The sequence below is a fragment of the Streptomyces sp. NPDC030165 genome, from assembly GCF_055573595.1.
Genome location: NZ_JBVIBD010000019.1, coordinates 1 through 111,777, shown reverse-complemented (window position 1 = coordinate 111,777; position 111,777 = coordinate 1). Strand labels below are relative to the sequence as shown.

General features: G+C 72.5%; 98 protein-coding genes and 1 pseudogene (1 of these 99 only partly in view). 40 read left to right on the top strand and 59 right to left on the bottom strand.

What is annotated here, in order from left to right:
* From ACZ4Z1_RS30645 to ACZ4Z1_RS30630, 4 genes are all read left to right on the top strand, one after another.
* Positions 1–116: the end of a hypothetical protein gene (locus tag ACZ4Z1_RS30645; protein ID WP_468489899.1), read on the top strand. Its footprint begins 544 nt before the window's first position; the window shows 116 of its 660 coding nt (coding positions 545–660); the start codon falls outside the window, past its left edge; it ends in the stop codon at positions 114–116.
* 209 nt (positions 117–325) lie between these two features.
* Positions 326–583 carry a WXG100 family type VII secretion target gene (locus ACZ4Z1_RS30640; protein WP_468489898.1) on the top strand — a complete coding sequence of 86 codons (258 nt, stop codon included), beginning with the start codon at positions 326–328 and terminating at the stop codon, positions 581–583.
* 12 nt (positions 584–595) lie between these two features.
* The gene (locus ACZ4Z1_RS30635) at positions 596–1,828 is read left to right on the top strand and encodes a putative T7SS-secreted protein (RefSeq protein ID WP_468489897.1); all 1,233 of its coding nucleotides are present in this window, start codon (positions 596–598) and stop codon (positions 1,826–1,828) included.
* Between the two features lie 17 nt (positions 1,829–1,845).
* Positions 1,846–2,982, top strand: coding sequence for a hypothetical protein (locus ACZ4Z1_RS30630; RefSeq protein ID WP_468489896.1), 1,137 nt, complete (start codon positions 1,846–1,848; stop codon positions 2,980–2,982).
* A gap of 85 nt (positions 2,983–3,067) precedes the next feature.
* On the opposite strand, the gene ACZ4Z1_RS30625 is transcribed toward ACZ4Z1_RS30630, so the two are convergent.
* Positions 3,068–3,334, bottom strand: coding sequence for an SCO4848 family membrane protein (locus ACZ4Z1_RS30625; protein WP_468489895.1), 267 nt, complete (start codon positions 3,332–3,334; stop codon positions 3,068–3,070).
* On the opposite strand from ACZ4Z1_RS30625, the gene ACZ4Z1_RS30620 reads away from it, so the two are divergent.
* On the top strand, positions 3,333–4,730 hold the full coding sequence (locus ACZ4Z1_RS30620; protein ID WP_468489894.1) for a D-alanyl-D-alanine carboxypeptidase family protein: 1,398 nt from the start codon (positions 3,333–3,335) through the stop codon (positions 4,728–4,730). The genes ACZ4Z1_RS30625 and ACZ4Z1_RS30620 overlap by 2 nt on opposite strands.
* Positions 4,731–4,742: 12 nt before the next feature.
* Here ACZ4Z1_RS30620 and ACZ4Z1_RS30615 read toward each other — a convergent pair whose 3' ends face one another.
* The 4 genes and pseudogenes from ACZ4Z1_RS30615 to ACZ4Z1_RS30600 all read right to left on the bottom strand — a co-directional run.
* Positions 4,743–5,708, bottom strand: coding sequence for a YihY/virulence factor BrkB family protein (locus tag ACZ4Z1_RS30615; RefSeq protein WP_468489893.1), 966 nt, complete (start codon positions 5,706–5,708; stop codon positions 4,743–4,745).
* A gap of 9 nt (positions 5,709–5,717) precedes the next feature.
* Positions 5,718–6,230: a GtrA family protein gene (locus ACZ4Z1_RS30610; RefSeq protein WP_468489892.1), complete on the bottom strand. Its 513-nt coding sequence runs from the start codon at positions 6,228–6,230 to the stop codon at positions 5,718–5,720.
* A gap of 19 nt (positions 6,231–6,249) precedes the next feature.
* Entirely contained in the window at positions 6,250–7,233 is a 984-nt protein-coding gene (locus tag ACZ4Z1_RS30605; protein WP_468489891.1) for a decaprenyl-phosphate phosphoribosyltransferase, read from the bottom strand.
* A gap of 140 nt (positions 7,234–7,373) precedes the next feature.
* A pseudogene (locus tag ACZ4Z1_RS30600) lies at positions 7,374–7,844 on the bottom strand (phosphatase PAP2 family protein); the annotation flags it as partial.
* Between the two features lie 244 nt (positions 7,845–8,088).
* Between ACZ4Z1_RS30600 and ACZ4Z1_RS30595 the strand changes: the two are divergent.
* Positions 8,089–9,492, top strand: a complete 1,404-nt coding sequence (locus ACZ4Z1_RS30595) for an FAD-binding oxidoreductase (protein ID WP_468489890.1) — start codon at positions 8,089–8,091, stop codon at positions 9,490–9,492.
* 41 nt (positions 9,493–9,533) lie between these two features.
* Positions 9,534–10,289, top strand: a complete 756-nt coding sequence (locus ACZ4Z1_RS30590; RefSeq protein ID WP_468489889.1) for a decaprenylphospho-beta-D-erythro-pentofuranosid-2-ulose 2-reductase — start codon at positions 9,534–9,536, stop codon at positions 10,287–10,289.
* A 35-nt stretch (positions 10,290–10,324) separates the two neighbouring features.
* Here ACZ4Z1_RS30590 and ACZ4Z1_RS30585 read toward each other — a convergent pair whose 3' ends face one another.
* Both ACZ4Z1_RS30585 and trpS read right to left on the bottom strand, forming a co-directional pair.
* The gene (locus ACZ4Z1_RS30585; RefSeq protein ID WP_468489888.1) at positions 10,325–10,906 is read right to left on the bottom strand and encodes a 2'-5' RNA ligase family protein; all 582 of its coding nucleotides are present in this window, start codon (positions 10,904–10,906) and stop codon (positions 10,325–10,327) included.
* A 151-nt stretch (positions 10,907–11,057) separates the two neighbouring features.
* The gene (gene trpS, locus ACZ4Z1_RS30580; protein WP_468489982.1) at positions 11,058–12,065 is read right to left on the bottom strand and encodes a tryptophan--tRNA ligase; all 1,008 of its coding nucleotides are present in this window, start codon (positions 12,063–12,065) and stop codon (positions 11,058–11,060) included.
* A gap of 202 nt (positions 12,066–12,267) precedes the next feature.
* Here trpS and ACZ4Z1_RS30575 point away from each other — a divergent pair, with 202 nt between their 5' ends.
* A complete protein-coding gene (locus ACZ4Z1_RS30575; RefSeq protein WP_468489887.1) occupies positions 12,268–13,689 on the top strand; it encodes a cytochrome P450 family protein in 1,422 nt (473 codons plus the stop codon).
* On the opposite strand, the gene ACZ4Z1_RS30570 is transcribed toward ACZ4Z1_RS30575, so the two are convergent.
* Positions 13,653–14,930, bottom strand: coding sequence for a serine hydroxymethyltransferase (locus ACZ4Z1_RS30570; RefSeq protein WP_468489886.1), 1,278 nt, complete (start codon positions 14,928–14,930; stop codon positions 13,653–13,655). The genes ACZ4Z1_RS30575 and ACZ4Z1_RS30570 overlap by 37 nt on opposite strands.
* Positions 14,931–15,182: 252 nt before the next feature.
* Between ACZ4Z1_RS30570 and rocD the strand changes: the two genes are divergently transcribed.
* Positions 15,183–16,400, top strand: coding sequence for an ornithine--oxo-acid transaminase (rocD, locus tag ACZ4Z1_RS30565; RefSeq protein WP_468489885.1), 1,218 nt, complete (start codon positions 15,183–15,185; stop codon positions 16,398–16,400).
* A 45-nt stretch (positions 16,401–16,445) separates the two neighbouring features.
* Here rocD and ACZ4Z1_RS30560 read toward each other — a convergent pair whose 3' ends face one another.
* On the bottom strand, positions 16,446–17,630 hold the full coding sequence (locus ACZ4Z1_RS30560; protein ID WP_468489884.1) for a glutathionylspermidine synthase family protein: 1,185 nt from the start codon (positions 17,628–17,630) through the stop codon (positions 16,446–16,448).
* 28 nt (positions 17,631–17,658) lie between these two features.
* Positions 17,659–18,051, bottom strand: a complete 393-nt coding sequence (locus ACZ4Z1_RS30555) for a hypothetical protein (protein ID WP_468489883.1) — start codon at positions 18,049–18,051, stop codon at positions 17,659–17,661.
* A 125-nt stretch (positions 18,052–18,176) separates the two neighbouring features.
* Between ACZ4Z1_RS30555 and ACZ4Z1_RS30550 the strand changes: the two genes are divergently transcribed.
* Positions 18,177–19,109, top strand: a complete 933-nt coding sequence (locus ACZ4Z1_RS30550; RefSeq protein ID WP_468489981.1) for a hypothetical protein — start codon at positions 18,177–18,179, stop codon at positions 19,107–19,109.
* On the opposite strand, the gene pdxR is transcribed toward ACZ4Z1_RS30550, so the two are convergent.
* Positions 19,083–20,540, bottom strand: a complete 1,458-nt coding sequence (gene pdxR, locus ACZ4Z1_RS30545; RefSeq protein ID WP_468489882.1) for a MocR-like pyridoxine biosynthesis transcription factor PdxR — start codon at positions 20,538–20,540, stop codon at positions 19,083–19,085. The genes ACZ4Z1_RS30550 and pdxR overlap by 27 nt on opposite strands.
* Positions 20,541–20,587: 47 nt before the next feature.
* Here pdxR and ACZ4Z1_RS30540 point away from each other — a divergent pair, with 47 nt between their 5' ends.
* Genes ACZ4Z1_RS30540 through ACZ4Z1_RS30530 form a run of 3 tightly spaced genes read left to right on the top strand, consistent with a single transcriptional unit; the run spans position 20,588 to position 22,271 of the window.
* Positions 20,588–21,058: a carboxymuconolactone decarboxylase family protein gene (locus tag ACZ4Z1_RS30540; protein ID WP_468489881.1), complete on the top strand. Its 471-nt coding sequence runs from the start codon at positions 20,588–20,590 to the stop codon at positions 21,056–21,058.
* Positions 21,058–21,519 (top strand): carboxymuconolactone decarboxylase family protein, encoded by a 462-nt coding sequence (locus ACZ4Z1_RS30535; RefSeq protein ID WP_468489880.1) that lies wholly within the window; start codon positions 21,058–21,060, stop codon positions 21,517–21,519. Before ACZ4Z1_RS30540 ends, ACZ4Z1_RS30535 begins: the two co-directional genes overlap by 1 nt.
* Positions 21,516–22,271 carry an isocitrate lyase/PEP mutase family protein gene (locus ACZ4Z1_RS30530; protein WP_468489879.1) on the top strand — a complete coding sequence of 252 codons (756 nt, stop codon included), beginning with the start codon at positions 21,516–21,518 and terminating at the stop codon, positions 22,269–22,271. The genes ACZ4Z1_RS30535 and ACZ4Z1_RS30530 overlap by 4 nt, the downstream gene beginning before the upstream one ends.
* 64 nt (positions 22,272–22,335) lie before the next feature.
* Here the strand turns inward: ACZ4Z1_RS30530 and ACZ4Z1_RS30525 are convergent, their stop codons facing one another.
* Positions 22,336–23,079 (bottom strand): Clp protease N-terminal domain-containing protein, encoded by a 744-nt coding sequence (locus ACZ4Z1_RS30525; protein WP_468489878.1) that lies wholly within the window; start codon positions 23,077–23,079, stop codon positions 22,336–22,338.
* A gap of 88 nt (positions 23,080–23,167) precedes the next feature.
* Between ACZ4Z1_RS30525 and ACZ4Z1_RS30520 the strand changes: the two genes are divergently transcribed.
* The 3 genes from ACZ4Z1_RS30520 (at position 23,168) to ACZ4Z1_RS30510 (ending at position 26,677) form a co-directional block, all read left to right on the top strand.
* Complete coding sequence (locus ACZ4Z1_RS30520; RefSeq protein WP_468489877.1) at positions 23,168–23,821, top strand: TetR/AcrR family transcriptional regulator; 654 nt, start codon at positions 23,168–23,170, stop codon at positions 23,819–23,821.
* Positions 23,822–23,839: 18 nt separating this feature from the next.
* Positions 23,840–24,583 carry a YqeB family protein gene (locus tag ACZ4Z1_RS30515; protein WP_468489876.1) on the top strand — a complete coding sequence of 248 codons (744 nt, stop codon included), beginning with the start codon at positions 23,840–23,842 and terminating at the stop codon, positions 24,581–24,583.
* A 384-nt stretch (positions 24,584–24,967) separates the two neighbouring features.
* Positions 24,968–26,677, top strand: coding sequence for a mycolysin (locus ACZ4Z1_RS30510; RefSeq protein WP_468489875.1), 1,710 nt, complete (start codon positions 24,968–24,970; stop codon positions 26,675–26,677).
* Between the two features lie 80 nt (positions 26,678–26,757).
* Here the strand turns inward: ACZ4Z1_RS30510 and ACZ4Z1_RS30505 are convergent, their stop codons facing one another.
* Positions 26,758–27,171: a hypothetical protein gene (locus tag ACZ4Z1_RS30505; protein WP_468489874.1), complete on the bottom strand. Its 414-nt coding sequence runs from the start codon at positions 27,169–27,171 to the stop codon at positions 26,758–26,760.
* A 107-nt stretch (positions 27,172–27,278) separates the two neighbouring features.
* On the opposite strand from ACZ4Z1_RS30505, the gene ACZ4Z1_RS30500 reads away from it, so the two are divergent.
* The 3 genes from ACZ4Z1_RS30500 (at position 27,279) to ACZ4Z1_RS30490 (ending at position 28,663) form a co-directional block, all read left to right on the top strand.
* Positions 27,279–28,106, top strand: coding sequence for a helix-turn-helix domain-containing protein (locus ACZ4Z1_RS30500; RefSeq protein ID WP_468489873.1), 828 nt, complete (start codon positions 27,279–27,281; stop codon positions 28,104–28,106).
* Entirely contained in the window at positions 28,103–28,303 is a 201-nt protein-coding gene (locus tag ACZ4Z1_RS30495; RefSeq protein WP_468489872.1) for a DUF397 domain-containing protein, read from the top strand. Before ACZ4Z1_RS30500 ends, ACZ4Z1_RS30495 begins: the two co-directional genes overlap by 4 nt.
* A gap of 138 nt (positions 28,304–28,441) precedes the next feature.
* Positions 28,442–28,663: a DUF397 domain-containing protein gene (locus tag ACZ4Z1_RS30490; protein WP_468489871.1), complete on the top strand. Its 222-nt coding sequence runs from the start codon at positions 28,442–28,444 to the stop codon at positions 28,661–28,663.
* On the opposite strand, the gene ACZ4Z1_RS30485 is transcribed toward ACZ4Z1_RS30490, so the two are convergent.
* The gene (locus tag ACZ4Z1_RS30485; protein WP_468489870.1) at positions 28,644–29,813 is read right to left on the bottom strand and encodes a trypsin-like serine peptidase; all 1,170 of its coding nucleotides are present in this window, start codon (positions 29,811–29,813) and stop codon (positions 28,644–28,646) included. The two genes, ACZ4Z1_RS30490 and ACZ4Z1_RS30485, sit on opposite strands and share 20 nt — an antisense overlap.
* Before the next feature lie 130 nt (positions 29,814–29,943).
* Between ACZ4Z1_RS30485 and ACZ4Z1_RS30480 the strand changes: the two genes are divergently transcribed.
* A complete protein-coding gene (locus ACZ4Z1_RS30480; protein ID WP_468489869.1) occupies positions 29,944–30,510 on the top strand; it encodes a GNAT family N-acetyltransferase in 567 nt (188 codons plus the stop codon).
* 51 nt (positions 30,511–30,561) lie between these two features.
* Here ACZ4Z1_RS30480 and ACZ4Z1_RS30475 read toward each other — a convergent pair whose 3' ends face one another.
* From ACZ4Z1_RS30475 to ACZ4Z1_RS30395, 17 genes are all read right to left on the bottom strand, one after another.
* Positions 30,562–31,260 (bottom strand): response regulator, encoded by a 699-nt coding sequence (locus tag ACZ4Z1_RS30475; RefSeq protein WP_468489868.1) that lies wholly within the window; start codon positions 31,258–31,260, stop codon positions 30,562–30,564.
* Positions 31,261–31,360: 100 nt separating this feature from the next.
* Positions 31,361–31,852, bottom strand: coding sequence for a hypothetical protein (locus ACZ4Z1_RS30470; RefSeq protein WP_468489867.1), 492 nt, complete (start codon positions 31,850–31,852; stop codon positions 31,361–31,363).
* Positions 31,853–31,973: 121 nt separating this feature from the next.
* The gene (locus ACZ4Z1_RS30465; protein WP_468489866.1) at positions 31,974–33,683 is read right to left on the bottom strand and encodes a sensor histidine kinase; all 1,710 of its coding nucleotides are present in this window, start codon (positions 33,681–33,683) and stop codon (positions 31,974–31,976) included.
* 201 nt (positions 33,684–33,884) lie between these two features.
* Entirely contained in the window at positions 33,885–34,883 is a 999-nt protein-coding gene (locus ACZ4Z1_RS30460) for an ABC transporter substrate-binding protein (RefSeq protein ID WP_468489865.1), read from the bottom strand.
* 2 nt (positions 34,884–34,885) lie between these two features.
* Positions 34,886–36,877 (bottom strand): ABC transporter permease, encoded by a 1,992-nt coding sequence (locus ACZ4Z1_RS30455; RefSeq protein ID WP_468489864.1) that lies wholly within the window; start codon positions 36,875–36,877, stop codon positions 34,886–34,888.
* A complete protein-coding gene (locus ACZ4Z1_RS30450; RefSeq protein WP_468489863.1) occupies positions 36,874–37,140 on the bottom strand; it encodes a hypothetical protein in 267 nt (88 codons plus the stop codon). Before ACZ4Z1_RS30450 ends, ACZ4Z1_RS30455 begins: the two co-directional genes overlap by 4 nt.
* Positions 37,140–38,273 (bottom strand): quaternary amine ABC transporter ATP-binding protein, encoded by a 1,134-nt coding sequence (locus tag ACZ4Z1_RS30445; protein ID WP_468489862.1) that lies wholly within the window; start codon positions 38,271–38,273, stop codon positions 37,140–37,142. The genes ACZ4Z1_RS30450 and ACZ4Z1_RS30445 overlap by 1 nt, the downstream gene beginning before the upstream one ends.
* Positions 38,273–39,814 (bottom strand): GMC family oxidoreductase, encoded by a 1,542-nt coding sequence (locus ACZ4Z1_RS30440; RefSeq protein WP_468489861.1) that lies wholly within the window; start codon positions 39,812–39,814, stop codon positions 38,273–38,275. Before ACZ4Z1_RS30440 ends, ACZ4Z1_RS30445 begins: the two co-directional genes overlap by 1 nt.
* A 58-nt stretch (positions 39,815–39,872) precedes the next feature.
* Positions 39,873–41,381: an aldehyde dehydrogenase family protein gene (locus ACZ4Z1_RS30435; protein WP_468489860.1), complete on the bottom strand. Its 1,509-nt coding sequence runs from the start codon at positions 41,379–41,381 to the stop codon at positions 39,873–39,875.
* A gap of 295 nt (positions 41,382–41,676) precedes the next feature.
* Positions 41,677–42,627 carry a hypothetical protein gene (locus ACZ4Z1_RS30430; RefSeq protein ID WP_468489859.1) on the bottom strand — a complete coding sequence of 317 codons (951 nt, stop codon included), beginning with the start codon at positions 42,625–42,627 and terminating at the stop codon, positions 41,677–41,679.
* Between the two features lie 2 nt (positions 42,628–42,629).
* Positions 42,630–43,007: a hypothetical protein gene (locus ACZ4Z1_RS30425; RefSeq protein ID WP_468489858.1), complete on the bottom strand. Its 378-nt coding sequence runs from the start codon at positions 43,005–43,007 to the stop codon at positions 42,630–42,632.
* Positions 43,008–43,096: 89 nt separating this feature from the next.
* Positions 43,097–44,944, bottom strand: a complete 1,848-nt coding sequence (locus ACZ4Z1_RS30420; protein WP_468489857.1) for a hypothetical protein — start codon at positions 44,942–44,944, stop codon at positions 43,097–43,099.
* A 213-nt stretch (positions 44,945–45,157) separates the two neighbouring features.
* The gene (locus tag ACZ4Z1_RS30415; RefSeq protein ID WP_468489856.1) at positions 45,158–46,147 is read right to left on the bottom strand and encodes a malate dehydrogenase; all 990 of its coding nucleotides are present in this window, start codon (positions 46,145–46,147) and stop codon (positions 45,158–45,160) included.
* A gap of 426 nt (positions 46,148–46,573) precedes the next feature.
* On the bottom strand, positions 46,574–47,965 hold the full coding sequence (locus tag ACZ4Z1_RS30410) for a helix-turn-helix domain-containing protein (protein WP_468489855.1): 1,392 nt from the start codon (positions 47,963–47,965) through the stop codon (positions 46,574–46,576).
* A 395-nt stretch (positions 47,966–48,360) separates the two neighbouring features.
* Complete coding sequence (locus ACZ4Z1_RS30405) at positions 48,361–49,581, bottom strand: NADP-dependent isocitrate dehydrogenase (RefSeq protein ID WP_468489854.1); 1,221 nt, start codon at positions 49,579–49,581, stop codon at positions 48,361–48,363.
* A gap of 308 nt (positions 49,582–49,889) precedes the next feature.
* A complete protein-coding gene (locus ACZ4Z1_RS30400) occupies positions 49,890–50,318 on the bottom strand; it encodes a DUF3017 domain-containing protein (protein ID WP_468489853.1) in 429 nt (142 codons plus the stop codon).
* A gap of 50 nt (positions 50,319–50,368) precedes the next feature.
* Positions 50,369–51,223 (bottom strand): bifunctional methylenetetrahydrofolate dehydrogenase/methenyltetrahydrofolate cyclohydrolase, encoded by an 855-nt coding sequence (locus ACZ4Z1_RS30395; protein ID WP_468489852.1) that lies wholly within the window; start codon positions 51,221–51,223, stop codon positions 50,369–50,371.
* A 290-nt stretch (positions 51,224–51,513) separates the two neighbouring features.
* On the opposite strand from ACZ4Z1_RS30395, the gene ACZ4Z1_RS30390 reads away from it, so the two are divergent.
* Positions 51,514–52,320 (top strand): RDD family protein, encoded by an 807-nt coding sequence (locus ACZ4Z1_RS30390; RefSeq protein WP_468489851.1) that lies wholly within the window; start codon positions 51,514–51,516, stop codon positions 52,318–52,320.
* 165 nt (positions 52,321–52,485) lie between these two features.
* Positions 52,486–53,088 carry a hypothetical protein gene (locus ACZ4Z1_RS30385; protein WP_468489850.1) on the top strand — a complete coding sequence of 201 codons (603 nt, stop codon included), beginning with the start codon at positions 52,486–52,488 and terminating at the stop codon, positions 53,086–53,088.
* Positions 53,089–53,184: 96 nt separating this feature from the next.
* Here the strand turns inward: ACZ4Z1_RS30385 and purH are convergent, their stop codons facing one another.
* Positions 53,185–54,744, bottom strand: coding sequence for a bifunctional phosphoribosylaminoimidazolecarboxamide formyltransferase/IMP cyclohydrolase (purH, locus tag ACZ4Z1_RS30380; protein WP_468489849.1), 1,560 nt, complete (start codon positions 54,742–54,744; stop codon positions 53,185–53,187).
* Positions 54,741–55,403: a phosphoribosylglycinamide formyltransferase gene (purN, locus tag ACZ4Z1_RS30375; RefSeq protein WP_468489848.1), complete on the bottom strand. Its 663-nt coding sequence runs from the start codon at positions 55,401–55,403 to the stop codon at positions 54,741–54,743. Before purN ends, purH begins: the two co-directional genes overlap by 4 nt.
* A 264-nt stretch (positions 55,404–55,667) precedes the next feature.
* Between purN and ACZ4Z1_RS30370 the strand changes: the two genes are divergently transcribed.
* Positions 55,668–56,711, top strand: coding sequence for a hypothetical protein (locus ACZ4Z1_RS30370; protein WP_468489847.1), 1,044 nt, complete (start codon positions 55,668–55,670; stop codon positions 56,709–56,711).
* 63 nt (positions 56,712–56,774) lie between these two features.
* Here ACZ4Z1_RS30370 and ACZ4Z1_RS30365 read toward each other — a convergent pair whose 3' ends face one another.
* Complete coding sequence (locus tag ACZ4Z1_RS30365) at positions 56,775–58,763, bottom strand: cell division protein PerM (RefSeq protein WP_468489846.1); 1,989 nt, start codon at positions 58,761–58,763, stop codon at positions 56,775–56,777.
* A 261-nt stretch (positions 58,764–59,024) separates the two neighbouring features.
* On the opposite strand from ACZ4Z1_RS30365, the gene ACZ4Z1_RS30360 reads away from it, so the two are divergent.
* A complete protein-coding gene (locus tag ACZ4Z1_RS30360; RefSeq protein WP_468489845.1) occupies positions 59,025–59,954 on the top strand; it encodes a SigE family RNA polymerase sigma factor in 930 nt (309 codons plus the stop codon).
* A gap of 199 nt (positions 59,955–60,153) precedes the next feature.
* On the opposite strand, the gene sucD is transcribed toward ACZ4Z1_RS30360, so the two are convergent.
* The 7 genes from sucD to ACZ4Z1_RS30325 all read right to left on the bottom strand — a co-directional run bounded on the left by sucD (position 60,154) and on the right by ACZ4Z1_RS30325 (position 70,006).
* A complete protein-coding gene (gene sucD / locus ACZ4Z1_RS30355) occupies positions 60,154–61,038 on the bottom strand; it encodes a succinate--CoA ligase subunit alpha (protein WP_003986215.1) in 885 nt (294 codons plus the stop codon).
* 23 nt (positions 61,039–61,061) lie between these two features.
* Entirely contained in the window at positions 61,062–62,243 is a 1,182-nt protein-coding gene (sucC, locus tag ACZ4Z1_RS30350) for an ADP-forming succinate--CoA ligase subunit beta (RefSeq protein WP_468489844.1), read from the bottom strand.
* A 458-nt stretch (positions 62,244–62,701) separates the two neighbouring features.
* Positions 62,702–63,688 carry a hypothetical protein gene (locus ACZ4Z1_RS30345; RefSeq protein ID WP_468489843.1) on the bottom strand — a complete coding sequence of 329 codons (987 nt, stop codon included), beginning with the start codon at positions 63,686–63,688 and terminating at the stop codon, positions 62,702–62,704.
* Between the two features lie 129 nt (positions 63,689–63,817).
* A complete protein-coding gene (locus ACZ4Z1_RS30340) occupies positions 63,818–64,768 on the bottom strand; it encodes a hypothetical protein (protein WP_468489842.1) in 951 nt (316 codons plus the stop codon).
* Positions 64,769–64,992: 224 nt separating this feature from the next.
* Positions 64,993–66,150, bottom strand: coding sequence for a VWA domain-containing protein (locus ACZ4Z1_RS30335; RefSeq protein WP_468489841.1), 1,158 nt, complete (start codon positions 66,148–66,150; stop codon positions 64,993–64,995).
* The gene (locus tag ACZ4Z1_RS30330; protein ID WP_468489840.1) at positions 66,147–68,858 is read right to left on the bottom strand and encodes a DUF5682 family protein; all 2,712 of its coding nucleotides are present in this window, start codon (positions 68,856–68,858) and stop codon (positions 66,147–66,149) included. The genes ACZ4Z1_RS30335 and ACZ4Z1_RS30330 overlap by 4 nt, the downstream gene beginning before the upstream one ends.
* Complete coding sequence (locus ACZ4Z1_RS30325; RefSeq protein ID WP_468489839.1) at positions 68,855–70,006, bottom strand: ATP-binding protein; 1,152 nt, start codon at positions 70,004–70,006, stop codon at positions 68,855–68,857. The genes ACZ4Z1_RS30330 and ACZ4Z1_RS30325 overlap by 4 nt, the downstream gene beginning before the upstream one ends.
* 316 nt (positions 70,007–70,322) lie before the next feature.
* Here ACZ4Z1_RS30325 and ACZ4Z1_RS30320 point away from each other — a divergent pair, with 316 nt between their 5' ends.
* Together ACZ4Z1_RS30320 and ACZ4Z1_RS30315 are read left to right on the top strand one after the other, a co-directional pair.
* Complete coding sequence (locus tag ACZ4Z1_RS30320; protein WP_468489838.1) at positions 70,323–71,693, top strand: SWIM zinc finger family protein; 1,371 nt, start codon at positions 70,323–70,325, stop codon at positions 71,691–71,693.
* Positions 71,694–71,850: 157 nt separating this feature from the next.
* Complete coding sequence (locus ACZ4Z1_RS30315) at positions 71,851–73,686, top strand: DUF5691 domain-containing protein (protein ID WP_468489837.1); 1,836 nt, start codon at positions 71,851–71,853, stop codon at positions 73,684–73,686.
* A 47-nt stretch (positions 73,687–73,733) separates the two neighbouring features.
* Here the strand turns inward: ACZ4Z1_RS30315 and ACZ4Z1_RS30310 are convergent, their stop codons facing one another.
* A complete protein-coding gene (locus tag ACZ4Z1_RS30310; RefSeq protein WP_468489836.1) occupies positions 73,734–74,144 on the bottom strand; it encodes a cobalamin B12-binding domain-containing protein in 411 nt (136 codons plus the stop codon).
* Positions 74,145–74,571: 427 nt separating this feature from the next.
* On the opposite strand from ACZ4Z1_RS30310, the gene ACZ4Z1_RS30305 reads away from it, so the two are divergent.
* Together ACZ4Z1_RS30305 and ACZ4Z1_RS30300 are read left to right on the top strand one after the other, a co-directional pair.
* The gene (locus tag ACZ4Z1_RS30305) at positions 74,572–75,570 is read left to right on the top strand and encodes an esterase/lipase family protein (protein WP_468489835.1); all 999 of its coding nucleotides are present in this window, start codon (positions 74,572–74,574) and stop codon (positions 75,568–75,570) included.
* 331 nt (positions 75,571–75,901) lie between these two features.
* Entirely contained in the window at positions 75,902–77,629 is a 1,728-nt protein-coding gene (locus ACZ4Z1_RS30300; protein WP_468489834.1) for a M23 family metallopeptidase, read from the top strand.
* 162 nt (positions 77,630–77,791) lie between these two features.
* On the opposite strand, the gene pcrA is transcribed toward ACZ4Z1_RS30300, so the two are convergent.
* Entirely contained in the window at positions 77,792–80,269 is a 2,478-nt protein-coding gene (pcrA, locus tag ACZ4Z1_RS30295) for a DNA helicase PcrA (RefSeq protein WP_468489833.1), read from the bottom strand.
* A 514-nt stretch (positions 80,270–80,783) separates the two neighbouring features.
* Between pcrA and ACZ4Z1_RS30290 the strand changes: the two genes are divergently transcribed.
* Entirely contained in the window at positions 80,784–81,968 is a 1,185-nt protein-coding gene (locus ACZ4Z1_RS30290; protein ID WP_468489832.1) for a C40 family peptidase, read from the top strand.
* 129 nt (positions 81,969–82,097) lie between these two features.
* Here the strand turns inward: ACZ4Z1_RS30290 and ACZ4Z1_RS30285 are convergent, their stop codons facing one another.
* Together ACZ4Z1_RS30285 and ACZ4Z1_RS30280 are read right to left on the bottom strand one after the other, a co-directional pair.
* On the bottom strand, positions 82,098–82,451 hold the full coding sequence (locus ACZ4Z1_RS30285; protein WP_468489831.1) for a hypothetical protein: 354 nt from the start codon (positions 82,449–82,451) through the stop codon (positions 82,098–82,100).
* Positions 82,452–82,512: 61 nt separating this feature from the next.
* On the bottom strand, positions 82,513–83,052 hold the full coding sequence (locus ACZ4Z1_RS30280) for a hypothetical protein (RefSeq protein WP_468489830.1): 540 nt from the start codon (positions 83,050–83,052) through the stop codon (positions 82,513–82,515).
* Between the two features lie 372 nt (positions 83,053–83,424).
* Between ACZ4Z1_RS30280 and ACZ4Z1_RS30275 the strand changes: the two genes are divergently transcribed.
* The gene (locus tag ACZ4Z1_RS30275; RefSeq protein WP_468489829.1) at positions 83,425–84,354 is read left to right on the top strand and encodes a helix-turn-helix domain-containing protein; all 930 of its coding nucleotides are present in this window, start codon (positions 83,425–83,427) and stop codon (positions 84,352–84,354) included.
* Positions 84,355–84,983: 629 nt separating this feature from the next.
* On the top strand, positions 84,984–85,853 hold the full coding sequence (locus tag ACZ4Z1_RS30270; protein ID WP_468489828.1) for a GNAT family N-acetyltransferase: 870 nt from the start codon (positions 84,984–84,986) through the stop codon (positions 85,851–85,853).
* On the opposite strand, the gene ACZ4Z1_RS30265 is transcribed toward ACZ4Z1_RS30270, so the two are convergent.
* Positions 85,843–86,967 carry an alpha/beta hydrolase gene (locus ACZ4Z1_RS30265; protein WP_468489827.1) on the bottom strand — a complete coding sequence of 375 codons (1,125 nt, stop codon included), beginning with the start codon at positions 86,965–86,967 and terminating at the stop codon, positions 85,843–85,845. The genes ACZ4Z1_RS30270 and ACZ4Z1_RS30265 overlap by 11 nt on opposite strands.
* Positions 86,968–87,579: 612 nt before the next feature.
* Between ACZ4Z1_RS30265 and ACZ4Z1_RS30260 the strand changes: the two genes are divergently transcribed.
* Positions 87,580–88,740: a serine hydrolase domain-containing protein gene (locus tag ACZ4Z1_RS30260; RefSeq protein WP_468489826.1), complete on the top strand. Its 1,161-nt coding sequence runs from the start codon at positions 87,580–87,582 to the stop codon at positions 88,738–88,740.
* Between the two features lie 30 nt (positions 88,741–88,770).
* On the opposite strand, the gene ACZ4Z1_RS30255 is transcribed toward ACZ4Z1_RS30260, so the two are convergent.
* The 3 genes from ACZ4Z1_RS30255 to ACZ4Z1_RS30245 form a co-directional block, all read right to left on the bottom strand.
* Positions 88,771–88,938: a hypothetical protein gene (locus ACZ4Z1_RS30255; protein ID WP_468489825.1), complete on the bottom strand. Its 168-nt coding sequence runs from the start codon at positions 88,936–88,938 to the stop codon at positions 88,771–88,773.
* A 287-nt stretch (positions 88,939–89,225) separates the two neighbouring features.
* The gene (locus ACZ4Z1_RS30250; RefSeq protein ID WP_468489824.1) at positions 89,226–90,017 is read right to left on the bottom strand and encodes a hypothetical protein; all 792 of its coding nucleotides are present in this window, start codon (positions 90,015–90,017) and stop codon (positions 89,226–89,228) included.
* Between the two features lie 587 nt (positions 90,018–90,604).
* On the bottom strand, positions 90,605–91,543 hold the full coding sequence (locus tag ACZ4Z1_RS30245) for an alpha/beta hydrolase (RefSeq protein WP_468489823.1): 939 nt from the start codon (positions 91,541–91,543) through the stop codon (positions 90,605–90,607).
* A gap of 129 nt (positions 91,544–91,672) precedes the next feature.
* On the opposite strand from ACZ4Z1_RS30245, the gene ACZ4Z1_RS30240 reads away from it, so the two are divergent.
* Positions 91,673–92,662 carry a GlxA family transcriptional regulator gene (locus ACZ4Z1_RS30240; RefSeq protein ID WP_468489822.1) on the top strand — a complete coding sequence of 330 codons (990 nt, stop codon included), beginning with the start codon at positions 91,673–91,675 and terminating at the stop codon, positions 92,660–92,662.
* Positions 92,663–92,917: 255 nt separating this feature from the next.
* Here ACZ4Z1_RS30240 and ACZ4Z1_RS30235 read toward each other — a convergent pair whose 3' ends face one another.
* From ACZ4Z1_RS30235 to ACZ4Z1_RS30220, 4 genes are all read right to left on the bottom strand, one after another.
* Positions 92,918–93,622, bottom strand: coding sequence for a LuxR C-terminal-related transcriptional regulator (locus ACZ4Z1_RS30235; RefSeq protein ID WP_468489821.1), 705 nt, complete (start codon positions 93,620–93,622; stop codon positions 92,918–92,920).
* A gap of 70 nt (positions 93,623–93,692) precedes the next feature.
* Positions 93,693–95,030: a PspC domain-containing protein gene (locus tag ACZ4Z1_RS30230; RefSeq protein ID WP_468489820.1), complete on the bottom strand. Its 1,338-nt coding sequence runs from the start codon at positions 95,028–95,030 to the stop codon at positions 93,693–93,695.
* A gap of 272 nt (positions 95,031–95,302) precedes the next feature.
* Positions 95,303–97,144, bottom strand: a complete 1,842-nt coding sequence (locus ACZ4Z1_RS30225; protein ID WP_468489980.1) for a serine/threonine-protein kinase — start codon at positions 97,142–97,144, stop codon at positions 95,303–95,305.
* 214 nt (positions 97,145–97,358) lie between these two features.
* Positions 97,359–98,489: a winged helix DNA-binding domain-containing protein gene (locus ACZ4Z1_RS30220; protein WP_468489819.1), complete on the bottom strand. Its 1,131-nt coding sequence runs from the start codon at positions 98,487–98,489 to the stop codon at positions 97,359–97,361.
* A gap of 125 nt (positions 98,490–98,614) precedes the next feature.
* Between ACZ4Z1_RS30220 and ACZ4Z1_RS30215 the strand changes: the two genes are divergently transcribed.
* From ACZ4Z1_RS30215 to ACZ4Z1_RS30205, 3 genes are all read left to right on the top strand, one after another.
* Positions 98,615–99,640, top strand: a complete 1,026-nt coding sequence (locus ACZ4Z1_RS30215) for a helix-turn-helix transcriptional regulator (RefSeq protein ID WP_468489818.1) — start codon at positions 98,615–98,617, stop codon at positions 99,638–99,640.
* A 145-nt stretch (positions 99,641–99,785) separates the two neighbouring features.
* Complete coding sequence (locus ACZ4Z1_RS30210; RefSeq protein WP_468489817.1) at positions 99,786–101,255, top strand: PspC domain-containing protein; 1,470 nt, start codon at positions 99,786–99,788, stop codon at positions 101,253–101,255.
* Complete coding sequence (locus ACZ4Z1_RS30205) at positions 101,252–101,461, top strand: hypothetical protein (protein ID WP_468489816.1); 210 nt, start codon at positions 101,252–101,254, stop codon at positions 101,459–101,461. Before ACZ4Z1_RS30210 ends, ACZ4Z1_RS30205 begins: the two co-directional genes overlap by 4 nt.
* 20 nt (positions 101,462–101,481) lie before the next feature.
* Here ACZ4Z1_RS30205 and ACZ4Z1_RS30200 read toward each other — a convergent pair whose 3' ends face one another.
* From ACZ4Z1_RS30200 to ACZ4Z1_RS30185, 4 genes are all read right to left on the bottom strand, one after another.
* Positions 101,482–101,913, bottom strand: a complete 432-nt coding sequence (locus ACZ4Z1_RS30200) for a hypothetical protein (protein WP_468489815.1) — start codon at positions 101,911–101,913, stop codon at positions 101,482–101,484.
* Positions 101,910–102,452, bottom strand: coding sequence for a DoxX family protein (locus tag ACZ4Z1_RS30195; RefSeq protein ID WP_468489814.1), 543 nt, complete (start codon positions 102,450–102,452; stop codon positions 101,910–101,912). The genes ACZ4Z1_RS30200 and ACZ4Z1_RS30195 overlap by 4 nt, the downstream gene beginning before the upstream one ends.
* Before the next feature lie 120 nt (positions 102,453–102,572).
* Positions 102,573–103,733, bottom strand: a complete 1,161-nt coding sequence (locus tag ACZ4Z1_RS30190; protein ID WP_468489813.1) for a hypothetical protein — start codon at positions 103,731–103,733, stop codon at positions 102,573–102,575.
* A 463-nt stretch (positions 103,734–104,196) separates the two neighbouring features.
* On the bottom strand, positions 104,197–105,027 hold the full coding sequence (locus ACZ4Z1_RS30185) for a class II aldolase/adducin family protein (RefSeq protein WP_468489812.1): 831 nt from the start codon (positions 105,025–105,027) through the stop codon (positions 104,197–104,199).
* A 198-nt stretch (positions 105,028–105,225) separates the two neighbouring features.
* Between ACZ4Z1_RS30185 and ACZ4Z1_RS30180 the strand changes: the two genes are divergently transcribed.
* On the top strand, positions 105,226–106,023 hold the full coding sequence (locus ACZ4Z1_RS30180) for a maleylpyruvate isomerase family mycothiol-dependent enzyme (protein WP_468489811.1): 798 nt from the start codon (positions 105,226–105,228) through the stop codon (positions 106,021–106,023).
* 187 nt (positions 106,024–106,210) lie between these two features.
* On the top strand, positions 106,211–106,771 hold the full coding sequence (locus ACZ4Z1_RS30175; protein WP_468489979.1) for a TetR/AcrR family transcriptional regulator: 561 nt from the start codon (positions 106,211–106,213) through the stop codon (positions 106,769–106,771).
* Positions 106,772–106,868: 97 nt separating this feature from the next.
* Here ACZ4Z1_RS30175 and ACZ4Z1_RS30170 read toward each other — a convergent pair whose 3' ends face one another.
* Together ACZ4Z1_RS30170 and guaA are read right to left on the bottom strand one after the other, a co-directional pair.
* Positions 106,869–107,453, bottom strand: coding sequence for a Uma2 family endonuclease (locus tag ACZ4Z1_RS30170; RefSeq protein WP_468489810.1), 585 nt, complete (start codon positions 107,451–107,453; stop codon positions 106,869–106,871).
* A 125-nt stretch (positions 107,454–107,578) separates the two neighbouring features.
* Complete coding sequence (gene guaA / locus ACZ4Z1_RS30165; RefSeq protein ID WP_468489809.1) at positions 107,579–109,165, bottom strand: glutamine-hydrolyzing GMP synthase; 1,587 nt, start codon at positions 109,163–109,165, stop codon at positions 107,579–107,581.
* Between the two features lie 274 nt (positions 109,166–109,439).
* Between guaA and ACZ4Z1_RS30160 the strand changes: the two genes are divergently transcribed.
* Entirely contained in the window at positions 109,440–109,784 is a 345-nt protein-coding gene (locus ACZ4Z1_RS30160; RefSeq protein ID WP_468489808.1) for a chorismate mutase, read from the top strand.
* Positions 109,785–110,644: 860 nt separating this feature from the next.
* Positions 110,645–111,664, top strand: a complete 1,020-nt coding sequence (locus ACZ4Z1_RS30155) for an LPXTG cell wall anchor domain-containing protein (protein ID WP_468489807.1) — start codon at positions 110,645–110,647, stop codon at positions 111,662–111,664.
* The last annotated feature ends 113 nt before the right edge of the window (positions 111,665–111,777 follow it).

The window sequence follows — 111,777 nt, the reverse complement described above, 5'->3', positions numbered from 1 at the left end:
TCCTGAGGTACACCTCGGGCTACACGTCGTTCGCCTGGGACTCGGAGAGGCTGGATGCGTCACTCACCCACGCACAAGCGGTTCTCTACTTCGCCTCACTGACGGAATACAGCTGACATTTCAAGAGATGGCAAAAACACTGTCGCCCTTCCGTTGACGATCCGAGATAAATGTTGAATTTTCGGGCACGGCGACAGGGCCGTCAAAGGTTACGTTCATGCTTCGCCCTTGACGATGCTCGGCACGTTCAGCAGGGCCGACCAACCGACCATGAACGGGGTGCCGCGAGTTGGGGAACTCGGACTTCCGGATCGATGTGACCCGGATGAAAGACATGCTGCGCAAGCTGGACGAGTGCGACGACCGTATGCGTGGCGCCAGCAAGAAGCTCAAGAAGGTGGGTCCCAAAGGGCTGGGGACCGGCGGACTCGACGATTCCTGCGACGAGTTCCAGTCCCAGTGGGAGGACGGGATCACTCGCATCGCCGATGCCGCGAAGAAGATTCACGAACAACTGTCGTTGACACTTGAGGCCTACACGGCCACCGACGACGACAATGCCAAGGGCTTCAGCCGGAAGTGACGGGGGACCGCCGTGGAGTGGAAAAGCAAATTCATCGCCGATGATTCGGACTGGCCGGGCCTCACCTTCAATCCGGCCAAGGGCGATCTCCACACCATCCAGTCTCTCGCCACGGACGTGAAGACGGTCGGCGACGAGCTCGAGGAGTTGCACCAGCTCCTCAAGAGCGTCGGCAAGACCGACGGCGTGTGGGAGGGCGAGGCCGCCGAGAAGTTCCGTACGAAGCTCGGAGAACTGCCGAAATACCTGCAGCAGGGCACGGAGTCCATGCACGACTGCGCGAAGGCCCTGCGCACGTGGCACTCCCAGCTCGGCCCGATGCAGCAGCGCGCCAAGGGCCTTGAGGCCGACGCGCTCGAAGCGCGCAAGCACGCCGAGGAGAAGCGGAACAGCTACAACGGCCTCATCGACAAGTACGACGGGCTGGCCGGCGTACAGATGGAGCAGTCCGAAGTCGACCGCATCAACAACGAGCTGGACACCGCGAAAGCCGCGGACGAAAAAGCCCGGCACGCGTTGGAAGACATCATGAAGAAGGCGGAGGATCTGCGTTCCCAGTGGGACGACCGTGCGGGAGAGGCCGAGCGGGCGATCCTCAAGGCATCGGAGAACCACCCGCCGGACCTGCACTGGTGGGATCGCGCCCTCGACGGCATGAAGAAGGCGTGGCGCGGTTTCAAGGACTGGCTGGCCGAACACGCCGACCTGCTGTCCAACATCAGCGCCGTGCTGTCGATTCTCTCCCTGGCCACGATGGCCATCCCGCCGGTCGGCGCCATCCTCGGCGGTCTGGCCATCGGGACCAGTGCCCTTGCTCTGGCCGGTTACGGCATCAAAGCCTCCCGAGGAGGCAAGGTCGGGGTCATGGACTGGGTCGGCGCCGGCCTAGGGGTTGTGCCGGGGTGGGGCGCCGTCAAGGGCCTCAAGGCCGCGGGCAAGCTGGGCAAGGGAGGGAAAATCGTGGCCGAAGGCGGGAAGGTCGCAAACACCTTCAAGAACGCTCGGAACCTGACCCGGTCGGAGAACGCCGCACGAGGCATGGCCGACGGCATCATGCACAAGGGGATCCAGAAGGCAGCGAAGGTCTTTCAGAGGGAAGGCGCCGCGCCCCTCGACGTGGCCCACTGGGGTGCCCGCGGTACGCAGATGGGAGTCAAGGGCGTCGGCCTCGGTCATCGCATCGAATCGAACTGGCCTGAGGACAAGCCGCTGGGCAAGGCGTTTTTGAGCGCGGCGGGAGCCTGACACCGGTGAGTACGTATATGGCCGAGGCGACCGGCACGATGGAACCCGAGTTCCCGGTCACCTTCCGTGTCCCGCCCGCGTTCCACGAACTCCCGCTGATCGACGATGTCGACATACTCGTGGAAGAGCTGCGCCTCCTCGCGGTCGAGATCTATCCGGACGGCGGCAACGACCTGTGGTTCGCCTATGTCGCCATGCAGCTCCAGGCGGTCGAGGACATGCTGGCGGCCGGTGTGGGCTATGCCGGTTTCTGTCTCCTGGACATCGAGGGGCAGCGGAGCACCGCCACGGTCACCGCCTCCCTGATCGACGGCGGGCCGCAGGCGAACGCGGTGAACTGCAAGGAGCTCGCCGCCCAGCTCGCGGAGGAGTCGCCGAAGAGCGAGGTGGAAGTGGTCACGCTGGCCGCCGGTGATGCGGCCGTGCGGATCACTCCGGAGGCTGTGGAGCTACCGGCGGACATCACGGACACCGGACGCCCGCAAACCCTGACGATCGGGAAGATCGCGGTCTTCTTCCCGGTTCCCGGACAGCGGCAGGTCTCCCTGTTCGAGCTCAGTACGCCTTGCATGGACGACTGGAACCTGTATTCCGAGTTGTTCTTCAACATCGTGAATACGATCGAGGTGACTGGTGCGCCGGGCGGCGGGCCCGCGGTCGGTGCGGTTCACGGCGGCCACGTACAACCTGCTGTCGCACCGGAGAAGGCCGCTCCTGAGCCTCCCGCCCCGGAACTCACGAAAAAGCTGTACTGGCACTCCAGCAGGCTTCTCGACGCCCTCGCCCTGCGGGGGCGCATGGAGCAGAACGCCCAGCCGTTCACCATCACGTGCGGTGCCTGCACGGTGAAGGGGTTGCATTCTCCGTGCTCGGCGCAGCATGACTGGCGTATCGAAGAGCTCGACCCCGCTTCGCTGCCGGCGGCTCTTCGGCGATTGGGTGCGTACCTGAGCGACGGCGGCTGGTCCGTGGAGGCACTGGATGAGGAGGGGCCCCGGCCCCTCCGGGCCACAGCCGGTGCCGAAGCCTCCGCGGAGGTCACGGGCTATTCGGTCTCCGTGACGGAGGACGTCGCCCAGCGGCGGCTGGAGGTTCGGCTCGCCTCGCCGTGCGTCCGCAGTGCGCCGGCGCCCGAAGGCTCGACATTCGGCTGAGTCGGCCGTGCATACCGGCGGCCTCGCCTGAGCAGTGTGAGATGGCGCACTGGCAACGGGGCGCCGGAGTGCACGACAGCCACCCTCAAGCGCCCGTGTCGGTGAGCTCAGTAGATGACTTGGTGAGGGTGCGGAGGCTTCGGAACCCGATCACTCCGATTGCCGTCCCCAAGAGAAAGGACGTCACCGCGAGCGCGAGGTGGACCCAGAAGTAGGCGGTGGGGTCACCCGCGTCGTCGAAGGCGAGGCCGCTCCCGTCCTTCCAGAGGTTTTTGGCGAAAGTGATCCAGATGAACCAGCTCCATACCCCGAACGCGAGCAGGAACCAGGAGACGGGGCGCGAGAGCTTCATGGAATCCAGTATGGGCAGCGGCTCCATCCGGCGGTCGGCCGGGGCACTCTTCCGTGGGGTGGTGTCCGGGGCGTCCGCGCCGACGGGTACGTTCACCGACGTGCCGACCCTTTCTGCCGTTCATCCGATCACCGCGGCGCCCGTACGGCGCCGTGCGCTCACCCGTACGGGCGCCGCCCTGGCCGGCACCGCCGTACTGCTGCCGCCGCTGCTGCTCGCCGCGCCGGCGTATGCCGACGAGAAGGACGGCAAGGGCGGGCAGCACGCGCCGAAGGCGCCGGTGCCGCCCGCCGAGATGTCGAAGGTCGGGGGCGGGCGGCTGGGTCAGGCCGGTACGCAGGTGCAGCTCAAGCCGGGGGCGCCCAAGCTGCCGGCGGACATCACGGCGCGTTCCTGGATCGTCTCGGACGCCGAGAGCGGCAAGGTGCTGGCCGCGCACAACGCGCACTGGCAGCTGCCGCCGGCCAGCACGCTGAAGATGCTGTTCGCCGACACGGTGCTGCCGAAGTTCCCCAAGAACCAGAAGTACACGGTCAAGGCGGCCGACCTGGCGGGCATGGGTGCCGGCAGCAGCCTGGTGGGGATAAAGGAGAATCTGAGTTACACGGTCCATGATTTGTGGCTCGGAGTGTTCCTGCGGTCCGGCAACGACGCGGTGCACACGCTGTCCGCGATGAACGGCGGTACGGCCAAGACCGTGCAGGAGATGCAGAAGCAGGCGGAGGCGCTGAACGCGACGGACACCCACGTCGTGACGCCGGACGGTTATGACGCTCCGGGGCAGGTCTCCAGCGCGTACGACCTGAGCCTGTTCGCGCGCGCGGGGCTGCAGAACGCGGACTTCCGGGAGTACTGCTCCACGGTGAGCGCGCAGTTCCCGGGCGAGGTCAAGGACGGCAAGCGCGGCACGTTCGGCATCCAGAACACCAACCGGCTGCTCAGCGGCGATTACGACGTCAAGCCGTACCCGGGCATCGCGGGCGTGAAGAACGGGTCCACCACCAACGCCGGCTCGACCTTCACCGGGGTCGCCCAGCGCGGCGAGCGCAAGCTGCTCGTCACGGTCATGAACCCGGAGAAGAAGGAACACAACGAGGCGTACAAGGAGACGGCCAAGCTCTTCGACTGGGGTTTCGCGGCGGCGGACAAGGTCGAGCCGGTGGGCAGGCTGGTCGGCCCCAAGAGCGAGGAGGGCGACGCCCGGACCGGCGGCGCCAAGCTGGACGGCGACAAGGCGAAGGCCGGTCCGGAGGACTCGGCCGGCGGGTCCGGAGGTGTCTGGACCGCTCTGGCGATCACCGGCGGGGCGCTGGTGGTCCTGGGCGCGCTGGCCTTCGCGGTGCACCGCCGCTGGCCGCTCCCGGAGCTGATGCGGCGAGGTGGGGGCCGGCACTGATCCGGCGAGGGGTCAGCGGGTCACGGGCGGGGGTTGCGGGTCGGTGCCTGGCCGGGAGGCCGGTTGTCCGGGGGCCGCGCCGTCCTCCGCTCCCTCCTCGCAGTCCAGTGACTTGCGGGACGACTCCGGACCGCAGCGCTCCGCCGCTGTCCACGCCGCGCAGAAGACCACCAGTTTGGCCGTGAAGTTGATCCACAGGAGCAGGGCGATCGGGGTGCCGAAGGCGCCGTACATGCTCTTGGCGGCGACGCCCTGGAGGTAGCCGCTGAGGAGGAGTTTGAGGAGTTCGAAGCCGATGGCGCCGATGAAGCCGGCGATGACGACGGCGCGGCGGGGCGGGTGGACGCCGGGGAGCCTGGTCAGGACGTAGGCGAACAGCAGGAAGTCGGCGAGTACGGCGATGCAGAAGCCGGCGGCGGAGAGCAGGACGCTGCCGACGCCGCCTTCCGCGAGGCCGAGGGCCTTCGCCGCCTTGCCGACCGCGGAGCTGGCGAAGCCGGAGCAGGCCAGGGAGGCCAGGGCGGTGCCGCCGAGGCCGAGGAGCAGGGCACCGTCCTTGAGTTTGGCGACGAAGACGTTGGTGTCCTCGTCGTCCTTCTCCCAGACGGCGCGCAGGCAGTCGCGCAGGGACTCGACCCAGCCGACGCCGGTGAAGAGCAGGGCTACGGCGGCGATGAGGCCGACGGTGGCGGCGTTGTCGACGAGTGCGCCGAGGTCGAGCTGGCCGGAGATGCCGGGGATCTGTTCGGCGATCTTCGTTTGCAGGTCGTGCAGCTGCCGCTCGTCGAGCAGGGCGGCGCCGAGCGCGGCGGCCACCGTCAGCAGCGGGAAGATCGCCACGAAGCTGGTGAAGGTGATCGCGGCGGCCAGCCGGGTCCAGTGGACGCGTTGCATGCGTGTGTACGCCCGCCAGAGGTGCGTGGTCATCAGCCAGGACACGGCCGGGCCGATGACCGGGAGCTTGCTCAACCATTCCATGGGCCCCGCCTACCCTTCGTCAGTCTTCGACACCATCTGTACAGGTATGTCGCCCGCGTGGCGGAAGACTAGCGTCCGCGTACCCCAGAAACGCAGGCATGTCGCCAGCGCCATGCCGACGCCCGCGCCCGAGACGGTGTCGGCCGTCGCGGAGGTCAGGCCGAGGACGTGGTGCGAGACGCCGAGGCAGGCGAGCTGTACGAGGGCGCCGGCGAGGTTGACGGCGAGGAAGACGGCGTAGCGACGGATGCGTACGGGGGCGGGGGTGCGGGCGGGAGTGGAAGTGCGGGCGCGGTACGTGCCGACGGCGTTCCCGGCGTACGCGACGGTGCAGCCCGCCAGGAAGGACAGGGACTTGGCGGCGTACGGGTCCAGGCCGGCCGGGCCGCGCAGCCAGACGAACAGCGCCAGGTCGGCCGCGTACGCGAAGCCGCCGGCGACGGCGAAGCCGAGGAGTTCGGGGGCGAGGGTCCGGAGGCGGTCGGGGGTGAGGGCGCGGAGGCGGTCGGTGATCCGGGGCATCGGGGCGCCGTCCGCCGGTTCACACGTCCGCTACGGCCATCGCGTACAGCCCGGTCCAGGCCACCCCGATGACGGCCAGCGGGCGGTCCCGCAGGACGACGTCCTCGGGGGCGCCGGCCGTGCCCCGGTCGGCGAAGACCGCGTAGCGCAGTACGGCGAGAATGAACGGGATCATGGAGAGCTGGCGCCACGGCAGGACGCCGGCGGAGGTGCCGCCGCTCTCCAGGGCCCACAGGCAGTACGCGAGGACGGCGCCGCCCGCCGCGAGCTGCCACACGAAGCGCAGGTAGCCGTCGCTGTACTCGCGCAGCAGGGGCCGGGTCGCGCCCTTGTCCGCCCGCTCCTCGCGCGTCGCCCGGAGCGCTTCGGAGTAGCGCTTGGCGGCGACCATGAACAGCGCGCCGAAGCCCGCGGTGATCAGGAACCAGCGGGACAGCGGGATGCCGAGCGCGGGGCCGCCGGTCATGGCGCGCATCAGGAAGCCGGTGGTGACCACGGCGAGGTCGACGACCAGGACGTTCTTCAGGCTGACGCAGTAGGCGAGCTGCATGAGGAGGTAGGCGGTGAGCAGGGCGGCGGTGGCCGGGTTGCACAGCGCGGCGGCGGTGACCGGCGTGAGGACGGCGAGCAGGCCGCCGGCCGCGTAGGCGACGGGTACGGGGACCTCGCCCGCGGCGACCGGGCGGCGGCACTTGTCGGGGTGGGCGCGGTCGGCCGCCGCGTCCCGGGCGTCGTTGACGAGGTAGACGGCGGATGCGGCGGCGGTGAAGAGGAGGAAGAGGAGAGGGAGTTGGAGGAGGACGCGGTGGAGGAAGAGGTCGCCGGCGGCGGCCGGGGCAGCGGCCACGAGGATGTTCTTGGCCCACTGGCGCGGGCGGGCGGTGCGCAGCAGGCCCAGGGGCAGGCTGAGCGCGCGGGCCCGCAGGCCGGGGGGCGCGGCGGGAACCGCTCCGGGGCCGGGTCCGGGCGGTGGATCCTCCAGGACGGCGGTGTGTTCGGTCACGGCCGTCCCCCGCGCGCGGCGTGGTCGTGTCCGCTGCGGCCGCGCGCACCGGAAGCGTGTCTGCTGCGACCGCGCCCACCAGGAACGCGTCCACCAGGACGGCCCCCGCTCCGACCGCGCCCTTCAGGAGCGCACCCGCCTCCCGCGTACGCCGTGAGCGCGCCCAGTGCCGCGCCCGCGGCCACGTCCGACGGGTAGTGCACGCCCGCCACCAGCCGGGACAGACACACCGCCGCCGCCAGGACGGCCAGCGAGGCGCCCACCGGCCGCAGCGCGCCCAGCGCCACGGCGGCGGCGGTGGCGGAGGCGGCGTGGGCGCTGGGGAAGGAGTGGGGACTCGCGGTCCGTACGAGGGGGGCGTGGCCGGGCAGCAGGGGGCGCGGGCGGCGTACGAGGCGCTTGAGGCCGGCGCTCATCAGGTGGGCGCCGCAGCTCAGGGCCGTACCACGGAGCCAGGCGGGGCGCCGGGGCCGGTCGGCCGCGGCGCCCGCCAGCCCGGCGGCGAGCCAGAGCGCTCCGTGCTCGCCGCCGCGCGAGAGGGCGCGGGCCGCGGCGGCCACCCGCGGGTCGGTTCCGCGGGTGCGCAGCGCCACGAGCAGGCGGTGATCCATCTCTTCGGGGGACAGCGGGGTCACCTCGATCCGGTTCGTGCCGGCCCACCGGGCGGACCGCCCGCTTCGTGCGGTCCGCCCGGCGCCTATCCCTCAAGCCCTTGGGGGCTCCGCGAACGACTCTCGGGGGCCCCGCGCGCCGTGTCGCCCTGATTAGCCCATCCACCCCATTAATCACTCTTTTCGTGCGGGGAACGGCCCGGGAGCCCCCTGTCCGGTCATCCGCCGCATTACGGTCGCTGGCATGTCGTCGCCCCCCGGCCCGGCCGGCTCCCGTACCGCCCCCGTCACCGGCAGCACCGGCTTCCGTACCGCCTCCGTCACCGGCTGGGGCCGCACCGCGCCCACCACCGCGCGGCTGGTCCGCCCGGGCTCGTACGACGAGGCCGTGGCGGCGGTAGGGGAGTGCGGGGCGCGCGGCGGCATCGCGCGGGGGCTCGGGCGCGCCTACGGGGACGCGGCGCAGAACGCGGGCGGTGTCATCTGGGACATGACCGGTCTGGACCGGATCCGCCGCATCGACGCCGAGGCGGGCGTCGTGGAGTGCGAGGCGGGGGTCAGCCTGCACCGGCTGATGGAGGTGCTGCTGCCGCTGGGCTGGTTCGTGCCGGTCACGCCGGGCACGCGGTACGTGACGGTCGGCGGTGCGGTCGGCGCGGACATCCACGGCAAGAACCACCATGTCGCGGGCTCCTTCACCCGGCACGTACGGTCCTTCGAACTCCTCACGGCGGACGGTGCGGTGCGGACGGTCCGGCCGGGCGGCGACCTCTTCGACGCGACCGCCGGCGGTATGGGGCTGACCGGGGTGATCCTGGCCGCGACGGTCGGCCTCCTGCCCGTACGGACGTCGCTGATGACGGTGGACACCGAACGCGCGGCGGACCTGGACGACCTGCTGGCGCGGCTGTCCGCCAGCGACCACCGTTACCGTTATTCCGTCGCCTGGATCGACCTGCTCGCGCGCGGCGCGGCGACCGGACGGGCGGTGCTGAGCCGCGGTGACCACGCCCCGCCGGACGCCCTGCCGGCCCGCGCCCGCCGCGCGCCGCTCGCCTTCCGGCCCGGGCGGCTGCCGCCCGCTCCCCGGGGCCTGCCGGACGGGCTGCTCGGGCGCCGTTCCGTGGGCCTGTTCAACGCGCTGTGGTACCGCAAGGCGCCCCGGCGCCGTACCGGTGAGCTCCAGCGGATCTCCGCGTTCTTCCATCCGCTGGACGGGGTGCCGCACTGGAACCGCGTCTACGGGCGCGGCGGTTTCGTGCAGTACCAGTTCGTGGTCGGGAACGGGGCCGAGGAGACGCTGCGGCGGGTCGTGGAGCGGGTCGCGGCACGCGGCTGCCCGTCGTTCCTGGCCGTGCTCAAACGGTTCGGCGCGGGCGGGCCGGGCTGGCTGTCCTTCCCCTTCGAGGGCTGGACGCTGGCCCTGGACATCCCGGCCGGGCTGCCCGGCCTCGGCGCCTTCCTCGACGGGCTGGACGAGGCGGTGGCGGCGGCGGGCGGCCGGGTCTACCTGGCCAAGGACGCCCGGCTGCGGCCCGAGCTGGTCGATGTCATGTATCCCCGCGCGGACACGTTCCGCGACCTGCGCGCCCGCATCGACCCGCGCGGGATCTTCACCTCGGACCTCTCGCGGCGCCTCGCCCTGTGACCCGGACAGGCGTCTCGCCCCACTCCCCCAAGGACTCCCCTATGAAGGACGCCTTCGGCTCCCCCCAGTCCCTGCTGGTCCTCGGCGGCACTTCCGAGATCGCCCTTGCCACCGCCCGCCGCCTGGTCGCCCGCCGGGCCCGCGCGGTCTGGCTGGCGGGCCGCCCGTCCCCCGCGCTGGAGGAGGCGGCCGGGCGGCTGCGGTCGCTGGGCGCCGAGGTGCGTACGGTCCCGTTCGACGCGCTGGACACCGGCGGCCACGAGGAAGCCCTCGGCAAGGTCTTCGCCGAGGGTGACATCGACATGGTGCTGCTGGCCTTCGGGGTGCTGGGCGGCCAGGAGCGCGCGGAGGCCGAGCCGGCCGCCGCGGTGCGGGTCGCGCAGACCAACTACACCGGCGCCGTCTCGGCGGGTCTGGTCTGTGCCCGGTCGCTGCGGGTCCAGGGGCACGGTTCGCTGGTCGTGCTGTCCTCGGTGGCGGGTGAGCGGGCGCGGCGCTCGAACTTCGTGTACGGCTCCAGCAAGGCCGGGCTGGACGCGTTCGCGCAGGGCCTGGGGGACGCGCTGTACGGGACGGGGGTGCATGTGATGGTGGTGCGGCCCGGTTTCGTACGGACCCGGATGACGGCGGGCCTGGAGCCCGCGCCGCTGGCCACGACGCCGGAGGCGGTCGCCGTGGCGATCGAGACGGGGCTGCGGCGGCGGAGCGAGGTGGTGTGGGTGCCGGGGGCGCTGCGGCCGGTGATGGCCGTACTGCGGCATATGCCAAGGGCAGTTTTCCGACGGCTGCCGGTCTGAGGGGCGCCGTTCCCGTACGGAGCCCCTTCAGCGACCTACCGGGTCGGCGTCGGCGGCCGGGACAGGTCCGCCTGGCGCGGCACACCGGAGGCGGGGGCGCCGAACGGGTACTCGCGCTCCAGCCGCCACACACCGTCCCCGCCCTGCTCGTACAGCGCGAACCCGCCGATCGTCCAGGCGGCCTCGAAGTCCTTCAGCGCCACGAACGCCCGGTCCATGGCCTCTTCGGAGATGCCGTGCGCGACGGTCACGTGCGGGTGGTAGGGGAACTGCAGCTCGCGGGCGCAGGGCCCGGACGCGGCGCGTACCCGCTCCTGGAGCGCGGTGCACTCCGCCTCGCCCTCGGCCAGCTTGACGAAAACCACCGGGGACAACGGCCGGAAGGTGTCCGTGCCCTCCAGGCGGAGCCGGAAGGGGCCGAAGCCCGCGGCGACCTCGGCGAGGTGCTCCTCGATGACGGGCAGGTCCTCCGCGCGGGCCTCCGTGGGCGGCAGGAGGGTGATGTGCGTGGGGATGCCGTGTGCGTGAGGGTCGCCGAAGCTCGCGCGCTGCTCCTGGAGGAAGCTGCCGTACGGCTCCGGGACCGCGATCGAAACGCCGAGCGTTACGGTCCCCACTGCGTTCTCCCTCCTGAAGCTGTCGTCGGCCCCGGATGCCAGTGTGCCGGGTGGGCCGTCCCCGCGGCGACCGTCCTTGGTCCCGCCGTGCCCGGGTCCGACGGCCCTGGACGGCGGCGGGCCGGGGCGCGTGGGGCCCCGGCCCGGCCGGTCAGTGCTTGGCGGGCAGGAACCCGATCCGCTCGTACGCCGAGGCCAGCGTCTCGGCGGCGACCGCGCGGGCCTTCTCGGCACCCTTGGCCAGGATCGAGTCCAGCGTCTCGGGGTCGTCGAGATATTCCTGCGTACGGTCCCGGAAGGGTGTGACGAAGTCGACCATGATCTCCGCGAGGTCGGTCTTGAGGGCGCCGTACATCTTGCCCTCGTACTTCTTCTCCAGGTCGGGGATGGTCTCCCCGGTCAGCGTCGAGTAGATCGTCAGCAGGTTGGAGACGCCCGGCTTGGCCTCGGCGTCGTAGCGGATCACCGTGTCGGTGTCCGTGACCGCGCTCTTGATCTTCTTGGCGGAGGACTTGGGCTCGTCCAGCAGGTTGATGATCCCCTTGACCGACGAGGCCGACTTGCTCATCTTGACCGCCGGGTCCTGGAGGTCGTAGACCTTGCCGGTCTCCTTGAGGATGTACGGCGCCGGGACGGTGAAGGTGTCGCCGTAGCGGCCGTTGAAGCGCTCGGCGAGGTCGCGGGTCAGCTCGATGTGCTGGCGCTGGTCCTCGCCCACCGGGACCTGGTGGGCCTGGTAGAGCAGGATGTCGGCGATCTGCAGGATCGGGTACGTGAACAGGCCGACGCTGGTGCGGTCGGCGCCCTGCTTGGCGGACTTGTCCTTGAACTGCGTCATCCGGCTGGCCTCGCCGAAGCCGGTCAGGCAGTTCATGACCCAGGCGAGCTGGGCGTGCTCGGGGACGTGGCTCTGGACGAAGAGGGTGCACCGCTCCGGGTCGAGGCCGGCGGCCAGCAGCTGGGCGGCGGCCAGCCGGGTGTTCGCGCGGAGCGCCACCGGGTCCTGCGGCACGGTGATCGCGTGCAGGTCGACCACCATGTAGAAGGCGTCGTGGGACTCCTGCAGGGCCACCCACTGGCGGACGGCACCGAGGTAGTTGCCCAGGTGGAAAGAGCCGGCGGTGGGCTGGATACCGGAGAGTACACGAGGGTGCTGCATGGCGGAGCCATTCCCCTTGGGGCGGTGGTGGGCGGCGGGCGGGCGGTCGAGAGCCATGGCGCACATTCTCTCAGGTCCAGGGAGGCGGCCGGTGCGCGACCGGGCAGCGGCGGGGGCACGGGGGGTGACGGGCCGGGCGCACGAAGGTGCCGCGAGCGTACGCACCCTGGTCCCGCCGGGCCGGGGCTGGAACGGTGGGGCCATGACCGAAGCCGACGCCTCCTCGTCCGGTGCGGCGGCCGGCGGGGACGGGCCCTCCGGTACGGCACCCGGGCCGGGCCCGGACCCGCCGCCGCCGCGCCCTCCGTGCCCCCTCGACCTCACCGGAGCCGGTCAGCACCAGGCCGGTGAGCGGCTGCGGGCCCGCGGTGCCGCCGCGCCGGTACTGCTGCCCGGCGGGGTCCTCGGTTACGCGGTCGCCCGCCACCACGCCCTGCGTGACTTCCTCACCCACCCGGAAGTGGCCAAGGACGCCTGTCACTTCGCCGCGCTGCGGGACGGCCGCATCCCGCCCGGCTGGCCGCTCGCCACCTTCGCGACGGTGGCCGGGATGACCACGGCCGACGGCGCGGACCACCGGCGGCTGCGGGAGCCGGTCGTCAGGGCGCTCACGCCCCGGCGGGTGGCGGCGCTGCGTCCGCGCGTGGAGCGGCTGACGGCGGACCTGCTCGGCACACTGCCCGCGCTCGCCGCCGGGGGCGGCGGGACAGTCGATCTCCGGCGCGCCTTCGCCTACCCGCTGCCCATGCGGGTGATCTGTGAACTCCTCGGCGTGGACGAGGAGTTCCGGGACCGGCTGCACGAGCTGTCCGGCCGGGTCGTGAGCACCGTCATCGGCCCGGAGGCGGCGCTGGCGGCCAACCGGGAGCTGATCGCGGTCCTCGGGCAGGTGGTGGCGGCCCGCCGCGCGGCCCCGGGCGGCGATCTGACCAGCGCGCTGATCGCGGCGCGGGCGCAGGGGGACGGCCGGCTGAGCGAACGGGAGCTGGTCGGCACCCTGTTGCTGATGATCGTCGCCGGGCACGAGACCACGCTCAACCTGATCACCAACGCGGTACGGGCCCTGTGCGCGCACCGCGCTCAGCTGGACCTGGTCCGCGCCGGGCGGGCGGACTGGGCGGGCGTGGTCGAGGAGACGCTGCGCCACGACAGCCCGGTGGCCAATTTCCCGTTCCGCTATCCGGTCCGGGACCTGGACGTCGGCGGCACGGTCGTCCCCCGGGGGACGCCGGTGCTCGCCTCGTACGCGGCGGCCGGGCGCGACCCGGAGGCGTACGGGCCGGACGCGGACCGCTTCGACGTGACACGGCGGCCCGCCGCCCGGCACCTGTCCTTCGGGCACGGGCCGCACGTCTGCCCGGGTGCGCCGCTGGCCCGCCTGGAGGCGGGCATCGCGCTGCGGGCGCTGTTCGGCCGCTTCCCCGACCTGGCCCTGGCCGTACCGGAGGCGGACCTGCGGCCGCTGCCCACGTTCGTGGGCAACAGCGTCGCGGAGCTTCCGGTACGGCTGGGCCGGGACCTGGGGGCGGCGGACCGGGACGGGCCGGCCGGGCTCGCCCGACCGGCCGCCCCGCCCCGAGCGACCGGTCAGGACGGGTCGGAGACCAGCCCCGGCGCCGGGTAGGCGCTCATCAGCTCGGCCACCTCGGCGCGGATCGTGGTGAGCGCGTCCTCGTCGCCCGCGCCCGCGGCCTCGACGCCCCGGGTGATCCAGTCCGCGATCTGCGGCATGTGCCCGGTGCCCAGGCCGCGCGAGGTCAGTGACGGGGTGCCGATGCGGATGCCGGACGGGTCGAACGGCTTGCGGGGGTCGAACGGGACGGTGTTGTAGTTGACGACGATCCCGGCCCGGTCCAGCGCCTTGGCGGCGATCTTGCCGGGGACCTCCTTGGGGGTGAGGTCCATCAGGATCAGGTGGTTGTCCGTGCCGCCGGAGACCAGGTCGAAGCCGCGGGCCAGCAGTTGTTCGGCGAGGGCCTGGGCGTTGGCGACGACGGCGTGCGCGTAGTCGCGGAAGGACGGCTGCGCGGCCTCGTGGAGGGCGACCGCGACGGCGGCGGTGGTGTGGTTGTGCGGGCCGCCCTGGAGGCCGGGGAAGACGGCCTTGTCGAGGGGCTTGGCGTACTGCTCGCGGGACATCAGCATGGCGCCGCGCGGGCCGCGCAGCGTCTTGTGGGTGGTGGTGGAGATGACGTCGGCGTGCGGTACCGGTGAGGGGTGGGCGCCGCCCGCGACCAGCCCGGCGATGTGCGCGATGTCGGCGACCAGGACGGCGTCCACCTCGCGGGCGATCTCGGCGAAGGCGGCGAAGTCGATGGTGCGCGGCACGGCCGTACCGCCGCAGAAGATCAGCTTGGGGCGCTCCTTGAGGGCGAGGTCGCGCACCTCGTCGAAGTCGATACGGGCGGTGTCGGCCCGTACGCCGTACTGGACGCCGCGGAACCACTTGCCGGTGGCGGAGACGCCCCAGCCGTGCGTGAGGTGGCCGCCCATCGGCAGCGACATGCCCATCACCGTGTCTCCGGGCTCGGCGAAGGCGAGGTAGACGGCGAGGTTGGCGGGCGAGCCGGAGTACGGCTGGACGTTGGCGTGCTCGACGCCGAAGACGGCTTTGGCACGCTCGATGGCCAGCCGCTCGACACGGTCGATGTTCTGCTGGCCTTCGTAGTAGCGACGGCCGGCGTATCCCTCGCTGTACTTGTTCTGCAGGACGGTGCCGGTGGCTTCGAGCACCGCGTCCGAGACGTAGTTCTCGGAGGGGATCAGGCGCAACGTCTCGGCCTGGAGGGTTTCCTCGGCACCGACCAGGGCGGCCAGTTCGGGGTCGGTGGCGAGGAGGGCGGGGTGGGACGGGGGATGGCTCATGCTCGGGTCCTCCGGGGCGATCGGTTCGTGTGCGGTTCCGGTCGTGCTCCCCGGGTGCCCAGGCGGTCGGCACCTCGTGGTGTGGCCGCTCTTGGACGGCCGCGCGCCGCTCCCTCGGGGTCGCTTCCCCGTGCGCCAGTCGCGGTGCGCGAGGCCAGTCTAACGGGGGGTGTGCGGCGCAACCTTTCTTCGCATACCGTCCGCCCAACGGGATTTTCTCGCCCGGGATCGCCCGCATACCGAACGGAGTCAATGGTGACCCCCACGACGTCCACGGAACGCAGCATCGCCGTCGCCGAAGCCCACAGCGCGCACAACTACCACCCGCTTCCCGTCGTCGTGGCCTCCGCCGAGGGGGCCTGGATGACGGACGTGGAGGGCAAGCGCTACCTGGACATGCTCGCCGGGTACTCGGCGCTCAACTTCGGCCACGGCAACCGCCGGCTGATCGAGGCGGCCAAGGCCCAGCTGGAGCGGGTGACGCTGACCTCGCGCGCCTTCCACCACGACCGGTTCGCCGACTTCTGTGCGCAGCTCGCCGAGTTCTGCGGCAAGGAGATGGTGCTGCCGATGAACACCGGCGCGGAGGCCGTCGAGACGGCGGTCAAGACCGCCCGCAAGTGGGGGTACCGGGTCAAGGGCGTCCCGGACGGCCGGGCGAAGATCGTGGTGGCGGACAACAACTTCCACGGCCGTACGACCACCATCGTCTCCTTCTCCACCGACCCGGAGGCCCGTGCGGACTACGGCCCGTACACGCCGGGTTTCGAGATCGTCCCGTACGGCGATCTCGCGGCGCTGGAGGACGCGGTCGACGAGAACACGGTCGCGGTGCTGATCGAGCCGATCCAGGGCGAGGCGGGCGTGCTGATGCCGCCGGCCGGCTACCTGCCGGGCGTGCGGGAGCTGACCCGCGAGCGCGAGGTGCTGTTCATCGCGGACGAGATCCAGTCCGGCCTGGGCCGCACCGGCCGGGACTTCGCCTGTCAGCACGAGGACGTGGTGCCGGACGTGTACGTGCTCGGCAAGGCGCTGGGCGGCGGCATCGTGCCGGTGTCGGCGGTGGTCTCCTCGCGTGAGGTGCTGGGCCTGTTCCGGCCGGGCGAGCACGGTTCGACGTTCGGCGGGAACCCCCTGGCCTGCGCGGTGGCGCTGGAGGTCCTGGCGATGCTGCGGACCGGCGAGTACCAGCAGCGCGCCACGGAGCTGGGCGAGCACCTGCACCACGAGCTGGGGCTGCTGGTGGGCGGCGGCGCGGTGGACGCGGTGCGCGGGCGCGGGCTGTGGGCCGGGATCGACATCAACCCGGAGCTGGGGACGGGCCGCCAGATCTCGGAGCGGCTGATGGAGCTGGGCGTGCTGGTCAAGGACACCCACGGCAGCACGGTCCGGCTGGCGCCCCCGCTGGTCATCAGCAAGGAGGACCTGGACTGGGGGCTGGACCGGCTGCGGGCGGTGCTGGGCGGGTGACCGCTGGGCCGTGTCCCTTCGCGAGGGGGCACGGCCCAGCACGTCTCACAGGATCACGTGCGGCAGGAAGCGGGCGTACTCGTCCGTGACCAGACCCGCCGACTCCCGGATGCCGAGCCCCGCCGCCTCGTCCTCGACGACCCACGCGCCGAGCACCACCCGGTTGCCGTCGAAGTCGGGCAGCGGGGCCAGCGCCTGGTAGCAGCACGGTTCGTCGCGTACGGCGGGGGCCGTGCCCGGCTGGTGGACCGTGACGCCGGCGCCCTCGCGGCCGAGGAGCGGCTTGGCCACGTACCCGGGTCCGTCCGCCAGTTCGCGCGGCCCGTCGAGGTAGGCGGGCAGCAGGTTCGGGTGGTCCGGGTACAGCTCCCAGAGGATGGCGAGGAGCGCCTTGTTGGAGAGGAGCATCTTCCAGGCGGGTTCGATCCACAGGGTGCTGCCGGTGCCGCCGCCGTTGTCGAGGGTGTCCAGGACGTGCGGGCCGAACTCGTCGGTGGCCAGCCATTCCCAGGGGTAGAGCTTGAAGCAGGCCCGGATGAAGCGCAGCCGCTGGTCGACGAAGCGGCCGGCGAGGTGGTCCCAGCCGATTTCCTCGACCGGGATGGCCACGGTCTCCAGTCCGGCCTGGCGTGCCGTCTCCTCCAGGTAGGCGACGGTCATCAGGTCCTCGCCCAGCTCGTCGCCCGCGGAGTGCGCGAAGTGCACCGGCGCGCCCGGGGGCAGCAGTTTCGCCTGTTTGCGCCAGGCTTCGACCAGCCGTTCGTGCAGCGAGTTCCACTGGTCGGCGCCGGGGAACCGTTCCTCCATCCAGAACCACTGCGGGCCCGCCGCCTCGACCAGCGAGGTCGGCGTGTCCGCGTTGTACTCCAGCATCTTGGCGGGTCCGGTGCCGTCGTAGCGCAGGTCGAACCGCCCGTAGAGCGTGGGCAGTTCGGCGCGCCGCCGCCACGACTCGGCGACCAGGCCCGCCAGCCGCGGGTCCTGGATGCCGAGGTCGGCGAAGCGCCGGTGTTCGACGATGTGCGCGGCGGCGGCCAGGCACATGCCGTGCAGTTCCTCGACGGCCTCCTCCAGCGCCTCGACCTCGGGCAGCGAGAAGGAGTAGTACGCGCTCTCGTCCCAGTAGGGGCGCAGCGAGTCGTCCGGGTAGCGGGTGAGCGGGTAGATCAGTCCCTGTGCCTCGACGGTCTGCTGCCAGTCGGGGCGTGGCTGTGCGGTGTGCCGCTTCACGTGCGGTTCCTTGCCTGTCGCACCGCTGTCACCCGCCGCCGGAGCCGGAGCAGCCGAAGCCGCCGCGGTTGACGGCCGTGCTCTTGCTGAAGGTGCCGGAGTCGGCGTACCGGCCGTTGACGTCGGAGCCGTAGTACCACTGGCCGTCGGTCTTCTGGCCGCGCCCGGTGGTGCCCTTGTTCTTGCCGGACGAGGAGCCGGTGCCGCCTGTGCTGCCCGTGCCGCTCGATCCGCTTCCGCTCTTGCAGGACTTGGAGTCGATGACGCGGTAGCCCTTGACCGCGTCGTAGCTGTTCCGGTCGACGCAGCGCTTGTCCGGTTCCGAGCCGCAGGAGGTGAGTGCTGCCGCCAGCGCCCCCATGCTGCCCAGGACCACCGTGCTCGACCGCAGCCGTCGCCGGGCTTTCGTGTGCTCTGCCATCCCTGCCTTCCCCCGTACATCTGTGGCATCTGTTTTCGGCCGGCTCAGCCTAAGGGCCAGGGCCCGGCAGGCGGCAACGGGCCCGTGGGGAGGAGCGGGCCTACAGTCGATGTGTGCTGCTTGGGATGATCTGTGCGCTCGGTTCGGCGGTCTGCTTCGGTACGGCGTCGGTCCTTCAGGCGGTGGCGGCCCGCGCCACCACCGCGCTCGACACCGGCTCCGGCTCCGGGGTGGACCCCAGACTGCTGCTGCGCGTCCTCGGCCAGTGGCGCTATCTGCTCGGTCTCGCCCTGGACGGCTGCGGCTTCCTCCTCGAACTGGTGGCGCTGCGCTCCCTGCCGATCTACGCGGTGGGCGCGGCCCTCGCCGCCAGCCTCGCCGTGACCGCGGTCGTCGCCGTGCCGCTGCTGCACCTGCGGCTCAGCCGGGCCGAATGGGCCGCCGTACTGGTGGTCTGCGGCGGGCTGGCCCTGCTCGGGCTGGCCTCGGGCGCGGAGGGGAAGGGCGTGGGGTCCACCGCGCTGCGCTTCGGGGTGCTGGCCGTCGCGCTGGCGATCCTGGCCTGGGGTGTGCCGGCCGGGCGGCTGCCCGACCGGGCGCGGGCGGCGGCGCTGGGGCTGGGCGCCGGGTTCGGTTTCGGCGTCGTCGAGGTCGCCGTACGGCTGATCCCCGATCTGTCACCGGCGGCGCTGGTGTCCAACCCCGCCGCGTACGCCCTGCTCGTCGGCGGCGGCGCGGCCTTCCTTCTGCTGACGTCGGCCCTTCAGCGCGGCTCGGTGACGGCGGCCACGGCGGGCATGGTGATCGGCGAGACGCTGGGGCCCGCGCTGGTCGGCGTGGTCTGGCTCGGCGACCGGACCCGTGCCGGGCTGGCGCCCCTGGGGTTCGCGGGTTTCGCGCTGGCGGTGCTGGGCGCGCTCGCGCTGGCGCGCTTCGGGGAGGCGCCGGAGGTGCCGGGAGCGGCGGCAGGGCTGCCCGACGGGGCGGCGGAGCCTGTCGGCCCCACCGCGGAGGAACGTGCCGCGAGCGGTCTACGGCGCGGGCGGGAGCACCTGTAGCAGCGCCTCCAGCGCCCCGGAGAAAGCGTGGTCCGGTGGCCTGCCGTACGTCACGACCAGGCCGTCGCGCGGGGCCCCGCCCACGGCATCCCGCTGCCCCGCGCCGTCCGCTTCCGGGACCGCCGGGTGCGCAAAGGTGCTCAGCCCTTCCAGCGCCAGCCCCTGCCACCGGGCCGCCTGGACGACGGACTGCTCGGTGCCCGGCGGCAGTTCGAGGACGACGTGCAGGCCCGCGGCGATGCCGCTGACCCGGATGTGCGGTGCCTGTCCGGCCAGCGCGGTGACGAGCTGGTCGCGGCGGCGCCGGTAGCGCAGCCGCATGCTCCGTACGTGCCGGTCGTACGCGCCGGAGGCGAGGAATTCGGCGAGGGTGAGCTGTTCCAGCGCCGAGGTCTGCCACTCCCCCGTGCTCTTGAGGGCGAGCACGGGGTCGACGAGGTGGTCGGGGAGCACCATCCAGGCGAGCCGCAGCGCGGGGGCGAGGCTCTTGCTCGCGGTGCCGAGGTACGCGACACGGTCGGGGTCCAGTCCTTGCAGGGCGCCCACGGGCTGCCGGTCGTAGCGGAACTCGCCGTCGTAATCGTCCTCCAGCACCAGGCCGCCGCCGGCGCGCGCCCAGTCGATGACGGCGGCGCGGCGGTCCGGGTGCAGCGGTACGCCGGTGGGGAACTGGTGCGCCGGGGTGAGGAGCGCCGCCCGTACGCCGGACCGGTCCGCCAGCCGCCCGGTGTCCGCGCCGTGCGCGTCGACCGGGAGCGGGGTGGCGCGCAGGCCGGCGCGGATCAGTACGTCGCGGTGGAAGTGGAGGCCGTACGCCTCGGTGCCGATCCGGCGGACGCCCGAGTCCCGCAGGACGCGGGCGAGCAGGGCGAGGCCCTGCATGAATCCGGTGCAGACGACGACGTGCTCCGGGTCGGTGCGTACGCCGCGGGCGCGCGCCAGGTAGTCCGCGAGCACGGTGCGCAGTTCCGGGCGGCCGAGGGACGGGCTGTAGCCGAACGCGTCGCTGGGGGCGGCGGTGAGCGCGCGGCGGGCGGCGGCGAGCCAGGCGGCGCGGGGGAAGCCGGAGACGTCCGGGGTTCCGGGCCGCAGGTCGTAGCGCGGGCGGTCGGGCACCGGGGACCGTGCGGAGCGGCGGGCGGGCGGTGCGGAGCGGGACGGTTCGGCGCGCTGGGCCACGCGGGTGCCGGAGCCCTGCCGGGCGCTGAGCCAGCCTTCGGCGACCAGTTCGGCGTAGGCGTCGGCGACGGTGTTACGGGCGATGCCGAGGTCGGCGGCGAGCGTGCGGGAGGACGGCAGGCGGGTGCCGGATGCCAGGCGGCCGGTGCGGACGGCCTCGCGCAGGGCCCGCGTCAGGCAGGCGCGCAGCCCGCCGGGACCGGCGAGGTCCAGGTGCAGGTCGCGGCCGAAAGTGGCCCAGGAATCGTCCATACGAATGGACCATACCCCTGTGCCAATGACGGCATAGTGTCACTGACATGACGACGAACACACAGCCGGCGGGGCACCGGCCCCGTACCGCCATCGCGCGCAATGCGCCCGAGGTCTACCGGGCGATGGTCGCGCTCGACGCGGCGGCCAAGAAGGGCCTGGACCCGGCGCTGGTCCACCTGGTGAAGATCCGCGCCTCGCAGATCAACCACTGCGCCTTCTGCATCGACATGCACATCAAGGAAGCCCGCAAGGAGGGCGAGACCGAGGAGCGCGTCTACCTCCTCAACGCCTGGGAGGAGGCCGGCGCCCACTACACCGGCAAGGAGCGGGCCGCCCTCGCCCTGACCGAGGCCGTCACCGTCCTGACCGACGGCTTCGTGCCGGACGCCGTGTACGAACGGGCCGCCGCCCACTTCGAAGAGGCCGAACTGGCCCAGCTCATCGCCCTGATCACGACCATCAACGCGTGGAACCGCTTCGGCGTGACCACCCGTATGACCCCGGGGCAGGCGTGATGACGACCACCGACTCCGCCCGGCTCGACTTCTACAAGCTCGCCCCAGGGGTCTATCAGCCCCTGCTGAACGCGCACATCGCCGCGAAGAAGGGCCTGGGCGACGACGTCCTGGCCGAACTGGTCCTGATCCGCGCCTCGCAGCTCAACCACTGCGCGTTCTGCCTCGACATGCACATCAAGGACGCGCGGAAGGCCGGGGTGACCGAGGAGCGCATCCACCTCCTCAACGCCTGGGAGGAGGCCGGCGCCCACTACACCGGCAAGGAGCGGGCCGCCCTCGCCCTGACCGAGGCCGTCACCGTCCTGACCGACGGCTTCGTGCCGGACGCCGTGTACGAGCGGGCCGCCGCCCACTTCGAAGAGCGCGAACTCGCCCACCTGATCGCCCTGATCACCACCATCAACATGTGGAACCGCATCAACGTCGCGGTCCGCCAGCCCATCGGAGCCGGGGCGTGACCGCCGCGGCTCTGCGCGCCCTGCACCACGGCCGGGCCGCGGACGACCCGCTCGTGCTGCCCGGTCCCTGGGACGCGGAGAGCGCGCGGATCTTCGCTGCGGCCGGCTTCCCGGCCCTGGCGACGCCGAGCGCGGGGATCGCGGCGTCGCTGGGGTACGAGGACGGGAGCACGCCGCCGGACGAGATGTTCGCGGCGGTGGCCCGGATCGTACGGGCCGTGGACGTGCCGGTGACGGCCGACCTGGAGGCCGGGTACGGGCTGCCCGCGCGGGAGCTGGTGGAACGTGTCGCCGCGACGGGCGCGGTGGGCTGCAACATCGAGGACGGCGACCACCGCACCGGGGTGCTCACCGACGTGGAGCGGCAGGCGGACCGGCTGGCGGAGATCCGGGCCACGGCGGGCGACGACCTGGTGATCAACGCCCGTACCGACGTGTTCCTGAGCGGTACGGGCGGGCCGGGCAGTGCCGGGGCGGTGCTGGCCGCCCGGGTCGAGGAAGCGGTGCGCCGCGGACTGCGGTACGCCGCCGCGGGCGCCGACTGCGTCTACCCGATCCTCGCGCCCCCGAAGGTCCTGCGGGAGCTGGCGGACCGTATCGGGCTGCCCGTCAACGCCCTCGCCCTGCCGGACGGCCTGCCGCCGCGCGAGCTGGGGGCGGCGGGTGCCTCCCGGATCACCTTCGGAGGCGGACTGCACCGGAGGGCGATGGCGGAGGTGCGGGGCCTGGCGGAGGAACTCCGTACGGGGTGAGTTGCCGTACGGGCCGGCCTGCCGTGCGGGGGTGGTGACGGCGTACGCCACCGCCCCCGCGCGGTCACTTCTGCTCCTCCCTCGCCGCGACGATCGCGGCCAGCCTCGCGGTGATGTCGGCCTCGGACGCCTCCTTGGTGATGCCGAGGCCGTTCAGCACGCCCTCGCCGTCCTCCAGTTCCAGCAGCGCGAGCAGGATGTGCTCGGTGCCGACGTAGTTGTGCCCCAGGCGCAGGGCCTCACGGAAGGTGAGTTCCAGTGCCTTCTTGGCCTGCGCGTCGAACGGGATCAGCGCGGGCATCTCCCCGGCCGCGGCCGGCAGCGACTCGGTCACGCGCTGCCGGACGGCGTCCAGGGGCACGCCCTGCGCCACGATCGCCCGCGCCGCGAGGCCGTCCGGCTCGGCCAGCAGGCCGAGGACCAGGTGCGGGGTGCCGATCCGGTCGTTGCCCGCGGCGTGGGCCTCGTTCTGTGAGGTCACCACCACGTTCCGGGCCCGGTCCGTGTACCGGCTGAACCCCTGGCCGGGGTCGAGGTCCGACGCCTCGCCGGGCGTCTTGGGCACGAACCGCTTCTGGGCCGCCTGCTTGGTGACGCCCATGCTCTTGCCGATGTCCGTCCAGGAGGCGCCCGAGCGGCGGGCCTGGTCCACGAAGTGGCCGATCAGGTGATCGGCGACCTCACCGAGGTGCTCGGCGGCGAGCACCGCGTCGGTCAGCTGGTCCAGTGCGTCGGTGTGGACCTTCTTGATGGTCTCGATCAGCTCGTCGAGGCGGATCGGAGGGGTGCTGTGGGTGGGTTCGGTCATACGTCAACCGTAAGTTGACGACATCCGGGCGTCAACCCTCGGTTGACGATCTATCCATTACCAGAGCACCTGCTCTACTATTACGGCGATGCGTACCGTCAACCCCGAAGAGCACGCCCGCAAACGGGCCCACATCCTCGGCGCCGCGGCCCGGGAATTCGCCGCGTACGGCGTCGACGGCACCTCCACCGCGCGCATCTGCCGCGCCGCCGGGATCGGTTCCGGCACGCTCTTCCACTACTTCGCCACCAAGCGCGACATCTTCCACGCACTGTTCGCCGACGACGTGCCCCGCAACGCCGAGGCCTGCGCCCGCGCCACCGCCCAGGACCGGCCCGACGACGGCATCCGCCTCCTCGTGGACCACCTGCTCACCGACCTCGCCGATCCACTGGTACCGGGGCTCGCGGCCGCGGTCGTCTTCCAGGTCAACCGCGACGAGGAGTTCGCCCGGCTGATCATGGCCGACACCGCCCAGGTACGGGCCGCCCTGGAAACCCTGACGACACGGCTCGCCGACGAGGGACGGCCGCTCCCCTTCCCGCCCGGACGGGTCGCCACCTGGATCCAGGGCCTCCTCGACGCCGCCTACCTCTCCGCCGGAGAACCGGACTTCGACCCCGCCGCACACGCGGCCGAACTGCGCCGGATCATCACCTGGCTGACCGGCGCCGACGCGGCCGGTGCTGCCCCCCGCCCGCAGCCCCGCCCGACACCTGATTCCGCCCCGGCCCGCACCTGACCAGAGGGAGAACCACCGATGTCCTCCGAGAACCCGGCCCCCAAGGTCATCACAGCCAAGACCGCACCGACCACCGTCGGCCCGACCACCGGCGAACGCGCCCTGCTGTGGGCCGGTTTCCCCCTCCTGGGAGCGGTGGCACTCTGGCTGATCAGCAGGGCGGCGGGCTGGGTGGCGTCGCTGCCCTGGGCCCCGCTGCAAGGACCGTTCAAACTCGTCGCGTCCGCGCCCGAACCACTGATGTCGATCATCGCCCTGGCCGTCGGCCTCCTCCTCGGCGCGGGCCTCGCGCTCCTCGCCGACCTGGAGTACGTGACCGCCGAGATCGGCCCCGAGCAAGCCGTCCTGACCGTCGACAAGGTGACCCGAACGGCCCCCCGCGCGGCGACCGCCGCCGTCTTCCAGGACGGCAAGAACCTCGTACTGCTCGGCCACGACACCACCGAACTGGCCCGCGTACACGGCGACTTCGACACCGAGCGGTTCGCCGCCGCCTTCGAGCAGCACGGCTACCCGTGGCGCCCGGACGGCGACCCGCACGCCGCCGACTTCCGCCGCTGGGTCACCGGCCAGCCCGACCTGACCAGCGGCGAGCACGCCCTGCTCAAGGCTCGCGCACACGCCCTGAAGAAGGACCAGAAGAAGGACGCCGAGCAGCTCAGGGAGGAACTGGCCAGGCTGGGCGTCGTCGTACGGGACGACAAGAAGAAGGCGCAGCACTGGAGGCGCGTCCGGCCCGCCCAGGACACCCCTGCCGAATGAGAGTGACAAGTTCGGCTTCGCCCGTCACCGCACACAGTCACAGCGCGTAGTCACTGCACCGCCCTGCATCGAACCTCGAAGTGAGTGATTCCCGACACCGGCCTTTTCTGTTATCCCGCAACGTCACTGGTCAGGCGCACAGTTCGCGCCTGGCCGACTTTTTTCGGCACGTCATGACATGTCCAGGGCGTCGTGTAGGGTTTCGATCTCTGTCACCCAGGGTGTTTCTTTGGCCAGCGATCGGACTCCTCCGTCGCACGCCTCGGCACTCCGGTGGGCAGCGCGCAACTCCCGCACAGCGGTGTCCGCGTGGACCGGATCTGGTCGGCCAGATCCTGGCCGTGGGCGCCGCGGAAAGGTTTGCCCATGTCCCGGAAACGGGCCTTGAAGAGACGTGTCCTGCGGCCTGTCCCGCTCGTCGCGCTGGCGGGCGCCGGCGCCTGTCTGGCCGTCGTCGTCGTACCGTCCGCGTTCGGCACGACCGCCCCGGCCGCCCCCGCCGGCCCGGCCGCGAAGAGCGGCACCTGCACGATCCGCTCCACCGGCCGGCACTCCGAAGCTCCCCCCAGCTGCCTCGGCGTCACCGCCTCCCTCGACCACCTGCCCGCCGTCGGCGAACAGGCCACGCTCACCGTGGACGTCAAGGCGCAGGCCGACGTCAAGAACGCCGGGCTGGCCGTACAGCTCCCGCCCTCGCTGCGAATAGCCGGCAAGGACTCCGGTCTCACCGCCCCCACGACGGACGCTTTCGGCCAGCGCACCAGCCAGAAGCTCGCTCTGACCCCGGGCACCCGCTCCGTCGAGATCAAGGTCAAGGCCGTCGCCGCCGGCCCCGCCCAGATCCAGGCGGACATCAGTGACATCGACCGCCCCGACCCGCGCCGCGCCGGGCACGACTCGGTGGAACTCACCGTCGGCACCACCAAGGGCTCCACCGACGAGGGCCTGTCGGTCGTCAAGGGCCGCGCGACCAAGGTCGACGGACCCGGCCCCGGTCAGCGCAAGCCGCGCAAGGTCACGCCCAAGACGCCCGCTCCGGCCCGCGCCTCGGCTGCCGCCGCACCGGCCGCACGCGCCCAGGTCTGCGTCGGCGGCACCTTCCGCAACCGTTTCCAGTCCGCCGAGGGCGGCAACTGGAACGCCAAGGCCAACCGGGACGAGCCGGTCAGCAACGCCAACGTCACCCTGTGGGGCAAGCCGACCGCCAACGGCGCCGTACAGAAGCTCGCCACGGGCATGACCGGCAACGGCAACGGCCAGTTCAACCTCTGCTACACACCGGGCACCGCCGTCACCTCCGCGGCCTGGGTGGAGTTCCAGACGCAGGCCGGCGGCATGTGGTCGGTGGTCGACCGCAACGGCAGCCGCTACGCGACCACCTCGTACGCGCTGAACAACGTCTCGCGCAGCACCAGCCTGGGCAACGTGTATGCCAACCAGGGACAGAGCCGCGCCTGGCACGTCCTGGACACGCTCAACAAGCTCTGGTGGAACCGCGGTTCCACCACCAACTGCTGGACGTCCAGCCAGCAGAGCGGCCGCTGCACCCCGATCACCGTGCAGTGGTACCCCGGCTCCACCGACGGCACGTACTGGATGTCCGGCGAGGACAAGATCCACCTCGCGGACGACGACCCGGACTCCGAGCACACCACCGTGCACGAGGCGGGCCACGCGCTGATGGGCAAGCTCTACCGGGGCTGGTGGCCGCAGGTCACCAACTGCTCGCCCCACTACGTCAGCCGCACCTCCTCCGCCAGTTGCGGCTGGACCGAGGGCTTCGCCGACGCGGTGGCGTTCCACACGTTCAACGACACCACGTACTACTGGGGAAACGGCGCCTCCCAGAACCTCGCCAACGACCGCTCCACCAGGGACATCGACCCGGGGGACGCCTGCGAGGCCCGCGTCGCCACCGCCCTGGTCGACCTGTGGTCCCAGGTCGACGGCGACTGGACGAAGAGCAACACCATGATGGCCCGGGACCCGCAGTCCAGCTTCCGCGAGTACTTCACCACGGACCGGCCTGCGTACGGCCTGGACACCGGTAACACCGCGCGCAACATCATCTGGAAGCACACGATCTGGTACTGACAGGTACTGACGTGAGCTGACACCCATGGGCCGGGCCGACCAACAGTCGGCCCGGCCCATGCGTATGCGTCAGCACCCTCTCAATTCCGCTGCCGCTGCCTCCCGGCGGGCGCGGTGAAGATGCTGACGGCTTCTTCCGTGTGCCGGGTGAAGCGCTTGTGGCCGGTCTCCGCCCCGTGCGCGCGAATCCACGTGTTCGACTGCATGGGATTGTCCCAACAGGCAGAACGCGCACCACACGCTTCCTCGTCGACTTCGGTGACGCACTCGGCGAAGTGGGTTCGGATGCCGGTGATTTGGATTTCGAGGCGGGTTGTTACGGGGGGCGTTGCCGGCGTCGTCATGGCCATGCCTTTCGGCTGAGTGAGGCTGAGGGCGGGGTCACTGTCGCCACAGGTGCGCAGAAACAGCACGCCGTCACTTCCGCGCGAGCGCATGAGCCGGGTGAGGCGCTTCCGGCTGGAAAGCTGGTCAGGTTCACCCTTTCGAGGCAAGGTTCGCTCCTTTCCGTAGCGGTATCACTACTGGAGGGATTTAGCGTGACCCACAGACAGAGCCTGTTCAACTTGCGTCCTCTGAACGGACAGTTGGGTGGTGGCGATTGAACCGCAAAGAGCTGGACCCTGATCATTCGCCTGCGGCGCGCTTCGGCGTCCGTCTGCGTACGCTGCGGGATGAGCGCGGGTGGACCCAGGAAGAGCTGGCGGACCGCTTGGGGTACTCCGGAACGCACATTTCCGCCATCGAAAATGGTCGGCGCCCTCCAACTTCCCGCTTCGCGGCAAGAGCGGACAAGGTGCTGGGGAGCGGCGGCCGCCTCGAACGACAGGGACGGTCCGTGCGTCAGCCTGCGCTGCTGGACGGGTTCCCGGAGTATGTGGGGCACGAGGGGCGGGCAGCAGAAATCCGGCTCTACGAGGTGGGAGTCATACCTGGCCTCCTCCAGACGCCGGAGTACGCGACGGCCCTCGCAGAGAGCCATGTGAAGCGGGGAGCGATCACGGCCGAACAGGCGGAAGAGCGGGTGACGCTCGTGGCACAGCGACAGGCCGCGCAAGTTCGAACACCGTCACCGCAGATCTTTGTAGTGCTGGACGAAAGCTGTATTCGCCGACCTATCGGCGGGCCCAGGGTCATGGACGCACAATGGGATCGCCTAGTCGAGTTTGCTGAGCTGCCGAACACAGTGCTTCAGGTCGCCCCATTCGACATGGGCGAGCGCCGCCCGTTCGACCTGCCGCTCTACATCCTCACGCTGCCCGACCGCAAGCTCGCATCGTACGCAGAGTCCGCCCAACGTGGCCACCTGGAGAGGGACATGACGTCCGTGCTGCCCCTGTTGGCGGCCTACCATCAGCTACAGGCTGAGGCGCTCTCCCAGGCGTCATCCATGGCCATGCTCGAACAGTTACGAAAGGGCACCCCGTGACCACCGACAACCCCCGCTGGTTCAAGTCCTCGTACAGCAACAACGGTGGCGCTTGCATAGAGATCGCCACCAACCTCCTCACCACCCACGGCATCATCCCCGTCCGGGACTCCAAGAACCCCAACGGCCCGCACCTGACGCTCAACGCGGACGCCTGGTCCGGACTGGTCGAGTTCGCCAGGCAAGCCACCATCTGACCTCGACAGAGCAGCCACGCCCCCGCCACTCCCCAACGGAGCGGCGGGGCTTTCGCATGGTCACACGTTTCGCCCAAGCGGACTGTGGCATAAGCCGGTTGACGTGCCAGCCCACGCGCAGCTACGAGAGGGCACCCCATGACCGCCGAATCCCCCCACTGGTTCAAGTCCTCCTACAGCGACCACGGCGGCGCTTGCCTGGAAGCCGCCACCAACCTCGCCTCCACCCACGGCGTGGTCCGCGTCCGCGACTCCAAGGCCCCCGACGGACCGGCCCTGAACCTGCCCCCCGACGCTTGGACCGAACTCATTCAGTTCGCCCGGCGTCCGGCCGACGCGCCTACGCGAACTTCCGGCTGATCCCGTCGAAGACCCGCTTCGCCTCCGCGCCCAAGTGCGGCCCCGCCAGCCAGGTGTGGTTCAGGGAGCCTATGGAGCTGTTGGAGACCAGGTAGGTGCGGCCACCGTAGTTCGTGAACCAGCCGCCGCCGGACGTGCCGCCGGTCATCGTGCAGCCGATGCGGTACATCGTGGGGGTGCCCTGGGCCATCGTGAGGCGGCCGGGGCGGGCGGGGCAGTTCATCATGCGGGCGCCGTCGTACGGGGGCGCGGCCGGGTAGCCGAAGGCCTGGAGACCGCTGACGCGGTCGGCGGAGGGGGCGCCGAACCATACGGGGAGGGCGGCGCCGACGGTCTCCTGGAGGGACTTGCCGCCGCCCCGCTCCGGCTTGACGTGCAGGACGGCGAAGTCGTACGCGCTGCCTGCGTTGCCGGACTTGGTGCTGCCCATGTCGATCCACTCGCCGGACGTGGTGACCCAGTTCGCCCACCACACCCCGTACGGCGCGACCTCCTGCGCCGGGGCCCGGCCGACCTGGCTCATGGACAGGCCCTGGTCGTTGTAGGACGGCACGAAGACGATGTTGCGCATCCAGCCGCCGCTCCTGCCGGTGTGCACGCAGTGGCCGGCGGTCCACACCAGGTTCGACTTGCCGGGGTGCGCCGGGTCCTCCACGACCGTGCCGGAGCAGACCATCGGGCCCTGCGGACTGTCGAACATGATCTTGCCTATGGGGGCCATGTGCTGGTGGTAGGGGCGGGCCACCTGCCGGGCCTGGACGGGGCGCGGTTCCGGGTCGCTGCCGCCCTGGTCGCCGGCGGCCTCGGTGGTGACGTCCGGCGTGTTCCTGGCCTCGGCCATCCGGGACGGGTTCCACAGGTCCTTGATGACGGGGTTGGCGAACTCGGACGCCTTGCGGGCCCACTGGTCCCAGTCCTTCCAGCCGCCCTTCTGCCACTTCTTGACGTCGTCGAGGCTGGTCGGCAGCCCGCTCGGCAGGTCGGCACCGCCCGCGTCCGCGCCCGCCCCGCCGCCGCCCTTGTGGTCCGCGGCCGCCGAACTGCCGGGGGTGGCGGCGGCCTTGTCGTCCTGCGGGCCGCAGGCGGTGGCGGTGGCGAACAGGGCGACCGCCGCGGCGGCGGCCGCGGCGGTACGGCGTATGACAGGCATGGAGCGGTTTCCCCCTGGTACGTACGTCCGGTGAGGCGCCATGGGTCATGGCGTGACATGCCCCCGGCCGGGGGCGCCTCTACTATGCCTGTGCTCCACGCGGGGCCTGGAACGAGGGGTTGCGCTCACCATGGAGATTTTTACCGACCGTGACCTGCGGACGCGTCGGATGCGGCTGCGGTGGCTGACCGAGGACGACGCGCTCCGCCTCGTCGCGCTGCACGGCGATCCGGACGTCATGCGGTTCCTGGGGGACGGAAGGCCCGTACCGCGGTCCGAGGTCCTGGAGCGGACGCTGCCGGCGATGCTGGCCCGGCACGGGAACCTGGGGCTGCTCGGGTACTGGGCGGCCGAGGAGGTGGCCACCGGGAACTTCCTGGGGTGGTTCGAGCTTGTCCCGGCGGGCCGGGGCGACGGTGGTGAAGTGGAGCTGGGGTACCGGCTGTTCCCGTCGGCATGGGGGCGGGGATATGCCTCGGAGGGAGCCCGTGCGCTGATCCGTGCCGCGTTCACGGTGGGTGGGGCGCAGCGCGTCATGGGCACGACCATGGCGGTCAACACCGCGTCGCGTCGGGTGATGGAGAAGGCGGGCCTGCGCTACGTACGGACGTTCCACGAGAAGTGGCCCACTCCCGTGGAGGGGGCGGAGCACGGCGACGTCGAGTACGCCCTCGACCTCGCCGACTGGCGGCCCTGAGACCCGCCGACTGACGGCCCCGGGGCCCGCACAGGTCTCCGCCGTCTCGTCTCAGCCCGCCAGCCCCGCCTGGTGCGCCAGCAGGGCGGCCTGTACGCGGCTCTGGGTGCCGGTCTTGTCGAGGATGCGCCCGACGTGCGTCTTGACCGTGCCCAGACCGATCTCCAGGCGGCTGCCGATGTCCAGGTTCGACAGGCCCTGGCCGAGCATCGCCAGTACCTCCCGCTCCCGGTCGGTCAGCGCGGCGAGCCGCTGGTCGAGGCCGTCCGCGCCGTTGGCGGCGCCGACCCGGCCGCCGCCCTGGAGCATCCGCTTGACGACATGGCCGGTCACGCCGGGCGAGAGCACCGCGTCGCCGGCGGCCGCGGCCCGTACGGCGCTGATCAGCTCCTGCGGCCCCTCGTCCTTGAGCAGGAAGCCGCTGGCTCCGGCCTGGAGGGCGCGGGTGACGTTCTCCTCGTCGCCGAAGGTGGTGAGCATGACGACCTGCGGCTTGGGATCGAGCCGTACCAGCTGCTCGATGGCGGCGAGTCCGTCGAGGACGGGCATCCGGATGTCGACGAGGGCGACGTCGACCGGGGTGCGGGCGGCCAGTTCGACCGCCTCGGCACCGTTGGCGGCCTCCGCGACGACGTCGATGTCCTCGGCGTGCCGCAGGATGAGGCGGACACCGTGCCGGATCATCTCCTCGTCGTCGGCGAGGAGGACTCGTACGGGCTGTGCGGCACGCGCGCCGGGGAGATCGCTCATGGGCCCAGGCTAACGGGGTGCCCGCGCGGGCCGGGCCCCACAAGGCAGGAGCCTCATCGGCCAAGATCCTCGGGGCCAGGCGCCTCATGGGCCGGTGCCCTCACTCCGGGCACTCCGGGCCCATGGACACCCCGAAGCTGCATTCCCCGCCCGGCTCCTCGCGCAGCGATCCGGATACCCCGCCCACTCCGGCCAGCAGCGCCTCGGCCATGCCGCGGGTCAGCCGCGCGTCGGGCCGCGGCGCGGGTCCCGGGGCGGGCGGGTCGTCCTGGGTGGCCCGCCCGCCGCCCCAGGCCGTGAACCGGGGCAGTGCGACGCCACCGGTGCCCGGGCCCATGAAGGCTGCCGTGTCCGCGGCGACGACCACCCGGGCCCACGTCGTGCCGCGCTCGGGGACGTAGTCGCTGAAGACGGTCAGCCGCACCAGGCCGTTGCCGTCGTCCATGCCCCAGGGCAGGGTCCACTCCAGCGCCCCCGGCACCGGGTCCCACCACGTACCGGCGCGCCGTTCGCGCCGGTGCACGTCCCGGCACACCTCCAGCACCGGCTCCAGGTACCGGATCACGTAAGCGTGCCAGGCCTCCACGGCCATGTCGCTCCCCTCGGCGGCCGGCGGTCGTCGGCCTGGCCGAACGGTAGCCGGGGCAGCTCCGCCGCGGCAGTCGGATCGAGGGGTACGGGGGCGAGGGATCGAGGGATCGAGGGATCGAGGATCAACGGGTTCGGGGGCCCGGGGATTCGGAGGCCCGAGGTTCGCGGACCGCCGGCACCCAGAACCTGTCGATGTCGGTCAGCACGTCGGCGCGGAAGCAGTACCGGGTGAGTTGCAGGCGACCGCCGACGGCCTCTTCGCCGGTGTACGGGAAGATGCAGTCGGTGCCGCTGGGCCGGCGCGGTTCGTGGCCCGCGGCGGCGGCGCGGGCGAGGTCGTTGTCGTACAGGTACGCGGACTCGACGTCCTGCCGGCCCATGCCGACGTGGACGCTGTCCGGGGAAAGCGGCTCCTGGACCGGCCGGGAACTCTGCACCATGCCCAGCCCGAACGCCAGCATCGTCCCCACCCCCACGAGTCCGAGGACACCGGTCGCGAGGCCGGGCAGGTGGCGCAGGATGCCGGGCAGGGCGCCGGACTGCTGGTGTTCTTCGGCCGTCAGGAAAGAGGGGGAGGTCTCCGGACGCGCGGTGGTCGCCGCGGGTGAGGCGGGGTGCGCGGGGACCGTCGCCTCGACCAGGAAGCCGCCGACGCCGGTCGGTCCGGTCCGCAGCTCGCCGCCGAGGAGGCCGACCCGCTCGCGCAGGCCGGCCAGTCCGCGGCCGGTGCCGAGCCCGGTGGTGGCTTCGGGGGGCGCCGGGGGCGCGCCGTTGCGGACGGTGACCCGTACGCGGTCGTCGGTGTGCTCCACGGTCAGTTCGACGGGCGCGCCGGCCGCGTAGCGGTGGACGTTGGTCAGTGACTCGCGGACGACGCGGTGCACCGCGCGCCGTACCCGCGGTTCCAGGGCGTCGAGGTCGGGGCCCTGCCAGCGGACGGTGACGGCGATGCCCGCGGCGCGGGACTCCTCGGCCAGCGCGTCGATGTCCGCGCGGGTGCCGGTGGCGTCGGTGAGGGCTTCGGTGCCGGTGTCGCGGCCGAGCGGGCCGAGGACGCCGAGGACCGCGCGCAGTTCGTTCATGGCGTCCCGGGTGGCCGCCCTGACCTGTGCGGCCTCGTCCTTCAGCTCGGGTGCCTTGGTGGCCAGCGCCATTTCCAGGCCGCCGCTGTGCAGGGAGATCAGGCTGAGGCGGTGGCCCACCAGGTCGTGCATCTCGGCCGCTATCCGGGAGCGCTCCTCGACGCGGGACGCGCTGTCGATCAGCCGCCGGGCCTCCTCCGCGGCGGCGGCGCGTTCCCGCAGGGCGACCACCAGGCGGTCCTGCTGCCCGCGTGAGCTGCCGACCAGGCCGGGGACGAGGATGCCGACGCCGCCGACGACGATGCCCTGGGCGAAGCCGTAGCGCCAGCTTCCGTACCCGGTGCCGGCCGTGCCGACGATGGCGGTGAGCACCGGGATCATGGTGGCGGTGAACAGGACGACGGTACGGCGGCGGGGGCCGTCGACGCGGCGGATCGCGTCGTAGGCGACCAGGGCGGTGAGCATGCCGCAGATCGGCAGGGCGCCCGCCAGCGCGGCGAGGATCAGCAGACAGGTGACGGGGAAGCGCCTGCGGAAGGGCAGCAGCGCCGCCGCCCCGGCGCACAGGGCCAGTTTCGCCTCGGTCGGCAGGAGTTCGAAATAGCCCATCGCGTACGGGCCCAGAGCGCCCAGGACGCCCAGGTAGCCGAACGCCGTGCCGGCCTCCAGGAGGACGGCCAGGCGGCGCCGCTTGCGCCGTCGCGGTGGGACGGCCTCGTACGGCCGGGGCGTCGGCGGCGTGAAGGGCATGGTCTCGATTATCCGTACGACGCGGGCGGAATCGCTGGACCCTGAGAAGGAGGCGGGGCCGGGGGGGGGGGGGGGGGGGAAAAAAAAACCCCCCCCCCCACCCCCCCCCCACCCCCCCCCCCCTTCCCCCCCCCCCCCCCCCCCCCCCCCCCCCCCCCCCCCGGCCGGTTGCCCGTGGCTATTTCCCGGGCAGCCGCCCGGCTACTTCTTCGGCAGCCACTTCTTCCAGACCTCCGGGTGCTTCTCCACCCACCGCTTGCCCGCCTCGTCGGCGGACAGGCCGTCGGCGGCGATCATCTCGGAGACCTCGTTCTGGTTTTCCTTGGTCCACTTGAAGTTCTTCAGGAAGGCCGCGGCCTCGGAGCCGCCCTCGGCGAATTCCGTGTTGAAGAACTTCTGGAGCGGTGTCGTCGGATAGGCGCAGTCGATGGACGCGGGGTCCTTCGCGCCCTTCTCCGCGCAGGCGTCGGTGTACTTCGGGAGTTTCACCTCCACCATCGGCACCTGGTTGAACAGCCACTGCGGCTCGTACCAGTACGTCAGGAACGGCTTCTTCTGCTTGGCGAACTGCTGGATCTGGGTGATCTGCGCCGCCTCGGAACCCGCGAAGACGACCTCGTAGTCCAGCTTGAGGTTCTTCACCAGCGCCTTGTCGTTGGTGACGTAGGACGGCGAGCCGTCCATCAGCTGGCCCTTGCTGCCGCTCTCGGAGGTGCGCAGCTGGTCGGCGTACTTGTTGAGGTTCTTCCAGTCGGTCACGTCCGGGTGCTTGTCGGCCCAGTACTTGGGGACCCACCACCCGATGTGGCCGGTGACGCCGTTGCCGCCGCCCGCCGTGATCGTCTTCTTGTCCTTGACGTACCGCTGCTCCTGCTCCGGGTGGCCCCAGTCCTCCAGGATGGCGTCCACCCGGCCCTGGCTGAGCGCGTCCCAGGCGGGGATCTCGTCCACCTGGACCGTGTCGACGTGGTAGTCCAGCTCGTGTTCGAGCAGGTACTTGGCCACCGCGACGTTGGCCTGCGCGCCGACCCAGGTCTGCACGGACAGGGTCACGGACTTGGCGCCGCCGGGCGCCTGGAAGGGCGAGCCCTGCTTGGTCATGTCGGCCTTGCCGCAGCCGGAGAGGGCGAGCAGCGTCGCCCCCGCCAGCGCCGCGGCACCGGCGACACGCGTACGGGTACGCATACGGGTACGGGTCATGGTCAGGCTCCCTTCCCCGCCGTACGGCGCTGCGTCGGCTGGGTGACCCGGTCGAGCATCAGGCCCAGGCAGACGATGGCGACACCGGCGACCAGGCCGAGCGCCAAGTCGCCCTTGGCGAGGCCGGTGACCACGTCGTAACCGAGCGCGCCACCGCCCACCAAGCCGCCGATGATGACGACGGCGAGGACGAGGACGACACCCTGGTTGACGGCGAGCAGCAGTGCGGGCCTGGCCAGCGGGAGCTGCACCTGCCGCAGGATCTGCCAGCGGGTGGCGCCCAGCGAGCGGGCGGACTCCATCGCGGCCGGGTCGACCTGCCGCAGGCCCTGCGTGGTGATGCGGATGACCGCGGGCAGCGCGTACACGACGGCGGCGGCAGCGGCCGGGGCGCGGCCCACGGCGAACAGCGCGACCACCGGGATCAGGTACACGAACTGCGGCATGGTCTGCATGACGTCCAGCACCGGGCGCAGGATCGCCTCCAGGCGCTTGCTGCCCGCGGCGAGGATGCCGATGCCGAAGCCCAGCACCAGGGTCACCGCGAGGGCGGCGAGGACCTGGGAGAGGGTGTTCATGGACGGCTTCCACACGCCGAGGACGCCGATGGCGGCCATCGCGAGGGTCGCGGTCAGCGCGGTGCGCCAGGTGCCGATCAGCCAGGCCAGCGCGGCGACGATCAGCAGTGCGCCCCACCAGGGCAGCGCCGTCAGGCCGTCGCGCAGCGGGTCCAGGACCCAGGAGGTGAAGTGCGCGGCCCAGTCGGCGGTGCCGCCGACGACGGGGACCCCGGAGTAGAGGTGGTCGACCATCCACTCCTTGAAGTCGTTGACCGGGCGGGCGATGGCGACCGTCCAGCCGGCGGGCCAGATCGTCGAGCCGGCCAGCCGGCCGGCCACGGTGGCCAGCACGGTCAGGACGGCGACACCGGCCCAGGCGTACCAGCCGCGCAGCAGCTTCGGGCCGCGGGCGGCCGCGTCGGAGCCCACCCGCTCACCGGCCGCGGCGGTCGTGCGGTCCATGACGATGGCGAGCAGCACGATCGGTACGGCGGCGGCGAGCGCGGCGCCGACGTCCACCGAGGCGAGCGCCTGGTAGACGCGGTCACCGAGACCGGCTGCGCCGATCATGGAGGCGATGACGGCCATGGACAGCGCCATCATGATCGTCTGGTTGAGGCCGAGCAGCAGTTCCTTGCGGGCCAGCGGCAGGCGGGCGGTCAGCAGCCGCTGCCGGCCGGTTGCGCCGAGCGAGGTGACGGCCTCCAGGACGCCGGGGTCGGCGCCGCGCAGGCCGAGCGCGGTCAGCCGGGCCATCGGCGGGGCCGCGTACACGACGGTGGCCAGCAGCGCGGCGGGCACGCCGATGCCGAAGACCAGCACGACGGGCAGCAGGTACGCGAAGGCCGGCAGCACCTGCATGGTGTCCAGCACCGGCCGCAGGATCTTGAACAGCCGCTCGGAGAGTCCGCCCGCCAGTCCCAGCAGCGCGCCCACCACGACCGAGGCGACGACGGCCACGATCATCAGGGCGAGGGTCTGCATGGTCGGCAGCCACATGTCCAGGACACCGCTGACGGCGAAGGAGATCAGCGCGGTCGCGGCGATGCGGACGCCCGCGACGCGCCAGGCGACGAGGGTGACGCCCGCGGTGACGCCGGTCCAGCCGAGCAGCAGCAGGAGCTGGTAGACGGCTCGTACGGAGATGACGACGGCGTTGCTGAGGTGGCCGAGGAAGTACACGAACAGCGGGTGGCTGTCGCGGTTGTCGATGATCCAGTCGCTGGTGCGGCCGAGCGGGCCGGTCAGGTCGACGGTCAGGTCACTCGGCCAGGTGCCGCTGGACCACTTGGCGTGGGCGAGCGGTACGAGGACCGCGGCGGCGACGGCGAGGATGAGGATCTTGCGGAGGCCGCGGCTCTGGAGGGCGGCTTGGAGAGCGCCCTGCTGATCGGTCGCGGCACCGGTGTTCGCGGTGGGGGTGGCGGCCGTCATGCGCGCCCCCGCTTCACCGTGCCGGCCGGCATCTGCATCGCCGCGGCGCGCTGGGCCTCGTGCCAGCGGCGCTGTACGGCGGCGCGGAGCCGGTCCGCCAGGGAGCCGGGTGCGGGGACAGCCCGGGTACCGGTTCGGGTACGGCTCCGGGTCGGCGGATCGAGCGTCCGTACCTGGGCGGGAGCGACCCTCACGGGCCGCCGCGTCGGAGGCCAGCCGGCCGCCGCGAGGGCGGCGTCGGCGGTGCTGGTGTGCGCGGACATCAGGCAGCCACCTCGCCGGCGTCGATCTTGGCGACGACGTTCAGCAGGCAGGTGCTGTCCACGATGCCCAGGCAGCGCTTGCCGTCCATCACGCGGGCCGCGCCGCCGGAGCGGGCGACGGCCTCGATGGCGTCGGCGACCAGGGTGTCGGGCGCCAGCGCGGCCCCCGTGTCCGCCTCGCCGGCCTCGGCCGGACGCATGGCGCGCCGTACGGTCAGCACCTGCTCGCGCGGTACGTCCTGGACGAAGTCGCGGACGTACTCGTCGGCCGGAGAGCCCACGATCTCCTCGGGCGTGCCGAGTTGAACGATCTTTCCGTCGCGCATCAGGGCGATCCGGTCACCGATGCGCAGCGCCTCGGCGAGGTCGTGGGTGATGAAGACCATGGTGCGGCCCTCGTCCTCGTGCAGCCGGACGACCTCTTCCTGCATGTCCCGCCGGATCAGCGGGTCGAGCGCGCTGAACGGCTCGTCGAACAGCAGGACTTCGGGGTCCACGGCGAGCGCGCGGGCGAGCCCGACGCGCTGCTGCTGGCCACCGGAGAGCTGTCCGGGACGGCGGTGCTCCAGCCCCGCGAGGCCGACCTTCTCCACCATCTCGGCGGCGCGTTCGCGGCGTTCGGCGCGCGGCATGCCCTGGATCTCCAGGCCGTACGCGACGTTGTCGATCACCGAGCGGTGCGGCAGCAGGCCGAAGTGCTGGAAGACCATGGCGGCACGGCGGCGGCGCAGTTCGCGCAGCTTGGTCCGGTCCATGGCGCGCACGTCCTCGCCGTCCATGTCCAGGCCGCCGCTGGTCGGCTCGATGAGCCGGGTCAGACAGCGCACCAGGGTGGACTTGCCGGAGCCCGACAGGCCCATGACGACGAAGACCTCACCCTTGTGGACGTCGAAGCTGACGTCGCGCACGGCGGCCGTGCAGCCGGTCCGCTCGCGCAGCTCCTGCGCGGACAGACCGGTCAGCTCGGCGTCCTCCGGGACGCGCTCGGCCCTGGGGCCGAAGACCTTCCACAGGTTGCGGACGGAGAACACGACATCCCGGGGGTCCCGGGGGTCCTGGGGATCCTCGGCCGTCAGGTTGTCGGCGGCCTCGCGGGGCTGGGGTATACCGGCTTCGGGGGCGGCGGCGGCCATCACGCACCACCTCCCTGGGCCGGGGAATCGACCAGCAGCTCGGCTGCCTTCTCCCCCACCATCAGCACGCCGATCATCGGGTTCACGGCGGGCATCGTCGGGAAGACCGACGCGTCGGCGATCCGGATGTTGGACAGGCCGCGGATCTTCAGCTCGGGGTCGACGACCGCGTACTTGTCGTCCTTGGCGCCCATCTTGCAGGTTCCCGCCGGGTGGTAGACCGTGTGCGCGGCCTTGCGGACCAGCTCGCTGATCTCCTCGTCCTCGGTCACCTCCGGGCCGGGGAAGACCTCGCGCTTGAGCCACTTCTTGAACGGCTCGGCCTCGGCGACCTTACGGGCCAGCTTGATGCCGTCCACCAGGGTCCTGCCGTCGTAGTCGTCCTCGTCCATGAAGTACTTGAAGTCGAGCGCGGGCTTGACCTCGGGGTCCTTGGACGTGAGGTAGAGGCGCCCGCGCGACCGCGACTTGGGGATGTTCGGCGTCATCGACACGCCGTGCTCGGGACGCTCGTAGCCCAGCCGCTCGGGATTGTCGGTGAACGGGATCTGGTAGAAGTGGAACATCAGGTCCGGTCCCTTGTGGTCCGGGTCCCGCTTCACGAACAGGCCCGCGTCGGAGTCCATCGCGGAGTTCCCCGGGATCGGCCCGTCCGTCTCCCAGACGATCACCGACTCCGGGTGGTCGATCAGGTTCTCGCCGACGCCCGGCAGATCGGCCTTGCAGTCGATGCCCAGCGCCTCCAGGTCCTTCTTCGGGCCGATGCCCGAGTGCATCAGCAGACGCGGCGTGTCCACCGCGCCGGCGCACACCAGCACCTCGCGGGCGGCCTCGACGTAGACCTCCTCGCCGTCCTTGGTGCGGACGTGCACGCCCTTGGCGGTGGTGCCGTCCAGCTCCAGCTTCGTCGCCCAGGTCTCCAGCATCAGCGTGAGGTTGGGGCGGTCGCCGGCCTCCATGTGCGGATGCAGGTACGCGACCGAGGCGGAGGAACGCTTGTTGTTCTCCGGGTGGTACGACAGGTCGAAGAACCCGACGCCCTCCTCGAACGGCTGGTCGTTGAAGCCGACGACCTCGGGCACGCCCAGCGCGCTCTTGGTGGCCTCGATCCAGTCGGTGGCGATCTGGTTCTGGTCCTTCTTCGCCACCCGCACGATGTTGTTGCGCAGCTTGCCGAAGTACGGGTCCATGTCCTTGGCGCCCCAGCCGGTGGCGCCCGCCGCCTCCCACTCATCCCAGTCGGACGGCAGCGGCTTGAAGGAGATCAGGGTGTTGTGCGACGAGCAGCCGCCCAGCACCTTGGCGCGGCTGTGCAGGATGTTCGAGTTGCCGCGGGGCTGTTCGACGGTGGTGTACTCGTAGTCCAGCTCGCCGCCGAGCAGGCCGAGCCACTTGCGCAGCGTCAGCACGTCCTCGCGGTCGATGTCGGAGGGACCGCCTTCGATGACGGCGACACTCACGTTCGGGTCCTCGGTGAGCCGGGAGGCGATCACCGAGCCGGCGGTGCCACCGCCGACGATCACGTAGTCGTACACGGGCATGAGGTGGTGCTCCTTCTGCAAAGTTCGTGCGTGCGTGGTGCTGTGAACAGACGGGCCCTCAGCCCGCGAACCAGCGGACCGGTTCCGGCCGGAGGTTCTCGTAAACGTGCTTGCTCTCGCGGTACTCGTCCAGACCCGCGGGGCCCAGTTCCCGGCCGATGCCGGACTTGCCGAAGCCGCCCCACTCGGCCTGCGGGAGGTACGGGTGGTAATCGTTGATCCAGATCGTGCCGTGCCGCAGGCGGGCGGCGACCCGCCGCGCGCGGGCGGTGTCGGCCGACCAGACGGCACCGGCCAGGCCGTACTCGGTGTCGTTGGCCAGCGCGACGGCCTCGTCCTCGGTCGTGAACGTCTCCACGGTCAGGATCGGCCCGAAGGTCTCCTCGCGGATCACCTTCATGTCGCGGTGGCAGCCGTCCAGGACGGTCGGGCTGTAGAAGTAACCGGTGGCCGGGCGGACATCGCTGGGCTCGGGGCGGCGTCCGCCGCACCGCAGCTGAGCGCCCTCCTGAAGGGCGGAGGCCACGTACGCCTCCACCTTCTCCAGCTGCTGCTGCGAGACGAGCGGGCCGCACTCGACGCCCTCGGCGGTACCCCGGCCCAGCTTGATCTTCTCGGCGCGGCGGGCCAGTTCGGCGACGAAACGGTCCCGCACCGACTCCTCGATGATCAGACGGGCACCGGCCGAGCAGACCTGGCCGCTGTGCGCGAACGCGGCGTTCAGCGCCTGGTCCACGGCGGTGTCGAAACCCTCGTCGGTGGCACAGGAGTCGGCAAATACGACATTCGGGTTCTTGCCGCCCAGCTCCAGCGCGATCTTCTTCGCACCCGCGACCGCCGCCGAACCGGCCTTCGTACCGCTGGCCAGGCCACCGGTGAAGGAGAACAGGTCGACGTCCGGGTGCTCGGCCAGCCGCTGGCCGACCGGCACGCCCGCGCCGGTGACGATGTTGGCCACCCCGGCCGGCAGTCCGGCCTCGACCAGCAGCTTGATCAGGTGCACGGTCGAGAGCGGGGTGACCTCACTCGGCTTGATGACGAAGGTGTTGCCCGCCGCGAGCGCCGGAGCGATCTTCCAGCTGGCCTGGAGCAGCGGGTAGTTCCAGGGCGTGATCATCGCGCAGACGCCGACCGGCTCGTGCACGACGACGCTGTGCACGTCCGGGCTGCCGGCGTCCACGACCCGCCCGCCGCTCTCGTTGATCACCAGGTCGGCGAAGTACCGGAAGGCGTTGGTGACGTCGTCGACGTCCACCCGGCCCTCTTCGAGGGTCTTGCCGGTGTCCCGGCTCTCTATGAGGGCGATCTCCTCGCGGTCCCGCTGGAGCAGGTCGGCGACCCGCCGCAGCAGCGCGGCCCGCTCCGCGACGAGCGTACGGGGCCACTGGCCCGCCCCGCCGTCGAAGGCCCGGCGAGCGGCCTCGACCGCCGCGTCGGCGTCCTCGGCGCCACCTTCGGCGACGACTTCGAGCGTCTTCGCATCGGCGGGGTCCAGAATCTCCCGCGTGGCGCCGGATACGGCGGGGCGCCACACCCCGTCTACGTGAATCGTCTCGCTTGCCGACACGTCTGATCTGCCTTTCGACTTCCGGTTTGTTGCCACTGGTTCACACCAGCAACGAGGACCCCTCCCCGGAACCCCTTTACCTATGCCGAAACGTTCGAGGAAAGTGACCCGACTCACTCTTTCGGCCCCCGGGACGCAGGTTTGCCGGGGCCGATCCGGGTCACTGGTCAGTCCTTATGGGCCCGTGTCCGGAAGGCAGGGACCGCCGTACGACCGGGCCGTACGGCCCTTCCCGCCACCCCGCCCGGCCGGGGGAGCGCCGTGACCCCGGGCCTGCTCGCAGGCCTCTTCGCTGTCAGGACGGGTCGGGGTCGAAGAACTTCAGCGCCGTCTGCTGGACACGGCTCTGGGCCGGCCAGTCGGCGTCGGGGCCGAGGACCAGGACGGCGAACTGGCGGCCGTCGGGGACGGTGAAGGCGCGGTCGGTGACGCGGGCGCGGACGCCGAGCTTCTCGCTGTCGTAGGCGTAGACGAGTTCGGTGGTGCCCGAGCCGAGGCCGATGTCCTGGGCGGGGCCGAGGCTCATCTCCACGTAGCCGGGCTTGTCGGCGAGGCTGTCGGAGGTGGCCTTCAGGGCCTCGTACGGGGTGATGTCGGGCTCGGTGATCTCGAAGATCTGGAGGAGGTACCGCTCGTCGGGGGCGGTGTAGAAGATGCCGTCCGTGCGCTGGGTGCGCTGCCAGTTCCGCGGTACGGCGATGGAGAAGCCCGCGCTGTCCCGCGCCAGGCGGTAGCCGGACGGGACCGCGCCCGAGGGCGAACCGGACGGGCTGCCGGTCGCCGGGTCGTCCGAGGCGGGGCCGGTCGGCACGTCGGCCGGGGCGGTCGCCCGGTGCGAGCCCGGTGACGAGACCGCCGCCCCGGGACCGGAACGCACCGAGGTGCCGTCGCCGCCCCACAGCAGCCACCCGCCGCCGAACCCCACGGCGACCACGGCGACCGCCGCGCCGACGACGAGCGGTGTCGGCCAGGAGCGCGGGCGGGCGGCGGACAGCCCGGTGCCGGGGGCCGCCGCCGGGTCGTGGCCGGGCGGGCCGGGCGGCGGGTAGGCCGGCAGGCGCGTCCCGTCGGCCGTGGCCTCGGTGAAGAAGTCCGCGCCCTGCGACGGCGCGGGCCCGGGGACGAAGCCGGGCCTGGACGGCGGCGGGCTCGTGTACGGCGCGGGGGCCGGACCGCCGGTGTCCCAGCGCTGCTCCTCGTCGTTCCAGCGCGCCCCGCCCGCGCCGCCCCCCTGCTGCTCGCTCATGCTCAGCCTCCCAGCAGCGCGGCCACGGCCTGACCCACGGCGGCGCCGGACGCCAGCATGCCGGTCACCGCGCCCGCGTCCGCCAGTGCCGTGCGCAGCCGGTCCAGCCGGCCGGGCGCGGTGCGGCCGGTGGTCTCGATCTCTTCCTGGGCGTCGGCCAGTTCGGCGGTCAGCAGCGTGACCTGCGGTGTGCCGATGACCCTGGCCAGGTCTTCGCGCAACTGCCGTACCGCGGTGAGCAGTTCCTCGTGCGCGGGGTCGGGGCCGGGGCGGCCCGCGGTGTTCTCGTGGTGGGTGACCGTGTTGTGGTCGCCGATGGCGAAGGCGCCGTGCACCTCGCCGATGTGGATGCCGTGGTCACGTTCGTCAGCCGTTGCCATGTCTGCCTCCCCGTTCGTCCGCTGTGGTGCCGTGCGCGCCGGCCGTGGTCACGATTGTGCCCCGGCCCCGGCGGGTCCGTACCGGCCGGTCACCGGGCCGTGTCGGCGGCCCTGGCGGGCTTCGCGGCCTTGCCGGCCGGGCCGGAGGCCGCCGCTCCCGCCGCACCGCCCAGCCCGCCGCCGCTGCTGATCGTGTTGTGGTCGCCGATGCCGATGGCACCCTGCGCCGACTCGATGAACACCCCGCCGTCGGTGACGTTGACGACGCGCTGCTCGAACTCGTCGGTCTGCCAGCCCGCTTCGTACAGCGCGCTGCGCACCCCGCTCGCCACCCGGTCCTGGATGCTCTTCAGGTAGCGGGTGACGTCCATCTCCTGGAAGAGCGAGGCGTCCCCGTCGGAGCCCAGTTCGCGGACCGAGAGCGCCGGGCCGTCGGGCAGCGCGCCGCCGTGCCCGCCGGTGAGCAGGCTCCAGGCGGACACGAAGCCGCGCCACAGGCTGGTCACCGCGCGCCCGGCGGAGCGCGGTGTCTGCGCGAGCGCCCACACCGCCTTGCCGAACGGGTTGTTGTGGCGGTAGCGGTGCGCGATCCGGTCGGCTTCGCGGTACAGCGCGCGCACCGGCCACAGCACGTGCGGCGCGACCTCCAGCATGAGCATCCCGCCCTGCGTGTGCACCCGTACGAAGACCGTGGTGACGATGCCCTCGCCCCAGCCGCCGACCCGTACGCGCAGGAAGTGCCGCCGGGTCTCGCCGCCCTCCTCGACCGCGCGGGCCCGGTGCGCGGCGAAGCCGTCGGGGCCGTACGGGGCGGCGGCCCGCGACGGCAGCCCGGCCACCGGCAGGAAGACGCACTCGTCGATCTCCAGCCCGCGCAGCCGGTCCCGCACCGCGGCGGCGGCCTGCGGCGAACCGTGCGCGGAGGGCTCGCGGAGCGCCGCGACCAGGGGGATGATCCGCTGGAGGATCGTGTCGTTGTCCAGCGGCAGCGGCCCGCCGCCGTCACCCTCGGCCGTGACCGGCGCCGCGTCCTTGCGGGGCCGCAGCTCCACCGACAGCGACCAGGTCTCGTACGGGGTGCCCGCGCCGCAGAACGGGTCGGCCGCGCGGTACATGACCAGCGGGCCGTGCTGCTCGGTACGGATGCGGTGGCGCAGCCGCTGGAAACGCCCGCCCTCGGCCCGCTCGGCGGGGTCGCCCGCCGCGTCCGGGAAGCGGTCCCGGGCCAGGTCGGTGGTCAGCACCTTGGCGACCTGGCCGTGCTGCGCGCCGACGGCCCAGGCCAGGACGAAGGGGAGCGCGAGCGCGATCCAGGCGTGCAGCGACCGGGCCGCGGCCATGTTCTGCCCGAACAGGTCGGTGGGCAGGAACAGCAGCAGCGGGTTGTCCGACAGGCCGGAGGAGCTGCCGGAGAAGTCGTACGACGTCCCCGTCGACCCGCCGGAGCCGTCGCCCCCGAACACCATCGCCAGCAGCACCACGGCCACGAGCAGCACGGTGAACCGCCCGTACCAGCGCAGCAGCCAGCCCGCGAACCGCCGGTACCAGGGCGGGTGCGCGGCGCGGCCCCGTACGAAGGGGGCCAGCGAGAGCAGCACGACCGGCAGCAGGTACAGCAGGGTCAGCCCGGAGGAGAGCGGGACGGAGACGGTCCACAGGAGCAGTACGGCGGCGGCCCAGGCCAGTTCGATGCGGCGGGCGCGCAGCGCGTGGGCCAGCACGCGTGCCGCGTCGAAGCCCGGTGACGGGGCCGCGAGGCGCTCTTCGTGGACGTACAGCTCGTCGATGACCGTGTCGCGGTACGCCGGGTCGAGGTAGGTGCCGGCACACAGCAGCCGGGTGGCCTCACTGGCACTGGGCGCGGCCGACGGCTGCGGATGCGCGGTGTGCGGGCCGCCGGCCGGTCCGGGCTGCGGCGGCACGTACGGATGAGTCACCTGATTCCCCCCGGGCGCCAACCGCCCATGGTGACGGGCGGGTTGCGTGTCGTGAACGCCGCAGCATAGATGAAGCAGGTGAGCTGTGTCAGGCGCACGCCCGGAAGATCACACCAAGGTGTGACACAACGACGGAGCCCGTACGGATTCCAGGGATTCCGTACGGGCTCCGGCTGTGCGGGGCGCGTCAGCGGGCGCGCTTCCTCCCGGGCGTCAGAGGAGACCGAGACCGCGCACGGCCTCGCGCTCCTCCGCCAGCTCCTGGACGGACGCGTCGATGCGCTCGCGCGAGAAGTCGTTGATCTCCAGGCCCTGGACGATCTCGTACGAGCCGTCCTTGGTGGTGACCGGGAAGGAGGAGATCAGGCCCTCCGGGACGCCGTAGGAACCGTCCGAGGGGATGCCCATGGAGGTCCAGTCGCCGTCCGCGGTGCCGTTGACCCAGGTGTGCACGTGGTCGATGGCGGCGTTGGCGGCGGAGGCGGCCGAGGAGGCGCCCCGGGCCTCGATGATCGCGGCGCCGCGCTTGGCGACGGTCGGGATGAAGGTGTCGGCCAGCCACGCCTGGTCGCCCACGGCCTCGGCGGCGTTCTTGCCGGCGACCTCGGCGTGGAAGATGTCCGGGTACTGGGTCGCGGAGTGGTTGCCCCAGATCGTCAGCTTCTTGATGTCCGAGACCTGCGCGCCGGTCTTCTGCGCGAGCTGCGAGATGGCGCGGTTGTGGTCCAGGCGGGTCATCGCGGTGAAGCGCTCGGCCGGTACGTCCGGGGCGGCGGCCTGGGCGATCAGGGCGTTGGTGTTGGCGGGGTTGCCGACGACCAGGACCTTGATGTCGTCCGCGGCGTGGTCGTTGATGGCCTTGCCCTGCGGCTTGAAGATGCCGCCGTTGGCCTCCAGCAGGTCGCCGCGCTCCATGCCCTTGGTACGGGGGCGGGCGCCGACGAGCAGGGCCACGTTCGCGCCCTCGAAGGCCACGTTCGGGTCGTCGGAGATGTCGATGCCGCGCAGCAGCGGGAAGGCGCAGTCGTCGAGCTCCATGGCGGTGCCCTCGGCGGCCTTCAGCCCCTGGGGGATCTCCAGGAGGCGCAGCTTGACCGGCACGTCCGCGCCGAGCAGATGACCGGAGGCGATGCGGAAGAGGAGTGCGTAACCGATCTGGCCGGCCGCGCCGGTGACGGTGACATTGACGGGAGTGCGGGTCATGGCGATCTCCTGCGCGCTGTTTTCTGGGGGCGAGCCCCCGTACCGCGTAGGTGGCGGTGGGAACCCCTGCCCATTTACCGAGATCTCTTGGTGTCGAGAGACCCGGCCGTCAGGCTATCGGACCGCCGCACCGCACGGCCCCCGGGCCGGTGTGGAACGCCTCACCGGCCCGCCCACGACGCTCCGGCGGGCCCCCGCGGGTGCGCGGCGGGCGGCCGCCCGCTCAAGGAGGGGGGAGCGCGGACGGCCGCCGGTGGTGCCGCACCCGTGGGGGGTCATCCATGCCCCTGCCCCGGGTCCGCGCGGGCAATCCTCCTGCCGCGTGGGCGGTTCCCTTGCCGTACGACCGTCCCGCAACGGCCGGTATGCGGCGTACGTCCGGGTTGCTCCGGCGGTCGGCGGCACCGTACGGCCGCCCGGATCACCTCACCCGGCGTTCCGTCCCGAGCCGGCCGGTACCGGCTTCGCGCAGCCCTTCACGCCCGCCGCGGTCGTCCCACACGCGGCGACCTTCGCCGGGTCCCCGGGCACCGGCACCATCGCGGTGTACGCGTCACCGTCCTGCCCGGCGGCCGCCTTCTCGGTGCGGCCCCCCGAACTGATCGACGCCTCGTCACCCGGCGCGGCCCCGGTGACCCGGGCCCAAGCGGCCCCGCACACCTTGCTGTAGCGCACCTCTATCAGGGCGCTCCCGGCGAACCCCCGGGACGGGCTGGAGGCGTTCCGGCCGCCGCACCCCATCGCCTCGGGGTCCTTGCCCGCGCAGTCGGCCCCGGAGCACTTCACCCCCGCCGGCAGCACCGGCTTCTTGCTCGGGGACGCCGACGGCACGGGCGCCGCCTGCTTCCCGTCCTTGCCGCCGATGCCGAGCAGCAGCACCGCGGCGGCGATCACCAACAGCGCGCCGACGACGCCCGCCAGGAACATCGTGACGCGACGGCGGCGGAGCTGCCGGTCGGTGTCGTCCGGTCCCGCGGGCGGTACGGGCCGCTCCGGGGGGTGTGCCGCGCCGGAGCCCGCCGCGCGGTTGCCGGCGTCCTGCCGCGGCACGTCGTACGCGGGCGCCTCGTAACGGGGCGGCGGGACCGCGGGCGCGGCGTCCGGGTAGCCCGCCAGGCGGGGCCAGGACGCCTTGCCCGGCCGGCCGGCGTCGCCGCCCCGGTCACCGGCGGCGGGTTTCAGCGGCGTGGTGTCCGGTGACGTGGGCGGTGGTGCCGGGGCCGCCGGCGGCGCGGCGAGGCCGGGGAAGTCCGCGGCGGACGGCAGGTCGTCACCGCGCTGCGGAGCCGCGGGCGCGGGGGCGGCGGCCTGTGCGGGGCCGTCCGGCCCCTCGGTCCGGTCCTTCCGGTCCCCCCGGTCCTTCCGGTCTCCCCCGCCCCCCTTCTCCTCCCGCTCGCCGGCTTCCCCCCTGCCCTTTTCCCTGGGCTTCTCCTTGGGCTTCTCCTTGGTGCGGGACTTCGCCTTGCCCGGCGCCGGGCCGAACTCCCCGAGCGCGGCCCGCGCCTGGGCCACCCGGATCGCCTCCATGGTGACGTCGTGCCGCATCTCCGATCGGCTCCAGGCGCGTTCGGCCAGCTCCCACATCGTGGTGAGGTGTCCGGTGTGCGTACCGGTCGCCTCGGCCAGCGCGATCACGGCGCGCTGCGGCGGCAGCAGCCGCCCGTTGAGGTAGCGCTCCCACGAGGTCTTGCTGTAACCGGTCCGGTCCGCGACGGCGGCGACGCTCAGGCCGCTGCGCTCCACGAGTCTGCGCAGCTGACTGGCGAACTCCTTGACCTGCGGATCGAGTTCTTCCGGTAGCGCCCTCCAGCGAGGCATTGCCTCCCCCTAACCCCCCGTATGCGCCTGGTTGCGCCTGTCGAGTTCTTGCGTTCCGCTCCTTCGCCGGGGCGCGACCCCCGCAGCCCGCCCCGGTGGTTACCCAAAGAGATGCTCAGAGCCAGGATGCCAGTTCCCATCTCCGGGGCGCACGGGAGCGTTCGGGCGACGGACATGCGGGCGTGCGCGCCCGTACACTTCTGCTCTCCCGCGCCGGGCGGGCCGGGAAGGCGGGACCGGGAGCGGGACAAAAAGGGGACGTGGCGGCCGCGTTGGCGGGCGGAGCCTGCCGTCCGGCGGCGATCGCGGGACATCTTCGGGACGTTGCCGTACGGCGCCGCAGGCTTCCGGCCACGGCGGGCGCGATCTCACCCGCCGCGCCCGCCCGGGCCGCTTCAGGCCTCGGCCATCTTCTTCTGCAGCCCGATGTCGAGCGCGTCGAGGAACTCTTCGGTGGTCAGGTACGGCTGGTTCTCCGAGATGAGCCGCGCCAGGTCCTTCGTCATCCGGCCGCCCTCGACCGTCTCCACGCAGACCCGCTCCAGCGTCCGGGCGAACCGGGTGACTTCGGGGGTGCCGTCCAGGTCGCCGCGGTGGGCCAGGCCGCGGGTCCAGGCGTGGACGGAGGCGATCGGGTTGGTGGAGGTGGACTTCCCCTGCTGGTGGTGGCGGTAGTGCCGGGTCACCGTGCCATGCGCGGCCTCGGCCGCGACGGTCCGGCCGTCGGCGGACGTCAGGACCGAGGTCATCAGGCCGAGCGAGCCGAAGCCCTGCGCCACGACGGCGGACTGCACGTCCCCGTCGTGGTTCTTGCAGGCCCAGACGTAGCCGCCCGGCCGCTTGAGTGCCGCGGCGGCCATGTCGTCGATCAGCCGGTGCTCGTAGGCCAGGCCGCGGGCGTCGAAGCCGGCCTTGAACTCGGCGTCGAAGACCTCCTGGAAGAGGTCCTTGAACCGGCCGTCGTACTTCTTGAGGACGGTGTTCTTGGTGGACAGGTACACCGGGTACGAGCGGGCCAGGGCGTAGCGGAAGCAGGCGCGCGCGAAGTCGCGGACCGACGCGTCGTGGTGGTACATGGCGAGCGCGACGCCGGGGCCCGTGAAGTCGTGGACCTCCAGCTCGACCTGGTCGCCGCCGTCCCGGGGCGTGTAGGTCAGGGTGAGGGTGCCGGGGCCAGGGACCTTCAGGTCGGTGGCGCGGTCCTGGTCGCCGAAGGCGGGCCGGCCGACGACGACCGGCTCGGTCCAGCCCGGTACGGGCCGGGGCACGTTCTTCATGATGATCGGCTCGCGGAAGATCGCGCCGCCGAGGATGTCGCGGAGGGTGCCGTCGGGCGAGCGGTACATCGCCTTCAGGCCGAACTCCTCGACCCGTGCCTCGTCCGGGGTGATGGTGGCGCACTTGACGCCCACGCCGTGCTGTCCGATCGCGTGGGCGGCGTCGACGGTGACCTGGTCGCCGGTGGTGTCGCGGTGCTCGATGCCCAGGTCGAAGTGGAGCAAGTCGATGTCGAGGTGGGGAAGGATCAGCTTGTCCCTGATGGAGGACCAGATGATGCGGGCCATCTCGTCGCCGTCGAGTTCGACGACGGGCTGGGCAACCTTGATCTTGGCCATGGGGCGGGGCGTCCCTCTCGCGCTACGACTGGGGCGGCGAGGCCGGCGGCGTCCCGGACACGTCGATGTGCCTCGGCCGCCAAGTTACTCGGCGGCGGGACGCGTCGGCCGCCCCTGAGGGCGCGCGCGGGCGCACATCACGCGAATGGCGTGGAAGAGCTGCGTAGGGCCCCGTACGAACGGGGCGGGGAGGGTCCGGAGCGCGGCGGCCCTCCCCCGTACGGCCCGGGCCCGTACCGCTCGCACGGCCCCGGCCCGTACCTCTTGCGCCCCCAGCCCCTACCTCCCGTACGGGCCGGCCGGTCCGGTCACCAGACCGTGAAGTGCACCAGGTCGTCCAGGAACGGGATCTTCAGCCACGGCTTGGGCTGCGCCATCAGCGCCAGCAGGACGATGGCCAGGCCCAGCCCGCCGTAGGTCGCCATGTCCGTGAAGCGGGACCGTACGGCCAGCATGCCGACCTTCGGCAGCACCCGGCGCAGCACCGCCCCGGCCAACAGGGACAGTCCGATCAGGAGCGTCCCGATCCGGAAGCCGTCCAGGGCGACGATGAACAGCCCGAGGGCCACGCCGCCCATGACGGCCAGCAGCGGCCACTGCCGGGCGGGCGGGGCGGCGCTGCCGGGAGCGGTACGGCCGCCGCCCTCCGGACGCGCGGTGTCGGTGGTGATCCGCGGGAAGCGGCGCGAGGTCCGCTGCGGCTCGGAGGCGCCTTCCGCGTGCGCTTCGGCACTCATGGGTGGCTGTCCCTTTCCGTGTCCGTTCCGGTGCTGCGGGAGGTGCGGGCTCAGCCCGCGGCGCGCTCGGCTGCCTCGACGACGTTGACCAGCAGCTGGGCGCGGGTCATCGGGCCGACGCCGCCCGGGTTCGGGGAGATCCAGCCGGCCACCTCGGCGACGCCGGGGTGCACATCGCCGACGATCTTGCCGTTCTCGTCCCGGCTGACACCGACGTCCAGCACGGCCGCGCCCGGCTTGACGTCCTCGGGCTTGATGATGTGCGGCACACCCGCGGCGGCCACGACGATGTCGGCCTGCTTGAGCTGCGCGGCCAGGTCGCGGGTGCCGGTGTGGCACTGGGTGACGGTGGCGTTCTCCGACTTGCGGGTCAGCAGCAGCGGGATCGAGCGCCCGACGGTGATGCCGCGGCCGACCACGACCACGTGCGCCCCGTTGATCACCACGCCGTGGTGGCGCAGCAGCTGGATGATGCCGTACGGGGTGCAGGGCAGCGGCCCTTCGATGCCCAGCACGAGGCGGCCCAGGCTCACCGGGTGCAGGCCGTCGGCGTCCTTGGCCGGGTCCATCAGCTCCAGGACACGGTGGGTGTCGATGCCCTTGGGGAGCGGCAGTTGGACGATGTAGCCGGTGCAGGCCGGGTCCTCGTTCAGCTCCCGTACGACGGCCTCGATCTCCTCCTGCGTGGCGGTGTCCGGCAGTTCCTTCTGGATGGAGGCGATGCCGACCTGGGCGCAGTCACGGTGCTTGCCGTTGACGTACCAGCGGCTTCCCGGGTCGTCACCGACCAGGAGGGTGCCGAGTCCGGGCGTGACGCCCCGGGCCTTCAGTGCCTCCACGCGGACGGCGAGTTCGGACTTGATCGCGGCGGCGGTGGCCTTGCCATCGAGAATCTGGGCGCTCATACCCCCATCCTCCCGGATGAAGCCACTCCCGTTCCAATCAGGGCGGGCTATCGGGGCGCGCTATGGCCGCCGGCAAGAGCGATGACCGGAGATGACCGAAATGCAATTGCGGAATCGATCATTGCACTTGCACAACACCTGCCCCCCTTGACTGGACAAGAATATTGCGCAACTAGAAAGATTGCCGTTCAGTGCCGCAGGCATCATCGGGGGGCGGGCCACTGTTCCAAGCTTTCCTCCGAGTACGCCCTGTCGTCCCCCACTGAAACAACAACGGAGGAAACCAGCCAATGAGCTTTGGCGACCCGAACAACCCCTACGGCCAGCCTCAGGGGCAGCCCGGCCCGTACGGCCAGCAGCCGCAGGCGCCGTACGGCCAGCCGCCCCAGGCGCCGCAGGCCCAGCCGGGGTACGGCTACCCGCAGCAGGCACAGCCCCAGCCGGGCTACGGCTACCCGCAGCAGGCCCCGCCGCAGCCGCAGGCCCCGTACGGCCAGCCGCCGCAGGTGCCCCAGCAGCAGGCGTACGGCTACCCGCAGCAGGGCGCCCCGTACGGCCAGCAGCCCGGAATGCCGGGCATGGGCGGGCCGGTGGCCTTCGCGAGCTGGGGCGCGCGGGTGGGTGCGGCGCTGCTCGACGGGCTGATCTTCGGCCTGCTCCCGACGATCCTGTACGTCGTCGGAATGATCGTGGCCGCCGCCAATACGAGCGTCTCGATCCCGGACACGTCGTACTGCGGCACCGACTACCAGTGCATCCAGAACGCTTACGACAACGCCAACGACTCGGTCGGCACCCCCGCCTTCGCGATCATCCTCATCGCGCTCGGTGCTCTGTTCGCCCTCGCCGGCTGGATCTTCATGGTCGCCAAGGAAGGCTCCACCGGCCAGACCCCGGGCAAGAAGGCCCTGGGCATCCGCGTCGTGCGCGAGGCGACCGGGCAGCCGCTCGGCTTCGGCCTGGCCTTCGGCCGCAAGATCTGCCACGTGGTGGACGGTCCGCTGTGCGGCCTCGGCTACTGGTGGCCGCTGTGGGACGAGAAGTCCCAGACCTTCGCTGACAAGATCGTCAGCACGGTGGTCATCCGTACTCAGTAGGCCTGCGTACGGCAGCTCATCCGGCCCCGGGCCCCCTCGCGCAAAATGGCGCGAGGGGGCCTTCGCCGCCCCGTAGGCTCTTACCGATCTCTTACATCACCCGGGACCGCCGGAACCGTGCAGCACCGGCTGACACCAGGTCACACCGCTCGAAGGACACCGCTCGTGAGCTACCCGAACCAGCCCAACCCCTACGGGCCGCCGCAGGGCCAGCCCCAGGGCCCGCCGCCGCCCCAGTACGGCTACCCGCAGCAGCAGCCGATGCAGCCGGTACAGCCGCAGCAGTACGCGCCGTTCCCCGCCCAGCCCATGGGCCCCGGCGGGATGCCCGGCATACCCGCGCCGCACCAGATGCCCAGCAGCACCAAGGCCGCCCGGGTCATGCTCTTCATCCTGGCCGCGACGGGCGTCCTCGGCATCATCGGGGTGACCGTGGCCCTGAACCAGGTGAGCAGCGCCTCGGCGAACTACAACGGTCTCGGCGGGGACACCGCGAGCATGTTCGCCGTCGGCAAGGGCGCGCTGATCGTCGTCATGATCCTCCAGGCGGCCTACGCGGCGATCGCGCTGGTGCTGGGACTCCAGTACGCCAAGGGCGGCAACGGCATCCGCGTCGGCAGCATCATCTTCGGGTCCGTATCGGTGCTGTGCAGCATTCCGTTCGCCCTCGGCCTCTACGGCATCCCGAACTTCGTGCTGTCGATCCTCGTCATCGTCTTCGCGGCGAAGCAGGAGAGCCAGGCGTGGTTCATGCGTCCCCGGTACTGAGGGGCCGCATCCGAGGCCCGGCAGTCAGGCACGCGAAAAGGCCCGCCCCCCGCACACGCCGCGGGAGACGGGCCTTTCGGCTGCGTGAGCCCGGACTCAGTGGAAGAAGTGCCGGGTCCCGGTCAGGTACATCGTCACGCCCGCGGCCTTCGCCGCCTCGATCACCTGCTCGTCACGGACCGAACCGCCGGGCTGCGCGACCGCCTTGACGCCCGCCTCCAGCAGCACCTCCAGGCCGTCCGGGAACGGGAAGAACGCGTCGGAGGCCGCGTAGGAGCCGCGCGCCCGCTCCTCGCCGGCCCGCTGCACGGCCAGCTTCGCCGAGTCCACGCGGTTGACCTGTCCCATGCCGACGCCGACCGTGGCGCCGTCCTTGGCGAGCAGGATCGCGTTGGACTTCACGGCGCGCGACGCCCGCCAGGCGAAGGCCAGTTCCGCCAGCTCGGCTTCGCCCAGCGGCTCGCCGGCCGCCAGCGTCCAGTTGGCCGGGTCGTCGCCCTCGGCCTGGAGGACGTCCTTGACCTGGGCCAGGCCGCCGCCGTCGATGGGCTTGAACTCGGCGGGCGGCTGCGGGCCCTCCGGGCAGCGCAGCACCCGGATGTTCTTCTTACGGGCCAGCACGTCGACCGCGCCGTCCTCGTAGTCCGGGGCGACGATGACCTCGGTGAAGATCTCCGCGACCTGCTCGGCCATCGCCACGGACACCGGGCGGTTCACGGCGATGACGCCGCCGAAGGCGGACAGCGAGTCGCAGGCGTGCGCCTTGCGGTGCGCCTCGGCGACGTCCGTACCGACCGCGATGCCGCACGGGTTGGCGTGCTTGATGATGGCCACGCAGGGCTCGGCGTGGTCGTACGCGGCCCGGCGCGCGGCGTCGGTGTCCGTGTAGTTGTTGTACGACATCTCCTTGCCGTGCAGCTGCTCGGCCTCCGCAAGGCCGCCGCAGCCGCCCGTGTAGAGCGCGGCCGCCTGGTGCGGGTTCTCGCCGTAGCGCAGCACGTTCTTGCGCTCGTACGTGACGCCGAGGAAGCCGGGGAACTCGCCGCCGTCACCCGCGTAGTCACCCGCGAACCAGGAGGCCACCGCCACGTCGTACTCGGCGGTGTGCCGGAACGCCTCGGCCGCCAGCCGCCGGCGCTCCTCCAGTCCGAAGCCGCCGTCCGCGACCGCCTTCAGCACGTCCGCGTAGCGGTCCGGGTTGACGACGACGGCGACCGAGGGGTGGTTCTTGGCGGCGGCGCGCACCATCGAGGGACCGCCGATGTCGATCTGCTCCACGCACGCGTCCGGTTCGGCTCCGGAGGCCACCGTCTCGCTGAACGGGTAGAGGTTGACGACCACCAGGTCGAACGGCTCCACACCCAGCTCGTCGAGCTGCCGCCGGTGGTCCGCCAGCCGCAGGTCGGCGAGGATGCCCGCATGCACCTTCGGGTGCAGCGTCTTGACCCGGCCGTCCAGGCACTCCGGGAAGCCGGTCAGCTCCTCGACCTTGGTCACCGGGACGCCCGCCGCCGCGATCTTCGCGGCCGTCGAGCCGGTCGAGACGAGCCGGACGCCCGCCGCGTGCAGCCCCTGGGCCAGTTCTTCGAGGCCCGTCTTGTCATAGACGCTGACCAGCGCCCGGCGTACGGGCCGCTTCGTTGCTTCGGCGGTCACGGGATCAATACCTTTCGTCCCTCAATGCGGTAGCCGTGCCGGGCCAGCAGCCCCACGACCTCGACGAGCAGCTTGCGCTCGACTTCCTTGATGCGCTCGTGCAGCGCGGATTCGTCGTCCTCGTCCCGGATCTCGACCACGCCCTGGGCGATGACCGGGCCTGTGTCGACGCCGTCGTCGACGAAGTGGACGGTGCACCCGGTGACCTTGGCGCCGTACGCGAGGGCCTCGCGTACGCCGTGGGCACCGGGAAAACTCGGCAGCAGGGCCGGATGCGTGTTGATGATCCGGCCGCCGTGGCGGGCGAGGAACTCCGCGCCCAGGATCTTCATGAAACCGGCCGAGACGACGAGGTCCGGCTCGTACGCGGCGACGGCCTCGGCCAGCGCCCGGTCCCAGGCGGCCCGGTCGGCGTGGTCCCTGACCCGGCACACGAAGACCGGCAGCCCGGCCCGCTCGGCGCGCTCCAGTCCGGCGATGCCGTCGCGGTCGGCGCCGACCGCGACCACCTCGGCCCCGTACGCGGCGGCTCCCCCGGCGGCGACGGCGTCGAGGAGCGCCTGCAGGTTCGTACCGGAACCGGAGACGAGCACGACGACGCGGGCCGGGGAAGCGGCGGGAACGGCGGGATCGGCGGGTGAAGAAGAAGCGGAGGCCACGGCGGGGCTCTTTCTCGCGCGGTGCTGCTGTACGGCGGTGTGCGGTGTTGTGCGGTCGTACAAAACCATGGGTAGCCGAAAACCGGGGAACCCTACGAAGGCGCCGACCGTCAGCAACGATACCGGCACACCGCGCGGCCCCCACGGGACGGGGGCGCACGCGAGAGGTAGCGTCGGGCGTGAGAACGCACGCTGTTCGTGGTATCCGCCCGCCCGGCCCACCCGTCGGACGTACGGACGAGACAAGGGGAAGACACACTCCAGATGCCGGACCGACGCCGCCGCGCGGCCCTCCTCCTCCCTCCCGCAGCCACCGCTGGGAGGTGCCCCCAGCCCGCCACCGCGCCCGGGGCGGTGCTGCTGCGCGAGCGCAAGCCGTCCTCCGACTCCACGGGCGCTCCGGATTCGTCGGGCTCGTCCGGCTCCTCCGGTGCGTCGGGGGCGTCCGACGCCCCGGAGCCCTCGGGCTCCTCGGGGGCCGGGGACTCCGGTGGTCCGGCCAGGGAGCGCGCCCATTCCCACCCCTCGGGCCAGGACGGGCGCGAGGGAGGCGGACAGGACGGGCGGGACCGCGACAACCCGTTCGCGCCGCCGCCCGCCGACGCTCCCGACCAGCCCTGGCAGCCCCGCCGGCACGGGCAGGACCAGGGCGGCGACCAGGACGGTTCCGGCGACCGGCAGCAGCCCTCCTGGGGGAACCAGTGGAGCAGCCGCCAGCCGGGCCGCCAGGGCGGCGGCTTCGGTACGCGGCAGGGCGGCCGCGGCGGCCAGCAGGGGCCGGGCGGCCAGGGCGGCCCCGGAGGCCCCGGCGGGCTGCGCTGGGACCCGACCGACCCCGCACAGCGCCGCGCACGCTATGCGCTGCTCGCCGGCATGTGGGGCTTCTTCTTCGTCCTGTTCAACCTGCCGGAGATCGCGCTGCTGCTGGCGGCCCTCGCCCTGTACTGGGGCATCAGCTCCCTGCGCGCCAAGCCCGCGCGTACGGGCAGCGGCACACGGTCCGGCGGCGCGCGCGCCACGGCCGCCGACGTCTCGGGCCAGGCCCCGTCCCGTACGGACTCCGACGCCGCCGCCACGGGCCGCGCTCCGGCTTCCGCCTCCACCCGCCCGCAGACGACCGCCGCGGTGGCCGGCCTGGTCACCGCCTCGCTGGCCCTGGCCATGGTGGCGGCCACCTTCACCATCCAGCTCGTCTACCGCGACTACTTCACGTGCGTGAACGACGCGCTGACCCGGTCCGCCCAGCACTCCTGCGAAAAGCTGCTGCCCGAGCAGCTGCGGCCGCTCCTCAGCGCTCAGCAGGAGTGATCAGGCAACTCGCGAACGCCCTCCGTCTCAGCCGCCGCCCTCAGGGCCGGCGGCTGAGGTGTTTCAGGAGGCCGAGGGACTGCCGGGGGCTTCCTCGTGGGGTGGCGCGGCGGGTTCGAAGTCGGTCATCAGGCCGCCGGAGGAGGCCCGCAGCGCCGACCAGCGGGCCCGTCGGGTGCTGGCGTCGTGCCAGGGGGCAGGCGGGGCTGTGCGGGGCGTGGGCGGAGATGTGTGGGGGCTCGGGGGCGGGCTCGGGGTTGTGTACGGGCCGGCGCGGTGGCGGCCAGGCAGGGCAGGACGCCGGAGGGGTTTCCGGAAGGGGTTCCGGAGGGGACGGGCGGTCGTACGCCGGTGCGATCGCCGTGGGGGACGGGTCGTCGTACGCCGTCGGAACCGGCGTCGGGCACGGCCGGCCGTACGCCGCAGCGCCGTCCAGCAGAAGCGGCACGCGGCCCACGTCCACCGACCAGTGGCACGGAGGACCACCAGGGTGAGCCGTTTCACACCGCGCCACAGCCGCTTGCGGAGCTTCTCGCGCGGCTTCCGCACGGGCTTCGGCGGACGCGGCACACCACGCAGCCACCAGGCGCGCGCTACGAGAGCGCCCGGAACGCCGATGAGCACCGTCCAGGCCAGCGCCGCCAGCCCCGTCTGCCACCAGCTGGGCCCGAAGCCGGCCAGTGCCGCGCTGCCCAGCGCACCACCCGCCAGTCCGGCGAGCAGCGCCGACAGCACCGCGCAGCCGAGCGCCGCGAGCCCGGCGGCCGCGGCCGTCTCGCGCCAGCCGGTCCACTCCGCGCCGGCCGCCGGTGCGGCGTCCGACGGCGGTGCGGCGTCCGACGGCGGTTCGGCGTCCGACGGCGGTGCCGCAGGCGTGGCGTCTGTTCCGGTACCGGGCCCGGCCCCCGACCCGGCCCCGGTCCGGATGCCGGCGCGTGAGGCGGCCGCGTACGCCTTCGCGGGCAGCGCGGCGTACCGGGCCAGCGTCACCCCGACGGCAAGCGGCACGGCGGCGGTCAGCCAGTACAGCGGCCCGGTGCCACCCGCCTCCGGGACCATGCCGAAGAGCGGGAAGGGCGGCAGGTCCGGGTGCCCGGTGGCGGCGAGCGGGCCCACCGTGCTGCCGGCGCCGAGCGTGAAGCCGGGGCCGAGCCCGTATGCCAGGCCCCACACGACGGCGTTCGGCAGCAGTACGAGGCTGAGCAGCAGCACGGTGCACCGGCCCGCCCAGTCGTGGGTGAGGGCGAGGAACTCGGACCTGACCGCGGGCGCGTGCCAGCCGAGCGCGAGGAGCACCAGCAGCGCACCGCACAGCAGCAGCACCAGGACGGCCGCGGCGCCGGCGCGCACAGCGACGGCCGGCCGGCGGCCCTCCAGGGAGGCCCGCAGCCCCTCCGGAAGCCGGTCTAGGGCCCGCTCGACCGGGTCGGGCAGCGGGACGAAGGCGGCCGGGCCGAGACTGCGCCACGCCGCCACGGCCAGGGTGACGACGGCGACCGCCGGTACGTACAGCAGGGCGCTGAGCGGTTCGACGTACAGCGGGCCTCCCGAGGCGTACAGCAGGGCGGCGCCCGCGACGGCCAGGTACCCCGCCAGCAGCCAGCCGAGGAGGAGGCGGGGCGTGGGCTCGGGGTCGATGTCCTCGGGGTGGAGGAGGCTGGGGCTGGCGGGCTTCGGGGGGTGGGCGGGCTGCGGAGGGGATTCGAGGATGTGCCGGCCGGACCGGTACAGCAGCCAGAGGGGCAGGGCCATCAGGAGCAACGGCGTCACGGCTACGGGCGACGCGTCGCCGGAGGCCGCCGCGGCCCGTACGAGGTCACTGCCGTGCGCGAGGAACCACAGGTCGGCGGCGAGGTGCAGGGCACGCGACGGTTCGCTGTCCGGGTACGGGGAGGCCACCCAGAGCAGCAGTACCGCGACGGCGAAGGCCCCGAGCCCGAGCCCCGCCGCCAGCACTCCGCCGAGAAAGGCGGTGCCGAGCGCGGAGGACCGCTGGGTGGAGGCCCGGCCGCGCGACGACAACGTCGGGCCGCGGTCGGTCAATTGGCTCACCCCGCCATGCTGCCAACAACACACGTTTTCACCAGGGAGCAGGCAATTGCCGGACGTGTCGCCCAATATATGTTTATGCACCTTTTCATGTCGCCGAGACGCGCCGGACGCCCGGGCCGCACCGGACGCCCCGGCCGCACCGTGCGCCCAGGCCGGTCCGGAAGCACGGGAAGCACGGGCAAGGCTGCCGATACGACGCCGGCGGCAGCTGCCGACACCTCGTCAGGAGGGGCCACGGGCGCCGAGCCTGACGGCACATCAGTGACCGACGAGCCCCCGCGCCTCACCCCCGCAGCCGCCTTCGACGTCCTGTACGCGCGGCTCGCCCCCGACCTCACCCGCCAGGCGATCGTGCTCACCGGCCTTCCCCACCTCTCCCAGGAAGCCGTCGAACGGTCGTTCCAGGCGGCCTGGCAGCGCTGGCCCGAGGTGGCGGTCGATCCCGACCCGGCAGGCCGGGTGCGGGCCATGGTGCACGAGTACGCGCTGTCGCCCTGGCACCGTATGCGCCCCAACCTGCGGTCCGGGCAGCGGCCGACACCCAAGGTGCCCGCCGCACCGCCCGTCACTCCCCCGCAGCGCGCGCTGCGGGACGCCGTACTCAGCCTGCCTACTGCCTACCGGCGGGCACTGCTCCTGCACGACGGACTCGGCCTGGGCCTGAGCGAGACGGCGGCCGAGGTGGAGGCCAGTACGCCCGCGACGGCCGGGCGGCTGCTGCACGCGCGCCGGGCCATCGCCGAGCGGGTGCCGGCGTTCGGCCTGGCGGCCGAGACGCCGGTACGCCAGAGAGAGATCCTGCGCGAACGGCTGGCCGGGCTGGCCGCCGTGCATCCGGTGGCACCGCCGGCCGCCAAGGCCGTACGTGCGGGCGGCGAGCGGACGGTCAGCCGGATGACGCAGGGCGCGTTCGGGCTCACGGCCGTCATCGCGGCGGCGACGGCCTTCACCCTCGTCAACGAGGCGGGCACCCTGCCCGGCCGCCCCGTGGCCGGCCCCCCGGCCGCGTCCGCGTCCCCGACGCCCGGCGCGAAGGCCCAGGGGCCCCGTACGGAGCGCCAGGGTTCCCGTACGGAGCAGGTGCAGTCCGCCCGCGCCCGGCAGGCCGCAGCCGCCGGTCCGGCGCGCCGGAAGGCGGTACGCCCGGTCCGGCCGGACCGGGCGGGGCTGATCGCCCCGGAGGCGCGGTGACCGGGAGGGGGGACGGCGGCTCGCCCCATGCCCCCAGGCACCGTGCACAGGCGCAGACCCCACTCCCTCGGTCGTACGAAAGGCGCGGGCCCCCAGCCCCGTGGCCGCGCAAAGGCACAGGCCCCGGCCCTCTGGCCGTACAAACGGCGCGGGCCCGCACCCCAGAGGGGTACGGGCCCGCGTCCGACGCGTGGCGCGATCAGCCGACGAGGATCTCGCGCGCCAGGCGCGCGGTCTCCGACGGGGTCTTGCCGACCTTGACGCCGGCGGCCTCCAGGGCCTCCTTCTTCGCCTGAGCGGTGCCGGAGGAGCCGGAGACGATGGCGCCGGCGTGGCCCATGGTCTTGCCCTCGGGCGCGGTGAAGCCCGCGACGTAGCCGACGACCGGCTTGGTGACGTTGGCCTTGATGAAGTCGGCCGCACGCTCCTCGGCGTCGCCGCCGATCTCACCGATCATGACGATCAGCTCGGTCTCCGGGTCGGCCTCGAAGGCCTCCAGGGCGTCGATGTGGGTGGTGCCGATGACCGGGTCGCCACCGATGCCGACGGCCGAGGTGAAGCCGATGTCGCGCAGCTCGTACATCATCTGGTAGGTCAGCGTGCCGGACTTCGACACCAGACCGATCTTGCCGGGCTTGGTGATGTCGCCCGGGATGATGCCGGCGTTGGACTGGCCGGGGGTGATCAGGCCGGGGCAGTTCGGGCCGATGATGCGGGTCTTGTTGCCCTTGCTCGACGCGTACGCCCAGAAGGCGGCCGAGTCGTGCACGGCGATGCCCTCGGTGATCACGACGGCCAGGCCGATCTCGGCGTCGATCGCCTCGACGACGGCGGCCTTGGCGAACTTCGGCGGCACGAAGATGACGGACACATCGGCGCCGGTCTTCTCCATCGCCTCGGCGACCGAGCCGAAGACGGGTACGGAGGTCCCGTCGAAGTCGACCTCGGTGCCCGCCTTGCGCGGGTTCACGCCGCCGACGATGTTGGTGCCGTCGCCCAGCATGAGCTTGGTGTGCTTCATGCCCGTGGCACCGGTCATGCCCTGGACGATGACCTTGCTGTCCTTGGTGAGGAAGATAGCCATGGTGGTCTGAGTCCCTCTATCCCTTACTTCGCAGCCGCGGCGAGCTCGGCGGCCTTGTCGGCCGCGCCGTCCATGGTGTCCACACGCTGGACCAGCGGGTGGTTGGCGTCGCTCAGGATCTTGCGACCCAGCTCCGCGTTGTTGCCGTCCAGGCGGACGACCAGCGGCTTGGTGACGTCCTCACCCTTGGACTTGAGCAGCTCCAGGGCCTGGACGATGCCGTTGGCGACCTCGTCGCAGGCGGTGATGCCACCGAAGACGTTGACGAACACGGACTTGACGTCCGGGTCGCCGAGGATGATCTCCAGGCCGTTCGCCATGACCTCGGCGGAGGCGCCGCCGCCGATGTCGAGGAAGTTGGCGGGCTTGACGTTGTCGTGCTTCTCACCGGCGTACGCGACGACGTCCAGGGTGCTCATGACGAGACCCGCGCCGTTGCCGATGATGCCGACCTCACCGTCGAGCTTGACGTAGTTGAGGTCCTTGGCCTTGGCGGCGGCCTCGAGCGGGTTGGCCGCGGCCTTGTCCTCCAGGGCCTCGTGGTCGGGCTGGCGGAAGGCGGCGTTCTCGTCGAGCGAGACCTTGCCGTCCAGGGCCAGGATGCGGCCGTCCTTGGTCTTCACCAGCGGGTTGACCTCGACGAGGAGCGCGTCCTCGGCGACGAAGGTCTTCCACAGGGTCACCATGGCCTCGGCGACACCCTCGGCCACCTCGGCCGGGAACTTCGCCTGGGCCACGATCTCGCGGGCCTTCTCGATGTCCACGCCTTCGACGGCGTTGACCGGGACCTTCGCGAGGGCCTCGGGGGTCTTCTCCGCGACCTCCTCGATGTCCATGCCGCCCTGCACCGAGGCCATGGCCAGGAAGGTGCGGTTGGTGCGGTCGAGGAGGTACGAGACGTAGTACTCCGCCTCGATCTCCGGGGACAGCTCGGCGATCATCACCTTGTGGACCGTGTGGCCCTTGATGTCCATGCCGAGGATGTCCGTCGCGCGGGCGACGGCCTCGTCCGGCGTCGCCGCCAGCTTCACGCCGCCGGCCTTGCCCCGGCCGCCGACCTTCACCTGCGCCTTGACGACGGACTTGCCGCCGAGGCGCTCGGTCGCCGCGCGTGCCGCTTCAGGCGTGTCGATGACTTCACCGGCCAGCACCGGTACACCGTGCTTGGCGAAGAGGTCCCTCGCCTGGTACTCGAACAGGTCCACGCGCGTCCGTCCCTTGTCTACTCAGAATCGCCGTAGTGATCGCGGTTCGTTGTCTGCATGGGCGTGCCGCGAAGGGCAACGTGACTGCGCTGTCACTGAGGGAGGCGTACACGGTGGCCGGTACGCGGCATGTCCGTCTCGCAGGTTATCCCCGCAGGACCGGCCTCCCTAAATCGCAGATCACACTGCGGCGGTGATAACAGTCACAGAGACAACGGTCACAGACCGCACAGGGCCACAGGGGTGCCGGCGGGTGGCCGTCAGGTGGACGCGGGTCGCCGGTCCATCCGGGCCCGCCGGACCCCGCCGGCCCCCACCGGCCCCGCGCGCAGCGCGCAGCCGGGCGGCTCCCTCCCCAGGGAAGCCACCCGGCTGCTCACTCACTGCCGTTCACGGCCGGCGGTACGGACCTACGGCACACCACCCTGTGCGTACGCCCGGCCGCCCGCCGGTGACGGTCAGACGCCCTGGACCGGGAGGGCCGGGAGGGCCGGGAGGGCCGGGAGGGCCGGGAGGGCCGGGAGGGCCGGGAGGGCCGGCAGGGTCGTGGCGCCCGGGAGGGTCTTCGTGCCCGGGAGGGTCGGCAGCGCCGGGATGTTGGCGGGGTCGGTCAGGTCGGCGGGCACCGCGGGCAGGGCGGGCACGGTGGGCGCGGTCTGGCCGGGGAGCAAGCCCTGCGCGCCCGCGGTGGCGCTGCCGGCGATGCCCGACGCGTCGTTCGTGACGGTGCCGACGAGGCCCTGCGCGAAGGGGGTGGCGTCCGTGGCCACACCCTGCACGAAGGTCTGCGCACCACCGGCGACACCCCGCACGAACGGGGTCGCCTGACCGGTCACGTCACCGGCCAGCTGCCCGACACCGCCGACCGCACCCTGGGCGACCGGCACGGCCTTGCCGACCACACGCTGGGCGACGGGCGGCAGGACATCGGCGGTGGTGTTGTCGACGACGGGACGAGCGGTGGCCAGGACGCCCTGGGCGGCGTCGGTGGGGAGCTGGGCGGTGGGGTTGTCGAGGTCGGTGGCCTTGGCGAGGTCGGTGGCCTTGCCCAGGTCGGCGGTCTTGGGCAGGTCCGTGGCCTTGCCCAGGTCGGTGGCCTTGCCCAGGTCCGTGGCCTTGCCCAGGTCACCGGTCTTGGGCAGGTCGGCGGCCTTGCCCAGGTCGCCGGTCGCGGGCAGCTTCGGGGTGGTGGGCAGGTCCTGGGTGTGGACGTCGCCGCCGGTGAGCCCGGTGACCTGGCCGGCCACGCCGTCGACGGTCTTCTTGGCGGTACCGGCCACGTCACCGGCCGGCAGCTTGTCCTGCACCGTGCCGGTGACCGCGCCGGCGGCGGGCAGGTCGGCGGTGCCGGGCAGGTCGGCCGCGTTGGCGGCGACGGAACCGAGGGCCCACAGGCCGGAAGCGGCGGCGGCTACGACGATGGAACGACGGATGTGCGTACGCATGATGGTGAAACGTCCTTCGAATTCAGGGGTTCGAACGGGCAGACCTGTCCCGCCCCCGCGCGGCAGGTCCGTTGCAGACGCGTCGTCTGCGGACGGTGATCTCAGACGCTGGAGGTCTGAAGGCCTGCCCTAGCCCGGGAATTCGAGGATGTCGGCGGCACGCTGCCGCGTGGGCGGCTCGGCCGCCGCGAGGACGCCTCCGGGCACCAGCCCGAAGTGCGCGGGATGCGCCGGTACGGCGGCGAACTGGTCCCCGCCGCGGGGGCCGTGACCGTCACCGGCGGTGTGCGAAGCCGTCGAGGCGGGCCCCTGCGGGAACGGGCCGGGGAGACCCGGGAGACCGTGGCCCTGGCCCGGCTGCCGCTCCGACGCCGGGTCGGCGTGCTGTGCGGTGCGCGGCGACGCGCCCCGAAGCTCCCCCAGTGCCGAACCGGGCGCGCAGCCGGCCGCGTTGACGCGCGAGGGGTCCCGCTGGTCACCGGCTCCGGCGTGCCGCGGGCCGGTGCCGTGCTGCGGCCCGGTTCCCTGGCCCGGCTGCTCGCCGCGCCCGTCACTCGGCCCGTTGCCCTCGTTGCCGTTGCCGTCAGCGCCGGGGATCCGGCCCGGCAGCTCCACGGGCAGCGAGCCCGCGTCGGCCATCTGACGCACCTCACGCACCACGTCCCGTACGGGCGCGGTGACCGGCTCGGTGACCGGCGCGGCGGCCTGCCCGGCAGCCGGGGCGGTCCGCTCGGCGACGGGCAGCACGGCCTTGCCGGCCGGCGTACCGGCCACCGTGCCCACGGCCGACGCGCCGCCGCGCTTCAGTTCCCGCCCGGCGTCGGCCGCTGATGCCTTCGCTGATGTCTTGACCGGCGTCCGGAAAGCCGTCGAAGCCGCCGGGCCCGTCGAGGGCGCCGGAGCCGTTGCCCCGAGCTGCGGTGCTGCACCAGCTGGGCCGTCCGCCGCGTGCGCGCCGCCGCCGAACGCGAACCCCAGCGCCACGAATCCCGCCAGGAACAGTCCCGCCAGCAGCGCACGGCGCACCACCACGGTGCGCGGGAGGCGCACAGCGGCGGACGGGGCCGGCACAGCGGACACGGGCGGATCCTTCGCGGCGGGTGAAGGGGCGCGGGCCCCGACAGAAGCGGACAGGAGAACGCAGTCGACCGGGAACGGTGACTCGGGCGGGCGCGGAGGCACGGCTCCGGGCGGCCGTCCGGCCTGCGGAACCGGCGTCACGCGCTGAGCGGTGATCGAGCGGTGCCCCGATCCTTGCACGACGGACCAGGGGCCCCGCAAGCCCCTCGGGGCTCTCGTCACCGTTACCCCGCCATGTCCGGTATCGGCAGCGGCCGCTTCTCGATCGCGGCCGCCATCACCTCCGGGAAGAGGTCCGGCGTACAGGCGAACGCCGGTGCGCCCAGGGCCGCGAGAGCCGCGGCGTGGTCCCGGTCGTACGCGGGCGCCCCCTCGTCCGACAGCGCCAGCAGCGTCACGAACTGCACCCCGGACGCCTTCATCGCCGCGACGCGTCTGAGCATCTCGTCGCGTATGCCGCCTTCGTAGAGGTCGCTGATCAGGACGACGACCGTGTCGGCGGGCCGGGTGATCTGCGACTGGCAGTAGGCCAGGGCGCGGTTGATGTCCGTGCCGCCGCCCAGCTGGGTGCCGAAGAGCACGTCCACCGGGTCGTCCAGTTCGTCCGTCAGGTCCACCACCGCGGTGTCGAAGACGATCAGCCGGGTCGTGATGGCCCGCATGGACGCCAGTACCGCGCCGAACACGGAGGCGTGGACGACGGAGGCGGCCATCGACCCGGACTGGTCGATGCAGAGCACCACGTCCTTCTTCACCGACCGCGCGGCCCGCCCGTAGCCGATCAACCGCTCGGGGACGACCGTGCGGTGTTCGGGCAGGTAGTTCTTGAGGTTCGCGCGGATCGTACGGTCCCAGTCGATGTCCCGGTGCCGGGGGCGGCTGACGCGCGCCGACCGGTCCAGGGCGCCGTTGAGCGTGGCGCGGGTGCGGGCCGACAGCCGTTTCTCCAGTTGTCCGACGACCTTGCGGACCACGGCCCGCGCGGTCTCCTTCGTCGTCTCCGGCATGACCTTGTTGAGCGACAGCAGCGTCCCCACCAGGTGCACGTCGGCTTCGACGGCCTCCAGCATCTCCGGTTCCAGCAGCAGCGTGGACAGGCCGAGCCGTTCGATCGCGTCGCGCTGCATGACCTGGACGACAGAGGTGGGGAAGTACGTGCGGATGTCCCCCAGCCAGCGGGCCACGTCGGGCGCCGAGGCGCCGAGGCCCGCCGTGCGCGAGCCCCCGCCGCCCGTACCGTCCGGCCGGCGGCCTCCGTAGAGCGCGCTGAGCGCCCCGTCCATGGCGGCGTCCTGCCCCCGCAGCTCGCAGCCGGTCCCGTCGGCGCCGCCCCCGCCCAGCACCAGCCGCCACCGCCGCAGCCTCTCCTGCGCCTCGCTCATCCGTCCACCCCCGTCATCCGCTCCTCCTCGGAGCCCTCACCGTCTTCTTCCGTAAGGCCCAGCAGGACGCGCAAGGTCGGGAGCACGGCTGCTGCCCGGTCGCGGTCCAGGCCGGGGCCGAAGCCCGGTATCGCCGGTTCCTCGCCGGCCCGCCCGGCGCCGTGCCCGGCTCCGGTGCCTGCGCCGAGGCCGGTACCGAGGCCGCCTGGCCCGGCCGGTCCGCGGCGTATCAACTCGCCGAGTGTGCGGCGCACTCCGGTGTCGTACTCCGCGAACGTCCGGCGCAGCAGTGGCAGTACGTCCGTGAAGGCGCCCGCCGGTACGTGTGTCAGCCAGCCGTCCACCAGGGCGAGCAGCCGTTCGTCGTGGACCAGCAGCAGTCCTCCGGCGTCGCCGCCCGCGAACCCCTCGATCCAGCCCGCCGCCTCGTCCGGCGGGGCGCCGGGCGACAGGGCCAGCCCCATCAGCCGTTCCGCGTCCCCGGAGGTCAGCCGCCCGTCGTCGAGCAGCAGCCGGACCGCGCGCCCCCGCAGGAGACCCGGCACCGTCTCCCGTTCGGCCAGTTTCCGCAGCACCGCCGCCCAGCGGTCCCGTAGGCCCCCACCGGCGACCGCACCGCCGGGTCCGGCCGCGGTGCCGGTACCGCCCTTGCTCCCGTCTCCGGACCCGGCCCCGTCTCCGGACCCGATCCCGGCACCGGCCCCAACCCCGCCACCGACTCCAGCTGTCGAAGCGCCCGCCGAACCCTCGTCCAGCAGCCCCACCGCGTGATGGGTCGCGTCCAGATGCCGGCGCATGTCGGCGGCACCGTCGGCGTCCAGGCCCGTGCAGGCCGGTGGCAGGCCGACGAAGACCCGTTCGGCCAGGCCGGTGGCCACCTCGCCGAGCGCGGCGGCGTCCGTGCCGCGTACGTCGCCGTAGCGGACCGCGCGGACCAGCGCGGGCAGTGCCTGGGCGAGGTGCCCCACGTCCGCGTCGAGCGCGGCCCGGTCCGTGAGGACGCGCATGACCACGGGCAGCGCGTCCGGGAGGGCGGCCAGCAGGCAGCGTTCGGCCAGGGCGGTGACGTCGGCCAGGGCGGTGGTGCCCAGGGCGTCGGACTCCGCCTTGGCGGTCGCGGCGGCTTCCACCGTCGTGCCCCAGATGCCGGCTTCGGCGGCCCGTACGGACAGTTCGGGCTCCCACCGGAGCCGCCAGCTCTCCCGGAACGTGCCGGTGCTCGCGCGGGTCCGTGCGGGCTCGCCCCACGGCACGCCCAGCAGCCGCAGCCGGTGCAGCAGCCGGCTCCGCCCGGCGTCGGTCTCCTTGCGCAGGTCGAGGTCCAGTTCCCGGTCCGCGGCCTCCGGTTTGAGGCGCAGCGACCGCTGGCTGCGGGCGATGTCCCGCTGGAGGGGCACCGCCGGAGCGCTGTCCGGCACCTCTCCCAGTACGTCCCCCACCACCAGGCGGTCGTGAATCAGGGCGGACGGCGCGTCGGCCCCGTCGCCGAGCACCGCGCGCACCGCGTCACCGGTTTCCGCCAGCCCCGCCAGCGGACGGCCGCGCATCGCGGCCAGTGCCTCGGCGAGCCGTACGGCCTCGATGACGTGGGCGGAGGAGACGGCGTAGTCCTCCTCGCGCAGCAGTCCGGCGACCTTGGTCATCCAGCGTTCGACGGGACGGTCGGGTGCGCTGAAGAGGTGGCCGTACCAGCCGGGCGAGGAGATGCCCGCGCCGTACCCGCTGCGGCGGGAGAGCCTGCGGTGGGTCCACGGAACCCACGTCACCTCGGGCTTCACCTTCGCCAGGCTCTTGAGGAGCTGCCGGTCGGCGGTCACGGTCGTGCGCCGGGCCAGCGCCGGGACGTGCCACGCGCCGCACACCACGGCGATGCCGTCCCCGAACTCCCGGCGCGCTTCCCGCAGCCGGAGCCGCATATGGGCTTCGCGCACCAGGTCGCGGTCGTGCCCGCCGGCACCGTACGCCTCGCGCAGCGCCCCCATCGCCTCGGCCAGCGCCTCGAAGGAGGCGAGCGGATCGGTGCCCGCCGCACCCGCGTCCCCACACGCGTCCTCGCCCCGGCTCCCGTCCTCGCCCCCGTCCCGGCTCCCGCCCTCGTCCCTGTGCCCATTTCCGGCCCTGCGCCCGGCGCCGTCCCCGTACCCGGCGCCGTCCCTCGCCCCGTGCCCGTACTCCTGTCCGGACCCGCGCCCGTCCCGGTGGGCGCGGTGCTCGATCACGTCCTCCCACCAGCGCTCCGGATCGTCGTACCCGGCGGTCTCGGCGAGCACCGCCACCGGGTCGATGCGCGCCTCCGCCGCCCGGTCCGCACCCGTCGCCCCGGCAGGGGCCACCGGCCCGTCCTCGCCGTTCTCACCGTCCGAGCCTGCCGCCTCGAAGGCCAGGGAGTGCGCCGCGGGCAGGTCGATGAAGCGCACCGGTACGTCATGGTCCAGGGCCCACCGGATCGCGACCCACTCCGGGGAGAACTCCGCCAGCGGCCAGAACGCCGCCCGCCCCGGATCGGCGGGCACATGGGCCAGCAGCGCGACCGGCGGCCGCATCGCCTCGTCGGCGGCCAGGGCCACCAACGCGTCGGCCTCCGGCGGTCCTTCGACCAGCAGGGCGCGGGGCTCGTGGCACTCCAGGACCGCCCGGACCGCTCGCGCCGAGCCCGGTCCGTGGTGCCGCACCCCCAGCAGGAGCGGCCGGTCCGCCCGGGCGTTCATGCGCCGGCCTCACGGCAGGCGCGGTAGAAGTCCTTCCAGCCGTCGCGCTCGCGCACCACGGTTTCCAGGTACTCCTGCCATACGACCCGGTCGGCCGCCGGATCGCGTATCACGGCGCCGAGGATGCCGGAGGCCACGTCCCCGGAGCGCAGCACGCCGTCGCCGAAGTGCGCGGCCAGGGCCAGGCCGCTGGTCACCACGGAGATGGCCTCGGCCGTGGAGAGCGTGCCCGACGGAGACTTGATCTTGGTGCGTCCGTCGGTGGTGACGCCGTCGCGCAGCTCACGGAAGACCGTGACGACGCGGCGGATCTCGTCCGTCCCCTCGGGGGCGGGCGGCAGGTCCAGCGAGCGGCCGATCTGGTCGACGCGCCGGGAGACGATGCCGACCTCCTCCTCGGGTGTCGCGGGCAGCGGCAGGACCACCGTGTTGAAGCGGCGGCGCAGGGCGCTGGACAGCTCGTTCACCCCGCGGTCGCGGTCGTTGGCCGTGGCGATCAGGTTGAAGCCGCGCACCGCCTGGACCTCCTGGCCCAGCTCCGGGATGGGCAGCGTCTTCTCCGACAGGACCGTGATGAGCGTGTCCTGGACGTCGGCCGGGATGCGGGTCAGCTCCTCCACGCGGGCGGTCATGCCCTGGGCCATCGCCCGCATGACGGGGCTCGGCACCAGCGCGTCCCGGCTCGGGCCGTGGGCGAGCAGCTGCGCGTAGTTCCAGCCGTAGCGGATGGCTTCTTCCGGTGTGCCGGCCGTACCCTGCACGAGCAGCGTCGAGTCGCCGCTGACGGCCGCGGCCAGGTGCTCGGACACCCACGTCTTGGCCGTGCCGGGCACGCCGAGCAGCAGCAGCGCGCGGTCGGTCGCGAGGGTCGTCACCGCGACCTCGACGATGCGCCGCGGGCCCACGTACTTCGGTGTGACGACCGTGCCGTCCGGCAGGCTGCCGCCGAGCAGGTACGTCGCCACCGCCCACGGCGACAGCTTCCAGCGCTCGGGCCGCGGCCGGTCGTCGGCCGCCGCCAGCGCCTTCAGCTCCGCCGCGAACGCGTCCTCCGCGTGGGGCCGCAGCGCCTGCGCGGAGCCGTCGGCTCCGGCGACTCCGGCGACTCCGGCGACTCCGGCGGCTTCTTCGGTGGTGTTCTCAGGCATGGTCTCCCCCTCGTCGCAAGGTCTGCGGCCGGTGCCCCGCCTCCGCCGGCCGCTTGCGTGAACAACCCTGCACCACACCACTGACAATCACCCGAAAACCTGCCCTGACCTGCCACTTCAGCGCGACATCGCCACCCGCCGCGCGCACTCGGGGGCTCTTCCCGCGGTCCGCTTCGCTTCTCCCGTTCCTTCTCGGCGTGTGAAAGTCCGGACGGCCGCGCCGCTCAACCGCGATGCGCGAGTGAAGTCGGCGTCGCGGCAAGGTGATACCTGCTGGTCAGAGCGATTGTCAGTGGGTGCTCGTAGCGTTTGGTGCATGAATCCGCAGGGGGAACGCTGGACGTCGGATCACGTGCTCGCGCTCGCGCCCGACGCGCCGTCAGGCAAGGCGGGCAGCAGGCTCGCGACACCGGACTCGTGGCCGGAGACCGGCACACGGGACGGCGCGGTGTGGGGCCTGTGCAAGGGCAGCGGCAGCAAGCCGTACCGCACCGTCGTCGACACGGCCGGACCGGCCTTCACGTGCAGTTGTCCGAGCCGCAAGTTCCCGTGCAAGCACGCACTGGGCCTGCTGCTCATGTGGGCGGGCGAGGAAGGCGCCGTGACCGACGGCGAGCCTCCCGAGTGGGTGGAGGCGTGGCTCACCGCCCGTCGGCAGCGCGAGCGGAAGCAGGCGTCGGGGCAGGGCAAAAGCGCAACGGCGCAGGGTGGTTCACCGTCTGCCGGGCCCGAGGCCGCCCGGCGCCGGGCGGCGCTGCGCGCCCAGCGGATCAGCGCCGGCGCCACCGAACTGGAACAGCGCCTGGAGGACCTGCTGCGCTCCGGCCTGGCCACCGCCGACCGCGCGGGGTACGGCACCTGGGACGAGACGGCGGCCCGCATGGTCGACGCCCAGGCACCCGGACTGGCCTCGCGGGTACGGGAGTTGGGCCCGGTCGTGGCGTCCGGCGCGGACTGGCCGTCCCGGCTGCTCGCGGAGTGCGCCCTGATCCACCTCCTCGACCAGGCGTTCCTGGGCATCGACCGCCTGCCGCCCGCGCTGGCCTCGACGGTCCGCACCCGGGTCGGGCTCACCACCGACGCGGCGGACGTGCTCGCCGGCCCGGACACCGCGACCGTCCGCGACCGCTGGCTGGTGCTCGCCCAGCAGGACGCCGAAGAGGGCATGCTGACCAGCCGCCGGATATGGCTGCGCGGCGAGCGGACCGGGCGGATGGCGCTCCACCTCTCCTTCGGCGGGCCCGACCGGGCCCTGGACCTCTCCCTGCCGAGGGGCCTGGCTCTGGACGCCGACCTGGCCTACTACCCGGGCGCGCGCCCGCTGCGCGTCGTCCTGGGCGCGCGGCACGCCGATCCGGCACCGGTCGCGGGCCCGCCGCCGGGCGGCGGCACCGATGCCGCACTGACCGCGTACGGCGACGCGCTGCGCGACGACCCGTGGCTGGACACCTGGCCGGTGGTCCTGACCGACGTCGTGCCCATACCGGGGCAGGGCGGTGAGCCGTGGCAACTGGCTGACGCGGACGGCGAGTCGGCGCTTCCGGTGGACCGGCGCTGCGCGGAGCGGCCGGGGCTGTGGCGCCTGGCCGCCATATCCGGCGGCGAACCGGTCACGGTCTTCGGCGAATGCGGGCACCGCGGTTTCGTGCCCCTGACCACCTGGGATCCGGATCCGGTCGCTCTGTGACCCCATGACCCCGTGCTCCTGGCTCCGGCACCGGCCGCCACCCGCCCGACCATCCACTCGCCCGACCAGCCGCCCGACCACCCGGCTGCCCGACCACCACAGTCCAGTGGCCCAGTCGCTCAGTCGCCCAAGATCTGATCACCGCCCGGGGGAAGTCATGACCGAGAGCAGCATCCAGCACAGCGCCCACCGCGTCCCCGCCGTCACACCCGGTCCCTCCTGGGAGGAGCTGGTGAGTTCGGCGCTGCTCGGAACGGAACGCCGTACGCCGCCCGTCGCCGCCCGCGCGGGCCGGAGCTCCGCGGCCGCCCTGCTGGACGCGGCCGCCGTGAGCACGGTCCGGCGCCGGGCCGCCCTGCGCCCCGCGCCCGCCCGCGAACGTCCCGTACCGGCTCCGCCCGATCCGCGCCCGCCGCTGCCGTCGGCCGCGCGGCGCCGGCTCGCGCTGCTGCTCGCCGACCGGAACGGCACCGGAGGCGGCCACCGCCGTGGCACGGCGCCCGACCTGACCGAGCTGCTGCCCCAGTGGCTGGCCGCGGCCGCCCGCCACGGCTACCGCGCCCCTGAGGCGCTGCTGCCCGCGCTGCTCGACGCGGCCCGCGCGCGGACGGACCTGCGCGCGGCGGCGCTCGGCTTCGCCGGGCCGCGGGCGCTGTGGCTGGCGCGGCTCAACGACGAGTGGAAGTTCGCGCTGCGCGGTGTCGGGAGCACGGCCGCGCTGCCCGGCCCCGACGAGCCGGAGGCCGTCCGCACCCTGTGGGAGGAGGGCCTGTTCGCGGAGCGGGTCTCCCTGCTGGCGGCGCTGCGCCGCCGGGAGCCCGCGGCCGGGCTGGCCCTGCTGTCCACCACCTGGCCGAGCGAGCGCGCCGAGGACCGGCTGATGTTCCTCGACTCGCTGCGGGAGGGCCTGTCGATGGCCGACGAGCCGTTCCTGGAGCAGGCCCTGTCCGACCGCAGCCGCAACGTCCGCGGTACGGCCGCCGAGTTGCTGTCGGCCCTGCCCGGCACCGCGCTCGCCGCACGCATGGCGGACCGGGCCCGCGCCTGCGTCTCCCTCGTCCGTACGGAGGGCGGCACGGAGGGCAGCACGGATCTGACCGGCACGGACCTGGTCGGCACGGACCCGTCCGGCACGCCTCCCTCCGCCGCACGACCGTCCGGCGCGCCCCCTTCCGGCACGGCCGCGCCCGGTGCGGACACCTGGGCCCTCGTCGTCGAGGCCCCGCGTGAGTGCGACGCGGCGATGCAGCGCGACGGGGTGGTGCCCAGGCCGCCGACCGGCCGGGGCGAACGGGCCTGGTGGCTGAGCCAGCTGCTGGAGGCCGCGCCGCTGGAGTGCTGGAGCGGCTGGCTGGGCGGCCGGGAGCCGGCCGGGATCGTCGCCCTGCCGGTGGCCGACGGCTGGCGTACCGAGCTGCACGACGCCTGGTGCCGCGCCGCCGTACGCCAGCGCGACGTGGCCTGGACGCGGGCCCTGCTCGGTGTCCCGGCGTCCGCCGCGCAAGGCTCCAGCGCGTACGGCACCGCCCCGGCCACCACGAGCGGCCCCGCCTCCATCCCCGAAGGGGGACCCAGCCCCGACAGCACGGCCGGCTCCTCACGCGACCTGGCGCGGCTGCTGACCGTGCTGCCCGAGGACGAACGGGCACAGTGGGTCGCGGACTTCATAGCGGCCCACGGCCTGTCCGACGCGTTCCGGATGCTCGGGGTGTGCGCGGTGCCGTGGTCCGAACCGCTGGGGCGTGCGGTGGTCGACGCGCTGGACATCGCCCGGGACGCGGGCAGTTACCCGTGGAGCTTCAGCGGCGTGATGGGCCTGGCCGAGCGGTGCCTGGACCCGGACGCGGCGGACCGGCTCGCCATGCTCACGGCGACACCGGACGAGCCGGCGGACGGCTCGCCGGGCGCGGTGGGCTACTGGTCCGAGGCGTTCCAGCGCCTGGTGGGCACGCTACGGCTGCGCGCCACGATGCGCGCGGAGCTGGCCCCGTGAGCCGGCCGGCGGCCGGGCCGGGGCCGCCCCGCCCGGGCGGCGGGGTCTCAGGCCGCGAGCTGGCGGACGTTGGCGCGGACCCACTCCACGATCGCCGTGGTCGTCGCCCCGGGCGTGAAGATCTCCGCGACGCCCAGCTCCTTGAGGGGCGCGATGTCCGCCTCCGGGATGATGCCGCCGCCGAAGACCTTGATGTCCGCCGCGTCCCGCTCCTTGAGCAGTTCTATGACCTTGGCGAACAAGGTGTTGTGCGCACCGGACAGGATGGACAGGCCGATCGCGTCGGCGTCCTCCTGGATCGCGGTGTCCACGACCTGTTCCGGGGTCTGGTGCAGCCCCGTGTAGATGACCTCCATGCCGGCGTCGCGCAGCGCCCGCGCGATGACCTTGGCTCCCCGGTCGTGGCCGTCGAGCCCCGGCTTGGCCACCACCACGCGGATCGGACCCTGCACACCCATCACTGCCTCCCAGCCCTGCACGGCACGTCACGGCTCCTGCACGGGGCAGGGCCGCCGGACCGACATCCGAATGGCGGCCGCGCCGGCCGCCCCAAGCGTGAACGAACGTTATCGCCAGCATCCCGTACCCGGCCGTTTCGTGACACTGGGGGAGGGGGAAATCACACGTTGGGACACGTTCGCTACGCGTTGCGTTCCGCGTCGCTCCATGCGGCGGGACGGACGCTCGGGGAGCCGCAGTGAGGTCGCCGTACCTCCGCGCCGTCAGCCGCGCGGCACGGGGGTCCGGCCGTTGAACGCATCCGTCTTCGTATCCGTACGTCCGGGCAGCAGCTCGTTCACGTACTTGTACGTTGCCGGAAGCGGCTGCCCATGAGGGCACACGGGGGACAGAGTCGTCTCCCGCGTGCCATTCGGGAGGTCGGCCATGAAGGCCCTGCCCTTTCTCTGTTACCTGGCCCGCCCCACCGCGCTGCTGCGTGCGACGGTGATGGAGCTGGCGATCCTCGTCGGGCACCTTCTGCTGTACCCGACCGGCATCCACCAGGAACAGCACAGAGCCCTCCCCGGCACGGACCCGGACCCGGGCACCGGCCCTGGAACCGGCGGACCACGCACCGGACCGGAAACCGGAACACGCACCGGACCTGGAGCCGCATCAGATTCCGGACCACACACCGGACCGGAATCCGTCTGCGGCCCCGTCACCGTCACAGGCGCCGCCCCGGACACCACCGGGCCCCTCTCTCCCACCGGAGGCACCCCCACCCTGCTCCCCACCCAGGGCCGCTGCCACCCGCCGGTGCTCCTGCTGCACGGCTTCATCGACAACCGCTCCGTCTTCGTGCTGCTGCGCCGCTCGCTGCTGCGGCACGGCTGGCGGCACGTGGAGGCGCTCAACTACTCCCCGCTCACCTGTGACCTGCGCAAGGCGGCCGAACTGCTCGGCCACCACGTCGAGCAGATCTGCGAGCGCACCGGCCACGGCAGGGTCGACCTGGTGGGGCACAGCCTCGGCGGTCTGATCGCCCGCTACTACGCCCAGCGCCTCGGCGGCGACCTGCGCGTACGCACCCTGGTCACGCTCGGCACCCCGCACGGCGGTACCCGGGTCGCGCCGTTGATGTCGGCCCATCCGCTCGTACGGCAGATGCGCCCGCATTCCGACGTGATCGTGGAGTTGGCGCGGCCCGCCCCGAATTGCCGTACGCATTTCGTCTGCTTCTGGAGCGACTTGGACCAGCTGATGGTCCCGGTCGAGACCGCGCGTATCGATCACCGGGATTTGATCACCCGCAACGTGCGGGTATCCGGTGTCGGGCATCTCGCGCTCCCGGTCAACGGCGCGGTGGCGGCCGGAATACGGGAGGCGCTCAGCGCGGAGGAGGAGGCGCGGGGCAGCGCGAGAACCACGTCGGTGGCCTGACCTCCCCCTGCCTCCGGCCCTGGCCCGACCTGACCCGGTCCTGACCTCCGGGGCTCCCGGCCCCGGCCCGCGGCCGCCTCGGCCGGTCTTCGCCGTGGGCACTTTCCAAGGTCGCGCCCGCCTATTCGATCTTCGGCCGCGCACTTCCTGCCCCCGTACCGCCTCGAACGCGCATCGAACGCGGCGCCAAGAACGCGCATACTGTCCGCCGAAAGGCGGCCAAATGCCCGTTGTCGAGAAGCCCGAAACCTGCCGAAGATTGTCGCCGTCACGTACTGCCGGGTACAGTCGCCGCTAATTCTCCTGCTGCCGAGGCGAAAGAGAAGTGGTGGTGAACGACCGTCACTCACCGGAGTCCCCCGCTCCGGCTGTCCCCTCTCCCGACGCCTCGTATGCGCACTACCCGGCCTACGGGTCCTACGGACACCAGGACACCCAGGTCGGCCATGCCGCATACGGCGGTGGCGACCCGTACTTCGGCGCGCTCCCGGGCCACCAGGCCACCGGCGCGCACGACGCCGCGCCGTACGACACCACCGCGTACGGCACCGACGCGTACGCGGCGTACACCGCCGGTGCTCAGGACGGCGGCTACGACCCGGGTACCCAATCCGCGGGCGCCTATGACACCGGAATGTTCAACTCCGGCGCGCAGGACACCGGCACCCCGCCGGACGCGGTCTACGACCCGTACTCCCACACCGCGTACGACACCGGCGGCTACGAGGCCGAGGCCGCGGCCGGTCCGGACGCCTACGAGGCCACCGCGGTCTGGGGCGCCGTCGGGCAGGGCCTGGTCCCCGGCATCCCCGCGCAGGCGGGTCCTCCGGAGGCGGGCCCTCCATACGGCGCCGACGCCAGCTCCCAGTGGGAGACCATGACTTGGGCCGGGCCGGGCATTCCGGGCCTGGGGCAGTACGGGAACGGCACGCACGACACCGGGCAGCCTTTCGATTCCGACCCGTATCCGACCGCAATCGATCAGTACGGGTCCGCTTACGGCGGATATGAGGCGTTCTCGGACCAGGACGCGGCGGACAACCGATTCGCCGAGGCCCTCACCCAGACCACCCCGGCCATCGGCCCCGACTTCGACGTCGCCGGCGCCACCGACGGCTTCCCCGGCCACGACGGGCTCGACGGACTCGACGGCCTGCACGATCACCACGGCCACCAGGGCCGGCACGATTTCGACGCCCACGACGACAACTCCGCGGACGTCGCCGACATCACGCCCGGTGGAAGCGCCGCCGCCGCTTCCGCGCCCGGCGCACGCGCCTCCCGCTCGCGCCGGGCCGCGCAGGGCGGCGGTTCGTCCGGCCGCGGCCGCCGCCGTACCGCGAAGCGCTCCGCGCTGCTGACCGTCGCGGTGCCCTCGGTCGCCGCGATGGGCGTGTGCGCCGTGGCCGCCGCCTCCGTCACCAGCGGTGCCGAGAAGGGCAGCAAGGACGGTACGACCACCCAGGCCGCCGGGGACCCCGGAGCCGTGCAGCCGGCCGTCGCCAACAACAAGCTCGACACCCAGCTCGCCAGCCTGAGCGCGGGCGCCGACGACTTCGCCGACCGGGCCAGCCGTACGCAGGAGCGCATCGACCTCAAGGCCAGGCAGGCCGCCGAGAAGAAGCGCAGGGCCGATGAGGCGGCGCGCAAGGAGGCCATGCGCCCCAAGTTCATGCTGCCCGTCGCGCAGCACGGCCTCAGCGCGCTGTACGGGCAGGCGGGCGTCAACTGGATGTCCGTACACACCGGCATCGACTTCCCGGTCGGTTACGGCACGCCCGTCATGGCCGCCACCGACGGCACCGTACGCACCCAGTACAACTCCGCGTACGGCAACATGGCGATCGTGACCGCCCCCGACGGCACCGAGACCTGGTACTGCCACCTGAGCAGCACCAAGATCCGGTCAGGAACGGTCAAGGCCGGTGACCAGATCGCCTACTCGGGCAGTTCCGGAAACTCCACCGGACCGCATCTCCACTTCGAGGTGCGCCCGGGCGGCGGCTCGGCCGTCGACCCGCTGCCGTGGCTGCGCAGCCACGGCCTCGACCCGAGCTGACCGGAACGGGCCGACCTGCCCGGACCGCCCTGACCGGCCTGGCCCGCAAGCAGCCGTCCCGGAACCGGCCAGCCCGCGGGCAGCCGTCCCGCAGGCCGTCCGGCGCCCCACCCGTGGGACGCCGGACACTCCGCCTCCGCCACCGTCAGGACTTGGCCACCGTCAGAGCTTCTCCACCGGCGCGTACCGCAGCAGCAGCCGCTTCGGCTTCTCCCCGCCGAAGTCGATCGTCGCCTCCGCGTTGTCCCCGCTGCCCTTGACCGCGACGACCGAGCCCAGTCCGAAGCTGTCGTGCGTGACGCGGTCGCCGACCTCCAGCGAGACCACCTCGCGGTCCTTGGCGCGCCGGGTCGCGAAGCCGCTCGGCCCGGCCTTCGTACGCGACGAGGACAGCCCGGAGCCGAAGCCGCCGCCGCCCGTGCCCGACAGCGCGCCCATCGAGGCGGAGGGCGTCGCGGGGCCGGTGCGCCGCCAGGTCACGTACTGCTCCGGGATCTCCTCCAGGAAGCGGGACGGCGGGTTGTACGACGGCTGGCCCCAGGCGCTGCGCATGGTCGAGCGGGTGACGTAGAGCCGTTCGCGGGCGCGGGTGATGCCGACGTACGCCAGGCGCCGTTCCTCCTCCAACTCCTTGGTCTGGCCGAGCGCGCGCTGGTGCGGGAAGACGCCGTCCTCCATGCCGGTCAGGAAGACGGTGGGGAACTCCAGTCCCTTGGCGGTGTGCAGCGTCATGAGGGTGATGACGCCGGAGCCTTCCTCGTCCTCGTCCGGGATCTGGTCGGAGTCGGCGACCAGCGCGACCTGCTCCAGGAAGTCGGCGAGGGTGCCCGGATCCTCCTCGCCGCGGTCCTGCTCGAATTCCAGGGCGACGGCGGCCAGTTCCTGGAGGTTCTCGATGCGGGTCTCGTCCTGCGGGTCGGTGGAGGCCTGCAGCTCGGCGAGGTAGCCCGTGCGCTCCAGGACCGCTTCCAGGACGGTGGCGGGGCCCGCGCCGGACTCCACGACGGTCCGCAGCTCCTCCATGAGCGTATTGAAGCGCTTGACGGCGTTGGCGGAGCGGGCGGCCATGCCGTACGCCTCGTCGACCCGGCGCAGCGCCTGCGGGAAGGTGATCTTCTCGCGGGCGGACAGCGCGTCGATCATGGCTTCGGCGCGCTCGCCGATGCCGCGCTTGGGCACGTTCAGGATGCGGCGCAGCGGAACGGTGTCCTCCGGGTTGGCGAGGACGCGCAGGTACGCGAGGACGTCGCGGACCTCCTTGCGCTCGTAGAAGCGCACGCCGCCGACGACCTTGTAGGCCAGGCCGACCCGGATGAAGATCTCTTCGAAGACACGGGACTGGGCGTTGGTGCGGTAGAAGACCGCGACGTCGCCCGCCTTGGCGTCGCCCGCGTCGGTCAGCCGGTCGATCTCGTCGGCGACGAACTGCGCCTCGTCGTGCTCGGTGTCGGCGACGTACCCGGTGATGCGGGGGCCTTCGCCGGCGTCCGTCCACAGGTTCTTGGGGCGGCGGTTCTCGTTGCGCTCGATTACGGCGTTGGCGGCGCTGAGGATCGTCTGGGAGGAGCGGTAGTTCTGCTCCAGCATGATCGTCGTGGCGTCCGGATAGTCCTCCTCGAACTGGAGGATGTTGCGGATCGTGGCGCCCCGGAAGGCGTAGATCGACTGGTCGGCGTCACCGACCACGCACAGCTCACCGGCGGTCTCGGCCGGCCCCACCAGCTCCCGTACGAGCGTGTACTGGGCGTGGTTGGTGTCCTGGTACTCGTCCACGAGGACATGCCGAAAGCGGCGGCGGTAGTGGTCGGCGACATCCGGGAACGCCTGGAGCAGGTTGACCGTGGTCATGATGATGTCGTCGAAGTCCAGGGCATTGGCCTCGCGCAGCCGGGCCTGGTACATCGTGTATGCCTCGGCCACCGACTTCTCGAATCCGTCGGCGGCCTGCTGGGCGAAGGTCTCCTCGTCGATGAGCTCGTTCTTGAGGTTGGAGACCTTGGCGCTGAAGGACTTCGGCGGGAACCGCTTGGGGTCGAGGTCCAGGTCGCGGCAGACCAGGGCCATCAGGCGCTTGGAGTCGGCCGCGTCGTAGATCGAGAAGGACGAGGTGAAGCCCAGCTTCTTGGACTCGCGGCGCAGGATGCGCACGCACGCGCTGTGGAAGGTGGAGACCCACATCGCGTTCGCCCGGGGGCCCACCAGTTCCTCGACGCGCTCCTTCATCTCGCCCGCGGCCTTGTTGGTGAAGGTGATCGCGAGGATCTCACCCGGATGCACCCGGCGCGCGCCGAGCAGATGCGCGATGCGGTGCGTCAGGACGCGGGTCTTGCCGGAACCGGCGCCGGCGACGATGAGCAGCGGGCCGCCGGTGTGCACCACGGCGGCCTTCTGCTGGTCGTTGAGCCCCTCCAGGAGGGCGGCCGGATCCACCGCGGGACGCGGGGCGCCGTCGCGGTAGTAAGGGTCACGGCCCGGGCCCACGGCGTGCGGGATGCCGCCGGGCACGTCGAAGCGCCCGCCGAACAGGTCGGCCGGGATCTCCTCCTGTGCCGGACCGTCCTCGTCCTCGGGAGGGGGCGGGGGCCCCTCGCCGGTGGGTTCGAGGTCCGCCAGGAAGCTGTCGTCAAAGAGGCTGCTCATCGCCCACCGAGTCTAGGCCGCCGCACTGACAGCCCGGCGCGTACCGGAAAATCCGCTGTGTGAGTTAGGACGCCAGGCGCCCGCCGTCCGGTCCGTAGGACGGGACACGCCCCCGTGTGGTCACAAGTGACCCAGGACACACCCAGGACGCGACAACATAACGAAAAGGTATCGGGCATATCGAACATCAGCCTTCACAGGAGCCACGCGGGTTGGCTACCGTGCTCGCTCGGGCAGCCCGCGTCCCCGCGGTCGACAGCGTCCGCACGGGCCGCCCCCGCCGAGTCCGGCCCTGCCGCCAGGCACCCGGAGCCGGGGACCCACACGTACCACCGAGGTGAATCGGCCGGTACGGCACACGACGAGAGGCGCCTCACAAGCACCGCCCGGAGCACCCGCTCGGGGCACCGCCCCTGGAACGTCTCCCGCAGCCGTACGGGCCGTAGGGCACCCTTCCGTACGCCCGAACCTGACAGCTAACCCGGTAGGCGGTCCACGGAAGGAGTCGCCGGCCTTGGCGTCGCACCGCAAGCCGCGCACCCGCATACTCACCTCCCCCGGAAGCCGCCGTACGGCCGCCGGGCTCACCACCGCCGCCCTCGCCTCCGTCACCCTGCTCTCCCAGACCGCCGAGGCCGCGCCGCGCCAGCCCCGGCAGAGCATCGAAGAGGTCAAGCAGAAGGTCGACGGCCTCTACCGCCAGGCCGAGGTGGCGACCCAGAAGTACAACGCCGCCAAGGAGCAGGCCGACGAGCAGCGCAGCACCGTCGACCGCCTCCTGGACGACACCGCCCGGCGCACCCAGAAGATGAACGACGCCCGGCGCCAGCTGGGCATCTACGCGTCGGCCCAGTACCGGAGCGGCGGCATCAGCCCGACCGCGCAGCTGCTGCTGGCCCAGGACCCGCAGCAGTTCGTCGACCGCAGCCACCTCATGGACCGGCTGTCCGGGCGGCAGAAGCAGGCCGTCACCGACTATCAGGAGCAGCAGGCCGAGGCCGTACGGCAGCGCGCCGAGGCGTCGCGGAGCCTGGAGCGGCTCACCGAGACGCAGGCGGCCCTGAAGGAGTCCAAGAAGTCCGTCCAGGACAAGCTGGCCGAGGCCCGGCAGCTGCTGTCGCGGCTGACTGCCCAGGAGAAGGCCCGGCTGGCGGAACTGGAGCGCAAGAAGGAGGCCGAGGCCAAGCGCAAGGCCGAGGAGCTGGCGCGCAAGCAGGCCGAGCAGGAGCGCAAGGAGCGCGAGGACCGCAAGCAGCACGACGGCCCCGGTCAGGGCACCGGCACCGGGTCACCGGGCGGCGGGGCCGGCGGGGGTTCCGGCGGCGGGCCGGCCGACGACGGCTCGTACGCGACGAAGGCCTCCAAGGCCCTCGCGTTCGCCCGCGCGCAGATGGGCAAGCCGTACGTGTGGGGCGCGACCGGCCCGAACTCCTACGACTGCTCCGGCCTGACGCAGGCGGCCTGGAAGGCGGCGGGCGTCTCCCTGCCCCGCACCACATGGGACCAGGTCAAGGCCGGGGACCGGGTGGCGACCAAGGACCTCAAACCCGGTGACCTGGTGTTCTTCTACAACGACATCAGCCACGTCGGCATGTACATCGGCGACGGCAAGATGATCCACGCGCCGAAGCCGGGCGCGAGCGTGCGGGTCGAGTCGATCTACTACATGCCGATCTACGGGAGTGTCCGGCCCGCGTAGGCACACGGAACGTCCGGCCCGCGCAGGCCTACGGGAACGTCCGCGGCCCGCGCAGACGTCCGGCGCGCAGCCGGTACGAGAGGCCGCGGGGCAGGTGCCCCGCGGCCTCTCGTACCGAGGACCCGCCGCTCACGTCCACAGCAGGGCGATGAAGATGTTGACCATCGTCAGCACCCCCACGGCCAGGAAGAGCGGCTTCTCCACCTTCTCCTCGTCGCGCTTCACGTAGACCAGGCCCAGGATCACGACCAGTACGGCGAGCTTGACGCCGAGCTTGACGTTGTCGAGCGAGTGGTCCTGGGCCTGGTTGAGGCCGACCAGGGCGATGCCGGTCACCAGCATCGTCAGCGCGCCGTGCAGCATGGCCGGCGTGAAGCGCGCGGTGCCCGCGCTCATCGGCTTCATCTGGGTCAGGAAGCCACCGAGCAGCGAGGCGATGCCGATGATGTGCAGACCCACGAAGACCTTGGTTACTACGTCCATAGTGGTGGATCGTAGCCCTCACACATCGCCGCTCCGCACTCAGGTATGCCTGTGCCGGCCCTCACGACGCCTGCCGTCGGCCGCCTTCGATCTCTCTGGCGAAACGTGACCACCGCTCGGCGCAGCTCCGCGCGGCCCGGGCCACCGCTTCGGCGCGATGCTCCGGCACCCCGGCAGCCAACTGCCGCCACTTGCCACCGTCCTCGACGGCGTGCATGCGCAGGAGATGCAGCAGCGCCCGCCCGGCGTCCGTACGCATCGCGGGATCTTTCACCAATGCGTTCACCGCGGCCTCCACTTCCGTCACAGCATTGCGTGGCAGTGAGCCGCCACAAAGCCCGGACGCCGTCACCACTCCCTTTTCGGCTCTCGCCCGGCTGCGCCGGTTCTCGGCATGACGCAGCCTCGGCGGCAACGGGTCCCGCCCGGAACGCACCCGGTCCCGTACGTCTTTCGCCGTGGCAATGCTGATACCGGCCCCTTCAGCCAGCTCGGCGAGGGTGCTGCCGGGTTTGACGGCAAGAAGCCGGCTGGCCCGCATACGACCGGCGGCCGGATCGAGGGAACGGAATCGTCCGTCCCGCACCACACTCTTCTTCATTCACCAACCCATTCGATCGAGGGGGCGCGCGTGACTGCGGCAACCGGCCGGTCCGGCCGCAGCGCCGCGCCCGGAAAAGGGGCGTTCGCCTGACGGCGCGTCACCCGCGTCCGCATCATCATGGCCAGTTCTCAGGTAACCGCCAGAAAGGGGAAACGAGGTTTCCCCTCGGGCTGCGCTTCCCCTTGGACGATGCCCCCTTTGGGGCGGTATGCCGCGTATGCCAAGTTGAGGTGGCCCTCAGCCCCCGCCTCGACGTCCGCGCGTAACGATCACCGGTGGCGAGAACCCGATCTCCTCGTTGACAGCCCCCCTCCGCGCCGGGGCAACCTGGCCCTTTGCCCTCATGGACACGGACTGGCAGGAGCCCTCATGACCGACGCCGGCAGCCGCCTGCCGCCTCCCGCCGGGCAAGCGCATGACGGGGTGGCCGCTCTGCAGCACGCCGGGGCCACGGTTCCCGACGATGCCGGGCGGGACCGCGACCAGAGGGTCAGGCAGCTGCTGGAGGAAGCCCGGGAAGCGCTCGGCGTCACCCGCAAAAGCCTGGCCGAGAAATTGGGGAGAACTCCCCGCACACTGCGCAACTGGCTGCTTCATCCCGCGCAGTTGAACGCACAGCAGGTGGAACAGCTGGGCAGCGCTCTGGAAATGAGCGCGGAGAGTCTGGCGGTTCTCTACGTCCTGACAGGGCAGCTACCGCCCTCCACCGTCACCCGCGGACAGCAGCACACGCCCATGATGGTGCTGTACCAGCAGATGATCGACGGGCTGGCCCACCCGTCCGTCGTCTACGACCTCGCCTGGAACGTCGTCCTCACGAACCCTCCCTTCCGGGCCGTCTTCGGGGGTGTCCGACGCCACCTCACGGCACACCCCACCCGGAACACACAGAGGTACATACTGTTCCACCCCGACGCGCCCCGAATTCTGGGCGGGAACGACCTCGAAGCGTTCCACGAATTCTGGCTGATGCCGTCGCTCGCGGTAGTCTCCGCGACTCTTCAGCGGCACCCCACGGACCGACAGGTACGGGCGATCGAGCGTGACATCCAACGCCACCCCCGAACCCGTCGCGCCTATCGTGAAACGCCGCGCTGGATCGCCCAGAACGGCGACATCGCCATCAGCCCCATCCCGCGACCGCTCTGGGATCCCCGCAGCGGGAAAATGATCCGCGCCCATGTCATCACAGAAGCCCATGGCGGACTCCCCGGTGCGACACTCCAGCGGGCGACCTTCATCTGCGAGGAACCGCCCCACGAGGAGCCTGCCTGCCATGAGACCCGGCCGCCCGGTTGATGCCCACCGGGCGGCCGGGGCGGCCACCGGATATCAGGCAACGTTCGGAAAGCGTTGCCTACCCCCGTTACCGGCGCCCCCTCGCACCCATCCCCCGAATTCGCATCCCCCTGAGGCATTACTCGGAACACGCACTGCGCTGATCGGGCAACGCAGAGGAAATTACTTGGCCGCGCGAGCCGGTCACAACATTTTCAGGTTGTGACCGGCACCACGTTGAACATGCGCTCGTTCTGCCGCATAGCGCCGCAAATCCGGCAAAGGCCGCTCCCCCAGCGCCCCGGTCAAAGCCCGTCGCCAGTGCGCCCCCGAAGGCGTACGGCGTGGGCATCCGCATCCATCACTGGACCAAACCCGAGCAATACCTGTCCTCCGGCCGCCTTTCCGCGCTGTTGAGGTTTAGCGTCCTCAAACAGGCGGCCGACTCCCCACCGCCGCCGGATTCCGCCCCGGCGGTCGTCGGCCGTCCCCGCCGAGAGGAAGGGCGGCGGCCCGCTCCCCCTGTTACGGGCCGCCGCCTGACCCAGCCGGGACGCGCACGTACGGACCTGGAGGGGCCTGCACAGCGCCCCCAGGCCCGCACAGCAACCCATCGGCCCCGTACGGCGTCCCGTTCTAAGATCGACCGCATGAACCTCCCTATAGACAACCCCCCTATAGACACGGCCGGTTCGCCCCTCCCTCCCCACTCCTCCCCCTCGCCCCTCCCGCCGGGCCTCATCCGGAACTGGGTGCACGGCTGGTCGCGCTGCCGCGGCGCCGCCGCCCCCGTCCCCGTACACGGCGGTTTCCACATCGAGACCGGGCTCCCGGACCAGCCGGGCCGCTACGTCTTCCCCACCGCCGACCCGGATGTTCTGCGCGATCTCGCCGCCTCGATCACCACCCCCAACCTGTGGATCAAGGTCTGCGCCCCACGCGCGGTGGTCGCCCCCGCCCTGCCCCCCGGCTGGGAGTTCGACGAGCCGCAGTTCCTGATGTCGACCGCGCTGGCCGCAGCGTCCGAGTACGCGGACCGGCACCTCCGGGCCCCAGCCGGCTACACGGTCCGGACGGTGGACAAGGACGGCAACGGCATCATCGACTGCCGCGTCCTGGACGCCGCGACCGGCGACCTCGCCGCCCGGGGCCGGGCCGCGGTCACCGACGCCTCCACGCCGCCCTCGGCGGTCTACGACATGATCAGCACGAGCGCGGGCCACCGCCGCCGCGGCCTGGGCAGCCTCGTCGTGAACGCGCTCTCCGCGCACGCCGCCGAACTGGGCGCCACCCACGGCATCCTGGTGGCCAGCCCCGCGGGCCGGGCCCTCTACCACTCACTGGGCTGGCGGCTGCACGCGCCGGTCACGGCCGCCCGCATCCCCGCACCACCGAAGCCGGGACCGGAGGCGGGGGCGGCGCCCAGGACCGGGACCGGAACCCCGTCCGGTACCGGGGCCGGGCCTGCCACCCCACCCCCGCCCGGCCACCATCAGGCCCCGCGGTCCCTCAGGACGTGACCACACCACTCAGCCACCGGAAGACCTCCGGAATCTGGTTCTTCCACACGGCCGTGCCGTGGCCGCCCGCGCCCGGCGGGATCAGCTTCACCTTGACCGTGGTCGGGTTCTTGGCGAGCTGCTTGAGGGCGAGCCCGGCCTCGTAGCCGTCCCCGGACGCGCCGGAGACGTAGAGCGCGGTACGCGGCGGCTTGCCCGCCTTGTTGGCCGACTTCAGGATGTTGACCGGGTTGCTCTCGACGCGGAGCTTGGGGTCCTTGCCGGCGAGCGAGGCGGGCTCCAGCTTCGGGTCGTTGAAGCCGGAGAGGCTGATGGCGGCGCGGTAGCGGTCCGGGTGGGCCAGCGCGAGCTTGGCGGCGCAGTGCGCGCCCGCCGAGTAGCCCGCCAGCGCCCAGGACCCGGCCTTGTCCTCGGCCCGGAAATTGTCGATCACCATCTGGCGTACGTCGACGCTCAGCCAGCTGTCGGCGTTCGCCTTGCCGGGAATGTTGACGCAGCCGGTGTCCACGCTGCCCAGGAGGGTGGTGCGCGGCGCGACGAGGATGAAGGGCTTGACCTTGCCCCGCTCCATCAGCGACTTCAGCTGCTCGGGCGCCTTCAGCGTGCCCATCCAGGACTTGGCGGAGCCGGGGAAGCCGGGCAGCATCTGCACGACCGGGAACTTCTTGTCCTGATACGCCGGGTCGTCGTACTGCGGCGGCAGCCATACGTACACCTCGCCGCTCACGCCCGAGATCCGGCCCTTGAACTCGCCCTCCTGGACGCCGGGCCCGACCACCGAGTCCTTCGGCGGCCCGAACTTCACCAGTTGCCTGGGCTCGTCCTTCAGCTTCAGCCCGCCCAGGCCGTCCGGCCCGAGGTCCTTGGCGGCTTCGACGTGGTCGGACGTGCCGAGCAGGTCGTCCCAGTTGTCGTAGAGGCTGTTGGTGTTGTTGACGACCACGAACACCAGAGTGATCGCGGTGGCCTGCGCGAACAGCAGCATGCCCAGGCGCGCCAGCGCCCGCAGGATCTGCGGGCCGCGGAGGCGGCTCCACAGCGCGAACGGCAGCACGACCGCGACGATCAGCAGCGCGATCGCAGTGAGGAAGAAGGGGGTACCCGTCAGGCTCATCGGGGATCTCGCTTCCAGGGCATGGTGCGGCGTGGGCATGGTTCTGGCCCTGCCGTCGGCAGCGAGCCTCTCCGCAAGATTAGATGGTCATCCGACAGGCTGCGGTTGCCCCCCTGCGCACCTTCTTTGAGCGGAAACTTCGTCGCGTACGGGCATGGTGGACCGGGTCACAGCGGGCCGGCGGAGGGGCAGGCGGCCGACCGGCGAGGGTCGCGTCACATAAACCTGACAAGCGTCATCCGAACGTGTGCGCGAAGCCCTACCACAGGCTGATGCCGGGAGCCGAAGCGCTCAGCAGAATCACAGGCGAGCGAAGAGATCACCCGGACCACCGACCGGATCTTCGACCGGCACCGGCTCGCAGGAGCCACCGCCCCGACCCGACGGAGCCGCACCATGCCACTGCCACCACTGTCCCCCCTGCCACCCTCGCCACCTCTGGCGCCCCTGTCGCCCTTGCCACCCCTGCCCGCTCGGAACCGCCGCCGATTAAGACAGGCCGCCACCACCGCTGCCGTCGCGCTGGCCCTGCTGGCCCCGGCCCTACCGGCCTCGGCCGCCGAGCCGGTCACCCCGCCCGCCCCGCCCGCGGTGACGGGCCCGGCGCACCACATGGGCCCGGACCATGCCGGCTCGGACCACCCAGGCCCGGACCACTCAGGCTCGAACCGTGCCCGCCTGGACCGCACCGGCCTGGACCGCGCCGCGCTGGACAAGACGCTGCGAGAAGTGCACGACGCAGGCATGTACGGCGCCTACTCCGCCGTACGGGACGGCGCCGCATCCTGGGAGGGCGCCTCCGGCGTCGCCGACGTGCGGACCGGCCGCCCCACGACGCCGCGGCTCCAGCACCGCATAGGCAGCATCACCAAGACGTTCACCGCCACCGCCGTGCTCCAGCAGGTCGGCAAGGGCCGCATCGGTCTGGAAGCGCCGATCGGCCGCTATCTGCCCGACCTGGTCCCCGGCGAGCGCGGCCGGGCGATATCGGTGCGGATGCTGCTCGACCACACCAGCGGAATCGCCGATTACGCCTCGGCGATCTGGCAGAAGCCCGAAGACCTGGAGACCCGGCGCTACCACCGGTGGGACCCGCGCGAGCTGGCCAGGCTGGGCCTGGCAGCGCCCCCGACGGGCAGGCCCGGCGCGGCGCACCACTACGCCAACACCAATTACGTACTAGCCGGGTTGCTGCTCCGCGAGGTCACCGGCCAGGCGCCGGAGAAGTACATCACCGACCACGTCATACGCAAGGCCGGGCTGCGGCACACGTACTTCCCGCGCTCGGCCCGGCTGACCGGCCCGCATGCGAAAATGTACGAGGGCCTGCACGGGGAATTCGACCCGCCGCGCGACTTCAGCGTCTACGACATGTCCTGGGCCGGGACGGCCGGTTCGCTGGTCTCGACGATGGATGACCTCAACCGCTTCTTCCGGGCCCTGCTGACCGGCAAGCTGACCGGCCGGGCCGAGCTGCGCGAGATGAAGACCACGGTGCCGACGGCGAGCCCTCGGCTGCGGTACGGCCTGGGGCTGATGTCGCTGGATTCGCAGTGCGGCCGGGTCTGGGGGCACGACGGGCTGGTCGCGGGCGCCGAGACCATGTCCCTCTCCAGTCCGGACGGCCGGCGACAGCTGTCCCTCGGCACGAACCTGGTGCGCTACTACGGCCTGGAGGCGGACGGCACGACCCCGAAGCTGGGCCCGATCGACTACGCCAAGGCCGCGCACCTCGGCCAGGCCCTGTGCGGAACTCCCGTCGGCGTGCGGTGACATGAGCCGACGGGAGGCCGATCAGGCAGCTCAGGAACGGCGGTCCCGGCTCAGCCACAGCCCGGCGCCGGCGGCGAGCACGCCGGCGCCGCACGCGACACTCAGCAGAATCTGTTGCGCACCTTCCTCGACCATCACGTTGACGTACACGTTGGCCAGCAGGCAGACGACAAGGAGCAGCCACAGCGCAGCCTTCATGGGTCCTCCGGGGCGGGGCGGGTGATATCGCGTCGACTCTTCCCTAGCGAGGCTGTGACGACGATGGGGCCAACCCCCCGGCCGGGGTGCGGCCAGCACCCCCAGGGGACGGGGCGGCCGGCACCTCGGCGCCTGGGGTGCGGGGCCCGGAAAGCGGAGAGTCCGGCTCCCGGGGCGCCGAGCTGGTGGTTCTCGGCCTTGCTGATGCCGTCCGCCGAGGGTGGACGGGGGTCGGCTGCTCTTTCCGGGTGTTCAGGCGGTGTTCGTCTGCCGCTTCCTGCCGTTGCCTACGCCTGTGCGCCGGCCTGGGCCGGGCCTGGGCGGGTGAAGGGGCGGCAGAGGCACGCGAAGTGACGGGTGCGTTCGGCGAGGAGGTGTTCGGCGGTCGGGTCGGGGGGTGGGGTGGCGCCTCGGCAGGGGCGGCAGAGGCCGCCGGGGAGGGCTTCGGGGCGGCCGGGGGCGCCGCATCCCGTGCACTCCAGGATGCGGGTGGCAGGGCCGGTTTGCGGCTGCGGGGGCGGGGCCGGCGGGAGTTTGGCGGTGAGGCGGGTGCGGGCGATGGCTCCTGGGGAGTGGACCTCGGGTGGCAGGCCGGCGGTGAGGGCGGTGATGAGGTGCGCGCTGGTCACGCCTCGGGCCAGCCATGCGGCGGCGAGGTCTTCGAGTGCGGCGCACTCGGCGGCGGAAAGGAGCATGCGGGGGTCGGCGGTGCCGAGGGCGGCGAGGGTCGCGTACGCCTGGGAGTGGGCCGGTGGGGCCGGGTGGGGGTCGGCGAGGGCCACCGAGCGGGGAGTGGGTGGGGTTTCAGGAGCCGGCGGTCGCTCGTCCGGTTGAATCTGCGGGGACAGCGGGGCCGGCTGCGGGGGCGCGCCGCCGTCGCCGGTCAGGAAGCGGTGCCACCAGGTGTCGTCGCGGGCCGTACGGGTGAAGTAGGTGCGGTAGACCCACTGGGAGCGGCCGTTGCCGACGGTCTCCTGGACGCGGCGCAGGTGCCCGGCCGCGGAGAGCTGGGTGAGCGCGGAGCGTACGGCTTGCTGGCCGTAGCGGGGCTGGGCGGCGGCGAGCGTTTTGACGTCCATCGCGGCGCCGTTCGGGAGCCGGTCGATGAAAGCTCCGATGTACGCCTCGCGTTCGGGCAGGTGGGCGAAGTCGTCCGGTCGGGAACGTGCCTGGTCCGGGGCGCTTCGCTTGCCGTAGCCGGGGGCGGCGCTGAGGTGTGGGGGTACGGGCGCGCAGGGTGCCGTAGTAAGTTTGGCGTCAGCCACGGGATCGCCTCGGGTTCGATCTTGGAGGTCAGACCCCGGTTCGGTGTTGGTGCACCGGCCGGGGTTGTTTATTGCTCGCAACGCGCAACCGTTACTCGCTGTGGCGACGGTAGAGCCTGACGACGCTCGGTCGCAGGCTGGTCACATGAAGTCATCTGCGCGGGTGGGCGCGGGCTGGGAGGGCGGGTGGGTTGTCCCAACCCACCCGTTCCTCAAAGAAGGGGCTCGACGCTCGCCCCCCGGAGCTCGGGGCTCAAGTACCGGCGAGGGCGGGGAAAGTGAGCTGTGGCCCGGGCACGTCAAGCTCCGTCACCGTGCTCGAAGAAGTCGGCGCAGGCGGAGGCCGGTGAGTCCGCAGGAGTGGGCGGGTGTGCTGAGGGGCCGTCACATGGCCGGGTCCGTCAGGGGTGGAGTGCCTCGCGCAGGGCGCGTACCTGGTCGGTGAGGCTGCGTTCGCTGATGCGGGCCTGGGGGAAGAGCAGGTCGAAGCCGTGGACGGCGCCGGGGACTTGCACGAGTTCGGTGGTGACGCCGGCGGCGGACAGGCGTGCGGCGTAGTCGCGGCCCTCGTCGCGGAGCGGATCGATCTCCGCCACGACGATGTAGGCGGGCGGCAGTCCGCCGAGGTCGGTGGCGCGGATCGGGGAGGCGTACGGGGCGGTGTGGCTGTCCTTCGCGTAGTACCGCACGGCCAGTTCCAGCGCGCCGCGGTTGAGGACCGGGGTGTCGGTGAACTCCCGTGCCGAGGCGGTGGTCAGGCTGCCGTCCACACCCGGGTAGGTCAGCGACTGGAAGAGCACGCGCGGGCCCTTCTGGTCGCGGGCGCGCAGCACGGTGGAGGCGGCGATGTTCCCGCCGGCGCTGCCGCCGGCCACCGCGATGCGTGCGGGGTCGCCGCCGAGTCCGGCAGGGTTGGCGGCGATCCACGTCAGGGCGGCGTAGGCGTCGTCGGCCGCGGCCGGGTAGGGGTGTTCGGGGGCCAGGCGGTAGTCGACGGAGACGACGACGGCCCGGGCATCGCGGGCGTAGCGCAGGGAACGTCCCTCTTCGGCCTCGGGGGATCCGTAGGTGTAGGCGCCGCCGTGCACATAGAGGATCATCGGCAGGTCTTCCGGGGTGTCGGGCCGGTACACGCGCAGCCGCAGTTGTCCTCCGGGGCCGGGTATGTGCAGGTCCCGCACTGTGACCTGGTCGTCGACGGGGGTGTCGGGGTGTGCGCGCAGGAGGGCGTAGCGCTGGGGGTCGGCGAGGACCGCGTCCAGGCCGTAGACGGGGAAGACGCCGGTGTCGGCGGTGTCGAGCAGGGTCTGGATCTCGGGATCGACAGCGGGGACGGACATGGCTGGTGGCCACCTTCCGGGTGCGGACCGGGTGTTGCCCGGTGCTGATGTGCGGAACCGCCCTCAGTCTCTGCCGATCATGAGCGGCACAGAAGTGGCCCGAGGGCCACGGTCTGCAACTATTGGGCCATGACCGTCGCGACACCTCACCATGTGGCCGTTCTCGCCCTCGCCCCGGTGGTGGCCTTCGACCTCAGCATCCCGGCCCAGATGCTGGCCGCGGTCGAGACCCGCGCCGGGACCGCGGCCTACGAGGTGCGCACCCTCACCCCGGATGGCTCCCCGGTGCCGACGGTGAACGGGTACGGCATCACGCCCCAGGGCGACCTGACCCTGCTGGAACACGCCGACACCGTGATCGTCGCCGGCACCCGCTGCCCGGACGTGGTCGAGGACGGCGCGGTGGACCCCCGGGTCACGGAGGCGTTGCGTGCGGCCCGGCAGCGCGCCCGGCTGGTGTCCCTGTGCACCGGCTCGTTCGTCCTCGCGGCCGCAGGCCTGCTGGAGGGCGGCCGCGCCGCGACCCACTGGCGCTACGCGCAGCAGTTCAGGCGGCTCTTCCCCACGGTCGACCTCGACACCAACCCGCTGTACGTCGCCGATCGCGGAATCCTGACCTCGGCCGGCGGCGCGGCGGCCATCGACCTGTGCCTGCACCTGGTCCGGGAGGACCACGGCAGCTCCGTGGCGAACCGCGTGGCCCGCTACAACGTCGTCGCGCCCCTGCGGGACGGCGGGCAGGCACAGTACGTCGAGCACCCGGTCCGGGAGGACGCGGGGACCTCGACGGCCGGAGCGCGGACGCTGATGACGGAGCACCTGGACCGGCGGCTGTCCCTCAAGGACCTCGCGGCGCACTGCCACATGAGCGTACGGACGTTCACCCGGCGGTTCCGGCAGGAGACCGGGCTCTCCCCCGCCGCGTGGCTCACCTCAGCGCGTCTGGAGCACGCCCGCCACCTGCTGGAGTCGACCGAACTGCCCGTGGACGACATCGCCGCCAAGGCCGGCCTGGGAAGCGGGACCAACCTGCGCCAGCACATGCGGGACGCCCTGGACACCACACCCTCCGCCTACCGGCGGGCATTCCGCTCCTCCCCCGCCGCGCACACGTCGTAGACCCGGACCTCGCCGGCCCGATGTCCGCCTCCCCGTACGGCACTTGCCGACGCACGAGCCGGCAAGAGAGGACAGATGGAGCGGAACCGTACCTGGCGCCCGGGCCGGCGGCGCTCGGGGGCGGCTCCCTCGGACCGGAGCTCGGGTGACGGAAGCGGCGTACGGGGCGGGCAGGCCGTACGGGGCGTACCGGCCGCGGCGTCGCGGGCGGGGCCGGTGCTGCTACGAGCGCACCGGCCCCCGAAGCCGTCCGCGTCAGACCAACCGCCGGGCCGTAGCCCACCGGGTCAGCTCGTGCCGGTTGGAGAGCTGGAGCTTGCGCAGCACCGCCGAGACGTGCGACTCGACCGTCTTGACGGAGATGAACAGCTGCTTGGCGATCTCCTTGTACGCATAGCCGCGGGCGATCAGGCGCAGCACCTCGCGTTCGCGCTGGGTGAGGCGGTCCAGGTCCTCGTCCACCGGCGGGGCGTCCGTGGAGGCGAAGGCGTCCAGCACGAAGCCGGCCAGACGCGGTGAGAAGACCGCGTCGCCGTCGGAGACGCGGAAGATCGCGTCGACCAGGTCCGCGCCGGTGATCGTCTTGGTGACATAACCACGGGCGCCGCCGCGGATGACGCCGATGACGTCCTCGGCGGCGTCGGACACGGACAGCGCGAGGAAGCGCACCGGACGTTCGGGGTCGGCCATCATCGCGGCGGAGCGGCGCAGCACCTCGACGCCGCCGCCGCCCGGCAGGTGCACGTCCAGCAGGACGACCTCGGGGCGGGTGGCGGTGATGACCGTGACGGCCTGGTCGACGTCGGCGGCCTCGCCGACGACCTCCACGCCCGTCTCGTCGGTGCGGCCGATCTCGGCCTGGACGCCCGTACGGAACATCCGGTGGTCGTCGACCAGGACGACCCGTACCGTACGGGCCGGGCCGCCGGTCTGGTCATCCTGTGCGGCGTCGCTGCTCATGTCGTCCGTCCGTCCCTCGTTGGCGTTGGCTCAGGCGCTGGCTCAGGCGTGGGCCCTGGCGTCGTCCTCATCATCCGTCATCCGGCAGGCGCTCCGCCTCCAGCTCGACCACCGTCCCGCCGTCGGGCGCGGAGCGCAGCCGGGCCGTGCCGCCGTTGCGCTGCATGCGGCCGATGATGGACTCCCGTACGCCCATCCGGTCGCCGGGGACCGCGTCCAGATCGAAGCCGGGGCCCCGGTCGCGTACGGAGACGAAGACCGTACGGCCCTCCACCTCGGCGTACACCTGCACGGCACCGCCCGCACCACCGTACTTGGCGGCATTGACCATCGCCTCGCGCGCGGCCTGCAGCTGCGCGCTCAGCCGCTCGTCCAGCGGGCAGTCACCGACCACCACCACCTCGATCGGCACGCCGTGGTGGTCCTCGACCTCGGCCGCCGACTTGCGCACCGCCTCGGCGAGGGTGTCCGGTTCCTGCTCCTCGTCCTTGCCGCGGCCCTCCGGTTTGTAGAGCCAGACGCGCAGTTCGCGCTCCTGGGCGCGGGCGAGGCGGGCCACCTCACGCGCGTCCTCCGCGTTGCGCTGGATCAGGGTGAGCGTGTGCAGGACGGAGTCGTGGACGTGCGCGGCGACTTCGGCGCGTTCCTGGGCGCGGATACGCATCAGGCGCTCCTCGGAAAGGTCCTGCGTCATCCGTACGAGATAGGGGCCCGCGAGCAGCGCGATACCGACCAGGACGGCGAGGGCGGCCTGGAGCACCGAGCCCAGATTGCGGACCGAGCCCTGCAGGACGACGATGCCCGTCACGCCGAAGCCGACCAGGACCACACCGGCCGCACCGCGCACGACCGGCAGCAGGCCCTTGCGACGGCCCATCTCCAGCCACTGCGCGCGTCGCGCGTTGTCCGCCTGCCGCCAGACCAGCGCGACACCCGCGCCTATCAGCAGGACCGGCCACAGGTAGGCGTCGGCCCGGCCCAGCTCGAACCGCGACGCGACGACGGCCGCGCCGGCGAGCAGTGTGAGCAGCGCGAATATCTGCCCCTTGTCGGCCCTTCGGCCGCCGGCCGCACGTCCCTTGCGGACCCACCGCAGGCGTCCGGGAGCGGTGGTGGCCGCGTCGACGCGCGTCACGTTCGCCCGCGCCGCGTCCACGCCGCCGACGCCCAGCGGCACGATGAACCAGAACGCCGCGTACAGCAGCGCGCCCATGCCCTCGGCCATGAACAGCGCGACGAACACCACCCGCACCCAGGAAACCGGCAGCCCCAGATGCCCGGCCAGCCCGCGCGCGACGCCGCCGAGCATCCGCCCGTCCGCGCTGCGGTACAGCTTGCGCAGGGGCGGGTCGTCGGGGTCGGACGCCGGGGCGTAGCTCGCCTCGGGCCGGGTCGGCGTGGTGGTCATGACACCGATCGTCACACGTCGGACGCACGCGGGACATCAGGGTCGACCCTGAGGGCACCCCTAACCGGCCGTAACTTTCGATACGGGGCGCTGCGGGGCGATGCGGGGAGCGGCGGGGGTGAGCACGGGCGGGGGCGTCCTGGGGCAGTACTGGGGGGCGGTACTGGGGCCGGTACACAGGCCGGTGCGGGACCGGTACGCGGACCGGCAACAGGGCGTCCCCCTCGGCCCGTCGCCCCGTCACTCCGTCGGCCCGTCACTCCGACGATCCGCTACCGCTTACGGTCCTCGGGCAGCACGAGGCCGGTCAGGACGTCGTCGAAGACCTTCTTGTACTGGTCCCACTCGGCGTACGGCGCGGACAGGTAGACCGCGTACTCCTTCTCGCCGGGCCGGCCGAACCCCAGGTCGATGGCGCGGAAGTCGCGTCTGCTCCCCGACCACTTCCACTCCCACAGCGCCGCGGGCCGACCACGGAAGACCGTGCCCTGCATCCGCAGCTGCTGGTATCCGGGGAACTTGCCCTCGCTGATGGCGTTGCGCTCGTTGTCCTTCCAGTGCCGCAACGGGTCCACGCTCGCGAAGTCGAGCACCTCGATCCGCAGGCCGACGAGCTGGTTCGGGCTGAGGTAGGTGGAGCCGTTGCCGTTCGCCTGCTTCTGGCGGGTCCAGCCGTCCGGCAGCGGGAAGGAGACGTCGGCCGCCGGGTCCGTGACGCGGTGGTACCCGGCGGGGACCGGCCGCGGAGTGGGCTTGGCGCTGGGCTTCGGGGCGGAGGGCGACGGCCCCTCGGTCTGCGGGGTGCCGCCGTCGGACGCCTGCGCGTTCCCCCCGCCGGGGACGATCCCGAGGGCGTACAGGGTGCCGCCCGCGATCCCCAGTACAGCGACCATGGCGACAGCGCTCAACACGAGCGTCCGGCCGCGCTTGCCGCGCTTCTTCCCTGAGGCGGAGGCGGGGGCGGAGACGGCCGCGCCGCCCACGGTCGCCATGCTGCCGGTGACGGCCGTGCCGTCGGCGGGACCGGCCCCCGGGGTGGCCATGCTGCCCGTAGGTGCCGTGCCGTCCGTGGCCGGAGGCGCCAAGTGGTACGGGCCGGAGGGCGGGGACGGAGCGGGGGGCGCGGCCGGAGGCGGGTTCGGGCCCGCGCCCGGGGCCGGGTTCACAGCCGACGGGCCCGTAGCCGTACGGGGATCACGGACCGGTGACGTCATGCCCCCCGTCGTCGCGGTGCCGCCGTCCCCGGCGGTGTCCCGCTCGCCTGCCGTACCCGGTGCGCCCTGAGGGCCCGCTGCTCCCGGATGGCCGTAAGCGCCCGGCGCCCCCGGTGTGCTCAGCCACGTGGTGTCCGTGTACGCGGCCGGGGTGCGCAGCGCCTTCTCCACGGCATCGGCCGTGGGACGGTCCGCGGGCTCCTTCGCGAGGAGGGCCTCGATCAGCCCGGTCAGCGGACCGGCGTTGCGCGGCGGATCCAGCGGATCCACGGCGATGGAGTACGCCGTCTCGACCGCCGTGAGCTTGCGGAACGGGGGCCGCCCCTCCATCGCCTGGTAGAGCGTGGCGCCCAGCGCCCACAGATCGGCGGCCGGTCCCGGCGTACCGCCACGGACCCGTTCGGGGGCGAGGTAGTCGATGGAGCCGACCAGCTCGCCGGTCTTGGTCAGGGTGGACGTGCCGGTGGCGACCGCGATGCCGAAGTCCGTCAGGACGACCCGGCCGTCCTCGCCGAGCAGGACGTTGCCGGGCTTCACGTCGCGGTGCAGGACACCGGCGGAGTGCGCGGCCCGCAGCGCGGTGATCATGCCCCGGCCGATCCGGGCCGCCTCGCCCGGCGGCACCGAGCTGTTCGAGAGCGTCGCCTCCTTGATGACGTCGCCGAGCGTCACCGAAGGCACGTACTCCATGACGATGCAGGGCAGACCGGCGTCGTCGACGACATCATGGACACTGACCACATTGGGGTGGTTGATCCGGGCGGCGGCCTGCGCCTCGCGGCGGGTGCGCTCGTTGCGGCGGGCCAGTTCGTCGGCGTCCAGTTCCGGGGAGACGTGCAGCCGCTTGACCGCCACCTGCCGGCCGAGCAGTTCGTCATGGGCCCGCCAGACGGTCCCCATACCGCCCCGGCCTATCTCCTCCACCAGGCGGTACCGCCCGGCGACCAGCCGCCCGTCGTCCACCGCCGCCTCCGTCACCGCGCCGCGCCCCTTCGGTTCCCCCCGTACACGTGTCCGGCGCAACGATAGTCGTCCGACGGCTCCCGGCAGAGGGGCGGGGCGCAGCCATCGGACACGTGTGCGGAATCCGTCACGCGGCCACGGCGCCCGCCGCTCAGCCGGAAGACGAGTCGATCTTCGCGCGCCGGCTCTCCCCGTCGGAGAGGAACGCCGCCAGCGCCTCCCCCTCCCCGGTCACGGCCGTGCGCTCGGCCCGGGAGAAACGGCGCAGCGGCGAGACCGTCACGGCGCCGTCCTCGGTGGTCCAGGTCGCGGCGACCCGGCCGTCCACCAGGACGACGCGTTCACCGGCGACGGACAGGCCACGGTGGGCGTCGTCGATGATCCGGCCGCGGTCGTGGTAACCGAGGATCGCGTTGTCGAACGCGGGAAGAAATCGCACCGGGGCCGGCGTGTCAGGGTCGGGGCGCGGCGCGCCGGGCAGATCCAGGAGCTCCCGGCCGCGCTCGTCCCGGAAGGTGACCAGCTCCTCGCGTATGGCGGCGACCGCGCGCGGCAGCCCGGCAAGGCCGCACCAGGCGCGCAGGTCGGCGGAGGCGGCGGGGCCGAAGGCGGTCAGATAGCGGCGGACCAGGGATCGGCCTACGGGGTCGGGGCCGTCCACGCCGGGGCTCCCCTTTCCGGAGCCGTTCGGCGTCGGTGGGGCGATCTCGCGGCCCAGCCAGGAGGCGAGCGGGACATTCCGTACGCCTGCCTTCGTACGCCACAGGCCGCGCGGTGGCAGTTGCACCATCGGGATGAGCGCGGCGACCAGCATCTCCCCCAGCGGCCGCGTTCCCACCCCGGGCCAGCGTTCGGCGACGGCCCTGGCCAGCTCGGACATCGAACGGGGCGCGCCGTCGGCCATGACCGCGCGGCCCGCGGCGGCGAGCGCGTCGAGGTCCACGTCCTGGAGTTCGCGGCGGTAGGTCCCGAGGACGCGCTGCCGCAGCATCGCGTCGTGGCGGCCGCGCCAGGCCAGCACGTCGGCGGCGGTGACGAGGTGGACGGTACGGCGCATGAGGTGGGTGCGCACGACGTGCCGTCCGGTCAGCAGGTCCGAGAGCTGTGCGGGGGCGAACGCGTGCAGCCGTGACCAGAGGCCGACGAACGGTTCCTGCGGCTCCTGCGCCTGGAGGCCGCACAGATGCGCCACCGCGTCCAGGGCGGGCAGGTCCGCGCGGTCGAGGAGCAACTGCCGGGCGAGGGTGGCGCGGTTGAGCGCCCGGGTGTCGAGAACGGTCATCTGCGTCCTTGCCGTATCGGCCCTGTGGTCTTGTCGGGCTTGTTGTCCTGTCGGGCTTGCCTGCCCCCCACACTGCCGGAGGTAGCGGACAGGTTGTGTCCTCTACGCACGGCAGGATGGGAGACATGCAGAAGACATCGGCGCGCCTGCTGTCCTTGCTCTCGCTGCTCCAGGCACGCCGCGACTGGCCGGGGGCGCTGCTGGCCGAACGGCTGGACGTCAGCCCGCGCACCGTACGCCGCGACGTCGACCGCCTGCGCCAACTCGGCTACCCGATCGCCTCGGCCAAGGGGCCCGACGGCGGATACCGGCTCGACGCCGGGTCGGAGCTGCCCCCGCTGCTGTTCGACGACGAACAGGCCGTCGCCCTCGCGGTCGCGCTCCGCGTCGCCACCGCCAACGGCGCCGGTGTGGAGGAAGCCGCGGCGCGGGCCCTGCACACCGTCCGGCAGGTGATGCCCGCACGGCTGCGGCGCCGGATCGACTCCCTTCAGGTCACCGCCGTCGAACGGCCGGCCGCCCGGCCGCACCCGCAGGTCGACAGCGGTGTGCTCATGGCGCTCGGCGCGGCCGTCCACGCCCGCGAGGTGCTGCGTTTCGACTACGTACCGGTGTCGCCACCGGACGGCCCGGGGACCGCGCCGCAAAAGTGCGGGCCCGTACCGCCGCGCCGGGTGGAGCCGCACCACCTCGTCACCTGGGCAGGCCGCTGGTACCTCGTCGCCTGGGACCTCGACCGCGAGGACTGGCGTACCTTCCGGGCGGACCGGATCGCGCCGCGTACCCCTGCCGGCCCCCGCTTCACCCCGCGCGACCTGCCCGGTGGAGATGTCGGCGCCTTCATATCGAGCAAGTTCCAGGGCTCCGACGGGGCGGGCGGGTGGCCCTGTCAGGGGGAGGCGATCCTCGCGATGCCCGCGGCCGCCGTGTCCCGGTACGCCGGTGACGGCGTCGTCGAGGAGATCGGCCCGGACCGCTGCCGCCTCGTGCTGGGGTCCTGGTCGTGGCCTGCCCTGGCCGCCGCGCTCGGCAGATTCGACGCGGACATGGAGATCGTGGGGCCGGATCAGCTCAAGGACGCCTGCGCGCGTCTGGCCCGTCGGTACGCCGACGCCGCGACCCGGCACGCCCGGCCCTCGGACGTGACGTGAGCCGAGGCGCCCGCCCGTAGGGACGCGTGCCCGCCCGTAGAGACGCGGTACCGGAGGCGGTCTTCCGGGGTGCCGGGGCGATCTCAGGGACCAACCAGGGTTCCCACGGATGCCGCCCGCCGGTCCCGCTTGCCACCATGGGCGCATGAACGATGCTGCGCCCGCCGAGGAGACGACGGGCCCCACCGGAGCCGCGTCCGGCCCTGCCGGAGCCACCAGTGGTCCCACCGGCACCCCGCCGTCCGCCGACGCGCCGGGCCGCCCGGCTCCCCAGGCCCCCCTGCGCCGCAGCCGGCGGCACAAGGTGATCGCCGGGGTGTGCGGGGGCCTGGGCCGGCACTGGGGCCTGGACCCGGTGATCTTCCGGATCGTGCTGGCCGTACTGGCGGCCTCCGGCGGCATCGGCCTCATCGCGTACGGCTTCGCCTGGCTGCTGGTCCCGCAGGACGGCGACGACGAGAACGAGGGCCGCAAGCTGCTCTCCGGCCGGGTCGAGGGCACGGCGCTGACCGCGCTGCTGTTCGCGCTGGTCGGCTGCGGCTTCTTCCTGACCTCCCTCGCCAACCGCGGCCTGCTGACCTTCACCGTCATGCTCGCGCTGGCGGTGGGCGGTTCGGCGTACTGGTCACGGCAGCGCCGCGCGGCGGTGACGGACGGGCCGGGCGCCACCGACCCGGCCACCGCGCAGGCCGTGGTGGACGCCGCGCCGCCCGAGACGATGGCGCCGCCCACCCGGAACAGCCCGTCCTGGTGGCGGGACCCGCTCTCCAAGGACTCCAAGGAAGGGGCGGCCGGCGCGGGTTACCTCTGGGGACCGAGCGACACTCCGTACGGGCACGAGCAGGCGTACGCGGCACACGGGACGGCCGGGGCGGCGGGCTGGAACTCCGGCGCGACCGCGTGGGCCGGGGCGCCCGGAGCGCCACGGACCGGCGCACCGGTCCGGCGCCGCCGGGCGGGCCGGCCGATCGGCGGCTGGACGTTCCTGCTGGCGCTCGTCGCGGGCCTGGGGGCGGGCGCGGCCGCCGGGGCGGAACACCCGCTGAACACCGCGCTGGTCGCCGGGCTGTCCGCCGCGCTCGTCGTGTTCGGCCTCGGCCTGGTCCTCAGCGCCTGGTTCGGGCGGACCGGCGGCGGCACGGTCTTCATGGTCATCCTGACGTCCCTGCTGCTGGCGGGCGCCGCGGTACTGCCGGACGACATCAGCGCGGACTGGCGCAACCGCGTCTGGCTCCCGATGGACACCGCCTCCGTACAGCCGCTGTACGAACTCGGGGCGGGGCGCGGTGAGCTGGACCTGAGCAACGTACCGTTCAAGAACGGGCAGACCGTACGGACCAGGGCCACGGTCGGCGCCGGACAGCTCAGCGTGACCGTGCCCGACGGCGTCACCGCGCGGCTGCACATCGACGTGGGCCTCGGCGACGTCCGGCTGCCGGGCGAGACGCCGGAGGACTTCCACCTCGCGGCCGACCAGGACCAGACCGTCACCCTGCCCGCGACGGGCCTGAAGAAGGGCGAGAAGCCGCACGGCACGCTGGACCTCGACCTGAAGGTGGGCGCGGGGCAGGTGGAAGTGGAGCGGGCCGCTCCGCAGACGGGAGGACAGCAGTGAAGCGCCACGCCTTCGAGCCCGCCCGGCTCCTCACCGGCCTGACCGCGCTGGGTGTGGGCGGCGCCTACGCGGGCGAGGCGGCCGGGGCCTGGGACCTGCCGGGGGCGCTGCCGGTACTGGCCGTACCGGCGGGACTGTGCCTGTCCGGGATCACGGCGGCCGTGTGGGCCGGCGTGCGACGCCATCGTTCGCCGGAAGGACGGTGACGCGGGGACGCGGGGACGGGTCAGGGTTTCCACGGGAGCCGGAGGGCTTCGAGGTCCGGGTCGCCGAGGAGGGCCTCGATCAGCGGGGTGGGGCCTGCGACCTTGGTGCCGTGCAGGTCATAGTCGGTGTAGGTGATCCACGACCGGTCCACGGGCCAGATGTTGGAGGGGCTGCAGGCCCTCAGGTCGGGGTGATGGTGCAGGCGGCGGGCGTCGCCGAGGCGGCCGGTGAGCACCGTCGGGACGTGGTGGTGGAACATGTTCGGACAGAAATGGACCAGGACGCGGGTGTCCGGGCCGTCCGGGCTGTACTCGATGAGCAGGCCGATCAGGTGGTGCCAGGTTTCCCGGTCGAGGCTGCCCTCTCGCCGCCGTTCTCGTACACCTCGTACATGGCGTGCCGGAGCCCTGCCCCCCTTGGAACGCCCCTGCCGCAACCGGTAACCGCTCACCCGAACAACTGCCGCCCCTGCCTGCTGCGGCGCGCCGCCAGGGTCGTGTCCAGGGACAGTATCGGGGCTCCGGCCAGCACCAGAGGCAGCCACGCCATCAGGTACGCCAGGTCGTTGCCGTAGTAATACGGCTCGGCCGACCAGCTCACGGTGAGCCACAGGCTCAGCGAGATCAGCGCGCCGCCGAGCGCCGCGACCCGTGTGAACAGGCCGGTGAGCGTGCCGATGCCGACGGCCAGCTCCCCCGCGGCGATGGCGTAACCGAAGCCCGCCGGGTTCTTCAGGGCCAGGTCCACCAGCGCGGGCACGGCCGAGGCGTCCCGTACCTGCCGCATCAGTTCGCCGACCGAGCCGGTGCCGCCGGAGGCGAGGAAGGCCGGGTCGGTCAGCTTGTCCAGGCCCGCGTAGACGAAGGTCGCGCCGAGGAAGATCCGCAGCGGCAGCAGCGCGTACCGCGCCATCGTCGCGCGCGGCCCGCCTCCCCTGCCCGCTCCGGCCCCGCCGAGGCCGCTGCCGGCCGCACGATCCGCGTGAGACATGACGTCCCGCCTCTCCGTCGCCACCGGACGCGGACGATGGTGTGCCCGCGGCCGGGTGTTTCCCAAGGGGTACGGACGGCTGCGCGTACCCGGCGTTCAGCGCGATGCGCCGGTGCGCCGTCAGTCCTGTACGTCGATCGTGTGAGCGTTGGTCTCCACGCCCGCCGCCGTGACGACCCTGACCTCCACCCGGCCCGGCTCGACGTCCGCCGGGACGGGCACGGTCAGCACGCCGTCCGTCGGGTTGCCGAATCCGCCGGCGACCGGCACCAGCGGTACGTGCACGTGGACCGCCCCGATCCGTACGACGGTACGGGCCAGCGCGTCCGCGCCCTGCGCGCCCGGCGGCACGAAGCCGGTGCCGCGGATCTCGATGTCGTCGCCGGTACGGATGGGCGCGGCCAGATCGCCCGGTTCGCGGGCCCGTACGACCGACAGGACGACCGGACGGCCGCCTTCCGCGTACTTGCCCGCCAGGTACATGACCGAGCCGACGACCACGACGGCGGCGAACGCCCACGGGAGGTCCGGCAGCCGGGAAGGGTCGCGGGCCAGCCGGACCACGGCGAAGGACACCGCGGCCACGTTCAGCAGCAGGAACTGGGTGTCGGTGAGGCTGCCGCGCCCCGCGTCGTCCGTCAGCAGGTCGGCGGCGCGCGGCCGTTCCGCGCGCACCTTCTGCAGGCGGCGCCCCTGGATGCGCACGGCGACGACCCGACGGACCAGGACGGCGACCGCGCAGGTGGTCGCCAGGACGGTGAGCAGCCCGGCGCCGCGCGGCAGTTCGAGGCCGTCCACGAGCACCCGGCGGGCGTCCGCGTCCGTCACCACGGCCAGGTGGACGGCCTGCACGAGGACGGCGTATGCCACCAGCAGCAACCAGCCCGCCGCCACCGTGCGCGAGGTCGAGAGCCGGTTGTCCTCACCGATCAGCGGCGCCAGCAGGCCGCCGCGCGCCCGGTGGCGCCACCCCGCGCCGGTCAGGGCGAGCGCCATGGCCACCGCCGCCACCAGCCCCGCCGTACGCGACACCGTCCAGCCCGTACCGATCGCGGTGAGCGCCTGTACGAGCACCAGCACGCCGATCCCGGCCCACAGCACCAGCAGCGTGCGCCGCCACACCGCGTCCAGCCAGGCCGTACCCTCGGCGGCGGCACGCTCGGCGACCGTACGGGCCGACAGCGCCAGTTCGTCGGAGACCCACTGCCGCGCCGCGCCCGCCGAGTGGGCCAGCGCGGCCGGTACGCCACGGCCCGCGGCGTACTCCTCGCGCAGCGCCACGAACGCGGCAACCGCCCTGCGATGCCCCTCGCGGGCGCCACGCGGGCACTTTCCGCAGGTGCAGTCACCGTTGTCACCGCCGCCGTCACCGCCGTCACGGTTGTGCCCGCCGTAATCGCCGTACCCGCCGGGATCGCCGTATCCACCGCGATCGCCCGCTCCGGACCCCGGCCCGCCGGCCGCCCCCGGCGCCGGGAACCCCTCTGTCCCTCCGGGCGATCCGGACGCCCCCGTCGTCCCGCCCGTCGTCTCCACCGACACGTCCGCTCCGCCCCAGCCACCAGTCGTTGCCAACTTCACCGTACTGAGAGGGAATTGTGCCGTAAGCGGGGAGGTCGAAAAGCCGGACGGGCAGCTTTACGGGCGGTGACGGGGGATGTGGAGCGGTGACGGGCGCCCCGGCTTGTTGACGCCGGGCCGTACGCGGCACGGACCGTACGCGGACGGCACGGACCGTACGGGTTCAGCCCAGCAGGTCCGGCTCACTGCGCGTGATCTGCTGATACAGCGGCTGGTAGTTGATCCACGCCACCAGGTCGTTGCCGAGCTGCTCCCGCGTGTGCACGGCGTTCTCGTGGTCGATCAGTACGGGTTTGCCGGCGGCCCGCGCGGTGAGCTGCACCTGGCAGGAACGTTCCATCGTGATGAACCACCAGGCCGCCGCGTCCACCGAATCACCCACCGTCAACAGGCCGTGGTTACGCAGGATCACAGCCTTGTGCGGCCCGAGCGCGACCGCGATCCGCCGCCCCTCCTCCTCGTCCACCACGACACCCGTGTAATCGTCGAACAGAGCATGATCCTCGTAGAACGCGCACACGTCCTGGGTGATCGGGTCCAGCAGCTCGCCGAGGGTGGACAGGGCACGGCCGTACACCGAGTGGCTGTGCGCGGCGGCGACGACGTCCGGGCGGGCCCGGTGGACCTGCGCGTGGATCGCGAACGCCGCCTGGTTGACGTGATGGCGGCCCTCGACGACCTTGCCCTCGTGGTTGACGAGGATCAGGTCGCCGACCGTGATGTGTTTGAACGACATGCCGAACGGATTCACCCAGAAGCAGTCGGTGAACTCCGGGTCCCGGGCGGTGATGTGGCCCGCCACCCCCTCCTCGAACCCGAAGCGCCCGAAGAGCCGCAGCGCCGCAGCGAGGCGTTCCTTACGGTGGCGGCGCTCGTCCTCGACGGTCGCGTGCTGCGGCGGCATGGCGAAGTGCAGCTGGTCGGCGGGGACCGGGGCCGGCGGGGTGTTCGGCGTGGGCAGGGTGGGCGGGGTGTTCGGCGTGGGGTCGGGCATGGCGGCTTCCTCCTTACGCACGTACGGCTCGAAGCGGAAGCTACCTGCCGGTAGCGGGGGTGAACAGAGGTGCGGCACCATTCCCCGCCGACACACCCCGGCCACGCCGGGAGCGGGGCCCGGCCGCGGCGGAGGCAGGGCCCCGCCCGCCGCCGAAATTCACTACGGAAGCGGCGGCCGGGCCATTACCGTGCCCCCATGGCTGCCACGACCGGTACTCCCCTGAGTTACGACCGCTACTGCGCCGAAATCGTCCACCAGGCCGACCTGCTGCGGGACACCGTCAAGGGCGCGGACCCGGCCGCCACGGTGCCGTCCTGCCCCGGCTGGAACCTCGGCCAGCTCATCCGGCACGTCAACGGCGCACACCGCTGGGTCGAGACGATCGTCGGCACCCGCTCGACGGAGCCCGTCTCCGACGAACTGGTCAACGACATGCCGAAACTCACCGGCGAGGACCCGTCCGCCCTGGACGCCCTGCTCGCCGAGGGCGCCACCCGGCTGTCGGACACCCTGCGGGCCGCCGGACCCGACGTACCCGTATGGACCGTCGCCCCCGGGGGAACGCCCGTCTTCTGGGCCCGCCGGATGACACACGAAACCGCCCTGCACCGGGCCGACGCCGCGCTGGCGGCCGGCCGGGAGTACGTCCTGGACGCGGACGTGGCGCGCGACGCACTCGACGAGTGGATGGGCTTCCACGCGGTCGAGGAGATCGCCGAGGAGCAGCCCGGCGCACCCACCCTGCTCGGCCCCGGCCGCACCCTGCACTTCCACGCCACGGACACGGAAGCCGAGTGGTTCGTGGACCTCACCGGCACGGCCCCCGTCTGGCGGCCCGCCCACGAGAAGGCCGCGGTCGCCGTCCGCGGCACCATCACCGACCTGGTGCTCTTCCTCTACGGCCGGCCCGCCGTCGCCGGCGGCGTGGAGACCGTCGGGGACCGGCAGTTGCTCGACGTGTGGCTGGAGCGGACACGGTTCTGGCTCCAGTGAGCTGAGCGGAAGCCGCTCCTCCGGACAGAGCCGTCCATGGCCGGTGCCGGACGCCGCGCGTTACGCTGACGCCGACGTAACCGGAACGGCGTTCCATGGGCGGAGGAGGACCGTGAGCAAGGGCACGCAGCAGCAGGAGACCGGCGCGGGCACGGCGGACACCGCGGACGCACGCCCCGCCAAGCGCGTGCGCGCCGACGCGCAGCGCAGCACCGACGCCCTGCTCACCGCCGCCGCGGAAGTCTTCGCCACCTCCGGAGTCGACGCCCCCGTACGGCAGATCACCGCCAAGGCGGGCGTGGGCGCCGGCACCCTCTACCGCCACTTCCCGCAGCGCGCGGACCTGATCGCCGCGGTCTTCCGCCACGAGGTCGACGCCTGCGCCGACGCCGCGCCCGCCCTCATGGACCGGTACGAACCGGTCGACGCGCTCGCCCGCTGGCTCCAGCGCTTCGCGGGCTTCATCGCCACGAAGCGCGGCCTCAGCAGCGCGCTGCACTCGGGCGACCCGGCCTTCGACAGCCTGCCCGGCTACTTCCAGCAGCGCTTCGTGCCCGTCCTCAGCGCCCTCCTCGACACCGCGGCGAGCGCCGGCCACATCCGCTCCGACCTGGACCTGGCCCCCGAAGACCTGCTCCGCGCCGTGGCCGACCTGACGCTGCCCGCCGACGAGGACGGCAGCAGCCCCACACAGAGCATGGTCGCGCTCCTCGTCGACGGGCTCCGCTACAGGGCGGAGGGACGATAGCCCATTCCTCCGGCCGTTCCCGCTCCTGGAGCCACAGCCGGCCCATGACTCGCCGCCGCAACCCCGGCCCACGGACCTCACCGGCGCACGTCGACGCTCACAGGGTGTCGATCGCGGTGAGGTCGATGTCGATGTCGAAGGGCGCGCCGAGCTTCACCTGCTCCCGGAAGATGTCGACGGGACGGTAGGTACGCGTCTCCAGGTCCAGTTCGAAGGCGTGCACCACCGGCTGATCATCAACGCCGGCCATCTCGACCCGCCAGAAATACGGGATGCCCGCGTTGGCGTACTTGTGCGGCTTGGTGTCGCGGTCCCGGGCCTCGGACTCCGGGGACACCACCTCGACGGCGAGGAGCACGTCCCGCACCTGGAAATACGACTGCATCCGGCTGCGCGCCGCCGCGGCCCGCACCACCGTGATGTCCGGCTCCGGGCCGTTGCGCTGGTCGATCACTACGGTCATCTCGCGTCGCACCTTCAGCTCAGGCGGTGAAGTGCGGCGCAGTCCGCTCACCAGCAAATCGATCACCGTGCTGTGGAAATCACGCTGTGGGCTCACAAAAACCAAGCTCCCGTCGAGCAACTCCGTATGCGGCGGGAGGTCGGGCAGGGTCAGCAGGTCGTCCACGGTGTAACCGTCCGGCGGGGGCACGGGCCAGTGGTGCGCAGTCTCGGCGGTCATGAGTCCTCCCCTGGACGGGATTCTGGGCCGTACGGCCAGCGTACCCACCAAGAACGCCGCAGCCGCCGCTCAAACTGATGAGCGACGGCTGCGGTGTTGACCTGAAGTGAGGACCTACGAGGGGGTCACTCCCACTCGATGGTGCCCGGGGGCTTGCTCGTGACGTCGAGAACAACGCGGTTGACGTCGGCCACCTCGTTGGTGATGCGGGTGGAGATGCGGGCCAGGACGTCGTACGGCATGCGGGTCCAGTCCGCGGTCATCGCGTCCTCGGAGGAGACCGGGCGCAGCACGATGGGGTGGCCGTAGGAACGGCCGTCGCCCTGGACGCCGACGGAGCGCACGTCCGCGAGCAGGACCACCGGGCACTGCCAGATCTCGCGGTCCAGGCCGGCCGCGGTCAGTTCCTCGCGGGCGATGGCGTCGGCCTCGCGCAGGAGGTCGAGGCGCTCGCGCGTGACCTCGCCGACGATGCGGATGCCGAGGCCCGGGCCGGGGAAGGGCTGGCGCTGGACGATCTCGTCCGGCAGGCCCAGCTCGGCGCCGACCGCGCGGACCTCGTCCTTGAAGAGCTGGCGGAGCGGCTCGATGAGCTCGAACTCCAGGTCCTCGGGGAGGCCGCCGACGTTGTGGTGGGACTTGATGTTCGCGGTGCCGGTGCCGCCGCCGGACTCCACGATGTCCGGGTAGAGCGTGCCCTGGACCAGGAACTTCACGGGCTCGCCGGCCGCGCCGGACTCGGCGACGATCTCCGCCTGGGCCTGCTCGAAGACCCGGATGAACTCACGGCCGATGATCTTCCGCTTCTGCTCCGGGTCCGAGACGCCGGCCAGCGCCTTCAGGAAGCGCTCGGAGGCGTCGACGACCTTGAGCTGGACGCCGGTGGCGGCCACGAAGTCCTTCTCGACCTGCTCGGTCTCGCCCTTGCGCATCAGGCCGTGGTCGACGTACACGCAGGTGAGCTGGTCGCCGATGGCCTTCTGGACGAGGGCGGCGGCCACCGCGGAGTCCACGCCGCCGGACAGGCCGCAGATCGCCCGCGCGCTGCCGACCTGCTCGCGGATGGCCGCGACCTGCTCCTCGACGACGTTGGTGGTCGTCCACACCGGCTCGATGCCCGCGCCCCGGTAGAGGAAGTGCTCCAGGACCTGCTGGCCGTGCGTGGAGTGCATCACCTCGGGGTGGTACTGCACGCCGTACAGCTTCTTCTCGTCGTTCTCGAAGGCGGCGACCGGGACCATGTCGGTGGACGCGGTGACGGTGAAGCCGTCGGGCGCGGCGGAGCAGGCGTCGCCGTGCGACATCCACACGGGCTGCTCGGCCGGGGTGCCCTCGAAGAGGGTCGAGGCGTTCTTGGAGACGTGCAGGTCGGTACGGCCGTACTCGCGGGCGCCGGTGTTGTCGACCGTGCCGCCGAGGGTGGTGGCCATGAGCTGGAAGCCGTAGCACATGCCGAAGACCGGGACGCCGGCCTCGAACAGGGAGCGGTCCAGGCTGGGCGCGTCCTCGGCGTAGACCGACGAGGGGCCGCCGGAAAGGATGATCGCCTTGGGGTTCTTGGCGAGCATCTCGGCCACCGGCATGGTGGACGGCACGATCTCGCTGTAGACCCGAGCTTCGCGTACGCGGCGGGCGATGAGCTGGGCGTACTGCGCGCCGAAGTCGACTACCAGGACGACGTCGGGGGCGGCAGCAGGTGTCGCTGATGGCACTTCGGCGGCCTTCCGGCGGTGGTGGTGCAAGGGGTTGGACTTTCGATTCTAACGGGCTCATACTGAGCGCCATGTACAAGCAGCTGACCTTCGTCTTTACCTATGGCACCGGCCCGTCCGGCTGCCATGGTCGTGCTGCTTGATCAACTGACGAGCGACTTCCCAGGCGCCCCGGGCCGGTACAGGCCCGGGGCGCTCGGTTTTTCTGCGGGTGGCGGGGCCGTAGGCGGTACGGACGGCGGCTGCGGGGTCATGATCCGTAGGAGTGACGGACATGAGCGGTATCCAGGCGGTCACGGACCCGGCGACGATTCCTGTGGCCAAGGCCACGGGCAGGGCCACGGTGAAGCCCGACACGGGCGCCCGCACCGAGGCGGCGGCCGGTGTGATCGCGGACGCCCGCGGGCGGATCGACGATCTCGACGGCCGGATCATCGGCCTCGTACAGGAACGCATGGCCGTCTCGGCCGTCATCCAGCGCGAGCGCATCGGCTCCGGCGGGCGCCGGGTGAACCTGTCCCGCGAGATGGAGGTGCTGGAGCACTACCGGGGGCAGCTCGGCCGGCCCGGCACCGCCCTCGCGATGACGCTGCTGGAGCTGTGCCGGGGGCGGATCTGAGGCGACGGCGGATCCGAGGCGGGAGCCGGGCCCAGGGGGCAGGCGGGGGACGCGGGTACGGGAGTCCGCCGCCGACTCACCCGTACGGCGCCGTGACCGGCCCCCGCCGGGCTTCGTTGTTCCGGGTGCCACGCCAGCCAGGTGCGGTCTGCAGGACTACGCGTAGACGCCGCCCGTGGGCGGATCCGCCGGAGCGATGAGACGCCGACCGACTTGGAGCGGTCCGCGTCGTGGGACCTCGCTGCGGTGTTGTGACCGGTCAGCAGGGGACAGCAGCCCGGTCACATCCGATGGGGCGGTCGGTTTCGGGGACGCCTGGGACCGACCGCATCCGGTCGAAACGGTTGCGCCCGGTGTGGCGCGTCCAGCACGATGCACAGAAGCGGCACACCGTGCCCGAAGCGCGGCCGGACTTGCGGCACGCCGTGCCACGAGCGGGCGACGGCGACCGTCGGCGGTCCGGACCGCCGCACGGCGTACGAGCGCCGGAGCCACCGGCGCCGGTACGACGGATGCCGCGCCCGCGGGGGTGCCCGCCCCCGGACAACTTGAGAGCCCGCGGCGCCCTCCCCCCGGCGTCGCCCCCTCGGCGCCGACGCTGCCCTGACGCCGGCGCCGAAAGCCAAGGGCCCCGCGGCCGCCCGCACCCCCCTCGTGGGCGGCGTCCCGGGGCCCTTCGCTATGGGCGTGAGGGGGCTTTCGCCATAGGCGGGCAGGAGCCTTCGCTCCGGCCGTGCAACCTTTTCCGGTCACAGCCGGTCAGTATCTGCAATCGCATCGGCCACACCGCGCCCCACCGCGACGGCCTGTCCCGAACTGGTGCCGTGGTCACGGCACTTCGGCCCCGAGAGGTCTTCACGATGAAGCTCCGCCGCGCCCTGGCCGCCGTCACCACGACGGCCGCCATAGCCCCCGCCGCCCTGCTGGCGGCACCTGCCGCGTACGCCGCCGAGACGCCCGGGAGGACCCCGGCCGTCACCGCGACGCCCACCACCACGCCGACCAGCACACCGACCGCGACTCCGACCACGACACCCGGCGCGAGCAGCAGGCCGCCGCAGGGCGGCGACCACACGAAGACCGCTGCGCCTGCCCCGCCCAAGGCGACGCTCCCCGCCAAGAAGGCCGAGCCGGGCACGCCCGCCGCGACACCGACGAGCACGCCCACCGACGGCCCGGAGTGCGAGGACTGGTCCAGCGAGCGGTCGGTCAAGGCCGAACTCCGCGGTCTGCCGGGCAAGATCGTGGCCGGGTCCGGCTGGGTGGGCTTCACCTACCGCGCCACCAACGTCTCCGACGGGCACATCCTGTCCGTGGAGGCGTACGCGCAGGTCTTCGCCCTCTCCGAGAAGACCGGCGACGACGTCTCCGGACATCTGACCCTCGAATGGTTCGACGCGGCGGCCGGCCGGTGGAAGCCGGTCGCGGGCTCCGAGGAGGGCGACGGCTACTTCGCCTCGATCGCCGGTGCCGACGGTCTGCGGCCCGGGGAGTACGCGGAGGCCAGGCTACGGCTGAAGGCCGACGCGAAGACTCCCGCCAGTCGCGGCGGAGCGGTCAGCGTGGGCTGGTACCTGAACGCGGACCGGAAGTGCGGCTTCTCGGACGCCGCGGACTATCCGCTCGACATCCTGCCGGCCGGCAGCAGCAAGCCCGGCCATGTGCCGGACCCCCAGGGACGGCCCGGCACGCGCCCCAACCGCCCGGCGTCACACGGCGGTACGAAGCAGCAGGCGCAGCTGCCGGTCACCGGGAAGCTGGCCGAGACCGGCGCGGCCTCCGGGCTGCCGGTCATCGCGCTGTCGGGTGCGGCGGCGGTCGCCCTCGGCGCGGGCGCGGTGTTCACCGTACGCCGCCGCAAGGGCGCCGACGCGGCCTGAGCCGAGGGTGTGGGCGCAGGGGGGTGGGGGGGGGGGGGGGGGGGGGGGGGGGGGGGGGGGGGGGGGGGGGGGGGGGGGGGGGGGGGGGGGGGGGGGGGGGGGGGGGGGGGGGG

What these genes read in the sequence shown, in the direction of transcription:
- ACZ4Z1_RS30640 (WP_468489898.1), top strand. Translation starts at nt 326, where the DNA reads ATGAAAGACATGCTGCGCAAGCTGGACGAGTGCGACGACCGTATGCGT.
- ACZ4Z1_RS30630 (WP_468489896.1), top strand. Translation starts at nt 1,846, where the DNA reads ATGGCCGAGGCGACCGGCACGATGGAACCCGAGTTCCCGGTCACCTTC.
- ACZ4Z1_RS30620 (WP_468489894.1), top strand. Translation starts at nt 3,333, where the DNA reads ATGGAATCCAGTATGGGCAGCGGCTCCATCCGGCGGTCGGCCGGGGCA.
- ACZ4Z1_RS30625 (WP_468489895.1), bottom strand. Translation starts at nt 3,334, where the DNA reads ATGAAGCTCTCGCGCCCCGTCTCCTGGTTCCTGCTCGCGTTCGGGGTA.
- ACZ4Z1_RS30615 (WP_468489893.1), bottom strand. Translation starts at nt 5,708, where the DNA reads ATGGAATGGTTGAGCAAGCTCCCGGTCATCGGCCCGGCCGTGTCCTGG.
- ACZ4Z1_RS30610 (WP_468489892.1), bottom strand. Translation starts at nt 6,230, where the DNA reads ATGCCCCGGATCACCGACCGCCTCCGCGCCCTCACCCCCGACCGCCTC.
- ACZ4Z1_RS30595 (WP_468489890.1), top strand. Translation starts at nt 8,089, where the DNA reads ATGTCGTCGCCCCCCGGCCCGGCCGGCTCCCGTACCGCCCCCGTCACC.
- ACZ4Z1_RS30590 (WP_468489889.1), top strand. Translation starts at nt 9,534, where the DNA reads ATGAAGGACGCCTTCGGCTCCCCCCAGTCCCTGCTGGTCCTCGGCGGC.
- trpS (WP_468489982.1), bottom strand. Translation starts at nt 12,065, where the DNA reads ATGCAGCACCCTCGTGTACTCTCCGGTATCCAGCCCACCGCCGGCTCT.
- ACZ4Z1_RS30575 (WP_468489887.1), top strand. Translation starts at nt 12,268, where the DNA reads ATGACCGAAGCCGACGCCTCCTCGTCCGGTGCGGCGGCCGGCGGGGAC.
- ACZ4Z1_RS30570 (WP_468489886.1), bottom strand. Translation starts at nt 14,930, where the DNA reads ATGAGCCATCCCCCGTCCCACCCCGCCCTCCTCGCCACCGACCCCGAA.
- rocD (WP_468489885.1), top strand. Translation starts at nt 15,183, where the DNA reads ATGGTGACCCCCACGACGTCCACGGAACGCAGCATCGCCGTCGCCGAA.
- ACZ4Z1_RS30555 (WP_468489883.1), bottom strand. Translation starts at nt 18,051, where the DNA reads ATGGCAGAGCACACGAAAGCCCGGCGACGGCTGCGGTCGAGCACGGTG.
- ACZ4Z1_RS30550 (WP_468489981.1), top strand. Translation starts at nt 18,177, where the DNA reads ATGATCTGTGCGCTCGGTTCGGCGGTCTGCTTCGGTACGGCGTCGGTC.
- pdxR (WP_468489882.1), bottom strand. Translation starts at nt 20,540, where the DNA reads ATGGACGATTCCTGGGCCACTTTCGGCCGCGACCTGCACCTGGACCTC.
- ACZ4Z1_RS30540 (WP_468489881.1), top strand. Translation starts at nt 20,588, where the DNA reads ATGACGACGAACACACAGCCGGCGGGGCACCGGCCCCGTACCGCCATC.
- ACZ4Z1_RS30535 (WP_468489880.1), top strand. Translation starts at nt 21,058, where the DNA reads ATGACGACCACCGACTCCGCCCGGCTCGACTTCTACAAGCTCGCCCCA.
- ACZ4Z1_RS30525 (WP_468489878.1), bottom strand. Translation starts at nt 23,079, where the DNA reads ATGACCGAACCCACCCACAGCACCCCTCCGATCCGCCTCGACGAGCTG.
- ACZ4Z1_RS30520 (WP_468489877.1), top strand. Translation starts at nt 23,168, where the DNA reads ATGCGTACCGTCAACCCCGAAGAGCACGCCCGCAAACGGGCCCACATC.
- ACZ4Z1_RS30515 (WP_468489876.1), top strand. Translation starts at nt 23,840, where the DNA reads ATGTCCTCCGAGAACCCGGCCCCCAAGGTCATCACAGCCAAGACCGCA.
- ACZ4Z1_RS30490 (WP_468489871.1), top strand. Translation starts at nt 28,442, where the DNA reads ATGACCGCCGAATCCCCCCACTGGTTCAAGTCCTCCTACAGCGACCAC.
- ACZ4Z1_RS30485 (WP_468489870.1), bottom strand. Translation starts at nt 29,813, where the DNA reads ATGCCTGTCATACGCCGTACCGCCGCGGCCGCCGCCGCGGCGGTCGCC.
- ACZ4Z1_RS30480 (WP_468489869.1), top strand. Translation starts at nt 29,944, where the DNA reads ATGGAGATTTTTACCGACCGTGACCTGCGGACGCGTCGGATGCGGCTG.
- ACZ4Z1_RS30475 (WP_468489868.1), bottom strand. Translation starts at nt 31,260, where the DNA reads ATGAGCGATCTCCCCGGCGCGCGTGCCGCACAGCCCGTACGAGTCCTC.
- ACZ4Z1_RS30470 (WP_468489867.1), bottom strand. Translation starts at nt 31,852, where the DNA reads ATGGCCGTGGAGGCCTGGCACGCTTACGTGATCCGGTACCTGGAGCCG.
- ACZ4Z1_RS30465 (WP_468489866.1), bottom strand. Translation starts at nt 33,683, where the DNA reads ATGCCCTTCACGCCGCCGACGCCCCGGCCGTACGAGGCCGTCCCACCG.
- ACZ4Z1_RS30460 (WP_468489865.1), bottom strand. Translation starts at nt 34,883, where the DNA reads ATGACCCGTACCCGTATGCGTACCCGTACGCGTGTCGCCGGTGCCGCG.
- ACZ4Z1_RS30455 (WP_468489864.1), bottom strand. Translation starts at nt 36,877, where the DNA reads ATGACGGCCGCCACCCCCACCGCGAACACCGGTGCCGCGACCGATCAG.
- ACZ4Z1_RS30450 (WP_468489863.1), bottom strand. Translation starts at nt 37,140, where the DNA reads ATGTCCGCGCACACCAGCACCGCCGACGCCGCCCTCGCGGCGGCCGGC.
- ACZ4Z1_RS30445 (WP_468489862.1), bottom strand. Translation starts at nt 38,273, where the DNA reads ATGGCCGCCGCCGCCCCCGAAGCCGGTATACCCCAGCCCCGCGAGGCC.
- ACZ4Z1_RS30440 (WP_468489861.1), bottom strand. Translation starts at nt 39,814, where the DNA reads ATGCCCGTGTACGACTACGTGATCGTCGGCGGTGGCACCGCCGGCTCG.
- ACZ4Z1_RS30430 (WP_468489859.1), bottom strand. Translation starts at nt 42,627, where the DNA reads ATGAGCGAGCAGCAGGGGGGCGGCGCGGGCGGGGCGCGCTGGAACGAC.
- ACZ4Z1_RS30425 (WP_468489858.1), bottom strand. Translation starts at nt 43,007, where the DNA reads ATGGCAACGGCTGACGAACGTGACCACGGCATCCACATCGGCGAGGTG.
- ACZ4Z1_RS30415 (WP_468489856.1), bottom strand. Translation starts at nt 46,147, where the DNA reads ATGACCCGCACTCCCGTCAATGTCACCGTCACCGGCGCGGCCGGCCAG.
- ACZ4Z1_RS30410 (WP_468489855.1), bottom strand. Translation starts at nt 47,965, where the DNA reads ATGCCTCGCTGGAGGGCGCTACCGGAAGAACTCGATCCGCAGGTCAAG.
- ACZ4Z1_RS30405 (WP_468489854.1), bottom strand. Translation starts at nt 49,581, where the DNA reads ATGGCCAAGATCAAGGTTGCCCAGCCCGTCGTCGAACTCGACGGCGAC.
- ACZ4Z1_RS30400 (WP_468489853.1), bottom strand. Translation starts at nt 50,318, where the DNA reads ATGAGTGCCGAAGCGCACGCGGAAGGCGCCTCCGAGCCGCAGCGGACC.
- ACZ4Z1_RS30395 (WP_468489852.1), bottom strand. Translation starts at nt 51,223, where the DNA reads ATGAGCGCCCAGATTCTCGATGGCAAGGCCACCGCCGCCGCGATCAAG.
- ACZ4Z1_RS30390 (WP_468489851.1), top strand. Translation starts at nt 51,514, where the DNA reads ATGAGCTTTGGCGACCCGAACAACCCCTACGGCCAGCCTCAGGGGCAG.
- ACZ4Z1_RS30370 (WP_468489847.1), top strand. Translation starts at nt 55,668, where the DNA reads ATGCCGGACCGACGCCGCCGCGCGGCCCTCCTCCTCCCTCCCGCAGCC.
- sucD (WP_003986215.1), bottom strand. Translation starts at nt 61,038, where the DNA reads ATGGCTATCTTCCTCACCAAGGACAGCAAGGTCATCGTCCAGGGCATG.
- ACZ4Z1_RS30345 (WP_468489843.1), bottom strand. Translation starts at nt 63,688, where the DNA reads ATGCGTACGCACATCCGTCGTTCCATCGTCGTAGCCGCCGCCGCTTCC.
- ACZ4Z1_RS30335 (WP_468489841.1), bottom strand. Translation starts at nt 66,150, where the DNA reads ATGAGCGAGGCGCAGGAGAGGCTGCGGCGGTGGCGGCTGGTGCTGGGC.
- ACZ4Z1_RS30330 (WP_468489840.1), bottom strand. Translation starts at nt 68,858, where the DNA reads ATGAACGCCCGGGCGGACCGGCCGCTCCTGCTGGGGGTGCGGCACCAC.
- ACZ4Z1_RS30325 (WP_468489839.1), bottom strand. Translation starts at nt 70,006, where the DNA reads ATGCCTGAGAACACCACCGAAGAAGCCGCCGGAGTCGCCGGAGTCGCC.
- ACZ4Z1_RS30320 (WP_468489838.1), top strand. Translation starts at nt 70,323, where the DNA reads ATGAATCCGCAGGGGGAACGCTGGACGTCGGATCACGTGCTCGCGCTC.
- ACZ4Z1_RS30315 (WP_468489837.1), top strand. Translation starts at nt 71,851, where the DNA reads ATGACCGAGAGCAGCATCCAGCACAGCGCCCACCGCGTCCCCGCCGTC.
- ACZ4Z1_RS30310 (WP_468489836.1), bottom strand. Translation starts at nt 74,144, where the DNA reads ATGGGTGTGCAGGGTCCGATCCGCGTGGTGGTGGCCAAGCCGGGGCTC.
- ACZ4Z1_RS30305 (WP_468489835.1), top strand. Translation starts at nt 74,572, where the DNA reads ATGAAGGCCCTGCCCTTTCTCTGTTACCTGGCCCGCCCCACCGCGCTG.
- pcrA (WP_468489833.1), bottom strand. Translation starts at nt 80,269, where the DNA reads ATGAGCAGCCTCTTTGACGACAGCTTCCTGGCGGACCTCGAACCCACC.
- ACZ4Z1_RS30285 (WP_468489831.1), bottom strand. Translation starts at nt 82,451, where the DNA reads ATGGACGTAGTAACCAAGGTCTTCGTGGGTCTGCACATCATCGGCATC.
- ACZ4Z1_RS30280 (WP_468489830.1), bottom strand. Translation starts at nt 83,052, where the DNA reads ATGAAGAAGAGTGTGGTGCGGGACGGACGATTCCGTTCCCTCGATCCG.
- ACZ4Z1_RS30275 (WP_468489829.1), top strand. Translation starts at nt 83,425, where the DNA reads ATGACCGACGCCGGCAGCCGCCTGCCGCCTCCCGCCGGGCAAGCGCAT.
- ACZ4Z1_RS30270 (WP_468489828.1), top strand. Translation starts at nt 84,984, where the DNA reads ATGAACCTCCCTATAGACAACCCCCCTATAGACACGGCCGGTTCGCCC.
- ACZ4Z1_RS30265 (WP_468489827.1), bottom strand. Translation starts at nt 86,967, where the DNA reads ATGAGCCTGACGGGTACCCCCTTCTTCCTCACTGCGATCGCGCTGCTG.
- ACZ4Z1_RS30260 (WP_468489826.1), top strand. Translation starts at nt 87,580, where the DNA reads ATGGGCCCGGACCATGCCGGCTCGGACCACCCAGGCCCGGACCACTCA.
- ACZ4Z1_RS30255 (WP_468489825.1), bottom strand. Translation starts at nt 88,938, where the DNA reads ATGAAGGCTGCGCTGTGGCTGCTCCTTGTCGTCTGCCTGCTGGCCAAC.
- ACZ4Z1_RS30250 (WP_468489824.1), bottom strand. Translation starts at nt 90,017, where the DNA reads ATGGACGTCAAAACGCTCGCCGCCGCCCAGCCCCGCTACGGCCAGCAA.
- ACZ4Z1_RS30245 (WP_468489823.1), bottom strand. Translation starts at nt 91,543, where the DNA reads ATGTCCGTCCCCGCTGTCGATCCCGAGATCCAGACCCTGCTCGACACC.
- ACZ4Z1_RS30240 (WP_468489822.1), top strand. Translation starts at nt 91,673, where the DNA reads ATGACCGTCGCGACACCTCACCATGTGGCCGTTCTCGCCCTCGCCCCG.
- ACZ4Z1_RS30235 (WP_468489821.1), bottom strand. Translation starts at nt 93,622, where the DNA reads ATGAGCAGCGACGCCGCACAGGATGACCAGACCGGCGGCCCGGCCCGT.
- ACZ4Z1_RS30230 (WP_468489820.1), bottom strand. Translation starts at nt 95,030, where the DNA reads ATGACCACCACGCCGACCCGGCCCGAGGCGAGCTACGCCCCGGCGTCC.
- ACZ4Z1_RS30225 (WP_468489980.1), bottom strand. Translation starts at nt 97,144, where the DNA reads ATGGGGACCGTCTGGCGGGCCCATGACGAACTGCTCGGCCGGCAGGTG.
- ACZ4Z1_RS30220 (WP_468489819.1), bottom strand. Translation starts at nt 98,489, where the DNA reads ATGACCGTTCTCGACACCCGGGCGCTCAACCGCGCCACCCTCGCCCGG.
- ACZ4Z1_RS30215 (WP_468489818.1), top strand. Translation starts at nt 98,615, where the DNA reads ATGCAGAAGACATCGGCGCGCCTGCTGTCCTTGCTCTCGCTGCTCCAG.
- ACZ4Z1_RS30210 (WP_468489817.1), top strand. Translation starts at nt 99,786, where the DNA reads ATGAACGATGCTGCGCCCGCCGAGGAGACGACGGGCCCCACCGGAGCC.
- ACZ4Z1_RS30195 (WP_468489814.1), bottom strand. Translation starts at nt 102,452, where the DNA reads ATGTCTCACGCGGATCGTGCGGCCGGCAGCGGCCTCGGCGGGGCCGGA.
- ACZ4Z1_RS30185 (WP_468489812.1), bottom strand. Translation starts at nt 105,027, where the DNA reads ATGCCCGACCCCACGCCGAACACCCCGCCCACCCTGCCCACGCCGAAC.
- ACZ4Z1_RS30180 (WP_468489811.1), top strand. Translation starts at nt 105,226, where the DNA reads ATGGCTGCCACGACCGGTACTCCCCTGAGTTACGACCGCTACTGCGCC.
- ACZ4Z1_RS30170 (WP_468489810.1), bottom strand. Translation starts at nt 107,453, where the DNA reads ATGACCGCCGAGACTGCGCACCACTGGCCCGTGCCCCCGCCGGACGGT.
- ACZ4Z1_RS30160 (WP_468489808.1), top strand. Translation starts at nt 109,440, where the DNA reads ATGAGCGGTATCCAGGCGGTCACGGACCCGGCGACGATTCCTGTGGCC.
- ACZ4Z1_RS30155 (WP_468489807.1), top strand. Translation starts at nt 110,645, where the DNA reads ATGAAGCTCCGCCGCGCCCTGGCCGCCGTCACCACGACGGCCGCCATA.